The following is a 114,307-nucleotide window of genomic DNA, read 5'->3' on the forward strand; positions in this document are numbered from 1 at the left end:
ATCTGCGATTGCCATTTGATTCAAACTCCTTTTTCATTTGTTATGATTGGTTCTGTCAGTCCTGTTTTCAGTGAAATCAGACGATCATACGTAAAGCCGTATAAAGCGTATTCCCCGTTCGGAGAGATCTGAATCGGTTCCATTTCCGTATTGTTAAGCACCGTCCGCTCCCGTTTGTCCCCCAAGTCAAAGCTGATCAGCCTGTATAACCGGCCCTCCGGCTTAAACGTGTAAAACCGCTTGTGGATCTGATCGTAATCATATTCCATCGGCGCAAAGCTCTCATACTTTTTTTGAAGAGGAAAGCGGTGTGTCACGGATGCCGGCTTTTGGAAAAGGAACTCGCCGTCGCCGTCCGGTTTATCCGTTTGTCTGACGGCAAGCGTCATACCCGGGCGGGAATCTGCCCAGATGACATGTTGTAGCACTCTTTTTTCTTTTGCCGTCTCCAGATCATAAGAATATAAAGGGCCCTCTTCCTCCGTTTTTCCTTGCTTAATATATTGAAATTCATCAGAGGACGTCCAATGGACAAAAGGGGCCTGAACGGGACTCATTTTTAAAATGCCGCGTTTCATATCGGCTGTATAGGTTGTGAAGTCCCATGTTTCAGAAAAAACGGTAATCATCATTTGGTACGGATCATATGGATTCCAAGCCGTCTCCAGCTCATAAGAGTTAAAGGCTTTGTGATAAAGCCTTTTCCCCTGCTTGTTCATGAGCACAAGCTCAGTCTGTCCGCTGTTTGTCACCTGAACGAGAATCAGCTTTTTTTTCAGGCTGATCTTTACATTGACAATATGGCCCTTTGTTTCGTAGAGCCGTTCGGATTTTCCGCTGAAAAGGTCATATTTCATCAGCTGATTATGTGCTGTATACAGAATGGTCCTGTTATCCAGCCATCCTTCCGTTTTCTCCGCTTCATTTTTACTGAGCGGAACGATTTTTTGTTCTGCTGCTTTTGCTGAGACGTCTGTGTCAGGCTGCTGATGAGATGGTTCACAGGCCGCTAAACACAGAACGAACGCGGACAGCAGAACACAACACAAGTATCTCACCAGCCTTCCCTCCATTCTTTTCTATTGTCCCATATTTGTTAATATAAACAAATGAGAAATTTCACAGATGTCTCAAAAAACAAGCGCCCTCCACAATATTCCTTCCGTCGCTTGATAAATATCCGAAAACTGATGAAAAGGCAAAGGATTTTTCCCCTTCCCGAGCTCAACGGTATAGCCCTCTTTTCCGTATTGCTGTATAAACCAATCCCTGAAACCGGCATGGCTGTCAATGGTTTTTACACCTTGATAGCGGTTTCCGCTTATCGCTTCGAACTCCCGGATGACCTCACATGATTGCTCCGGTTCACATCCTTCGTACCCCCAATAAATCTCTTCTCCCTGTGTATGAAGCGCGATCAGCCTGTCAGGCGGCTGCTCCGTTATCAGCCGGTGCATCGCCTGCGCCTCCGGTTCAGTGAGCGGCGCCGTGCCCGGAAAATCACGGTACGAGGGAGCCTTCGGTTTGCGCCTCTGTTCAATCTCCCAATTCGATGGGAAATGTTTATTTAAATCAACGCCGTTTATATTCGCCTTCCATTCGCGGAAATCCGGACGGTGCTCATTTAATTCATTGAGAAATTCATTTTTTTCTGATAAATCTTCACATCCGTAAAGTACGAGATCCACACCGTCAGGATTTACGAGCGGAACGAATGATAAGGATGTCCAGCTGAATATATCAATAGCGGAATGTCCGAAAACCGTTTTATTTTCGCATAATGCCGCGCAATATTCTTTGCACCATTTAATCGCAACTGACGTGGTAATCCATTCATTGGCATGAAAAGAGGCGTTTACATGCACGTTTCTCTCGGCCGTATCTGCGCCTATTCTCAGCTCATAGAGCGGTTTTCCCAAAACGGAACTGCCGATTTTACGGCACATGACAAACGGAAAGACCTCCGTTATTTTCTCAATTTCTTCATAAACCGATTGAGAGCCGTACACCTTTTCTTCCTTCACCCATTGATCAGCGGAAAGAACGCTCTTACATTGCCGGATGTATTGCGAAAGCCCGCTAAGCGTTTCTATCGGACATTCTGGCTGACCGCTCACGAGGAAGCCGGGACAAAATAATTCATCGCTTTCCGCCGTTTTATTGGCGTCTTCCAGCAGTTTTTTATCAATTGAAAGCACCTGTGCAACATCTTTCATATGCCGTTTTATTTCAGGTTTGACACGAATTCCCGCCATGTTCATCCCCCTTTTTTAAAACTATATGACAGGGGAGATAAAAAAAGAAAGCCGCCCGCTATATGGGCAGGCAGACTTTCTCTAGCAGTTTTGATATTTAAGCCATTCATTTTTGGCAATCCACGCTCCGCCGATGACTCCGGCGTCATTTCCCAGTGCCGCAATCGAAATATCGGCTGCTTCCGCAGAACGCGGGAACGCGGTGATTTTGAAGGTCTCTTCCACTTTTGACCGCAGTATTTCGCCTGCTTTAGACACGCCTCCGCCGAGCACGATTTTCGTCGGGTTCATGGCGCTTGCCAGATTTCCGAGCACGAGGCCTAAATGTTTTGCGACATAATCAACGACCTCAAGCGCAGTTTTGTCCTGCTGTTTTGCCGCATCGAACACGTCACGTGCCGTCAGATCACGCACCTGCAAGAGCGAAGAGTCGGAAACCGACGCAAGTTTTTCTTTTGCGATGCGGACGATGCCGGTTGCGGACGCAATCGTTTCGATACAGCCGGATTTTCCGCAGTTGCACGGAGCTCCCCCTTCCGGAATACTGCAAATATGACCGATTTCTCCGCCGGCCCCGTTTTTACCGTGAACAATTTCGCCGTTGACGATGATGCCTCCGCCGACACCGGTTCCGAGCGTCACTAAAATGACATCTTTGGCTCCGTCACCTGCGCCTTTCCACATTTCTCCGAGCGCCGCGATATTGGCATCGTTTTCAATAACGGCCGGAATACCCGTTTCCGCCTCCAGATGGTCTTTCAAAGGATAGTTTTTCCACCCCATGTTAGTCGTCTCATAAACCATCCCTGTCGCTATTTCCACGGGTCCGGGCGCTCCCATGCCGATCCATTTCAAGATTCGTTTCGGCTTGTTCAATTCTTCCAGCTTCTGGTCAAGCGCTTTTGCAATCGTGACCGTTATAGTGTTTCCTGTCTTATCGGTCGGAACCTCCCATTTATGCTGGATTTCACCGTACATATTGATAAAGGCCAGCTTGATAGTTGTTCCGCCAAGATCAATCCCCGCAAACCATGTCTCTTCCATAATGATCTCCTTTTCTTATTAAATCCTGCTGTTGTCTCTTCTTTTGATCCTCTCAGATTCCTGCTGTAGAACTCCGGAGGCCTTCAGCCATAAGTCTCTTTCAATCACGTTTGACAAGTACATTTCCTTTAATTCATCTTTCATAAAGTCAATTTCAGCTTGTCTGTCACCGAAATACACGATATGTCCGAATGACTTAAACAGCTGCTGTACGTCATAAAATGAATTCATCTTCTTCACCATTTCTTTTCTTCTCAGTATAAGCGTATTTCATCTCTAAAGCAGGCGTCAAGCAAAAAACAATTGGATAAAATTAACTTGTGTCTTTTTGTAAAATCTATATTCATAATTGTAAAAAAACACTCATTTATGCGTTTTTCTGTTACAATACTTTCGTGCCCAAAAGCACAAAAGGATTAAAGTTTGATGGGGTGTTGTTTTGAAACAAGAAAAAAGGCTGACGTTCATTTCAGCCATCGGTTTATTTGTTTTAATGTTAGCAGTCATTATTTCCTGCCTGTTTTTCTTTCATACGGAGCCGCATATGCCGCTGTTTTTTTGTGTCATTATTCTGTCTCTGGCAGGTTTGCGGCTCGGTTTCTCGTGGGGCAGTCTTGAAAAAGGAATTGTCAGCGGATTGAAAAACGGTGTACAGCCGATTATCGTGCTGGCTTTGATCGGTATGCTGATCGGCGCTTGGATGTACAGCGGGGCTATTCCCTCCGTCACTGTTTACGCTTTATCAATAATACAGCCGAGTCAGCTGCTATTGACCGCATTATTTTCATGCATGATCATCAGCACACTTGTCGGCTCAAGTCTGACAACTGTCAGTACAATCGGCGTCGCGCTGTTAGGGGTGGCAAGCGCGGCGGGAGTTCCGCTCGAATGGACGGCGGGAGCAGTCATTTGCGGGGCCTGTTTCGGTGATAAAATGTCACCGATGTCCGACACGACGAATTTTGCCGCCGGTATCGGCGAAATTCCGATTTTTAAGCATATCCGCCATATGATGGGCACGACCGTTCCGGCACTTTTGATCACAATCGTTCTTTTTTATATTCTCGGTTCATCCGTTTCAATAAATGCCGCTTCAACACAAAATATTGAGGCGGTCATTTCCGGAATTAAAGATGCCGTGCACGTTACGCCTTGGTCGCTTCTTTCACCTCTTTTGGTGATCATTTTGGCGGTCAGACGGGTTTCCGTTATTCCGGTGCTTACCGCCGGTATTATTTCTGCAGGGCTTCTGACTGCCGTTTTTATTCCCGATAGCAGCATTCAAGGATTTATATCCGCCCTGCAAAGCGGCACGGCTTTTAAAACCGGCGACCAGGCTGTAGCCAGCATTATCAACAGAGGAGGACTCCAATCCATGATGGGATCAGTATCTCTGATTATGATCGCCTTTGCGCTTGGCGGCCTGATGGAAAAAACAGGCCTGATCGCAGCGCTGCTTCAAGGATTGATAAAAGGCGTGCATACGAAAGGACGTCTTGTCATGGCGACCGTCTTCTCAAGCATTGGAGTAAACCTTGCGACAGGCGAGCAATACTTGTCGATCTTAATTCCGGGTCAGTCTTATAAACCTTTATATGACAGGCTCAGCATTAAGCGGCTTCACCTTGCACGATCGATTGAGGACGGCGGAACATTGATCAATCCGCTGATTCCTTGGGGAGTAAGCGGCGCTTTCATGGCAAGCGCATTAGGGGTTTCTGTCATCGATTACCTGCCGTTTACCTTTTTCCTGTACATTTCACCGATCATTTCAATCCTTCTCGGTTTCCTGAAAAAAAACTGATATTACGAGAAAAACCTGCCGTCATTACAGGCAGGTTTTTTTCATGCAAAAAATCCCGCTGAAAACGGGATTTGTTTAAAAGGCCTGCTGAATGAACTTATTTCTGATAAACGGTATTTTTAAAAAGAGATGAATAAACGACCGTCTGATCCCCGGCTGGCTGAGAACGGTGTTCATCAGACGGTAGCGGTTTTGGTAAACGGCAAAAACAGAGACGGCGCATAATGAGTAGATCAACAATTTTTTCATTTTATCCCTCCTGCCCCTATCGTTTGTCAAACAGCGAGAATTATTCGGATGCAAGAAGTTTTTTATGCGATGGTTTCAGATTCAGTCACGATCATATCGACCGGAATATCGTGGGGCATGCGGGGAATGCGGTCTGTCAGCTGGCAGTCGAAGAGAAGCGACACGGTACGGCCTTCATAACCGGTCAGAAACCGATCATAATATCCGCCGCCGTATCCGATTCTGAAGCCTTCCCGGTCAAAAGCCACACCGGGTACAATAACAAGATCAATGTCTTTTTGAGCCGCTTTTTCAGTCAGGCTTTCGATCGGTTCACTGAGACCGGCATATACGGTTTCAAGCTGATCATCAGCAGAAAATGTACGGAATTCCATCGCTCCCGTCTGGGGGAAGCATTTCGGGATACAGACTTGTTTTCCCTCTTTCCAAGCCTGTTCAATAATCGGCCGTGTCGGAATTTCCAAGCGTTTCGAGATGGTGATGGCAATCATGCGGGCTTGTTTCCATTCTTTTAAAGAAAACAGCGTTTTGTACATGCTGCGGCTTTTTGCCTCCCATTCACTTTCTGTTATGCCGGAAAGCTTTGCTTTTATATCGGTTCTGATTTGTGCTTTCACGTTTCTCAAACCTCCCTGAAAGACAAAAAAGCCAGAACTTTATTGAAAGCTCCAGCTTTTTTCGCCGTTTAAAACAGCTTATTTTGTTTCACGGTGTAACGTAGATTTTTTATCACGTGGGCAATATTTTTTAAATTCAACGCGGTCCGGATTGTTGCGTTTGTTCTTTTTAGAAATATAGTTACGCTCACCACATTCAGTGCAAGCCAAAGTAATATTAACGCGCATTATTTTCCCTCCAAACTAAATATCATTTACTTATTCAGACTTATACATAATACCACTATAATGCACGGAATGCTAGAGCTGATTTACATGAAATGTTGTTTAAGTGCAGAAAACATCAGTTTATGTTTCTGATCCTCTGAATGACCTTGCGCAAGACGCATACAAAAAATGACGAAACAGGACAAAAAAGGGCTTTCATATGCGAAATCTATAGAGAAATATCCGTTTGCCCCCCGAATAAAAAAGATTTTCCGACAAAATTCTGTTTTTTTCTCTATTTCCTTTAGAATGGCGGCGTTTTATGGTATAAAAAAGAAGGGCAAATTAATAATAGAAGGTGATGAAACGTGGAAATTGCTATTATTGCGTTGTTTATCGTCAGTATAGCGCTTATTGCATTCTCATATTCTCAAAGAGATCCGATGAAAGACGTGGAACAGGAGCTTGAAACGCTTCAGCTTTCCGCCATGCAGGAAATTTACAAGTTAAAAAAGAAAATGACGGTGCTTGAAGAAGAATTGCTGGAAACCAACCTCGTCATCCGCAAAACCAAAAGCAGCGGCATTAACCAAAAAATCGCCAAACAAATCATTTCAAAATATAACAACGGAATGTCTGCCGAAGCCATCGCAAAAGCGGAACACGTGTCTGTCGAGGATGTCAATACCATTATTAAAGATAATGAGAAGGTGCTCGTATGACAAAACGGGGCATTCAGGCTTTTGCAGCAGGCATGATTTTAGCGACGGCCGTCCTCGCCGCTGTCTTCTATTTGACTGACCATGACCAGGCAGCTGCCGTTAAAACTGAAAAAACAGCATTGACAGAAAAAGAAGTAAACAGCTACCTCGACTCTCAGCAAAAAGTCTCCGTCAAACGGGATGACTATCAAAAACTGCTTGACGCTAAGGAAAAATCGTTAAACAACGATCAAAACACGGACGCCAAAAAGAAAAAGGTCACATACAAACTTACGATCAAAGACGGAATGAGCACGGCTGATGTGTCATCCATCCTTGAAAAAGAAGGAATTATTCCTTCAGCGAAGGACTTTAATGATTACGTCATCGACGCAGGCTACCACAAAGAAATCCGCGCCGGCCATTTCAAAGTCGACTCAGATATGAGCTTCAAAAAAATCGTCAAAACATTAACCCGCTAAAAAAGCTTGCAGGCATCGTCCATTCATGGATACGGCCGGCAGGCTTTTTTAATAGGCCATATAAAACGGGCCCGGTCAATGGCCGGGCCCGTTTTTTCATCCGAATTTTCCGGTGATATAATCATGTGTTTTTTGATGATCCGGCTTGGAAAAGATTTTGCCCGTATCGCCGCGCTCTACAAGTTCACCCATATAGAAAAACGCGGTTTGATCAGAAACTCTCGCAGCCTGCTGCATGTTGTGCGTCACAATGACAATGGTATACTTCTCTTTTAAGGCCAGAATCAGCTCTTCTATTTTCCGGGTGGACACGGGATCAAGAGCAGACGTCGGTTCATCCATCAATAGGACATCCGGTTTTGTGGCGAGCGCCCTTGCGATGCACAGCCGCTGCTGCTGTCCGCCTGACAGGGAAAGCGCCTGCTGATGGAGACGATCCTTCACTTCATCCCAGAGCGCTGCTGCCTTTAATGATTCTTCGGCGATTTCATGCAGTTTCTTTTTATTTTTTTCGCCATGTATTCTCGGTCCGTACACGACATTTTCAAATATGGACTGCGGAAACGGATTGCCTTTTTGAAACACCATACCGATCTGCTTTCTTAATTCTGCCGCATCCGTCTTTTCCTTCAGCAGATTGCGCCCGTTATAAATCATATCGCCTGTCACTTTGACATTCGGAGCCATTTGCAGCATTAAGTTTAATGTTTTAATAAACGTGGATTTCCCGCAGCCGGACGGACCGATGATGGCAGTTACCTTCCGCTCCTCAAACCCGATCGTAATATTTTTCAAGGCCTGATGAGCTCCATACCATACGTTCATGCCTTGAATATCAAATAGATTCTGTGTGTGCACCGCTTCTTTTACAACGCTCACGGTCCTTCCCCCTATCCGAACTTTCCGTTAATATAGTCATCCGTCTTTTTCTCTTTAGGACTAGTAAAAATCTGTTCTGTCTGTCCGTACTCCACCACTTCTCCGTTTAAAAAGAAAGCCGTGCGGTCAGACACCCTCAGCGCCTGCTGCATGTTATGCGTAACGATAACAATCGAATAATCTTTTTTCAGTTCTGTCAAAAGCGTCTCGATTCTGGCGTTTGAGATGGGATCCAGAGCTGAGGCCGGTTCATCTAAAAGAAGTACGGCAGGTTTCATCACAAGCGTCCGGGCGATGCAAAGGCGCTGCTGCTGGCCGCCTGATAATGAAAGAGCCGATGAATGAAGACGGTCTTTGACTTCATCCCAAAGCGCAGCTTTCGTTAAGCTTTCCTCTACCGCTTCGTCCAAAACGGCTTTTCTTCGTTCACCCGCATACTTCAGCGCATGTGTGATGTTATTGTAAATGGATTTGGGGAACGGATTCGGTTTTTGAAACACCATACCGATCTCCCGTCTGAGAGACACGACATTAATCTCTTCCCCCAAAATATTCAGTCCTTCATAAAGGATTTCCCCCTCGCTTCTTGCAGAAGGGATGGCATCGTTCATTCTGTTAATCTGCCTCAGAAATGTTGATTTTCCGCAGCCGGACGGGCCGATCAGAGCCGTCACCGCATGTTTTTCAATATCCATATTCACACGCTTAACCGCTTGTTTGTCTCCGTAGTAAATGGACAAATGATTCACTTCCAAAATCGACGGCCCCGGCGAGCGCTCTGTCTGTTCCGCTTGTTCCCTGACGATGTGATCAATCATATGTTTTCGCCTCTTTCCGATTAATTTGCCGTAAGCTTTTTATAAATGGCAGATCCGAGCCATCTTGCACAAAGGTTAAACAAGAGCACTGAAATCACCAGCACTGCCGAGCCGCCGTTTGCTATTGCTTCTGCATCGGGAATGATCCCCTGGGTATTGACGCTCCATATATGAACCGCCAGCGTCTCAGCCGGCCTGAAAATATTTAATGGAGATGCTTCAGAAAACGGGTTTAAATCGGTAAAATTCAGCCGCGGCGTTGTCAGCCCCGCTGTAAATAACAATGCCGCCGCTTCTCCGAACACTCTTCCTGATGCCAAAATGGCTCCGGTTAAAATCGAAGGAATCGCGCTCGGAATCAGCACCGTTTTGACGGTATGCCATCTCGATACGCCTAAAGCAAGAGAAGCTTCTTTCAGTTCTTTAGGAACTGCAGTGAGCGCGCCTTCTGTCACCCGGACCATTACGGGAAGGTTAAAGACCGTTAAAGCGAGTGCGCCCCCGATAATCGTGTATCCCCACCCCGTCAGGTTCACAAACATCAGCATGCCGAACATCCCGATGACAATCGACGGAAGCGACGACAGAACTTCAATACATGTTCTGATAAAATCAGTGATTTTATTTTGCGGCGCATATTCAGCCATAAAGACGCCGCCCCCCACACCAAGCGGTATCGTGATCAGCATGGTGATGAACAGAATGTAAAAGGAGTTAAAAAGCTGATCCCGTATCCCCCCGCCTGATGCGATAGCACTTGATTTTGACGTAAGAAAATGCAATGTGATTTCTGAGACGCCATGAATCAGAATATACAAAAACAATCCTGCTAAAATCGCCGCAATCACAGCGGCGCATAAACCGAATACACCGGTGGCCAATTTATCCGTTATTTTCCGGTTCATTATACTTTCCTCCTAGATGACAAGTAGCGTATGAGCAGTATAAACAGAAACGACATGATAAGAAGAACAAGACCCATCGACCACAGCGTATTATTTTCGATACTTCCGTATGTGGTATGGCCCATGTTTAACGTGATAATCGTCGTTAACGTCCCCGCCGTATCAAGCAGGCTTTCCGGGAGAAGCTTTGTATTTCCGATAACCATCTGTACGGCGAGAGCTTCTCCGAATGCTCTTGCCATTCCAAGCACGACAGCGGTCAGCAGTGTCGGAAACGCCGCCGGGATAAGCACCTTCCTGATTGTCTGCCATCTCGTCGCACCTAGCGCATATGAACCGTCACGAAGATGTTTCGGTAATGACGCAAGCGCATCAGCGGAAATCGACGTAATGGTCGGCAGAATCATCACCGAAAGAACGATCGTTCCCGCCAGAAGACTGTGACCTGTTCCACTTGATTTAAAAGATCCGATAAACGGAACCAATACTGTAAGACCTATGAATCCATAAACGACGGACGGAATGCCGACAAGCAGCTCGATTACCGGCTGCAGCACTTTTTTTCCCCAAGTCGGCGCAATTTCCGTCATAAACACGGCACCCGCAATCCCGAGGGGCGCCGCGATCAGAGCGGATAGAACCGTGACCGCGAATGATCCGAAAATAAAAGGCAGCGCGCCGAACTCAGGCTTTGCCTGGGTTGGATTCCAATTCAGACTTGTTAAGAATTCAATCGGGCTTACACCATTTACAAAAAAAGATTGCAGCCCCTTTATGCCGAGAAAGATGGTGATTGCCGCTGATGCCGCAATGATAATCGCCGCACATACAGACACAATCACTCTTCCGCGGACTTCATCCAATTGCCTGTTTTGTTTTGAGCTTATTAAGCGTTCGCTTACAGACTCTTTTTCTCTGTGATTTATCATTTGTTTACACTCCTATAAAGAAGAAGGACGGGGAGCCCGCCCTCCCCTCAGCTTTGCTTGCCTTTTGCGTCACGTGTGACTTTCATATCAGAGATCGGAATGTAGCCCTGATCTTTTACGATACTTTTCTGTACTTCATCGCTGTTCAAATAGTCAAGAAATGTTTTGGTCAGGCCAGATGCTTCACCTTTCGTATAAGAGTGCTCGTAAGCCCAAATCGGATATTCGCCTGTGACGACATTTTTCTCTTCAGGTTTGATGCCGCCGATTGATAAAGGCGTTACTTTGTCATCGTTTATATAAGAGAAAGCAAGATAACCGATTGCTCCCGGTGTTTCCGCAATGATTTTTTTGACTGTATTGGAGGAATCCTCTGTGATGCCCTCTGCAGGTTCCGCTCCGTCAAGCGCGTATTTGACGAACGTAGCGCGTGTGCCTGATGAATCAGGACGGTTGACGAGTGTAATCTTTTGATCTTTGCCGCCAAGCTCTTTCCAGTTTTTGATTTTGCCTGTAAAGACGTCTGCCAGCTGTTTTTTGGTTAAATCCTTTACGCCCGCACCCGGGTTGACCGCAGCCGCCATCGCAACTACCGCTACACGGTGATCATTCAGGGCTTTCGCATCAATGCCTTCCTTTTCTTCAGCAAAGACGTCTGAGTTGCCGATTTGCACTGCGCCTTCAGACACTTGTGAAAGACCTGTTCCTGAACCTCCCGCTTGCACCTGCACATCAGCATCCGGATGTTTTTCCATAAACTTTTCCGCCGCTGCCAGTACTAACGGCTGCATGGCTGATGAACCAGAAATGGTTAAAGAACCTGATGCTTTTTTATCCTCACTTGCAGATTGGCCGTCCGTCTTGCCGCTTTCCTTTGCATTTCCGCATGCTGCAGCGACGATCATAACAGCAGCCATCAGAAGCATAAGCATCCATTTGTTTTTTTTCATTTCCTGAATTCCCCCTGCGTTTAATGTGTAATTTGTCCTACACGTATAGAGTAAAGGGTTCGTGTAAAATGCGTATAAATCGAATGTTAAGGTTTTGTAAATCCGGATGTTTTTTTGTATAAAAAAAAACGCCCACAGACTGTGAGCGTTTCTTCTATCAGTTATTTGTATTGCCGTTAGCAGCGTCTTCCTGAATTTTATCTTCGTTTTTCTGCTTCGTATTATTATCTTCTTGTTTCTTTTTCAGCTCGAAGTATTTGTCCAGAGCTGCTCTTCCTATTTCATTCGTAATCGAATATCGATCGCTGTAATCAATATAGGCCCAAGGAACGACTACAGAAATAGCCACTTCCGGATTATCAGCAGGTGCATAAGCGACAAGAGTCGTATTATACGTTCCTTCACCCGTCTCTGATTTGTCCGGACCGTCATAGAAAGATTGCGCCGTACCCGTTTTACCGGCAGGACGGTATTTCGCCGTCGCAAAATCAGTTGCGGCTGTCCCTTTTGTCATGACGCGTCTGAAGCCTGCCTGCACTTCTTTAATGTCAGCATTATTCATATCAATCTTGTTCAGTACTTGAGGCTGAACAGACTCTACAACGGCTCCGATTCCTTTTTTTGAATCAGGCTGTCTGACCTCTTTTACAAGCTGAGGTTTCAAACGATAGCCTCCATTGGCGATTGTTGATACATACTGTGCCATTTGCAGCGGTGTGAACGTATCATACTGTCCGATGGCAAAGTCTAACAGAAGACCGGAAATCCGCTGTGTCCCTTGATACCCGGTCGCTTCATTCGGGAGATCAATTCCCGTCTTCACTCCTAGACCGAACTGACTGAAGTAGTATCTGAAAGTATCAAATGCCTTCATATCAAGCGGCAGGGACTGGCCTTTTTTGTATTCCCCTTTACCGACGGCGATCGCCGTTTTAAACATGAACACGTTTGATGACTCCTGAAGCGCTTTTTGGATATCAACAGGACCTAAATTCGTCCATGATTTTTTCGGGTTTTTACTACCTTTGAAATACAAAGGCTCATCCTGAAAAACGGTGTTCAAATTAATCGCGCCCGTCTGGAGTCCCGTCAATACTGTTGCTCCTTTGACCGCCGATCCCATTGCATAGGAGGACGTCATTGCGCCAAGGGCGTAATCATTAATTTTGTACTTTCCATGGTCATTCGTAATCTGTTTGCCGGCCATCGTCAGAACTTCGCCGTTTTTCGGGTTCATCATGACGACAAAGGCCCGATCAAGAAGCTTCGTGCTCGGTCTCGCTTTGGCCGCTCTTAAATTTTTCTCAATGATTTTTTCAACGGACTTCTGCAGGTCCATATCAATGGATAACACAAGGTCTTTGCCTGCCTGTCCTTTTGAAATCACTTTGCTGCCCGTGACATTTCCGGATGAGTCGGTTAAGTTCTGCACTTTCTCTTTTTGCCCCTGCAGCAGGCTTTCATATTGATATTCTAAATAGCTTTTTCCGACCCTGTCATTCCGGCTGTATCCGAGTGACAGATAGTGATCCAGCAGGTTGGACGGAAGACCTTCGTTCGAACTGGATACACTGCCGAGCAATGTCCGGATCAGACTTTTGTAAGGATAAGACCGTTCCCAGTCAGACGTCACGTCAACCCCCGGAAGCTCATCTAAATGTTCGCTGACGACGGCCATTTCTTTTGCTGACACTCCTTCATTTTTGATGTATTGAGGCGTCAGTGAGTAGCCTGAATCCATCTGCCTTTTGATCGCGAGGATCTGCATATCTTTTGAAGTGAGTTCATTCAGCTGTTTGTCCGTAATGCGTTTCAGCTGGAGCTGGTATAAATCATCATCAGACAGTTTTTTGTCTTCAGCTTTTTGCTTTTCTTTGGCCGTAATCAGTTTTTTCGCTTCATCAGGCCTCGTTAACATCCAATAGTCTTTTTTATCGCGTTCAGTCACCTTTTTGGTGCTTACCTTAATCATACCCGACAGTTTTTTTGCGATTTTCAAACGCTGTGCCTGGGTGGTTGAGGCTGAACGTGTATATGTAATCGCATTTAATGCTTTATTCGTTACGATGGGATTAAGGTTCCGGTCGTATATTTTCCCTCTCGGAACAGCCGTGCTGACATCAGACTCTTCTTGCTTATTGGCGGCGTTTTTATAGTCATCACCCTGAACGATCTGCTTGATGCCAAGCTCGACGATAATCCACGTGAAAATAAGAAACGCGGCCAAAAACAAAAAATTAAGCCGGATCGGCAATGATTTTTTCTTTTCTTTGCTTACTGCTATTTTCTTTTTATTTCTCCTCATGACATCACCTTTTCTTATTTACAGAAAGAAATGACACCTTTTGTTCAGGTGCCATTTTTCATTCTAAAGGTTTTTTCGATAATTTTCTACAGATAACCCTTTTATCTTTCTCCTTTTATAAAATTCGGTTCACCCGCCTGTTTTTGTCGGTCCTCTTCCACTGTTTCATCAGAAGTTTCCGTATCCAGTTTGACGTCTTTAATAAAGTAATAAATCAGCGGATGACCGGCTCCGAGCAGCACGAGCGCCGCCGGTATTCCCACTTTTTCCTTCAGCAATGTAACGATCAAAAGAAAGCACAGGATGGAAACGATCCGGCCTGCATTTAAAAACAATTCCCTGAGCACGATGTACTCAATTCTGGCCTTTCTGGCAAGCCGCGCCCGGCCTATTACATCATATGTAAGCGAGACATACGGCACGAGCAGAACAGGATAGCCGATCGCAATAAACACTCCGTATATAAGAAGCGTCGTAAAGCTCATATGAAAAATAATGAGAAACAGGGCGCCGTACACAATTAATCCGCCGATAAGAATCGCCTTTTTACGCGATCTTTTTTTGATGAGCCTTGATGCAAAATAGTAAGCAAAAAAAGAAACAGCGGAATTGACGAGACCGAATGTCCCGAGCGCCAGCTCACTGTTTGTCGCAATGAACACAAATACGCTGATTAAAAAAACAAAAATCCCTTCTCTCAAGCCTTGAAAAAAGTGCGCGTTTGTAATCCGGCGCCAATTCAGATTCGTGTGACGCTCATCATAAACTTTTTTCAGCATAAACCGGCCTTTCGACTCCCTCCGCTTCAGAAAAAAGCTCATGACCACGGCAAGGGCAAATAAGCCGAGCGACAGGCTGAAAATGACTGTATAACCCGTATTGTTTTGAAGTCTTGAGATGACAAACCCGGCCACAATCGGGCCGATCATCCCTGCCGACGAAGATAAAATGCCTAAAAATCCGTTAAAAAAATCTCTCGTTTCAGGTTCCGTAATTTCGAAAGTCAGCACATTAAAGGCCAGCCAGTAAAAACCGTATCCCACTCCGAGCACAGCACCGATCAAAATGAGGCGGGAAGCCGCATTTTCCCCGGCAAGGAGCACACTTAAATAAAAAGCCGCCAAAAAGATAACACCGAACCTGAGAATAAACACCCTGTCGATTTTTTTAGCCAGCCGGCCCGCCAGAAGAAAGGTAATCGGCTGCATCGTCACGACCGATAAATTGTATATGGCCAAATCAATGAATTTCCCTGACTGTTTCCATAAATACACATTGACAAATGTATTTGACAGCGCGATGCCTAATGAGTAAAGGCCGCCAATCGTCAATAACAGCAGCAGACCTTTATTTACTTCGATGTCGCCGATAATTTTTTTTATTTTGCTCATCATTGACTCCCCTTTACTACACATTAGTCTGTCTCACTCAAACTGAGATATGTAAAAAGGAATCAAAGTCAATAAAAAAACAAGGCCTCCCTCGGGAGACCTTGTTTGATCAGAACGATTTATTTTGCTTCGCTGTAAAGGCGGGCAACTTCATCCCAATTTACAACATTCCAGAAAGCTGAAATGTAATCAGGACGGCGGTTTTGGTAGTTCAGGTAGTAAGCGTGCTCCCAAACATCAAGACCGAGGATAGGCGTTTTACCCTCTGAAAGCGGTGAATCTTGGTTAGGCGTGCTTGTAATTTCAAGTTTGCCGTTGTTTACAACAAGCCAAGCCCAGCCGGAACCGAAACGGCCGGCAGCCGCTGCAGCGAATTTTTCTTTAAATTGATCGAAGCTTCCGAACGTGCTTTTGATCTCTTCAGCAAGCTCACCAGTCGGTTCGCCTCCGCCGTTTGGAGATAAAAGAGTCCAGAATAAAGAGTGGTTTGCATGTCCGCCGCCATTGTTGCGGACAGCTGTGCGGATATCCTCCGGCACTGCGTTTAAATCTGCGACAAGCTCTTCTACAGATTTCTCTGCAAGAGCTGATCCTTCGATCGCTTTGTTCAGGTTTGTAACGTATGTGTTATGGTGCTTCGTGTGGTGAATCGTCATCGTTTCCTTATCGATATGCGGTTCTAAAGCATCATAAGCGTAAGGCAGTTCTGGAAGTTTGTAAGCCATAATTTTTTCCTCCTTTAAATATATGTACTGAAATGCCGCTTTTAGCGAACTTTTCTAATCTCAATGTAACAAAAGAAAGCATGGTAATCAATGAAAAAGCTCACAATCCGGCGATTCCAGCAAACATATTACACTTTATCCGTTCACGGCCGAAATTAAACCTTCTAAAGCACCGTCCATAAGAAGTATCCAATCATAAAGAGCTGAATGACTCCTTTGGCCGCGACGCTTGTTAAAAAGCCGATTAACGAGCCCAGTCCCACTTTTGCCGCAGACTTGATATCCTTTTGATGAACAAATATCTCAGCGCAGACAGCACCGATAAACGGGCCTAATATAATGCCTGCCACGGGAATAACGAAGGGCCCGATCAATAATCCGATCGTGCTCCCCCAGATCGCCGCCCTGCTTCCTCCGTACCTTTTGATGCCAAGTAAGTTTGACACATAGTCAGCTGCGAATAAAACTGCCGCAAATACCGCCTCAATGAGCCAAAAGAGGTAAGAATAAGGACTGAAGGAAAACAGAAATCCGTAGAGGAGAAAACCGGCCACGATAAATATAACGCTTGGAATCACCGGATAGACAAGACCGATGAAAGCAATGACGAAGATCGCAATAATAATCAGCCAATACAAAACACTCATGACTTAAACACCCTCCTTTGTTTTACGGAGCATTACCGCCTCCGCTTTTTCTTAATATGTATGATTCCTTACCGCCGCTTTAAATACTCTCACTTGTGTTCATCTCCGGTGAACGATACAATAAGCAACATATACCAGTTTAGGCTAGGAAGTGAAGATGTTGAACATATTTACGGCTTTATTGAAAAGTACATACTCTCCGGCAGATATTGCAAAAACACGGTTTCAGGGGATAGGAAAAGCGATCCTTTATGTATTTTTGCTGTCTGTCCTTTTTACGCTGCCGAGCGCTTATTACCTTTGCTCCGGCACCGTAAACTCAATGAACGGTTTCAAAACCGTGTTAGAAAAAGATTTCCCTGATTTCAAAATTTCAAACGGTGAATTGCAGACGAAAGCTTCCGCCTCTAAGGAAACGGAAGCGAACGGTTTTGTCATCGTGTTTGATCCCACTGATGCGTACGGCGCTAAACAAATAGCGGCGAAACAAAACGCGATCGGCATTTTGAAGAATAAAATGGTGCTTGCAGTAGACGGACAGGCGACAGAAATGAATTATTCATTAATGCCTGCTGATATCACTAAAAGTGAAATCATATCAGCTTTAAACCAAAATAAAACGATGATCGTCACCGTCCTTTCCGTTTTGCTGTTCATTATGACGGCGGCCGGCAAATTCATTGAAGTCTCATTTCTCGCCGTCATCGGCCTGATTATAAAAAATGCGCAAAGAAAGACATTGAATTATCAGCAGCTTTGGAAGCTTTCAGCTTATTCCATTACGCTCTCCACCATATTCTTTACGATTATGCGCGCGCTTGTCATTACGGTGCCGAGCGAATTTTTAGTGAATTGGTTTGTAAACTTTATCATCCTTTTCCTCGTCTTAAAAGAGATACCGCCAAGAAAGACTGCTGTGTAACAAAGACCGCCCCCGGCGGTCTTCTTTTTTGTCATGAACAAAATGGGACAAGCATACAATGAAGTAAACATGTATGCGGGAGGCGGTTGGAATGAAGCGGCTTACTTTTGTATTCGGCAGTTTATTTGTGATATTTATTATCTTTTATGATCTTAAAATCGGCACGATCCCTTCTCAAGGCCTTCCTGCATACGCTGCGGCGGCTCAGCCTGCAAATCAGGAAACATCATACAGAACGGTTACGGTCAAAAAAGGTGATACGGTAATGTCGATCGTCGGCGCACATAAAGCGCCGGATGATATTGTACAAGATTTTGAAGCGCTGAATCCGAATGTGAAAGCAAACGCCATTCAGGCGGGCACCGCTTATAAATTCCCCGTCTACCGTAATTAAACGTTAATTTCTTGTCAGTTCGGCAAATACACTGTTACAATATAATATGTAAATAGAAGTTGCCTGACATGTAAAAGGCTCAGCCTGCAGAAGCGGTAACTACAATTAAGGAGCGATTGACAAGTGAGTGAAATCACACATCGTACAAAAACGCGTCCCGTCAAAGTGGGACCTTTAACAATAGGCGGAAATAACGAAGTCGTCATCCAAAGTATGACGACGACCAAAACACACGACGTAGAAGCAACAGTGGCGGAAATCAACCGTTTAGCCGAAGCCGGCTGCCAAATTGTCCGGGTGGCATGCCCTGACGAACGCGCGGCGAACGCAATTGCCGACATCAAAAAACGAATTTCCATCCCTCTCGTTGTCGATATTCATTTTGATTACAAGCTCGCATTAAAAGCAATTGAGGGCGGCGCCGACAAAATCAGAATCAACCCCGGTAATATCGGCCGCCGTGAAAAAGTGGAAGCGGTCGTAAAAGCGGCTAAAGAAAAAGGAATTCCGATCCGGATCGGCGTAAACGCGGGATCATTGGAAAAACGAATTCTTGAAAAGTACGGCTATCCGACTGCTGACGGCATGGTTGAGAGTGCGCTTCATCATATAAAAATCCTGGAAGACCTTGATTTTCATGACATCATCGTCAGCATGAAAGCGTCTGACGTCAATCTCGCCATAGAAGCATATGAAAAAGCGTCAAAAGCATTTGATTATCCGCTCCACCTTGGGATTACAGAATCAGGCACGCTGTTTGCAGGAACGGTAAAAAGCGCGGCTGGACTCGGAGCGATATTAAGCAAAGGAATCGGAAACACGCTCCGGATCTCCCTGAGCGCCGACCCTGTTGAGGAAGTAAAAGTAGCCAGAGAGCTGCTGAAATCATTCGGTCTCGCTTCAAACGCGGCTACGCTTATTTCTTGCCCGACATGCGGACGGATCGAAATTGATCTCATCAGCATCGCAAATGAAGTCGAAGAATACATTTCTAAAGTCAAAGCGCCGATTAAAGTAGCCGTTCTCGGGTGCGCCGTTAACGGACCGGGCGAAGCAAGAGAAGCCGATATCGGTATTGCCGGCGCCCGCGGCGAAGGACTTCTTTTCCGCAAAGGCCAAATCGTCCGCAAAGTCCCTGAAGAAACAATGGTCGAAGAGCTGAAAAAAGAAATCGACAAGCTGGCAGAAGAACACTACGCAAAGCTTGAAGCAGAAAAAGCAAAAGCAGAACAAGAAACACAAAAAGCTTGACGGATAATCCGCCAAGCTTTTTTTTGCGTGTTAGAAAAACGGTGTAATGAAGATGCCCAGCACAAGGGAAACAATACCGATTCCCATCGCCCAGCCGCCTAGAGCGCCCGCTCCTCTTCTTCTGGCGATATAGCCGACGATAATGCCGCATGCCCCTAATAAAACTGGGAGCACGAACAGGGAGATGATAGAAATAGCCAATGCTGCATACCCTATACCCCGGCCTTCGCTTACTCCGTCCCGGTTATCATCGCGGTCTGCTGCTCGGTCAGAAGCACGATATGGCTCTGAAATTTCGGCCGCTGTCTCTTCTGAATAAACATCACGCGTGATATCCGTTCCTTCCGATCCATGATCCACATAGTAGTCGTTGCCTTTTCGATTTTCGTAATCGTATGCCACCTTCAATTCCCCCTTTTTCTTTTATGAAAGGAGCTTTTTTAGTTTCCGCGTTTTTTACGGAATCATGTTTGCTAAACTTTGCTGGTATTGTCAATTGTTTATGTTACACTTGAAGGGATGAAAATATAGGAGTGTGGACATGTTACGGTTAGGTATAGATATTGACGGCACGGTTACGGCACAGGATACATTTGTCCCTTATTTAAACCGCTCATTTCATCTTTCCATTACCTTGGATGATATGACTGATTATGATCTGACCAAGCTTTTGAACATTACAGCTGAGGAGTTTTGGGAATGGATGAATGTTCATGAAGCAGCCATATATAAAGAAGCGCAGCTCGCGGAATTTGCGAAGCAGGCGCTGGACGGACTGAAAGAAGAGCATCGTCTCATTTACATTACGGCAAGACGCAGCCACTTAGAAGATGTCACGCTGGACTGGTTTGCAAACCGGGACGTTCATTACGATCACATTGAGCTTGTCGGGAGTCATCACAAAGTGGAGGCCGTCAAAAAACACGGCATTGACCTGTTTTTCGAAGATCACCACGGCAACGCGACAATGATCGCAAAAGAAGCAGGCATTCCGGTTATCCTTTTTGATTCCCCTTATAACCAGCTCCCCACCGATTCCAATATTATCAGGGTGCAGAATTGGCTTGAAGCCGTCGCCTGGATCAATAAAAACAAACACAGTCTTCAGCATGTCAGAAGCTGAAAAAACCTCCTGCTTATACAGGAGGTTTTTTATCGGCACGCCGGACAGGTGCCGTAAATTTCAAATTTATGACCGCTGATTTCATACCCTTCCAAATCATCGTGAAGCTTATCCATCGGACAGGACTCAATTTCCTTCGTCTTCCCGCAGGTTAAACAGATAAAATGGTGGTGGTGATGGGTATAAGAGCATGTAAATCGGAACAGTTTTTCCCCGGACAGCTCCGTCGTTTCTAAAATACCGAGTTCTTCATATAACGAAAGATTTCGGTATATGGTATCAAAGCTCAAACCCGGATAGTCGTCGTTTAATGCGGCAAGCACGTTTTTGGCCGTCAGATATTTATCAGAATCAGCAAAAAGCTGCAGCATGTCTTCCCGCTTACTCGTATATTTATACCCTTTTTCTTTCAGCAGGTTCAACGCTTCTTGGACGTTCATGAGGACCTCCCCTTTACAACACGGTATCGCTCCAAAAAGAAAATGGCAGCTGACTGAACAGCAGGCCATTTTCTTATGCTGTATAAAATTATACCTATAAAATGACGAAAAGTAAACGAAAGCCTAATGAATCGCGGTTTTGAACTTACCGCCCCTCGTTTCATGGGTATTCATGATCGTAATAAATGCGTTTTTATCAATTTCAAACACAATGGATTTCAACTTTGTCACTTCAAGCCTTGTCACGACCGCGTAAATGACTTCTTTGGTTTCATCCGTATATCCGCCTTTTCCCTGAAGCTTGGTGGTTCCCCTTCCAAGCCGGTGCAAGATCGCGTCTGAAATTTCCGCATACTGGTCTGCCACAATAATGACCGCTTTTGTTTCATCGAGACCCTGGATGACGGCGTCAATCGTTTTCATGGCAATATAATAAGTCATGAAAGAATACATCGCCTGCTCCGGACCGAACACAAAACCGGCCCAAATAAAAATAAACACATTGATGAGCATAACGAATTCTCCGACTGAAAAGGGCAGCTTTTTTGTGAGAAGGATACCGAGTATTTCAGTACCGTCCATCGAGCCTCCGTTTCGGATGACAAGGCCTACCCCGAAACCGAGCAAAAGCCCGCCGAATACCGTCGCCAAAATAGGCTGGGTCGTAAAGGCCTCCACATGGTGCAAGGAGGATTCAATCAGCGCTAAACCGACGATTCCGATAACCGTAGAGATGAGAAATGTTTTTCCGATATATTTATATCCGAAAATCATAAATGGAATGTTGAGTAACACAACGAATAAGGCGAAATTGAGGAGGGGATTGGACATAAAGAGGTGGTCTAAAATTAATGAAACACCGATAATGCCTCCGTCGATAAAATTATTAGGGACCAGAAACAATTCAATACTTACGGCGGCTGAACCCGCCCCGATCAGAATCATGATGACCCTGAAGATAAAGTGTAAAAATGATTCTTTTTTGTGCTGTTTATTTGGGGTCATAAAATCTCCTTTCCTGTAATAACTATTTTAAACAGTAAGCAACTTCATTTTACCATTAAAAGCTGTAACATTTTAATAATTTGCTCAATACATTATGTCTAAAGAGGTGAAAGTATCGATGATTTTAATACAAAGAATCATTTTGCAGCGGCTCAATCAAGCCACTGCGGACGACCTGCTGAAATATTCAAAGCAATACGGAATCAGCATTACGAGAAGTCAAGCGGCTGAGGTAGCGGCTCTGATGCACGGAAAAAACATCAATATTTTTGATGAACAGGAGCGGCTTCGCCTGCTGAAAAAAGTGGAAACGATTACCTCAAAAGAAACGGCTCGGAAAGTTGACGAACTTTTCAATCAATTCTCAGGGTAAAAAAGGAGGGGCAATTCCCCCTCCTTTTTTATTGAGCTGATATTTTTTCAAGAAGCTCCTTGTCAAACTGCTTTTCTTTCAGCATTTCAATTTCAAAACGGTACGGCGGCTTCTTATTTTTCTTGTCTTCGCCAACATAAGGTGTTTCGAGGATTTTCGGAATATCGGCAAGCTGCTCGTGATGAACAATGTACTGCAGAGCGTCAAAACCGATCTCTCCGAACCCGATGTTTTCATGACGGTCTTTACGGGCTCCCCTGATATTTTTGCTGTCATTCACATGAAGGACTTTTATCCGGTCGATGCCGACGATTTTATCAAACTCATTAAGAACGCCGTCAAAATCATTGGCAACATCATATCCTGCATCATGGGTGTGACAAGTGTCAAAGCAGACGGAAAGATGTTCATTATGTGTGACGCCCGCAATGATCTCGGCAAGCTCTTCAAAACTTCTTCCGCATTCTGACCCCTTGCCCGCCATTGTCTCCAGCGCAATCTGGACGCTTTGGCCCGGATCAATCACTTCGTTTAATCCTTCAATGATCTTTTTGATGCCCGTTTCAGCACCGGCTCCGACATGCGCTCCTGGATGAAGCACGATCTGTTTCGCGCCGATCGCTGCCGTTCTTTCAATTTCAGAACGCAGAAAATCAACGCCCAGCTCAAATGTTGCCGGGTTTGTCGTATTTCCGATGTTAATGATGTACGGCGCATGCACGACAATGTCACCGATGCCGTTTTCCTTCATATGGGCGCGGCCCGCTTCAATATTCAAGTCTTCAATTTTTTTGCGGCGCGTATTTTGGGGAGCGCCCGTATATATCATAAATGTGTTCGCCCCGTATGAAACGGCTTCCTTGCTTGCGGCAAGGAGCATATGTTTTCCGCTCATTGAGACGTGTGAACCTATTTTCAGCAACCCGATTCCCCCTACTTTCCTCTGTTAGATTGGTTTCTTCTCTGTTTCTTTCTGATTTTTTCCATTTCGTAGCTCATTTTCTTTTTATAGCCCGGCTTTACTTTTTTCGGCTTTTTCACAAGGCGTTTCGCCATTTGGTCAGCCTCATTTGCCGTCTTTTTTCGATTTTTACGGCGGTGGCGGTCATCGCCTTTCTTCCATTCCCCGTTTACAAGCTCCGCATAGTCAAACACAATGCCCATCTTTTCGAGTTTTGCGAGCGCATCTTCGTCAGAAAGCTCGTATATAGTCAGTGCTTGGCCTGATGAACCGGCGCGTGCGGTTCTTCCGACGCGGTGAACATAAAAATCCAGATCGTCCGGAAGCTCGTAGTTGATGACATGGCTTACGCCTTTAATGTCAATTCCTCTTGCCGCAAGATCTGTCGCAATGACATAAGTGAATTCCAGATCATTAATCTGCTTCATTACCTTTTTGCGTTCACGCGGTGTTAATCCCCCGTGCAGAAGGCCGACTCTCATGCCTTTTTCGGTCAGGTATTTCGCAATATGGTCAGCCGTGTTTTTCGTATTGGCAAACACGATGCCCAGATAAGGATTCAGATTCGACATCATATCAAAAAGCAGTTTGTCTTTATCACGCTGTTTAGAAGGAACCAAAACATGTTCAATCTTTTCGGCTGTGATCCTTTTCGGCTCAACATGAGCGTATTTCGGATTTTCCATATACTTTTTCAAAAACGGCTTCAGCTTTTCCGGAATCGTAGCTGAGAAAACAAGCATCTGCAGTTGTTCCGGCATACGGGATCCGATGTAATCAACGTCTTCTAAAAAGCCCATATCAAGCATCAGATCAGCTTCGTCAATGACGAGAGACTGCGCTTTATAGACGTTCAATGCCTGCGCTTTAATCAGATCCGCAATCCGGCCCGGCGTTCCGACGACGAGATGTGGCTGTGTTTTCAGCTTATCAATTGATTTTTGCTTGTCCGTTCCGCCGATAAAGCATTTTGTCCGGATCGGCCCGTCCTCGGCACCCTGTGTGATTTTGAGCGCTTCCTGATAAATCTGATTGGCAAGCTCTCTCGTCGGCGCCGTGATAACAGCCTGCACCGTATCAGAATCCGAATCAATCCGATTCAGAATAGGCAATAAATAGGCGTGGGTTTTTCCCGTCCCCGTCTGGGACTGCCCGATCACGCTTTCGTTTTTCAATACAGCAGGTATCAGCCGCTTTTGAATATCTGTCGGTTCATAAAAACCAAGGCGGTGAACTGCATCTATAATAAACGGTTTTAAGTTGTATCCATCAAATTTAGTTTCTTTCATTTTTCCCAGCTCCTTAAAGCGGCACATTCTGTGTCCATCATCACATTATAACCGATTTTACTTAAAAACACCATGTCTTGGGGGAATCCTGTTTTCTGGACAGAAAAGCAAATGCCCCCTCCGATGCATATTGTAATAGCAGAGAGACAGAAAGGAGGTACAAGTATGTTTCCACAGCAGCCGATGAGAAATATGGCGCAGCAGGGCCGGCCGTTGATGAACCCGCGGATGATGATGAGAGGCAGACCGTCATTGCTGGGCCGGCAGATGATGCAGCAGGGCCGGCAGTTTTTCCCTCAGCAGCAGATGGCCGGAGCAGGTTTGAGAAACGCAGGCACAGGCGGAGGAGGCTTAAAAGGAATGCTTTCCCGTTTTTTACCCGGATCAGGAGGAAGCGCTGCCGGGTCCGCACCGGCAGCGGCCAGCGGAGGAGCAGGCGCAGGCCTGCAGGGATTGCAGGGAATTCAGAGTCTGGCAAGTCCGGCATCCCTGTCGAGCATGCTCGGCAATGTTCAGAAGGTGCTCGGCGTGGCGCAGCAGGTTACGCCGATGATCCAGCAGTACGGCCCTTTAGTGCGGAATCTGCCAGCCATGATGAAGCTTTACAGTCAATTAAGCAGCAGCGATGATGAGAATGAAGATAGTGAATCCGGCGAGACAAAAGAAACAGCCGAACAGGACAAAAAGGATGAAGATGAAAAAACCGACGAAACTGAAGGTGAAAACAAATCAGACGCCTCATCTAAAACATCAAAGAAGACATCTGAAAAAGCATCCGCTTCACAAGAAAAAGACGAAACTGAAGCAGCATCAGCGGAACAGCCGCGTCCAAAAAGAACATCGGGCAGATCAAAGCCGAAATTATATATTTAACATTCTTTGATATCTCACGAAAGATTAGCTATAATGAGATCAGAAGAATGCAAGATTTGAGCCGTTTAACTACGGCTTTTTATATTGCCTCTACACTCACTTTTGATAGGAGGACATCTAATTGGACGTTATCAAAATCTCGCCGCGCGGCTATTGTTACGGCGTTGTTGATGCCATGGTCATAGCCAAAAACGCGGCACTCGATAAAAATTTGCCAAGACCTATATATATACTCGGAATGATCGTTCATAATAAGCATGTCACAGATGCGTTTGAAGAAGACGGAATTTACACGCTTGACGGCACTAACCGTCTGGAGATTTTAAAGCAGGTGGAAAAAGGAACCGTTATTTTCACCGCACACGGAGTATCTCCGGAAGTAAGAAAAGCCGCTGAGGAAAAAGGGCTTGTTGCGATTGACGCCACATGCCCGGACGTCACGAAAACACATGACTTAATCCGAAAAGTAAAAGCAGAAGGCTACCACGTCATTTATATCGGCAAAAAAGGCCACCCCGAACCAGAAGGAGCCGTCGGCGTCGCCCCTGAAATCGTTCATCTCGTTGAAACAGAGGAAGACGTGAGAAACCTCGATATTCAGGCTGAGAAATTAATCGTTACAAACCAAACGACCATGTCCCAGTGGGACGTCCATGATATTATGGAATCAGTCCAAGAAAAGTACCCGCACGTTGAATATCATCAGGAAATCTGCCTGGCTACACAGGTTCGTCAAGAAGCTGTCTCAGAGCAGGCAAAAAAAGCGGACTTAACCATTGTTGTCGGCGATCCGAAAAGCAATAACTCCAACAGGCTGGCTCAAGTGTCAGAAGAAATCGCCGGAACAAAAGCCTACCGCATCGGAGACATCAGTGAACTGAAGCTCGAATGGCTCAAAGACGTCAATACCGTCGCCGTTACCGCGGGCGCTTCAACACCGACACCGATTACAAAGGAAGTCATCCGGTTTTTAGAGCAGTTTGACCATAACGATGAATCCACATGGCAGCTTGAGCACAATGTGCCGCTCAAAAAAATCCTTCCGAAAGTAAAAATAAAAAACTGAGGCCCCGGGCCTCAGTTTTTTTATAGGAAGGTAAATGGATTTGTGTCTGTTTCGGAAGCGAAAATACGCACGTCGTAATTTTTCTCCCCGGCCATTGCCGTAAGCTTCTCAGCCGTGCCTTTTCTCATGATCTTTTCAGCATAATGCCCCGGGTCCACGACGTTTAACCCCATCATCATCGCATCATGCGCTACATGGAAATAAAGGTCGCCTGTCACGTAAACATCTGCACCCTTCCTCTTAGCCTGGTAAATATATTTATTTCCGTCACCGCCAAGCACTGCGACTTTTTTCACCTTGCTGGTTCGCTCTCCGACCATCCGGACTCCGTTAACGTCAAATTTTTCTTTCACAAACAGCGCAAACTCTTCAAGCGTCATGTCTTGCTGAAGTTTTCCAATGCGGCCGAGTCCTTTTTCAAGCGGGGACTGCTCCACCGGATAAATATCATACGCCACCTCTTCATACGGATGGCTTTTTTTCAGCGCTTTTATGATGGTTTTCTCCATACTGGCCGGATAAACGGTCTCAAGTCTCACTTCATGGACGAGTTCCAGCTCTCCCGTCTGTCCGATAAACGGGTCTGCCCCCTCCAGCGGTTTAAAGCTGCCGATTCCCTCAGAAGAGAATGCGCAATGGCTGTAATTGCCGATATGTCCCGCTCCGGCATTGCCGAGTGCGGTTCTTACAGCTTCTTCATAGTCTTTCGGCACATACACGGCAAGCTTTTTCAGCGGGTCCGAATATGTCGGAACGAGCACCTCTGTGTCTGTCAGGCCGAGAGCTTCCGCAAGCAGATCGTTAACACCGCCGTCCGCCACATCAAGATTCGTATGAGCCGCATATACGGCAATATCATGCTTTATACATTTCTCAATCAGTCTTCCGCCAGGCTGATCAGTGGTGATCTGTTTAAGCGGCCGAAAAATCGGCGGATGGTGAGCGATAATTAAGTCAACCTTTTTTTCAATGGCTTCATCCACCGTCTGTTCCAAAACATCCAGCGTGACCATGACGTTTTTCACCGGCTTATTCAATGTGCCGATCTGCAGGCCGATTTTGTCTCCTTCCACCGCAAAAGCCTTCGGTGAAAATTGTTCAAACAGCTGGATGATTTCCTGTCCGTTCACATGTTTAGGCATGTCCGATTACCTCCTTCAGCAGTAAGATCCGCTCTTTCAGTTCAACTAATTTTTCCTGGTTTTCATTCTTTGCGCTGCGGCTAATCTGTTCATAAATTTGTTCAGTATGCTTAAGTTCCTGGGTCCATTTCCGAAGAAACACTTCACTCTTTTCTTTTAACAAAAACGGACCGGCAAGCATTCCGGCAGCCATCGTGGTGTCCCGGTACGGCGCATCACGGTCGCCGGTTTCCGCGACGAGTATTTCATAACACTTTCCGTCTTCTTCGAGAATCACTTCGTCAATCAGTTCATAGCCTTCCTGATAAAGCCACTCTCTTATATGAACGGCATGAATATTCGGCTGCAGAATCAGCCGTTCACGCCCCGTCAGTTTTGTTTTTCCGGACTCCAAAATATGAGCGATCAGCGCTCCGCCCATGCCGGCGATTGTAATGGCGTCCGCTTCCCCCTTTTCAAGGACGCTCAGCCCGTCACCTTTCCTTACGGAGATAAGAGCGCTTAAGTCCAGTTTTTCCACCTGCTGTTTGGCGGATAGAAACGGCCCGTCTGTAATTTCACCGGCGATTGCGCGGCTTGCCAGATGATTCAAAACGGCATAGCAGGGGAGATACGCATGGTCTGACCCGATATCAGCCACCAGGGCACCCGGAGGGATATATTCCGCTACAGACTGCAATCTTTTAGATAACTTCATTTCATTCACAATATCACAACTTTTCTCAGGTTCTTTTTCCTTTACTATCATATAAAAAAACCGCCCGGAATCCAAGCGGCGGATAGAGTTTTTCATATGTCTTTTATATAGGGACAGGTAAAGCGTTATTTAATCTCAGAAACCCATTTTGCCATGTCATCCAGCTTTTCGGCCGGGACAAGGCCGGCTGGCATCCCGTTGCCGCCTTTTTCAATTCTCGTTTTAATCGCAGCGACATCTTTTCTTTTGCCGACGCCTTTTAAGCTCGGACCTGAGACACCTTCATAGTTTTCCCCGTGACAGGTGATGCAGTTCGCTTTATAAATCTCTTCAGGTGAAGCGTTTGCAGTTTCCTTTTCGGCATTTTTGCTTTCACCGCCGCTTGCGATCTGATGCGCATCTCCATTCCCTTTTACTGACAGAAAGAAAGTCAGCCCTATTCCCAGAACTGCGATGAGCAAAAAAGGAATCAGCGGATTCCACTTCATATCTCCATCCCCCTTTTTCATTCTCCCCCTATGTAAACACTTCTAATTCTAACTTATTTTTACAAAATGTAAATGGTCTCATTAAGCAAATTCATTGATTTCACAATTTATACATAAACAAAAATAACTGTTTTGTTTACCCAAAATTGTCTTTATTCTATTGTATAATGAATTGTATACGCTTACAATAAGGAATATAAATTAACTTATCCCGCTTTCCCTCTATTCAGGACATGCCGCATTTTTTCCGAACCCATTTGCAAAACACATGCTTATCCAGTAAAATAAAGGTATATTATCCATATATCTTATACGTAAAAAAGAACGGATCAACAGACCCGTTCCATTCTATTCGAGAAAATCCTTCAGACGTTTGCTTCTGCTGGGATGTCTCAATTTACGAAGCGCTTTTGCTTCTATTTGGCGAATACGCTCTCTCGTTACTCCAAACACTTTGCCGACTTCTTCAAGCGTTCTTGTTCGTCCGTCATCCAGACCGAAACGGAGACGCAGCACATTTTCTTCACGATCCGTCAACGTATCCAGCACATCTTCCAGCTGTTCTTTCAAAAGCTCATATGCCGCATGATCCGACGGAGACGTCGCTTCCTGGTCTTCAATGAAATCACCGAGATGTGAATCGTCTTCTTCACCGATCGGCGTTTCTAAAGAAACAGGCTCTTGGGCAATTTTTAATATTTCACGAACTTTTTCAGGCGTAAGATCCATGTCTTCAGCAATCTCTTCCGGTGACGGCTCTCTGCCCAGATCCTGAAGAAGCTGACGCTGCACACGGATTAATTTGTTGATCGTTTCCACCATGTGAACCGGGATACGGATCGTTCTCGCCTGGTCAGCGATGGCGCGTGTAATCGCCTGTCTGATCCACCAAGTCGCATACGTACTGAATTTATATCCTTTACGGTAGTCAAACTTTTCGACGGCTTTCATGAGACCCATGTTTCCTTCTTGAATCAAGTCTAAGAAAAGCATGCCGCGGCCGACATACCGTTTAGCAATGCTGACAACTAAACGAAGGTTTGCTTCAGCCAATCTGCGTTTAGATTCTTCGTCACCTTCTTCAATTTTTTGAGCATAGGTGATTTCTTCTTTAGCAGAAAGAAGATTTACCCGTCCGATTTCCTTAAGGTACATGCGGACTGGATCATTGATCTTTACGCCAGGCGGTACGCTGAGGTCATTAAGGTCAAATTCTTCTTCGGCTTTGGCAAGCTGTTGAATATTAGGATCTTCCGTTTCTTCATTCTCACTAATTAATTCAACACCTTGTTCTCCTAAAAATTCATAATACTCATCCATTTGGTCTGATTCAATTTCAAAGCTGGACATGCGTTCAGCAATTTCTTCATATGTTAAAACGCCACGTTTTTTTCCGGTTTCAGTAAGCTGGTCTTTTACCTGATCCAGTGTAAGTTCTGTTTCTGTCTCGTGGGTTTGTTTATCAGCCATTATGGATCCCTCCTTCCAAAGCTTGCAACGAATTCTAAAAGCGGTATGTTTCTTATCCGTCCCGGGAGCCTTCTCTCTTTTTCAGCATGCAGGGCAGCGGATAATAAGTGACAATTCATGATGAGGTTAAGCGATCTATTTGCTCCTCCGCAAGGAATCATTGCCAAGAGAACGCAAGCCTCTTTTTTGATGTTATTTTAATGATCGGTTCAATGCGACAATTTCTTGAGCCAGAGACGCAGCTTTCACAAAGTCTTTCTGCCTCTCTGCATCCGCTCGTTCTGCTTCTTTTTCCTTTATCATTGACCATTTTCGGTGATCCAACACTTTTTTTACGTAATCGGATAACTCGGCCTCTGAGAGCTCCTCGTTTATTTGGAGCATCCCTATATCTGAAAGCAGCTGGCTGATTTCATCATCCTGCATTCTCGCCATAAGATGCTGCGGCGTCATTTCAGCGCCCTCTTCATAAACAGCGTACAGATATGCTGCCAGCGCACGATGTCCGTCAATGTTAAATTCAAAGCCGACACGCTCAATCACTTTCTTTATGACGTTTCGGTCTCTCAGCATATGAGCGAGAAGAAGTCTTTCCGCATTCTCATAGGCGGGACGGAGACGGCGCCGTTTCGCTTTTGTCGTCACCCGGGCCCGTCTTGGCTGCGGTTCGGCGTTTTTGCCGCCAGGGGCGTTTTGGGCGGCATAGATGGAAAGCTGTTCAGTCAAAGATTCTACCGAAAGAGAAAATTCGGAGGCGAGCTGCTTCACATACATTTCCTGCTCAAGCGACCCTGAAAGAGCGCTGATTTCTTTCAGCACTTCTTTCATGTAAGCGAGCCGGTCTCCTTCGTCAGATAAGTTTTTCCCTTTGCGGAAATATTGCATTTTAAAAGCCATGACCGTAACGCTTGCATCAATGATATCTGTCTTGAACTTTTCTCCGCCCCGGGTTCTGACATAGTCATCAGGATCAAGACCGTCAGGCATCATGCTTACTCTTACCTTACAATCAGCTTTCTGAAGCAGGTCGGCCGCTTTCAGCGTAGCTTCGTACCCGGCTTTATCCGAATCGTAGCAGAGAATGACCTCCTGAACATTTCTTCTCAGGATTTTCACATGCTCTTCGGTGAGCGACGTCCCCATTGTGGCGATACTTTCTTTTACGCCTGAGCTGACGGCGGAAATGACATCCGCAAAGCCTTCAAACAGAACGGCTCTCTCCTCTTTCCTGATCGGCAGGCGGGCCTTATGGAAGTTGTACAGCAGCTTAGATTTATGAAACAGCGGCGTTTCCGGACTGTTCATATATTTCGGCTGCTGGCTTCCGAGCGCCCTTCCTGAAAAAGCCGCCACGGCTCCGTGATGATCATGAATGGGAAACATGATTCTGTTTCTGAAACGGTCAAAATATCCGCTGCCATCTTCCCTTCTGATCAGCAGACCCGCTTTCTCCATCAGTTCTTCCTCAAAACCGCGCTTTTTCAAGAATTTCGTCATGAAATCCCAGGAATCCAGCGCGTAGCCGATTTCAAACTCATCTATGAGCTCTTTCGTAAAACCCCTTGATAAAAGGTAATCTAACGCTTCCTGGCCTTCCTTTGTATTCATTAGCAAATGATGGTAAAATTTCTTCAGAAGCTCGTGAGCTTCCGCCATCTTCTGGTCTCCGGAAGATTCCGGCCTGGATGCAGAGTGAATCGTTATATCATCAGGGAAATCAATCTGATATTTATCAGCAAGGTGAGAAACAGCTTCCGTAAATGAATAGCCTTCCATCTGCCGTAAGAACGAGAAAACGTTCCCGCCCGCTCCGCATCCGAAGCAATGAAAGATCTGCTTATCACTGGAGACGGAAAACGAGGGCGTGTTTTCACCGTGAAACGGACAGAGCCCAAAGTAGTTGCGGCCTTGCTTTTTCAATTGGACATAATCACCTATGACTTCAACAATGTCTGCTGACTGCTGCACCTGATTAACTACTTCATCTGGTATGCGGTTTCCCATCTTATAACACTCCGTCGTACATTATTCGATGTTTTGATTTGAAATCCCTTCATCATTCGACAGGATTTTTTTAAGCAGGGTAACAAATCGATTCCGATCTTCTTTATTTAATTTTTTAGGTCCTTTGGAATAGATGCCGCTTCTTCTCATTTTGCCCGACATATGACGGCTCATCAGAGCGAAGTCAATCGTGTCTTCAGTATAAGAACGGCCCCTTTCCGATAAGACGGCGATATTTCTGTTCAGCAGAAGAGATGCTAAACCGATATCCTGCGTGACTACGACGTCTCCCGATCTCACATGGTTTGCGATGTATAAATCTGCCGCTTCTTTATGAGGATCAACGTATATCCAGTTCTCGTCTTTGCTTCTGGAAAGCTGGTAGTGTTCAAATGATGCGACGAAAATAACACGAACGCTGAATTGCGATGCAATGAGCAAGATTTCCTCTTTTACGGGGCATGCGTCTGCATCGACAAAAATCGTCTTTTCTTTTTCATTTAGAAGACTAATTCTCCATCCCTCCATCAATCTCCTGCATAAAAACAAGCGAAATCGCATATGCTCCATGACTGCGGATCTATTTTGAGTCTTTGTCGAAAAATTTCCGGGAGTTATTCTTGACATCTTACCCGTAATAGTTTATTCGTATCACACTAAGCTTAAACCTAAAAATAAACATTTTATCACAATTTTTTATTATAATACAAACTTCGCGAAGATGCCATCCTTTTTGTTTATTCCCTATTTGCATACCCAAAAACCCAGGATAAAGCGTCCTGAGTTATCGGCCCTTTGTTTTCAGATGATGAATGATGTTCGCTGTTTCCTCGACCGCTTTGTTCGAAACGTCAACGACTTGGCAGCCGATCCGATCCACGATTTTCTCAAAATACTCCAGCTCTTCTTTAATTCTGTTGATGTTAGCGTAAATGGCTTTGTCATTTAAGCCGAGAGATTTTAACCGTTCTTTTCGAATATGGTTCAGTTTATCAGGGCTGATTTTTAACCCGATGCATTTTTTCGGATCAACGCTGAACAGTTCTTCCGGCGGATCGACTTCAGGTACAATCGGCACGTTGGCCACTTTCAGGCGCTTATGGGCAAGATATTGAGATAATGGGGTTTTAGACGTTCTTGATACGCCAAGCAGGATGATATCGGCTTTTAAAATGCCTCTTGGGTCCCTGCCGTCGTCATATTTAACGGCAAACTCGATCGCCTCGACCTTTTTGAAATAATCTTCATCAAGCTGGCGGACGCGGCCCGGTTCATATTTCGCCGTCAGACCGTAGGCTGTTTCCATTTTGTCGATGAGCGGACCGATAATATCGTAGTACATCACATTCGCTTTTTCCGCTTGTTCAACTAAGTATTTGCGCATTTCAGGAACAACGAGCGTAAAACAGATAATGCCGCCGTCCGCTTTGGCGAGAGACACGACTTCATTAATGGTGCCGATATCTTCCACATAAGGTATTCTTCTGATATGCGTATCATCGGCTGAGCCATTAAACTGGCTGAGCGAGGCTTTTACAACGAGTTCGGCGGTTTCTCCGACTGAGTCTGATACTACATAAATGATGCGATTGTCCATGTTATCCCCCCGTTAGTTTTCAAGCTTATATGATTTCATTCTCTGATAAACTGACAAGTATCTTGGTCATATTCGTTTTGGTAAAGCGGCCGATGACCTCAAAGCCTTTATCCGTATCTTTAATAACGGGCAGGGCATCGATCTGTTTCTCAATCAAATATTTGGCGATGTCCATCACATAATCGTCACGCCGGCAGACGGCGATATTCGGCATTCTGGTCATAATAATATGAACCGGTATTGAGGCAAGTTCCTGCTGGCCGATGCTCGCCCGCAGCAAATCTTTGCGTGACAGCACACCGACTAAGACAGCATCACGATCTACGACAAATAACGTGCCGACATCTTCTAAAAACATGGTGCAGATGGCATCGTATACCGAGACGTTTTCATTGATGACAACAGGGATCGATTGAAAATCTTTCACTTGCAGCTTTTTCAGTTTATCCGCAAGCAGCTGATTTCCCGTTTTTCCGGTATAAAAATAACCGACCCGGGGACGGGCCTCTAAGAAGCCTGACATGGTGAGTATGGCCAAGTCCGGCCGCAGCGTGGCTCTTGTTAAATTGAGCTGTTCTGCAATATGCTCTCCGGTAATCGGGCCGTTTTCCTTTACAATTTGTAAAATTTGTTCTTGCCGTTTATTTAATTCGATCGTACTCACCACCTTTATGGAAGGGTTTCATTATCTATGTTTTTCATTCTGTGATGTTTATGTAAAAGGGGAAAAGACGATTGCCGATCACACAGCAACCGTCTTTTTCTTTATTTTACAATAAGATGATTCATATTAGCAAAAGACTTGATCACATCTGCAAGTGCAGTCATTTGCGCTAAACGGTTGGTTTTTAATGCTTCATTGTCCGCATTGACCATCGTGTGATTAAAGTAATCTTCGATCGGCTCCTTTAATCCGCTGAGCGCGGCCAGCGCCTGTACATAGTTTTTAGAGGCAAAGCTTTCCGCGACGCTGTCTTTTGTTTTTTGATAAGCGTCAAACAGCTTTTTCTCCTGTTCATTTTCAAACAGATCCGGCTTGATATCACGGCTCTCGCCTTTTTTACTGATGGAGATGACCCGTCCCAGTGATTCAGCCGTTTCTTTCAATCCAGGTGTGCCGAGGTGTTTCTCAAGCACTTTTGCTTTAGAAACAGCTGCATAAGGTTCAAGCTCCGTGCTGTCCAGAACGGCTTCAATCACGTCATGTCGGATGTCTTCAGCGTTTAAGACGTATTTCAGACGCTGTGTAAAGAAATCAAGAAGCTCATTTTCTTTTTCCGTTTCTGTCAATGACAGCAGTTCTTTAAAAGAGATGCCCCAGTTGCGGTCGATCAGAATGGAAACGATGCCGCTTGCCTGACGGCGCAATCCGTACGGATCCTGAGAACCTGTCGGGATCACGTCAATGCTGAAGAAGGAAGCAATCGTGTCCAGTTTATCGGCTAATGCCACGACCGCACCGGTAAAGGTTGAAGGCACCTCTCCCCCGGCCGCTCTCGGCATGTAGTGCTCATTTACCGCGGCAGCGACGGCTTCATCTTCACCGAGCATGCGCGCATATTTTTCTCCCATGACGCCTTGAAGCTCAGGGAACTCATAAATCATATGTGTAACAAGGTCAAATTTAGAAATCTCTGCGGCGCGCTTCACACGTTTTTGCGTCTGTTCATCAGCCTTTAGGCGGACGGCTAGTTTACCCGCAATGGTGACCACTCTTCTTACTTTATCCCCGAGGGAACCGAGCTCTTCATGGAAAACAATATTTTCTAGTTTCTTCACATTTTCATCAATGTTCAGCTTTTGGTCTTCCTTGTAGAAGAACGCAGCATCTGAAAGTCTTGCTCTCAGCACTTTCTCGTTTCCGCGGGCAACATTTTCAAGGGCATGGCTGTTCCCGTTTCTTACCGTAATAAAATGAGGCAGCAGATTCCCGTTTTCATCTTTTACCGGGAAGTAGCGCTGATGCTCTTTCATGGTTGTCACAAGCACTTCTTCAGGTAAAGAAAGAAACTCGGGTTCAAAAGAGCCGTAAAGCGCTGTCGGATATTCCACCAGATGATTGACTTCGTTCAGCAGATCTTCATCTATCGGAATATTCCATTTCTTTTCGTTTGCAAGCGCGTCCAGCTGCCCCTGAATCATTTGTTTGCGCACTTTCGGGTCGGCAATGACGTGCTGTTCTTTCAGCAGCTCTTCGTATGATGACGGTGCATCAACAGATACTTCTTGGCCGAGAAAACGATGTCCCTGTGTGTTCCGGCCCGTCTCTACGTTCGTGATGTCAAACGGAATGACGTCTTTTCCGAAGAGAGCGGCAATCCATTTGATCGGACGGATATAACGCAGATCCTGTGTGCCCCAGCGCATGTTTTTCGGGAAATGCATTCCGGTAATCAAGTTTTCCAGCTGCGGTAAAAGTGTTTTCGTCTCTTGTCCCGCCTGGAATTTTTGGACGAAAACATATTCCGCGCCATTTACATCTTTAATATACAGGTCATCCACTCCGGCGCCTTGGCCTTTGGAAAAACCGATAGCGGCTTTTGTCCAGTTTCCGTCAGCATCCAGAGCGATTTTTTTCGCCGGTCCTTTTGCTTCTTCCTGAATATCAGCCTGTTTTTCTGCTACGTCTTTTATATATACTGCCAGACGTCTCGGTGTATTAAAAAGTTTCACTTCACCGTGGGCAATATTTTTTTCAGCCAGCCAGCCGGTCAGTTTGTCACCGAGCTGCACCATGCTGTCATGTAAAAAACGCGCCGGCATTTCCTCGAGTCCGATCTCTAAAAGCAAATCTTGTTTACTCATGGGAAGAGCCCTCCTCTTTAAGCATTGGGAACCCTAATTTTTCCCGTTCTTCATAATACGTTTTTGCTACTTTTCTCGCTAAGTTGCGGACCCGTCCGATATAACCCGTCCGCTCTGTCACTGAGATTGCGCCTTTTGCGTCAAGCAGGTTAAATGTGTGAGAGCATTTCAGCACATAATCATAGGCCGGATGCACAAGGCCGTTATCCATTTGTCTGATCGCTTCTTTTTCGTAAGTGCTGAACAAATGGAAAAGCATATCCACATCTGATGTTTCAAATGTATAAACGGAATGTTCATATTCAGCCATCATAAACAAATCTTTCACTGTGAATCCTGATGTCCATTCAAGATCAAAGACGTTTTCTTTATCCTGAATATAAGACGCAAGACGCTCAATGCCGTACGTAATCTCAACAGACACCGGTTTACATTCAATTCCGCCCACCTGCTGGAAGTACGTAAACTGGGTGATTTCCATACCGTCAAGCCATACTTCCCAGCCAAGGCCCGCACAGCCTAAAGACGGGTTTTCCCAGTTGTCTTCTACGAAACGAATATCATGCTCGAGCGGATCAATACCGAGAGCGCGCAATGAATCTAGGTAAAGCTCCTGGATGTTATCAGGCGACGGCTTGATAATGACTTGGAATTGGTGATGCTGATAAAGCCTGTTCGGGTTTTCTCCGTACCGTCCGTCCGCAGGCCGTCTGGAAGGCTCAACGTAAGCCACTTTCCACGGCTCGGGTCCGATGCTTCGTAAAAATGTATACGGGCTCATTGTGCCTGCGCCTTTCTCCACATCATACGACTGCATGAGCACACAGCCTTCATTAGACCAGTGCTTCTGCAAGGTTAAAATCATATCTTGAATGTTCATTTCAAGCACCTCCACTTTCTCCATTCTTTTACAAGTGCGGCGGCAATCAAAAAACTCCCGTCTCTATGCTTGCCAGCCGCAAACATAGGGACGAGAGTTCTCCCGCGGTTCCACCCTAGTTGCTGAGGATGTGAATCGCTCAGCCTCTTTTTAAAGAGTTGCTCAAGAATGCCTTTCGTTGCGCGCTCATCCCTAGCTTACACTGTCCTAAGGTCGCTTATATGAGTTGGACGCAAGTACTTCTTTCTGTCACTGCAACATATTTTATAATAAATCATCATATAAAAAGATGGGCAGAATGTCAACTTTTGTTTTCATCCAAAAGGTTCTTCATGCTTTCCATCTGATCTAAAAACCGCTTTGACTTTAAATAAAGCCCTGAATATTCCTCGTAATACAGATCAATGACCCGTTTTATTTCATTTTTGGTTTCGTGCTTTAACGAAACGCTGCCAAGCCTTCCGATATCAAAGTAATAAAAAAGCCTTAGCAGCCTTGCCGTTTGCGGCGAAATCGGAACTTTGTACGGATCCTTTTCAAAGCAGCGGTGGCAGATAAAACCGTTATCTCTTATGGAAAAATGAAACGTCCCGTCCCGGCTTTTACAGTGGACACAATGATTCAGCTCCGGATACAGCCCCATGACGCCAAGCATTTTCATCTGAACGATAAAGGTGATCACGTCCGGGTCAGTCCCCTCATTCAGCCTCTTAAAGGATTCGAGAATCAATTCGAATAAATAGGGGTTCGGTTTCTTCTCCTCCGTTCCTTTGTCAGTGAGTTCAGCGATAAAAGCGGCATATGCCGTCAAAAACAAGTCTTCTCTGATCGTTCTCATGCTGAGAATCATTTCACCCTGCTGGAGCGTGCCGAGCCCGGATGTTCTTTGCATTAAAAATGACCCGTACAAAAAAGGCTGGCTGACTGCTGACAGCCGGCTGGCTGACTTCCTGGCACCCCTTGCCATGACGCCGATTTTGCCGTGTTCCCTCGTCAGCAATGTCACGATTTTATTCGTCTCTCCGTAGTCATTCGTACGAAGCACGATTCCTTCACATTTTGTCAGCATTTCCGCACCTTCCAACAACGGGAGGGGCCAAGAGGTTTACAAAATTGGAAAATCAATACGGGCTAGCTCATCTTCCGGTTCTTCGGGTCTTTCCAGGTTCTCTTTTTCCAGTTCTTTAAAAAGAAGGTACGTATCAACACTTCCTGTTTGAGAAAATACGTTCCAGGTAAAATTCAACACAAAAAACCCACCTTTCATCATTAAACTAGCTTGCCAATCCAAATTCTTACCCTTATCTTGACCTGATGTCCTCCTTTTCATGTTAAACAAATTTTGCTAACGAATCCCTGTTTCTGTGAGGTAATCCCACACATCAGGCATGCGCCTCAGATGACTTAATATTCATCCTCTTTGAAGCCGAAATCACGCAGCTGAGACATTTTATTCCGCCAGTCCTTCTGCACCTTCACCCAAAGTTCCAGGTAAACGCGTGAGCCCAGCAGCGCTTCAATATCAGCCCGCGCTCTTTTGCCGACTTCTTTCAGAAGAGCTCCTTTTTTCCCGATGACGATTCCTTTTTGAGAATCCCGCTCGACCACGATGGTGGCGGCGACATGGACGGAGCCGTTCTCCTGCCCTTTAATGGACTCGATAGCGACAGCGATGCTGTGCGGCACTTCTTCCCTTGTAAGATGGAGCACCTTTTCCCTGATCAGTTCAGAAATAATAAACCGCTCAGGATGGTCAGTCACCTGATCGCTCGGATAGAACTGAGGCCCTTCCGGTAAATACGCTTCAATCTGCGTGAGCAGGGTCTCGACGTTGTTTCCTTCCAAAGCGGAGATCGGCACAATTTCCTTAAACGGATAGCGCGAACGGTACTCATCAATTAAAAGAAGGAGCTGATCAGGGTGGATCTTATCAATTTTGTTTACGATCAAAAAGACCGGCGTGGACGTCTGTCCAAGCTTTTCAATGATAAACTCGTCGCCCTTTCCGTATCCTTCCTCGGCGTTAATCATAAATAACACCAAGTCAACTTCTTTCAGCGTGTTCTGCGCCACTTTCATCATAAAATCGCCAAGCTTGTGCTTCGGTTTGTGAATGCCCGGTGTATCAATAAAAATGGTCTGCGATGTGCCTGTTGTCAGCACCCCTTGGACTTTATTTCTCGTTGTCTGGGGTTTGTCGCTCATGATGGCGATCTTTTGACCGATGACCCTGTTTAAAAAGGTCGACTTTCCAACATTCGGTCTTCCGATGATTGATACAAATCCTGATTTAAAGCTTTCGTTCGTCATGTAAATCCTCCGATGAAAATGCGCCCGGCAATAATTCTTCCGCAGTCATTTCTTTTATTTGTCCTTGTAAGTTGGTCAGAATAACAAGCATATCCTTTGAGCACAGCTCGGAAATTACTTGTCTGCAGGCTCCGCACGGTGAAACCGGTCCCGGAGTGTCCGCAGCCACGGCGAGCATCGCAAATTCCGTATCCCCCTCGGAAACAGCTTTGAATATCGCCGTGCGTTCAGCACAGTTGCACATGCTGTATGCCGCATTCTCAATGTTGCAGCCTCTGTACACTTTTCCGTCTTTGGTAAGAAGAGCGGCTCCCACTCTGAAGTTTGAATACGGCACATATGCTGTGTCCCGTGCTGTTAATGCTTCTTGAATCAATTCTTGTCTGTTCATGTGTACTTTTCCTCTCTTACCTTAATCCTGAATGATACCGCTGTCACTTTTATTTTACATAATTATGATTGGTTTTTCACGCCCATTTTTGGCAATGTAAAATAATTGTAAGAATCTTCTGCTAACATATCTTCGGCAAGAAGATGAGTAAACCAATAATACACGAAATCACGGCAAAGACGCAAACGGCTCCGGCGGCCGCATCCTTTGCCGCTTTTGCGAGCGGATGATACTGATCGGTAACTAAATCAACAACATGCTCTATCGCCGTGTTTACAAGCTCAAGAGCAAGCATTCCGCCAATCAGGATCAAAATAACGGCCCATTCGGCCGTACTGAGCCCGGTGAGAAAACCGCAAAGGATAACGGCGCAGGCTGCGATAATGTGAAATTGAAAATTCCGCTCTGACCGCGCCGTTTTCCAGATTCCCCTCCATGCATGGACAAAGCTTTTCAGGAATCTGCTCCACTCGTTTTTATGATCTCGTGAGTCCATACTCATCCAGCAAATCCTTTTGCTTTGAAAACATTTCTTCCTCTTCTTCTTTTGTCATGTGATCATAGCCCAGCAGATGCAAAAAGCCGTGGACGGCCAGAAAGCCAAGCTCTCTCATAAACGAATGGCCGTACTCTTCAGCCTGCTCCTTCGTTCTGTCGGCACTGATGATAATATCTCCTAAAACAGGCGGCATGTCGGCGCCCACGATTTCAACCTCGTCTTCGCCTTCTTCTTCAAGCGCAAACGAAATGACGTCAGTCGGGGTGTCTTTTCCCCGGTAGTCTCTGTTGATTTCTCTGATTTCCTCGTTTGTCACAATCGTAACCGATACTTCAGCCTGATCCTGAACCCCTTCTTTTTCCGCCGCAAATTGAAGCAGCTTCTCCACTTCTTGGAGCGCATCAGCTGAGACGCTGTTCGTTTCATCAACAATATCTATGAGTAAACTCATTTATTTCACCTTCTTCGTAGCCTCCGGATATTCAATCCGGGAGTGGAAAATTCCTTTTAAAGTCGCACATAGTGTTTTGGCGATCGTATCCAGCTCTCGGAACGTGAGATCACATTCTGAGAACTGCCCGTCCTGAAGCTTGTCGGATATAATTCCCCGCACCAGTTTTTCAATCCGTTCGGGATTGGGATTATGCATGGAACGGACAGCAGCTTCGACGCTGTCGGCCACTGAAATGATTGCCGCTTCTTTTGATTGCGGCTTCGGTCCGGGGTATCTGAACTCTTTCTCTGTAATCTGATCGCCCTTTTCCTTCGCTTTATAATAAAAGAATTTTAAAAGAGACGTTCCGTGATGCTGCTCCGCGATATCCACGAGCTCTTTCGGAAACTTATAGCTTCTGAGCATATTCGCACCGTCTGTCGTATGCGCGATAATGATATTTTTGCTGAGCTGAGGAGACAGCTTGTCATGCGGATTATCCATATTCATTTGATTTTCAATAAAATATTGCGGGCGTTTCGTTTTGCCGAGATCGTGATAATACGCACCGACCCTTGCCAAAAGACCGTTTGCCCCTACAGCTTCACAGGCCGCTTCCGACAAATTCGCCACCATGACGCTGTGATGATATGTACCGGGTGTTTCCGTTAAAATCTTTCGAAGCAGGGGATGGTTCGGATTAGACAGTTCAATCAGCCTCATCGTAGAAAGAATGCCGAATCCCGTCTCAAAAAACGGCATCAGACCGATAATCAAAACGGATGAAGCCAGTCCCGAGACGACCCCCATCAGCATCAGCGTTCCGATTTCAACAGGCGACAGCGCCGTGTTTTGGATTAATAAAAGCGACAGCACGATAATCATATTAATAAATGAGACGAACAATCCCGCCTGCAATATTTTAGATCTCGCGTTATGTTTCCCCAAAAACAGGATGCCTGAAATGCTGCTGATTAAATAGTAGATACCGATCACATAATTAAATGTGCCCGTCACACCCTGATTAAACATCATACTGCCGCAGATCGCCAGAATGATGCTTCCTAAAATGGCAAGCCTTTCATTGAGCAGCAGCCTGATCAAAATCGCGCCGGCGGCGATCGGAACCAGATACCCGATGTTGGTGTATTCAATCTTCTGAAAGAGACTGACGACTTCCATTATGACGAGAATAAGCGTTGTAATGATAGAAAACAGCAATAGGGATTTATTTTTCAGCTTAAGCTCCTGCTGCTGTTTCTCGAAATAGTAGACAAGCGTGGCAATAAACAGCCCGATCATCAGAAGAAGACCGCTGATCGGCTTTAATAGGTTGGAATTATTCAAAAGCCCCGTCAGTTCGAGCTTTCTGTATACTTCCCGGTCGATCAGGTCATTCTCTTCCACGAGAACCTGTCCTTGTTTGATCTGCACCGGCTGAACGCTGTCTGACGCTTCCTGACGTTTTTCATCGGTCGCTTTCGGGTCAAATACGTAATTCGGGATCACCGCATATTTTCCGATTTCAGTCGCAGCCGCTAAATATTTTGACGGCACGGAGGCGCTTTTCAGCTCTTTGGCGACCTTATCCTTCGCTTCTGCAAGCTTTTCAGAAGGAATTTCACTGCTCATCACCGTGTTCACCGCGGTTATGACAGAATCCCTCACAAATGAAAAATCTTCATTGTTCGCATGGAGAAGCGATTTAATGGCATCTTCCGAGATGGATTCATTGACATCCTGTGTCAGCTTGCTTTTCACCGATTTGACCAGCGATTTTTCTGAAGGTGACTTTTTGTCTTTATCCGCATCTGTTTTCACTTCGCCGATGCTGTTAAATATGGAAGTGATCAGGTCAAGCCGGTTGTCGGTATAGCCTTTTTTCAGAGTGTATTGATCTTCTACTGCATCTTCGGCCGCTTGTTTTTTCGCTTCCGTCGCCTGCTGATCTTCCACTGTGGCGGGCGCGTAAATCGTCTTATCACTGACTGAGAACAAATCCAAATTAAGTGATTCAGGTTTTACATGAATAAAGAGCAAACCAAACATGATCGCTGAAAGCAGCAGATACAGCAGCACATGGGCTGAGCGGGCATGTCTGAAAGTGCGGAACCGTTCCCGGGCGCTTTTACCCTTTCCCTTCTTTTTCAAAACAAGAACCTCCTCCCTGAAACATCAGGAACACATCATATAAAAATGACCCGATAACGGGAGATCGGGTCATTTTTGCATTACTTTTGCTTATCATAAGCTTCAATAATCTTTGCAACAAGCGGATGTCTGACCACATCTGTCTGGTCAAGTTCAATCACGGAAATGCCGTTTATGTCATTCAGCATATCCCTCGCTACTGCAAGTCCCGATGTGACGCCTTTCGGCAGGTCAATTTGGCTTACGTCGCCCGTAATGATCATTTTAGAGCCAAAACCCAATCTCGTCAAAAACATTTTCATTTGAGCGGGAGTGGTATTCTGGGCTTCATCAAGAATCACATACGCGTCGTCAAGCGTCCGCCCTCTCATATAGGCAAGCGGGGCGATTTCGATAACCCCTCTTTCCATCAGACGCTCCGTATGGTCGCTTCCGAGCACATCGTGGAGCGCGTCATACAGCGGGCGCAGATAAGGATCTACTTTTTCCTTTAAGTCTCCGGGCAGAAAACCGAGGCTTTCGCCGGCTTCCACAGCGGGTCTTGTTAAAATGATTTTTTTAATGTGGCCGTTTTTTAAAGCATGCACCGCTTTTACGACCGCCAAATATGTTTTGCCGGTTCCCGCCGGCCCGATGCCGAACACCATGTCGTTTTTCTTCATCGCCGCAACATATTCTCTCTGGCCGATGGTTTTGACGCGGATCGGCTTGCCTTTTGCCGTTTTCGTTATTTCCTCTTCATACATGCTTTCAAAATAGTCCAGTTCATCTTTCTTTGCCATTTTCACGGCATACAGCACATCACGTTCCGAAATCTCGATCCCCTTGCGGATTAAAGTAAGGAGCGAGCCCAATAATCTGTCAGCAATCTCAAAAGACTCATCATTGCCGGAAACGTAAATGGTTTCACCGCGTGTGATGATGCTTACGCCCAGATCCTTCTCCATTAAATGTAAAAAGGCATCTTGGCTGCCGAACAAAGAAAGTGCTTCATCCGGGCTTTTCAGTTTGTGATTAATCGCAAGTAAATGTTCTGCCATTCTTTAGTCTCCCTGAACAATAGGTGTGGTTTGCACGATATCTTCTATAACTTGGTAGAGAATAATCAACTTTACTTTACCATTCTCAACGGATTGGTGCAAAACTTTTTCACTTTCCACCTCTCCGCTGCCGCTTAATCGCTTCTCTACGTCTTGTCTGCCCATTTTGATGCCGGCCTGAACCGCTTCGTCCTTCGTATAAGACCGCACGGAGTTTTCACTTTCTCTTGTCTGTTCTTTGACGTAAGATACCGGAAGCTTCAGCCCCAGAAATTGAAACGGATGCTTTTCTTCCTCTGTTTTCGGATGTTTCAGCGGCGGCTCATTAAACCCGAAGCCCCAAAAAGGCACGCCCCATGATCCGAAAGACAGCTTGTGCTTCGTCCTTACTTTACCCGTATATAGCGTAAATGATGTTTCAAGAGGCACAGTTACTTCTGACTTGTACCATGTTTCTCCGTAAATTTCCGCTTTTGAGGCGACTTTCCGGTCTTCATTTCCGATCAGTCCTGAGACGAGGAGCTGTCCTTTGTCAACATGATCGTTCACAAAAGCCATCGGCTGCCCCTTTTGCACGAACATCCTTTTGATGACCGCCTTCTTTTTGGCAACGATATGGCGGGGGCTCACGTACTTTTCTTTTGTCGGTTCATTTTTTTCAACCACTTTCATATGAAGGGCTGTCCCGTTCAATTCCACACCGACCCACGTAATATTATCGATGCCGTTTGTTAATGATTTTTGAATTTTCTCCGGCGTCATCATCAAAAATTGCAAACGGCCTTTTTTTACACCGATTTCTTCCAGGTGCTTCATCATCTGATGCTCGGTTTCAGGCTTGGCCCCTTTAATATCAATGTCCCAAATCATGTTGGACAAAAGAAACAATATAATGAAAAATATCACAAATCCCGCAGTAAAGCCCAGGTTTAATTTTGATTTGAGAAGCAGAAAGGGCAGGCCCTTTCTTTTTGTAAAGCTTGCTTTGCATTCATGTTTTCTGATGACTCTTCTGAAAGCATGTACATCTTGAAGCTGAATCATCAGCAGAACACAGTCTTGCTTTTTTTTCACCGCAAAGATGGCGATTCCGTTTCTCGTGCATTCATTAAGCAGCCGTTCAATCCCTTTTCCTTTGACTTCCATTTGGACTTTACCCGAAAAAAATGACAGCCATTTGTTTTTCACATTATTTCCCCCCGGCTTTATGAATCGACATATCTTACGTGATCTATCGTGCCTTCCAAAAGAATTTCCTCAGGAAGGATTGCCTTAATGACCAAGTTTTTTCCTGATATGATACATTGCCCCTGCTTGAGCATCAGCCTGACTTCTTCTTCGCTGAACAGCAAGAGGCCTCTGTGATTCTCTATGTAGATATGAAGTCTGCCGACCATCGTAATGCGAGGCAGATCCATCATAACGTCCGGGGGAATTTCCAATGCTCTAGTCAGCCACGCCTTTACACGATTCTTTCTTTGCCCCATAAAAAAAGAACCCCCTTTCATCTCATATGTATGATTTGAAAAGGGGTTCTAACACTTTAATTTTTACCGATGCTCCGCATGGTCCGGTGCGGTTTTTTTGCACGGGGCGGACCTAAAATCTCACTGAATATGATGCCCTGCACCGCAGTTTCTTTCTTAATTTTGAGGGCTGATTTCTTCAGAGACGCATTTCGTGCGCGTTGAGATGTCAGCTTATGATCAAGCCCATTGAACATCTTCTCTGTCTCTGCAAGGCGCTTTTCAGCTTCCCTTCTTTTTTGCTCAAAAGGGTTCTCTTTGGAAACGGCAGGCATTTCTTCCGCTACCGGCTTATGCTCTTGCGGCGGCTGTGTGTGATCCTGCTTTTTTTTCTGATCTGCGGGACGTCTATTCGGCGGGCGTTTTTCATCTTTGTTTTTCTTGCCGAATATTGCCGATATAATGCCGATGACGGCGGCAATGACGAGCGGATTTGTCAGAATCTCGTGCATATAGCGGCTCCCTCCTTAATAGAGAGGTTATTGTTGGTCTTCATCTTGCTGGTCATTCGTCAGCTTGCCGATAGAATCCCTCATGTCTGTGTCAGCGTCGATATTTTTTATGTTCATATAATCCATGACACCGATGTTTCCTTCACGTAAGGCTTCAGCCATCGCAAGCGGCACTTCCGCTTCAGCTTCCACGACTTTCGCACGCATTTCTTCTACGCGCGCACGCATTTCCTGCTCTTGGGCGACGGCCATAGCGCGGCGCTCTTCAGCTTTGGCCTGTGCAATGTTTTTGTCTGCTTCCGCCTGGTCTGTCTGCAGAATCGCTCCGATATTTTTGCCGATATCCACGTCGGCGATGTCAATCGAGAGAATTTCAAATGCGGTGCCTGAATCCAGCCCTTTGCCAAGTACAGTCTGCGAAATCATATCAGGGTTTTCAAGCACTTTTTTATGATTATGTGAAGAACCGATTGTCGAGACAATCCCTTCTCCGACACGGGCGACAACCGTCTCTTCTCCCGCTCCTCCGACAAGGCGCTCAATATTAGCCCTTACCGTGATTCTGGCTTTTGCTTTTACTTCAATTCCGTCCATAGCGACACCCGCGATAAACGGTGTTTCAATGACCTTCGGATTGACGCTCATCTGTACGGCTTCCAACACGTCACGCCCGGCCAGGTCAATGGCTGCGCAGCGTTCAAATGTCAGCTCAATATTGGCGCGCTGTGCCGCAATCAGGGCATTGACCACCCTGTCGACATTACCTCCGGCCAGGTAATGGCTTTCGAGCTGATTTGTTGTTGCGGATAGGCCGGCTTTGTGCGCTTTAATTAACGGGTTTACCACACGGCTTGGAATGACGCGGCGCAGCCTCATCCCGACCAAAGTGAAAATGCTGATTCTGACCCCTGCTGCAAGCGCCGAAATCCATAGCATCACCGGTACAAAGGTGAAGAATATGGCTAACACAATTATGGCAGCTGCAACTATTGCTAAAATCGCCAAACTTGACAGTTCCATCTAATTCCTCCTCAAGATTATCATCTATATTTCTCTCACGACAATGCGTGAGCCTTCCGCTTTCACCACTTTCACCTGTCTGTCTTTTTCAGTGAATGATCCTTCTGAAACGACATCAAGGCGTTCATCATCAATAATAACGGTGCCTGACGGTCTGAGGGCTGTAGCGGTAACACCGATTTTCCCCAACAGCTCCGTCCGGTTCTGATTTGAAACATAACCGTTCTCCGTGCTTGTTGAATCAGTTAATATCAATTTCTTAAAGAATTTCATTCGTTTCCCCAACACCCTTGTTAATATGATAAAGGCAGCAATAGACACACTAAAGGCGATCAAGAGAGAAACCGCCATTACAGTAAAGCTGCCCGCAGCGAGAAAGAGGCTCGCGATGACGCCTGCAACACCGATAAGACCAATTATGCCTCCGGGCAGAAATATCTCTAAAAGGATAAAAACCAAGCCCGCGCAAAACAAGAATACACTGTCATAGCCGGCGAATCCGGCAGCGATATGCCCGGTGAAAAACAGCAGCATGGCCGTCAGTCCGACGGCGCCCGGTATGCCGAGGCCCGGCGAGAACAATTCAATGGTCAAACCAAGCAAAGCGAGCGTTAATAAGACGGGGACAACAAACGGGTTTGTCAGCCATCTTCCCAATTTTCCGACAAAACCCTCTTTTGCATGGTGAACATCGGCTTTGTCAAAACCGAGCTTTGTATATAAAGCATCGAGGTTTGAAACCGTTCCCTCCGAATATCCGACTTCCTTGGCTTTTTCAGCTGTCAGTGTCAGCAGTTTTCCCTTTGGAGCGCCCGCTTCTTTTGCATTGATGGCGGGGTCTGCCATGGCCAGGGCGTATTTCGGATTTCGGTTGTTCTTAGCCGCTGCGTCCTCCATTTCTGCATGCCATAGTGATTGGGCCTTTTTGTCTGCCGCGTTTCCTTTGCCGTCGATGATGGCTGCGGCACCCATTTTTCCGCCCGGCGCCATATAAATGTCATCCGCCTGAAGCGCTATATATGCCCCGGCAGAAAGCGCCCGTTTGTTCACGTAAGCGGTAACAGGCACATCCGCGCCGCCGATGACATCCGCAATATCCAAAGCTGATTGAACGGCGCCTCCCGGTGTATTGATGTCAAGAATAATGTGTGACGCGCCGGATTCCTTCGCTTCTTTGAAAGAACGCGTTAAAAAAGCGGCAAGCCCATGTTCGACATTTTTCTCAACCGGGATGACATAAACCGATGGACGATCAGCTTTTGCGTTCAATTGAACTCCTAATAAAGATAATACAAACAAGCCCAATAGAGCAACAGCAATTCCGGTTTTTTTTCGGAACAAGGCAGATATACCCTCCTTCCCGTTTCATTCTTCTTTATATACGTAACAAATGTACTTTAGTTTCATTTTTTTATGTATAAAAAAAGACATCTCTCGAGGAAAGATGTCTTTTTCTTCGTCAATTAAGATAATTGACTGCTGACAAGCCTGTTAATCACGCTGCCGTCAGCTTTACCTTTTACTTTAGGCATAATAGCACTCATCACTTTGCCCATGTCCGCTTTCGAGCTCGCACCGACTTCAGCAATGGTTTCATTTACGATTGTCTGCAGCTCTTCTTCAGAAAGCTGCTTCGGTAAATAAACTTCTAAAATGTCCAGCTCTTTTTGAACTTTATCTACTAAATCTAAACGATTAGCGTTTGAAAATTCATGGAGGGAGTCTTTACGTTGCTTAAGTTCACGAGATAGGACAGTAAGTTCCTCATCCTCGGTCAAACTGTCTTTCTTAAGCTTAATTGCTTCGTTTTGAAGTGAAGCTTTCACCATTCGAACGACAGTCAGTTTGTCTTTCTCACGGCTTTTCATATACAGCTTCATATCTTGGTTAAGTCGCTCAAGAAGACTCATAAATCCACCCTCTTTTAGAATTTGCGTTTTCTAGCAGCTTCTGACTTTTTCTTGCGCTTTACGCTAGGTTTTTCATAAAATTCGCGCTTTCTTGCTTCTTGCAAAGTACCTGTCTTTGATACACTGCGTTTGAAGCGACGAAGAGCATCTTCAAGCGATTCGTTTTTTCTAACGACCGTTTTTGACATTCTCTTTCCCTCCCTCCGAATACACCAATCGACTACCTTTAAAAAGATACACATATAAACATGTACTTTGACATTATAATATAAGCCATGAGTCAGGTCAACTAAGTGAGTTCACTTTTCCGTCATGAATAACGCGGCTTGTCTATATAATGATGGAAAGGGGTGTTTCGTTTGCTGATACTGATTCTCTTTACCGCACTTATCCTGTTTTTTTTACTCGGAATGAGCCTGCTCAGACAGGGGCTGATCGCTTTAACGTATTCAAAAATTGAGAAGAGCCTCCTCTTGTTTACCGACCACCCTTTGAAAGCTTTTCTCATCAGCATTGTATTCACGGGTTTTCTTCAGAGCAGCTCAGCTTTTATGGTTATTGTGATCGGCTTTGTCAGTGCAGGCGCTTTACCTTTTAAACGGACCATTCCGATGATTCTCGGCACGAATGTCGGCTCCACATTTACGACGGAGTTTTTGGCCATAAAGATGGATGTGCTCATCTGGGTGCTTTTGATCGGCGGCCTTGTGTTTATTCTTATCCGGAAATATCCGTTCAAGCAGATCGGCATAAGCTTTCTCGGTCTCGGCATCATCTTTTTTTGCATCACGTGCTTCAGCCGTCTTGCCGTTCCGCTGACAGAAATGAAGGCGGGAGCGGAAGTTTTACGCCATGTAAATGATTCAAGCTGGTCCGCTCTTTTGATCGGCATGATATTGACGGCCATCATTCATTCAAGCTCCGTCTGCATCGGCATTTTAATGAGCTTTATGAACGAAGGGATGATCGGCATTGAACAGGCGGTCAGCGTCGTTCTCGGATCTAATATCGGGACATGCGTCACGGCCGTCATGGCTGCTGTTTCAGGGGGGTATGCCGCCAGACAGACTGCTGGCGCTCACGTTGTCTTTAATATTCTCGGCGTACTTCTTGTCTTTCCCTTCCTGTCCGCAGCAGCAGGTTTTACAGAGCGGCTGTCTGACGATCCCGCGCAAATGATCGCGCATTTCAGCCTTTTGTTTAATGTTGTCACCGCGTTATTATTTCTGCCGTTCACGCATTTATTTTCTCGGCTGATTGACAGGCTGATCCCTCCGAAACCGTAAAAAACCGATGCGTGAAAGCATCGGTTTTTTATCTGTTACGAAGACATGCGCATGTTCTGAGTCATTTCTTCTTCAACAACGCGGACGAATTGTCCTTCATTGTACGGATAGCCCGCTTTTTGAATTTTGACTTTGACAAGTTTGCCGATTAAATCTTCCGTGCCTTTGAAGACGACTTTCATGTAATTGTCTGTATAGCCGACGAACATGCCGTCTTCATCAGACTCTTTAAACGTCTCTTCCGGAATGATTTCCAGAACCTCTCCTTCATAATCGGAGGCGTATTCTTTGGCAAGCTGGTCAGACAGAGCAATCAGCTTGTGCACCCGCTCATTTTTGACATTCTCGTCAACCTGGTCTTCCATTCTGGCCGCAGGCGTTCCGGTGCGTTTGCTGTAAGGGAACACATGAAGCTCAGAAAATTTATGTTCTTTAATGAACCGGTATGTTTCCATAAATTCTTCTTCCGTTTCACCCGGGAAACCGACGATAACATCAGATGTGACAGCAAGACCCGGCAGCGCTTCTTTCAGCTTATTTAACCGGTCCGCGAAAAATTCCATCGTATATTTGCGTCTCATCCGTTTCAGAACGGTGTTTGATCCTGACTGAATCGGGATGTGAAGGTGGCGGACAATTTTATCAGACGCATCCAGCACTTCAATCACTTCATCAGTGATTTGGCTTGCTTCAATAGATGAAATTCTGATCCTTTTCAGTCCCTCTACACGTGTATCCAATTCACGGAGAAGGTTGGCGAAATTATAATCTTTCATATCTTCGCCGTAGCCGCCCGTATGAATCCCCGTCAGAACGATTTCTTTATAACCGGCATCCACCAGCTGCTGCGCCTGTTTAATGACTTCTTCAGGATCGCGGGAACGAAGCAGGCCGCGCGCCCAAGGGATGATGCAGAACGTACAGAAGTTGTTGCAGCCTTCTTGGATTTTCAATGACGCTCTTGTCCGGTCAGTAAAAGCGGGAACATCCAGCTCTTCAAACACGCGTGCTTTCATAATGTTGCCGACGCCGTTGATCGGCTGACGCTCTTCTCTGTACTGCTCAATGTAACCGAGCATTTTTTCTCGATCCTGCGTGCCGACGACGATGTCAACGCCCGGGATGGCCATAATTTCTGCCGGAGATGTTTGCGCATAGCACCCTGTTACGCAGATGACGCCTTCAGGATTTTGGCGGATCGCCCGTCTGATGACTTGACGGCTTTTTTTATCTCCCGTGTTTGTTACCGTACATGTATTAATGACATATACATCTGCTGTCTGCTCGAATTCTTTTCGTTCATAACCCGCATCTTTAAACAGCTGCCAGATTGCTTCTGTTTCATAATGATTGACCTTGCAGCCAAGGGTATGAAAAGCAACAGTTGCCATTACTGATCACCTCTTAATAACTCTGTATGATAGGAAACTGCGCTTAACGCGTAAAGCGGCGCAGTTTCAGTCCGTAAAATTCTTGGTCCGAGGCCGCATAAGACGGCGCCTTTTTCTGAAAGCTGCTGAACTTCAGACTCAGTCAGACCGCCTTCAGGGCCGAATACGATGAGAAGAGACGAACCTTTCGGAAGGCTTTTGAGCTCCGCAGCGAAAGCGCCCGTTTCTCCCTGTTTTGATGACTCCTCGTATGCAACGACACATTTATCGACATTCTCCGCCATTTCAAGCAGCTGCCGGAACGTATGAACGGTTTTCACTTCGGGAATTTCATTGCGGTACGATTGCTCCGCCGCCTCCTTCGCGATTTTCGCCCATCTCTCCTGCTTCTTCTTTGCCTTTTTGTCGTCAAGCTTAACGACGGATCTGGCGCCTTGAAAGGGGATGAACATACTTGCCCCGAGCTCGGTCCCTTTTTGAATAATCCATTCAAGCTTATCGCCTTTCGGAAGGCCGCTGGCGATCCTGATTTTTAACGGCAGCTCACGGTTTTCACCCGTCCATTCAGCAATGCTGCATGATATATGATCTTTAGAAACCTCTTTGAGCAGGCATAACGCTTCATGGCCGTCTTTCGAACAGCAGATTATCCGGTCTCCTGCACTCATTCTCATGACGTTTGCAATGTGGTGGACGTCTTCTCCCGTAATTTGAAAATCGGGGGTTTCATCCATCTCCTGCTTCGTGAGCTCGATAAAATATCGTTGCATACGCTGTGACACCTACTAACTGTTATTTTTTCGCGATGATGCTGACCCAATCTTCCATAGACAGAATTTCTGTAATGGTAAAACCGGCTTTTTCCAACGCTTCTTTTACTTCCTGTTTTTTCTGGCCGATAATGCCTGAAGTAATAAAATGGCCTCCGTCTTTTAGCAGGTCGTACGCCTGCGATGTAAAGCGGAGAATCACTTCCGCCAAAATATTCGCGACAATGACATCGTGTTCGCCTGTGATGCCGTCTAACAAATTGTTCTGTTTCACTTCGGCCGTATCGCTTACTTTGTTCAATTTCACATTCAGACGCGCGCTTTCGACAGCGACCGGGTCAAGATCATACGCATGAACCGATTCAGCCTCAAGCATGGCGGCTGCAATGCTCAAAATTCCTGAACCGGTGCCGACATCAATGACACGGTCGCCTTTTTGAACGATACGCTCAAGCGCCTGAATGCACAGAACGGTTGTCGGATGCGTTCCCGTACCGAATGCCATGCCCGGATCCATTTCGATAATCAGTTCATCGGTATTCACGGGTGTGTACGTTTCCCATGTGGGTACGATCGTAAATTTTTCAGAAATTTTTACCGGATGATAATACTTTTTCCAAGCTGTCGCCCATTCCTCTTCATTAACTTCAGAAATGGTGATTGTGTTTCTGCCTAAATCAATGTCGTACAAAAGCAGATTATTAATCGTCTCTTTAATGCCGTCGACCGTTTCGCCGAGGAAACTGTTGATCGGCAGATACGCTTTGACAATGACACCCTCATCGGGGTAATCATTGGGGTCGAGCTGGTAGATTTCCCCGTAAACATTCTCACGCTCTTTCATTAAATCAAGCGGATCTTCGATGACAACCCCGCTCGCACCAGCTTCATGCAAAATATTTGAGATGGGTTCAACCGCTTCATGTGTTGTGTGAATGCTGATTTCGGACCATTTCAAAACTACCAACTCCTATCCAATCATTACTCGCCTTTAAATGCGCGTTTTACTTTGTCAAAGAAACTCATTTCTTGTTCATCCGGCAGGTTGCCGCTGACTTCAGCGAACTCGCGGATGATGTCTTTTTGTTTATCTGTCAGATTCGTCGGCGTAACGACGCGGACGACAATGTGCTGGTCGCCTTGTCCGTAGCCGCGGACATTCTGCACGCCTTTGCCTCTTAATCTGAATTTTGTGCCGGTTTGTGTGCCGGCAGGGATTTTTAATTTCACTTTTCCGTGAAGCGTCGGCACTTCAACTTCGTCTCCGAGTGCCGCTTGAGCAAACGTTAACGGCATTTCACAGTAAATATCATCTCCGTCACGCTCAAAGAACTCGTGGGCGCGCACATGGAATACGACAAACAGATCTCCCGGAGGGCCTCCGTTTACACCTGGTTCACCTTGACCCGGAACGCGGAGCTGCTGTCCGTCGTCCACACCGGCAGGGATCGTAACGTTGATTTTTTTCCGTTTTTTCACTTTGCCCGTGCCGCCGCAGTCAGAGCACTTGTTTTTGATGATTTTTCCTGTTCCTTCACAGTGGTGGCAGACTCTTCGGTTAACCACTTTGCCAAACGGCGTGTTCTGTTCGACATTCAGCTGGCCTGAACCGCCGCAATGCGAGCACGTTTCCGGCTTTGTCCCCGGCTTCGCGCCTGAGCCTTTGCATGTTTCACAATTCTCTTCGCGAGGAATTTCAATGATCGTCTCTTTTCCGAAAGCCGCATCTTCAAATGACAGGGTCATTGTATACTGCAGATCCGCGCCCTGCCGCGGCGCGTTCGGATCACGGCGTCTCGTGCCGCCGCCGAAGATGCTTGAGAAGATGTCATCGAAACCGAAGCCGCCGAAGTCTCCTCCGCCGCCGAAACCGCCGCCAAAGCCCTGATTAGGATCAGTATGGCCGAATTGATCATATTGAGCCCGTTTTTGGTCATCTGAGAGCGCTTCGTATGCTTCTTTTACCTCTTTGAATTTTTCATCTGCTCCGGATTCTTTATTGATATCAGGATGATATTTTTTTGAAAGCTTCCGATAGGCTTTTTTGATTTCATCCTTTGAAGCGCTCTTACTTACTCCAAGCACTTCATAGTAATCACGCTTACTCATCTCGCTTCACTCTCCCGAATTTCTCACATAAATTAGATTGTATCATTTTGAATTATGTTTTTTCAATTCCTTTTATCCCGGGCAAGAAAAAAAGTCAAAGCCAAGAGATGCCTGACTTTGACTTTCTGTCTGTTGAATCAGAATATGCTGTGTGTTCTTCCGCGTTCTGCGGAAAGAACTTATTTTTTCGCTTCGTCGTCTTTTACTTCTTCGTATTCCGCATCGACAACGTTATCGTCCGCTTTTTTGCCTTCAGCGTTTGCCGCGCCTTCAGCCTGCTGCGCTTTTGCCGCTTCTTCATAAAGCTTCATGGAAAGCTCTTGAACGATGGTTTGAAGCTCATCTTTTTTCGCTTTGATCTCTTCAATTTCGTTCTTCTCGATAGCTGCTTTCAGCGCGTCTTTCGCGTCGTTTGCTTTTTTCACTTGCTCTTCATCCACTTTGCCTTCCAGGTCTTTTAATGTTTTTTCCGTTTGGAACACAAGCTGGTCAGCTTCGTTGCGGACTTCGATTTCTTCTTTTTTCTTCGCATCAGCGTCAGCGTTTTCTTCCGCTTCTTTCACCATGCGTTCGATTTCGTCATCAGAAAGACCTGAAGAAGATTTGATTGTAATGTTTTGTTCTTTGCCTGTGCCTAAGTCTTTCGCTCTTACGTTTACGATACCGTTTTTGTCAATATCGAAAGAAACTTCGATTTGAGGCACGCCGCGCGGTGCAGGCGGGATGTCAGTAAGCTGGAAGCGGCCGAGTGTTTTGTTGTCGGCAGACATCGGGCGCTCACCTTGAAGCACGTGAATGTCAACGGCTGTTTGGTTATCAGCAGCAGTTGAGAACACCTGTGATTTGCTTGTCGGAATTGTCGTATTGCGGTCGATCAGTTTCGTGAATACGCCGCCCATTGTTTCAATACCGAGTGACAGCGGTGTAACGTCAAGAAGAACAACGTCTTTTACGTCTCCTGTGATGACGCCGCCTTGAATTGCAGCACCCAGCGCTACAACTTCATCAGGGTTTACGCCTTTATGCGCTTCTTTGCCTGTTTCTTTTTTGATTGCTTCCTGTACGGCAGGAATACGTGTAGATCCGCCGACAAGGATAACTTTGTCGATTTCGCTTGCAGAAAGATCCGCATCTTGAAGAGCCTGACGGACAGGAGCCATTGTGCGCTCAACGAGATGAGCGGAAAGCTCTTCGAATTTAGCGCGGGTCAGTGTCAGTTCAAGGTGAAGAGGACCTGCGTCTCCCGCTGTGATAAACGGTAAAGAAATTTGCGTAGATGATACGCCGGAAAGATCTTTTTTCGCTTTCTCAGCCGCATCTTTCAAACGCTGAAGCGCCATTTTGTCTTTTGACAGATCAATGCCGTTTTCTTTTTTGAATTCTGCTACGAGATGGTCGATGATGACTTGGTCAAAGTCGTCCCCGCCAAGACGGTTGTCACCGGCAGTTGAACGGACTTCAAACACGCCGTCGCCAAGTTCAAGCACAGATACGTCAAACGTACCGCCGCCAAGGTCGTAAACAAGAATCGTTTGGTCTTCGTCCGTTTTATCAAGTCCGTATGCAAGCGCTGCTGCAGTCGGCTCGTTGATAATACGCTCTACTTCAAGACCGGCAATTTTACCGGCATCTTTTGTCGCTTGGCGCTCTGCATCGTTGAAGTATGCAGGAACTGTGATAACAGCTTTAGAAACTGTTTCGCCAAGGTAGCTTTCAGCGTATGCTTTCAGATGCTGAAGGATAATGGCTGACACTTCTTGAGGCGTGTAGTCTTTTCCTTCGATTTCTACTTTATAGTCAGTACCCATATGGCGTTTGATAGACATGATTGTGTTAGGGTTTGTGATAGATTGGCGTTTTGCCACTTCCCCTACTTGGCGCTCGCCGTTTTTAAATGCAACGACTGACGGAGTAGTACGGTTACCCTCAGCGTTGGCGATAACTGTCGGCTCGCCGCCTTCAAGCACTGCCACACATGAGTTTGTCGTACCCAAGTCAATTCCGATTACTTTACTCACTTTGAATTACCTCCTGCTATGTAGTTATTGATTCACTTTAACCATTGAAGGACGGATGACGCGGTCCTTCAGTTTGTAGCCTTTTTGCAGTTCTTCGATAACAATATTGCTGCCGAAGTTTTCATCTTCCACCTGCATGACGGCTTGGTGAAGGTTTGGATCAAATTCCTGACCGACAGCTTCGATGGCTTCAACGCCTTCTCTTTCAAGAGCGTCCATCAGCTGGCGGCGGACCATTTCCATACCTTGCAGCAAGCTTTTTGTCTGCTCGCTTTCAGCTTCTACCTGTAAGGCCCGTTCAAAGTTGTCGAGAGCCGGAAGGATTTCCGTTACGACGTTTTGAGAACGGTATTTCTGAGCAGCTTCCATTTCAAGGCGGCTGCGTCGTTTATAGTTTTCAAAGTCTGCTTGAACACGCAAAAGCTTATTTTCTTTTTCATCAAGCAAACCCTGCAATTCATCAATTTGGTGCTGAAGGGCTTCTTCCTGACCTGCCGTTTCTTCATGCTGTTCTTGTGAAGCGGCTTGTTCTGCCTGTTCTGTCGTTTCTTCTTGTTCTGCTGCTTCAACCTGTTCTGCGGTTTGTTTTTCTTCTGACATTGTGTTCACCTCCCTCAAATGCTGTAAAAAGATGACTGAAAATGATTGCCAAAATTCCCTTATTCATCATACAAACTTGTGAATGCTTTTGACAAGTCCGAAGTCACATGCTGCAGCAGGCTGACGACTCTTGAATAATTCATGCGCGTCGGCCCGATAATGGCGATTGATCCGATCTGCTTCGTGTCAACCGTATAGGTGGCCGTGATCAGGCTACAGTTTTCCATTTCTTCGTAGTCGTTTTCTTTTCCGATTTTAATTGAAATCCCGGCTTTTGACGACTGAAACAGCTTCAGGACATCCTGCTCTTTTTCAATTAAGGATAAGAGCGAGCGGACCCGTTCAATATCATGGAACTCCGGCTGATTCAGCATATTGATTTTTCCGCCGAAAAATAATTTCTCAACATGGCCCGCCGGATGGAATGTGGAGCGGAGCGATTCGAGAATGCTGTCATAGTTGGCGATATGCTGCCTTAAATATGTGACAACCTCTTTAAAAATACGCTCATTCAGTTCGTCCATCGGAACGCCCGCTAATCGGTCGTTCAATATATTGACCAGTTTTTCAATATCGGCCAAATCCACTTTAGCCGGGAAATTGATCGTGCGGTTTTCGACATGCCCCGTATTCGTAACGAGGATGGCGACCGCCTTATCCGGCTGGATCGGAACGATTTGAATCTGCTTAAGATAATTCTCGCTCAGCGTCGGCCCGAGAACAATCGATGTGTAGTTTGTCAGTTCGGACAGGATCTGCGCTGATTTTTGGACTGTTTTTTCAAGCTCGAAGATTTTTTCTTTAAATATCGAGTGAATTAAATCCAGATCGGTTTTTGTCAGCTTGACAGGTGACAGCAAATGATCGACATAATACCTGTACCCTTTTTCCGACGGAATCCGTCCTGAGGATGAATGGGTTTTTTCAATAAAGCCCAATTCCTCCAAGTCAGCCATCTCGTTTCTGATCGTTGCAGAGCTGAATGTAATCTCGTCTTTTTTTGAAAGAGTTCTTGATCCTACAGGCTGCGCTGATTGTATAAAATCATTAATAATCACTTGCAGGATCAACAGCTGACGATTTGTTAACATCATCATCACCCCTGTTAGCACTCAAGGTCAGCGAGTGCTAATTCTATATCAAAAGTAACAAACGAAAAGAAAAATGTCAATTATAACTCACCCAAAAAAGCGCCAAAAACCTCATTTCCTAATAATTTGCCTTCATGCGTTAATGCTACCGATTTTTCCGAGTCACAGATCAGGCCTTTTTCAGTTAAATCTTTGAGAATATCAGGAAACAGTTCGTCGACTGAACGTCCGAATTTATCCAGGAAAGCTTTTTTTTGCACGCCTGACATTTTTCTGAGACCGAGGAACATTTCTTCCTCAATCTGCTCTTCACGTGTCACCTCGTGCGTGTCCCGGTAAGGCAGCCCTTTTTCTTCGATGAGCTGAATATAATGTTTCACGGGACCGGCGTTGACGGTGCGGGTGCCGCTGATATATCCGTGAGCCCCTGCGCCAAAACCGAAATACTCTTCATTGCTCCAATAGGTCAGATTATGCTGCGACTCGTACCCGGGCTTTGCAAAGTTGCTGATTTCGTATTGACGGATGCCCGCTTCACTCATCTGCCTCATGACCGTTTCATACATCTCAGCCTCTTGTTCTTGCGCCGGGAGATGCAGACGGCCTTTTTGCATTAAATTATAAAACACCGTTTTCGGCTCGACGATCAGCGAGTAAACGGAATAGTGCTCCGCATCCAGCGACAAAGCCGTTTTAACAGAATTGTCAAGGTCAGCCAGCGTCTGTCCCGGCAGGCCGAACATTAAATCGAGACTGATGTTGTCAAAACCGAGCGCCCTCGCCCGTTCAAAGGAGCTGAACACGTCCTTTTGTTTATGCACCCTGCCGATTTTCTGCAAAAGCGCGTCTTCGAAAGTTTGAACACCGAAGCTCAGCCGATTGACACCGGCATTTTTCAGGATTTTTAATTTTTCCGAGGACAAGTCATCCGGATTCGCTTCCGCGGCAAATTCAATGAATCCGTCAGAAGGCTTCAGCACGCGGTGAATGGAATCCATCAGTTTTTCAAGCTGGGCGGGTGAGAGCGATGTCGGCGTGCCTCCCCCGATAAAAATTGTGCGAAGATCAGGGCGGCCCGTACGTTCTATCGTATTTATCATTTCCTTTTCGAGTGAGTTTAAGTACTCATCGACAGGCTGGCTCTGAATAAAATATTTATTGAAATCGCAATAGTGGCAGATATGCTCACAAAACGGAATATGAATATAAGCTGATTTCATTTGAAACACCTTCTTCTTTACAGAAAGAAGCCGCAGTGCGGGACTGCGGCGGCTTCCGTTATTTTTTCGGGCTGTCATCCATTTTAAGGACGGCCATAAACGCTTCCTGCGGCACTTCGACTGAGCCGACCTGCTTCATCCGGCGTTTTCCTTCTTTTTGTTTTTCAAGAAGCTTCCGTTTCCGCGAGATGTCTCCGCCGTAACATTTTGCAAGAACGTTTTTCCTCATGGCTTTAATGGTTGAGCGCGCCACGATTTTCTGTCCGATTGCCGCCTGCACCGGCACTTCGAATTGCTGGCGCGGGATCAGCTCTTTTAATTTTTCGACGATGACTTTTCCGCGCTCGTATGCGTAATCGCGGTGGACGATAAATGACAGCGCATCAATTTTTTCTGCATTCAGCATAATGTCCATTTTGACGAGTTTAGACGGCTTGTAGCCGATCAGCTCGTAATCGAAAGAGGCGTACCCTTTCGTACTGGACTTCAGCTGATCAAAAAATTCATAAACAATTTCCGCAAGAGGCATCTCGTATACAATGCTGACCCGGTTGGCGTCTAAGTACTGCATATCGATAAAGTTGCCCCGTTTCCCCTGACAAAGCTCCATAACCGCTCCGACATAATCGTTCGGAACCATCATCGTCGCTTTGACATAAGGTTCTTCCACCCGTTCTATTTTTTGCGGGTCAGGCATGTTTGACGGGTTATCGACGATGATCTTTTCACCGTCCGTCATATATACGTCATAAATAACGCTCGGCGCGGTCGTGATGAGATCAATTTTAAATTCCCGTTCAATCCGTTCTTGAATGATCTCCATGTGAAGCATTCCTAAAAAGCCGCAGCGGAAGCCGAAGCCGAGGGCTTGTGACGTTTCCGCCTCGTATTGAAGGGAGGAGTCATTCAATTCAAGTTTTTCCAGAGCCTCGCGCAAGTCATTATATTTGGCTGTGTCAATCGGATAAAGTCCGCAATAGACCATCGGATTGAGTTTGCGGTAGCCCGGAAGCGCTTCTGCCGCAGGTTTAACCGCGCTTGTAATCGTATCACCGACTCGGGTGTCGCCGACATTTTTAATTGCGGCTGTCAAATAGCCTACATCACCGACTGTCAATTCGTCAGCGGGCTGTGCTTTCGGCGTGAAGACGCCGACTTCGATGACTTCAAACTCTTTTCCGGTCGCCATCATTTTAATTTTCTGGCCAGGTTTTACCGTTCCTTCTACGACTCTGATATACGCGACGACTCCGCGGTACGCGTCATAAAGGGAGTCAAAGATGAGCGCTTTCAGCGGAGCTTCCGGATCTCCTGAGGGAGCAGGCACTTTTTCTACGATCTGCTCTAAAATGTCTTCGATGCCGATACCTGCTTTCGCTGAAGCGAGGACGGCGTCTGAAGCGTCAAGGCCGATAACGTCCTCAACTTCTTGACGCACACGTTCCGGCTCTGCGCTCGGGAGATCGATTTTATTAATGACAGGAAGAATCTCAAGGTCATTATCAAGCGCCAGATAGACGTTCGCCAATGTCTGCGCTTCAATTCCCTGGGCCGCATCAACAACGAGAATCGCGCCTTCACAAGCAGCCAGGCTTCGTGATACTTCATATGTAAAGTCGACGTGTCCGGGCGTGTCGATGAGATGGAATATATATTCTTCTCCGTCTTTTGCTTTGTATTTCAGCTGAACGGAATTTAATTTGATGGTAATTCCCCGTTCGCGTTCAAGGTCCATTGAATCAAGCAATTGTTCTTTCATTTCCCGCTGGGTAATCGCCGATGTTTTTTCTAAAATCCGATCCGCCAAGGTCGATTTGCCGTGGTCTATATGGGCGATGATCGAGAAATTCCGGATTCTTGACTGCCTCTCTAAACGCTTTTCTTTATCTGTCACAATCTATCACTCCTACTATTAAACGCAAAATACACTAGCTTAGATTATATCAATAGGATTGTAAACATTCAATTAAAACAAGAAAGAGAAAAGCTTCCTGTTTGGAATCGTCCGCTTTTCTCCTTAAAATGCTATCGGTTCAGTTTCGAAACCCACTCGTACATCGCCTGGGCTGAGTCCGTCACGGTATTTGAAAGGGTTTCCCCGGCTTTTGAAAACAGGTTGAAGGTTTCCGCCTGTTCCAGCTGTTTTTGTTTTTCTTCCAGATCTTTCGCCGTAACGGTTTGGCCCAAAATGGATGCCTCTTTTTCCTGACCCTCTCCGCCGCCAAGCGTGAATGCACCTTTTAAGGAGGGGTCTTTGTATCCTTTCATATCAAGCATTCCGCTGTTTGCCTGCTGCATGCCGAACAAAACGCCGACAAACATGACGATGGCGATCAGCAGGCATTTGCCGGTAAATCGGATCATTTGCATCACCTGATTTCTATTGTTTTTTCTTCTCTCCTGATTGCGAGCTGACTTTTTCAGCATCCCAGTACAGTTCGCTGAATACATCGGCTACGGCATCGGATGCGCGTCTCAGTTCTTCAAGGTTGTTATCCACGCCTCCGAATTCCAGCAGAAGCGACCGGTCGTTTAAATCCTGGTTGTATACTCCATTATCTCCCGGAGAGCCTTTTGATAAAACACCGACGCTTAAGCCGGGGTATTTTTCCTCCATGAGCTTATGAAGTTCACTTGCGAGTTTATAGTTTTCTTCAAAATTGGCGCTTTTTTTGCCGACGACGATGGCCACTCTGGCATAGCTTTTTCCTTTAATATCAGCTGTCGTATTTTTCTTACGGCGGGAATCCCGGTGAATATCTATGGTATATTGCAGATTTTTATTTTTGGCGAGCGCGCTTTTTACAACCGGTCTTGATTCATCATAGCTTCGCGCATAATTTAAACCGTCTTTGTTCAGGCGGCCCTGAATGTCGGTTTTATCTACGTCCGCTCCTACGCCTTGCGCTTCCAGCGCTTTTCCGAACATATCTCCGACAAGCGTGACATTGGCCTTCGAATGGCGGGCGTTATCCGGATTTGTTTCCCCTTTTAACAGAGGGAGATAGGATTCGGTATTGTGAGTGTGATAAATAAAGACGACTTTTTTGCTGCCGGTCGAATGCTTCGGCGGCGCCGTTTCTTCTTTTTTCGTTTTGTTTTCGATTTCTGCAAGATTCACTTCTTTTTCTTTTTCCATCACCTTTGACGGCGGCGGAGATTCAGCCGGCATATTCGTATAATCCGTCCCCTGCCCCGCCAACAGGATCTCCGTATCGTATTGGGCAAATCCCGGCAGCTCGCGTCCCAAGAAGCTCCGCGGGTCTTCCAGGTTAATGCTTGTCGCCAGTTTTAAGGAAAGCCGTGACAGCTGAAATGAGTCTCTTTCAGGAAGCTCTGATGCGAAATAATGATTTTCCATGCCAAGGAGGTGTGCAAACGCGTCACCCGGAAGCTCTCCGGCAATTCCGTGAAGAGAATCGGAAGAAAGCCTCAGTTCAGGGCGAAGCGATGTGAGCACACCGGATAATACGAAAATAACGATAAGGCTTGTCATAAACAAAAACATGCCCTTGAGCGCATTTCCACCGTTTACTGTAACGACAATTTGACGGTTTCTGCGTTTTTTTCTCATGATTTGAATCCCTCCAGCGCTTGTCTAGTAATTACTCTATGAACAAGCTAGAGGAGGTAGAACCATTTTAATGATTATAAGAACCTTTGTTATCTTGTGAGACCTTTTCATGAAGGGCGGTGTTTAGCCCGTTTGCTAGCACGTTCGCCATATCATCAATAAAGGTGTCAATCTCCTTCGGCGTGACCATCAGATTATGGCCGAGCGGAGAAAGCACTTCATGAATCAGCTGGCGTTTTTCGTTTTCGTCCAGCGTGCCGACAATACCTAAAAAGGATTGGCGCTCTTTTTCTCCGGGAAGATCTTCGTCTGTCAGCACCTTCTTTTTGCCGAAGTTCATTCCGGCGGGCACCAAAGACCTCGACGGGCTGTCATCTTTCATTTCTCTGCCGAAATGCTTTAATATGTAGTCCACTGTATCGCTTGCGATCGTCACCGCATCAACGACAGTCGGTACACCGATCGCGATGACTGGGATGCCGAGCGTCTCTTTGCTTAATTCTTTTCTCTTATTGCCGACGCCTGATCCCGGGTGAATGCCCGTATCAGAAAATTGGATGGTCGTGTTCACCCTTTCAACAGCTCTTGCCGCAAGAGCGTCTACAGCAATCACAAAATCCGGCTTCGATTCTTTGATCACGCCTTGAATAATATCGCTCGTTTCAATTCCCGTTAATCCCATCACACCGGGAGCAAGCGCGCTGACCGGCCTGTACCCTTCCTGCACATTTTCCGGCTGAAGCTTGAACAAATGCCGCGTCACAAGCAGATTTTCGGTCACGAGAGGGCCGAGTGCATCCGGCGTCACATTCCAGTTGCCGAGACCGACGATCAAACAGCTTGCATCCTTTGGAATGTTTAATGCCGACAGATAAGCGGAAAATTCCTCGGCAAACACTTCCGTTACTTTTTCCTGCATTTCAGAGTCGTGCTCCCTCACACCCTGCGCTTCGATCGTGACATAGCGCCCCTGCTTTTTGCCCGATAGCTCGGCGCCTTCTTTTGTAATATCCACCGTTCTGACTTTAATGCCGCCCTTGTCGCGTTCTTTTTCAATAAACCCGTTTATTTCTTTTTTCTGACCGGCTTGTCTGTCTTTTACCGCCTGTTTTGTTTCTACTGCTAAATCCGTCCGTATCAGAAATTGATTGACATCCAGTTCGTTATTTTTCACGGGGAAGACCTCCTTCAATCATCGTGGTACATAGTGTGGCCATTTGTAAAACGAATCATGCGAATTTACCCATCAACGAAAAATACTTTACATTTATATTGCAATCTAAAGTTCTGTTTGATAGAATACAATTTGTTCTATTGTGAAGAAGATTTAACCTTAAGACACTGTGCTACAGGTTGTATCTTAGGAGGTGAAACACATGCCAAACATTAAATCAGCGATTAAACGTACAAAAACAAACAACGAACGCCGCGCTCATAACGCGACAATCAAATCTGCTATGCGTACTGCAATCAAACAAGTAGAAGCTTCTGTTGCCAACAACGAAGCGGATAAAGCGAAAACTGCTCTTTCTGAAGCAGCGAAACGCATTGATAAAGCAGTGAAAACAGGTCTTGTACACAAAAATGCCGCAGCTCGATACAAATCTAGACTTGCGAAACAAGTGAACGGACTTTCTGCATAATACAAAAACGATCCCTGGTAACGGGGATCGTTTTTTTCATTCGGTCCGGAGAAGTTCAAGAAGAAAGAGCTCCAGCAAGAGCTGCTTGTCCTTTTTCCCGGTTTTCATTTCGTAATCCATCACTGCGAGTTTCTCTATAATACGCCTGAGCTCTTCTTCAGAAAAAAGCCTCGCCTGGTCCATCGCCAGCTTTACCCGGAAAGGGTGCACCTTTAAATTGGATGCGATTTGCTTTTGACCGTATCCTTGTCCGGCAAAATACTTCGTCTGCATAATGAGACGGAACTGGTTGGCGATCAGCGCCATAATTTTGATCGGTTCTTCGTTTTGTTTTAAAAGATCATAAAATATTTGAAGGCTTTCCGTCCGTTTTCGGTTCACGATTTTGTTGATCAGCTCAAAAATATTCTGCTCCAAACTTCTCGCGACAAGCTCCCGGACATCTTCAAGCGTAATCTCATGTCTGTCTCCGGTGTAGGCGGAGAGTTTTTGTATTTCCTGGTATATGGAGGACAGGTGGCCGTTTGCAAGCAGAACCAAATGCTCGGCAGCTTCTGTGTCGATCGTTTTATTTTCGGATTTTGCCAGATTAATCGTAAAGTCAGTCGTCTCCTTTGCATTCAGCTCCTTCGCTTCAATCATCAGAGCTTGCTGCTTCAGCGCCTTCGTCAGTTTTTTCCGCTCATCCAGCTTCTCATACGGAGCCACAATCACAAAAACCGTATAAGGCGCAGGCTCCTTCAGATAAGTCTCAAGAGCGCCTGTATTGTGCTCTATTTTTTCTTTCTTTTTTTCCCCTGTTAAAAAAGACGGGTTTTTCACAATGACCAGCCGCTTCTCCCCCATAAACGGAAACGTTTCCGCATCGGTTATCGCCTGGTCAAGCGGATCCTCTTCAAGATCAAAAACAGACAGGTTAAAATCTTTTGTCCCCTCATCAACGACAGCTTGTCTGATCCGGCTGACAGTCTCTTGGAGAAGATACGTTTCTTTTCCGTATAAACAATAAACGGAGCGGACATCCCCTTTTTTCAGGGCTTTCCAAACATCAAATACCATGATCGTATGACTTCCTCTCTTTCTTGATCCCCTTCTATCCTAAATTGAGTCAGGCAAATAGTAAAGAGGAAGCTTTAAAAAGGCCAGCTTCCTCATTTATAATAAACGCCTGATTCACAAGCTCCCGGGGCTGCTTGTAAAAAGGCGATAATCACAAGAACAGAAAACGTTACCATCACTTCTAGATTTTTCAAAACAATTCCAGTATACTTAGGGATGTCAGGAGGGATGAAATTGAATGATTTTGAAAAAAACGTTCAAAGCAAACGAAATGATGCTGTTGACTCAGCTGTCGGTTTTGTCGTGTCCTTCGGATTTTTCGCCTTTTTGTTCGTGATGGCAACAGCCATCCATCTTATCGGCTCTTAGCCGCATTCCGGGCTGCTGTCAATCGGCAGTCTTTTTTACTTCCTGCGCCCTGGTTTCTTCTATATCATATGGAGGAAAGACAGAAAACGTTCCGGCGCCTTTTTTAAATCTGTATTGAATCGTTCCGCTGAGATCGGTGCGAAGTACATTGACAGAGTACGCTTTCAAACGATCCAGCACCTCTTCATGCGGATGATGGTAACGATTATCTTCACCTGCCGAAATCAGTGCCGCTTCCGGCTGAAGCTGTTTCAAAAAAGCTTCACTCGTAGAGCTTTTGCTGCCGTGATGACCGACCTTCAATATATCAGCCTTCAGATTCGGATACGCTTTCAGCAAATCCGTTTCGCCGTCCGATTCTAAATCTCCCGTCAAAAGCCAGCTCACTCCGCCTAAAACCGTCCAAAGCACCAGTGACGAATCATTTTTACTCTTTACGTCAGACGACTTCGGGGACAGCACCTGAAACTGAAGATTACCGGCTGTAATGGTGTCGCCCCGCTTTGCTTCGGCAACGGGAATGTTGTTTTCTTTCGCCATCTTCAATATGTCCTGGTCCTTCGGTTCCTTCACGAATCCCGTGGGAACAATCAACCGTTTGACTCTATGTTTTTTGATTAATACTCCGGCTTCCCCGATATGATCCTGATCCGCATGGGTTAAAATCAGCGCATCCAGCTTTTTCACCCCTTTTCCGTTCAAAAACGGAATCAAAACCTTCTCACCGATAGAATACGGGTGGCGTTTTTCTTTCCATGATTCTTCCGGATAAGCCACCACTCCCCCTGTATCAACCATTACGGTTCCTTTGCGGTGCGGCGCACTTATAAACAGCGAGTCTCCCTGCCCGATATCAAGCATATCCGCTTCTCCCCATGGACTGAAATAAGGACGGAACATTAAATAAACCAAAACCGCGCAGAAAAAAAGAGGCGATTTCCTGAGTTTCAAAAAACCTCCCTTTTCCAAAGCTGCAAAAAGCGTAAACACGGAAACCGCAAGCAGAAGAAGGGAAAGAAAGTCAGGCTTTGACACAATCATTGTAAATAAATCAACGGATGCCGCATATGTCATGAAATCATGCACAGGCCTCATCACAAGGTCAAACATATAAAACAAACATTCCCCCATCTGCCTTGAAAGTAAGAGAAGAAGGAAACCGATGACCGAAAACGGAATGACAAATAACGTATAAAAAGGCACCATTACCATATTCATCGGAAAACTGACAAGCGAAATCTGCTGAAAATGATAGAGCAGAAACGGAAGCGAACTGAGCTCCGCAATGAATGAGGCCATCGCAAGCCCGGCAAGTCTTCTTTTCCCTGCTTTCTTTAAAATGGAGGATGACAGAATTAAAGCGGCGCTTACCGCAAAAGAAAGCTGGAAGCCCGCCTGCCAAAGGAGGTAAGGATTAAACATGAGGAGCAGCAGATAAGACACGGACAATGCAGCCGAAGAATGAATACTGCGTTTAAAAAGAGTTCCGGCGATATAAAAACCCAGCATGAGGGATGCGCGCAATACGGATGGGGCCGCACCGCTTAACAGCGTATACACCGGTAAAAAAAACAGCAGTAAAATCCCCGCCTTTTCTCTTGTCAGCCCGATTCTGATCAGAACATAAAATATTCCCGCCGTAATCAGGCCGACATGCATTCCGGAAATGGCCATTAAATGAACGACTCCCAGATTTTGATAAGCGTTCAGTATATCGTCCTCTATAGAAAATCTTTCACCCAAGGTCAGCGCTTCGACAATTCCGGCAGAGGATTCAGGCACGTGATTTTGAATGATCGAAATCAAATTCTTTCTGATGTTCAGCAGTTTATACAGCGGTATGCCGGATTTTTCACACTGCTGAATGGAAGTCACGGAAAATAACCAGTGAATATGCTGAGAATTAAGATATTCCTTATAATCAAAACCTCCGGGAGACGTCGCATGTCTGGGCTGTTCCAAAGAGCCGGTAAACACGCAGCGCATCCCCGGTTCCAGCTGTTCAATGAGACTTTTTTCTTCAAGAGACCGGATTTTGTATGAAGCGGCCCATTTTTCTTTGTCATGAGTTCGGATAACGGCTGACATTTTCGCCCCGTCAACCTTCGGAATATTTGTGATGACGGCCTGTTCAGTATAGTTCCCGGCCTGATACCGGGATACATTCGCAGCGTCATAAACCGTATACAGAAAGAAATAAAGACAAAAAGAAACGAGGCTGACGATAAACGGTGTGTACTGCTTTGTTTTTACAAAAATAAAGAGAAGATACAGAAGGAAAAAGAATAGAACCCAGAAGAAATTTGCGGCGGCAATTCCCGCGGTTGCAGAAACTGCCGCCAGAGGCAGAAGAAGGTATTTATATTTCATTTATACGTAACTGGTAAACAGCTCATTGGCCTGTTCATGAATTTTTTTCAGTTTATCTGCCTTAACTCCCGCATCAGATAATTGCTGAATCAAACCCGCTACAAAAGACAATTTTTCGCGGTTTTTCAGATCAATGATCATTTCATCAAGTTCAACCTGCTCCACCTTGACTCCGGCTTGGGTGAACAGCTCTTTTGCGTATGGCTGTGTTTTGTAATCTTCGGCATAATAGACCGTTTTGATGCCCGCCTGAATAATTGATTTACAGCATTGAATACAAGGATAATGCGTCACATAAATTTCGGCGCCCTCGGTCGGCACACCGAACTTAGAACATTGCAGAATTGCATTCATCTCTGCATGTATGGTCCGCTGGCAGTGATTATCAATTAAAAGACATCCTTCATCTGCACAATGGACGCCGCCGGCAATTGAACCGTTGTACCCGCCGGCAATCATCCGCTTGTCTCTGACAACGGTTGCTCCGACTGACAGTCTCGGACATGTGCTTCTCAGCGCCAGCAAATGGCTTTGCGCCATAAAATATTGATTCCATGAGATTCGTTCCACAAGTGTTCCCTCCAAAAGTCTTGTTGCTTTTCTAAGTTTACATAGTTTTGAGCAAAACCGTCAATTCACTTTACCGTAATGGAAGTTTTTATCCGCTCAAATGACTTTTCTCCAAAACCTGATACCTTCATCAAATCTTCAGCAGTCTGAAATCGTCCGTTTTCTTCCCGGTAGGCGATAATCGCTTCCGCTTTTTTCTGTCCCACACCGGAAATCGCCTGAAGTTCGTCCAGAGTTGCCGTATTGATATTGACAGGGGCATCTTCCTTTTCACCTGCTGCAGTTTTCGGGCGATTCTCCTCTTCGCCTTTACTCGGAATATAAACGACCGTCCCATCTTGCAGCTGCTCTGCTAAATTAACATTCAGTTCATCCGCCTTTTCCTTCAGGCCGCCGGCTTTCTCAATGGCTTGTGTCACTCTGTCTCCCGCCTTCATTTCATACACGCCGGGATTTCGGACCGCGCCTTTCATATCAATCATAATCTTATCGTCTGCGGTGTCTGTTTTGTCCGTGCCGGATGCTGAGGCTGTTTGGCCGAGCACGGACTGCTGTTTGACCGGTTCTTCTTTTTCAGGACGAAACAGCCAAATGCAGATGAAAATCGCTCCTGCCGCAAGACAAACACCCAGAATTTTCAGGTTCCGCCGCAGCTGCTCCGTCATCATCGCTTTCGTCATATTGCATTGCCTCCCCGCATAAGGTTTAGAGGATTAAGGGAAAAAGGAGGGGAATTCATTGAAAATAGGCTTTATCGGCACCGGAAACATGGGAACGATCCTGATTGAATCGTTAATTGAATCAAACGCTGCCGATCCCTCACATATCACCATCACAAACAGAACAATCGAAAAAGCATTAAAACTAAAAGAGCGTTTCAGCGGCATCCAAGTCACCGAGGATCAGGAAAAGCTCGTACAGGAAAATGAAATGATATTCATTTGTGTAAAACCGCTGGATATATATCCTTTGCTGAAGAAGCTCACACCTCATTTACGAAAAGATCACATTTTAATCTCCATTACCAGCCCCGTTCAAACGGAACAGATTGAACATATGGTTCCGTGCCAGACGGCCCGTGTCATTCCGAGCATTACAAACCGCGCCTTTGCCGGTGTCTCGCTTGTTACGTTCGGCAATAGCTGCAGTGAGGCTGCAAAAGCGGATATCCAAACGCTGATCACTCATATTTCAAAGCCTGTAGAAATCAACAGCGGCATAACAAGGGCGGCGTCAGACATTGTCAGCTGCGGCCCTGCTTTTATGAGTTATCTCGTTCAGCGCTTTATTGACGCGGCAGTGGAAGAAACGGATATTACCAAAGAAGAAGCCGTAATTATGTCGACGGAAATGCTTGTCGGTCTCGGAAAGCTTCTGGAAACAGGGCATTATACCCTTCCCGCCTTGCAGGAAAAAGTATGCGTTAAAGGTGGCGTCACCGGGGAAGGACTGAAGGCGCTTGAAAGCGGTGTACAGGATATGTTCAACCGCGTCTTTCAGCGTACACATGACAAATACGATGAAGATATATCTTTAGTGAAGAAGCAATTTCACGTGTAAATGAGTATGCCATAAAACGCTATAACGTGCCAATCGGCAAAAATGCATTTTAAAAACCATCGTTTTGTTTAAACGATGGTTTTTGGTTTGCCTGCCGTAAAGAAAAGACGCTCGGACTCTCTTGAAGGAGGCCGGTCTGTAAAATCAGCCGTCACTTTCTTCAGTTCAAATCCTGTCTCTGCAAGCATTTGTTCATATTCTTCAATGTAAAATGTTTTTTGCTCATGCGTCTCGTCATAGCGGTCATAAGTTTGTCCGTTCCATACGAAAAAGGACATATCATGGATGACAGAAAGCTCTTCATCGCCGGCAAAGCTTTGCCAAATATAGCTGATCTGCTCATCCTGGTCCGCATGGGTGCTGTCCGGAAAAAGCTCCGTCATTTTATATGGGGAATGGACGTCAAACAGAAGCAGGCCGTCCTCCTTCAAAACTTGAAAAACACTTTTGAAGGTGTTCAAGACATCATTTTTCGTTTTTAAGTAATTGAGGGAATCACAGCAGATGACTACGGCATCAAACTGTTCTTCAAAACCGGAAAGCTCTCTCATATCCTGCTGGAGAAAAAGAATCGGCTTTCCCGTTTTTTTCTGCTGGGCACAGCTCAGCATGTCTTCACTCAAATCAATCCCCGTGACTTCGCAGCCTTTTTCGGCAAGCCTGATGGATATTTCTCCGGTTCCGCAGGCAAGATCAAGCACCCTTCCCTTTTCCGGAAGAGAGGCTTCGATCCAGCCCGCCCATTCATCATACGGCGCATGGGACATTAACTCGTCATATACGCCGGCGAAGCCTTGGTAAATCATGAGTTCAAGCCGAGTTCAAGCTCTGCGAGCGGCGCGTCGCCCCATAGCTTTTCAAGATTGTAGTAGCTTCTTTCATCTTTATGGAAAACGTGAACAATGACATCGCCGAGATCAACTAAAATCCAGCGGGCCTCATCAAACCCTTCCATCTTTTTGACATCAATGCCGTTTTCTTCTGCCTGATCTTTAATTTCACGTGCAATTGCCTGAACCTGTTTATCAGAATTCCCGTGGCAGATTAAAAAGTAATCCGCTACAAGTGAGATTCCTTCCATGTCGAGCGCTAAAATATCCTCTGCACGTTTATCGTCGCATGCTTTTGCTGCGATTTTTAATACGGAAGCTTGATCCATTTCCATATTCCTCCTGTCAATTTTGAGACACCAGCCAGTTATAGGTTGCAAATGTCTCCGGGAAGACCGGCTGGTTTTTTTTCATCAGAAATATCATTGTATTTTTCAGCGCTTGTATAAGCGCTTCGTTCAGATCCGTTTCTGCCAGGCGGCGCACATCTTCCACTCCGGGGAAATGGCGGCCGGGTTCAATGTAATCCGCCACGTAAATGACTTTGTCTAAAAGGGTCATTCCGGGACGCCCTGACGTGTGATAGCGGATCGCGTCTAAGATCTCGGGGTCAGTGATCCCCGCTTCTTTCTCAGCCAGATAGGCCCCCGCAGGAGCATGCCACAGCTCGGCATTGTAATCCAAAAGCTCAGCCGGCATTTTTTCCCGCACGATGATCTGCTTCATTTCTTCTTTCGGCCGGAATTTGGCGTAATCATGAAAAATAGCCGCCATTTCCGCTTTTTTCGGATCTGCTCCGAACCGGCCTGCGAGAATAACCGCCGTATCTGTCACGCCGATTGTGTGGATGTAGCGATGCTCGGTCAGCTGTTCTTTGACGCAGGCAAGTGCTTCCTCACGATTCATATAAATCATTCTCCTCTATATACTGCCTCACTTTATCCGGCATTAAGTATTGCGTCGTTTTTTTTGCTTTGAGACGTTCTCTCACCATCGTTGACGATACGTCAAATTCCGGAACGTCGGCAAAAAGCAGCGGATACGGGGTCTCAATATGATACCCCGGGCGCCGCACTCCGATAAATTGAATGAGTGTAAGCAGTTCGTCCAGTTTGTACCATTTCGGCAGATATTCAATCATATCCGCCCCGATAATAAAGAAAAGCTTGTCGTTCGGGTGCCGCTCCTTCAGTAAACGGACGGTATCATAGGTATAAGAAGGACCTTTCCGCTCCATTTCCGCCAGCTCAAGCTTAAAACCGGGATTTGAGCTGATGGCAAGCTTCAGCATCTCAACCCGGTGCCGGCTGTCGGTAAAGTCTTCATTCTGCTTATGCGGGGGAATTTTATTCGGCATAAACCAAATCTCATCGAGCTCCGCCTGATGAAGGACTTCATTAGCCATCAGAAGATGACCGTTATGCGGAGGGTCAAATGTGCCCCCGAATATTCCGATTTTCTTCATGTCAACCACCTTACGGAAGCTCGATTTGTTTATTTTCCTTTGATTCCTTATACAATACGATCGTATTTCCGATCGTCTGCACCAATTGTGAACGGCTGCCTTTCACAAGGGCTTCTGCGACATCGTTTTTATCGTCTTCGCAGTTTTGAAGCACACTGACTTTAATCAGCTCTCTTGCCTCTAAAGCCTCGGCAATCTGTTTCACCATGTTTTCGTTGACTCCGCCCTTTCCCACTTGAAAAATAGGCGTTAAATGATGCGCTTTTGAACGCAAAAACCGTTTTTGTTTTCCTGTTAACATTGTGTTCCTCCTAGTTTTCCTTCAACAATTGCTCTCATCAGGCCGCTGTCAGGCTCCTGTTCCGTCCACAGCTTGAAGGACAGTGCGGCCTGTTCTACAAACATGCCGATGCCGTCAAGGGTAGTCAAACCTCTTTTTTCGGCTTCTTTTAATAACGCCGTTTGAATCGGGTTGTATACGATATCACAAACGATGGCGCCCGCTTTGGCCCGTTCCAGTGAGAGCGGCACGGCATCCGTGTTCGGATACATGCCGACAGATGTTGTATGAATAATGACGTCATATTGCTCAAGCTGATTTTCAGCTTCTTCTAATGTAAGAGCGCGTTTCTGCTGAAAAGAGGGAGCGGCCGCAATCAGACTTTCTGCTTTTTCCGGTGTGCGGTTGCAAACGTCAAACTGTTTCGGCTCTTTGCGGACGATCGTCGTAAAAATCGCTCTTGCCGCCCCTCCCGCTCCTATCATTAGAATGGAGAGCTCTGATATCGGTTTGTCCAAAACTTTGACTAAGGATTTATAAAATCCGTCTCCGTCAGTATTATACCCGATGAGCCTGTCTCCCTCTCTTTTGACGGTATTTACGGCTCCGAGTACTTTTGCGCTTTCATGTATTTCATCCAGATGCTCCATGATCGCGACTTTATGCGGGACTGTAACGTTAATTCCGCAGATGCCCAGTGCTTTAATTCCGTTAACGGCGTCCTTGAGGTTGTGAGGTTCCACCTGAAACGCAAAATACTGCCCGTTGATGTTCTTATCTTTCAAAGCCGCGTTATGAATATCGGGTGACATTGAATGCCCGATCGGATTTCCGATTACTCCGTACAATTGTTTCATGCTCCCTCTCCCCTTCTCTCTATATTAATGAACGGCGGACAAATACGTGTACGCCTTTCGGAGCGTATGCCGTTATTTTTTTATCTGCTTGCTGCACCGTGACCCAGCCGAGACCGGAAAAAACGATATCCGTCTTTCCTTCCTTAATCGTAAACGTGTGAGCCGTAAGCTCCGGAAATTCATCCAAATGATCTTTCCCGGGCGGGGTGAGCAACTCACCCGCATGCTTTTCGTATAAAGCGTCAGCATTTTCAAGCTTTGTTCTGTGAATCATCAATTCATTCGGCATATAGCAGACAAACGCCGATTTATCGCCTGAAACATAATCAAACCGGGCAAGCCCGCCGAAGTAAAGCGTTTGTTTCTCATTCAGCTGGAAAGTGCGCGGCTTCAGTTCTTTTTTCGGTGTCAGCACCTTTAAGTCACGCTTGTCCACGTAATGCGCCATCTGGTGATGGTTAATGATTCCCGGAGTATCATAAAGCGCGGACCCGTCATCAAGCGGGATTTCAATTGCATCAAGCGTCGTGCCCGGAAATTGAGAAGTGGTAATGATATTCTCTTCCCCTGAGACCTCTTTAATAATCCGGTTGATAAACGTTGATTTGCCGACATTCGTACAGCCCACCACATACACATCGCGGCCTTCGCGGTAATGTTCAATGGCGTCAATGACTTCTTTCATCCCTTGTCCGCGTGAAGCGCTGATTAAAAAGACATCAAGAGGTTTTAAGCCGTATTCTTTCGCTTCGCGTTTCATCCATTGAACGAGCCGTTCCCGTTTTACGGATTTCGGAAGGATATCAGCCTTATTACCGACAAGAATGATCGGATTTCCGCCGACAAAGCGGTTCAGTCCGTTTATCCAGCTTCCGTTAAAATCAAAAATATCAACGACTTTGACAATAAGAGAGTCAGTATCGCCGATTGTGTGCAAGATATTTAAAAAGTCATCGTCCGTTAATGAAACATCTTGAATTTCATTGTAGTTTTTCAGTCTGAAGCAGCGCTGACAGATGACATTCTCTTTTGTGAGCGATGCCTTCGGCGCATACCCGAGACCTTGTTTATCCTCGGTCTGGATCGTTACTCCGCAGCCGATGCAAACAACCTTTTCCATTTCTAATCCTCCCACTGAATATGGCCTTTACGTTTCAAAGAACTCAATATTCTCCGTTCAATCCGGCGGTTAAAGCGCGTCATGACCCCGTCAGAGGAAGCGACCGGCACGACGAGGATCGTATGATACCCGTGTCTGTTTCCGCCGAGAACATCAGTAAGCAGCTGATCGCCGATGACCACACAGTCTTCTTTTTTCAGATCCATGCTGCTGACGGCTCTTTTAAAGGCGCGTCCCATCGGTTTTCTTGCCTTATAAATAAACGGTATGCCAAGCGGCTCCGAGAATAATTTCACTCTTCGTTCATTATTATTGGAGACGATCGTGACTTTAATGCCGTGCTCCTTCATTTCTTCAAACCACTCGATTAATCGAGGTGTCGCACTCGGTCTGTCCCATTCCACAAGCGTATTGTCAAGGTCTGTAATAATCCCTTTCACATTGCGCTCCTTGAGCTTTTCCGGTGTGATATGAAATATATTTTTCACAAATTCGTCAGGTAAAAAAAACTTTTTTAACAAAACCCGCACCCTTCCCTTTTTCTTTCTATCATCTATATGTCGAAACCTGTCGGATTTAAAAACAAAGTCGGACTCAGCAAAAAAATTTCGACAAAAATTGGGTTTCTTCACCAGTTGTGGATAAAATTACACACATTATCCACTCTTATTACATCCGGATTTATCCAGATTATAAACAAGATACTAACAAGTTATCCACTTATGAGTGTGGATAACAGAACGATTGTTCTTATTTGTATTTCATGGTAGATTAAAGATAACCTCACCATGATTGAAACGCAACCTTCCATCATATGCTCGCGTCTGATGATTGATTACAACTGTTAAGGAGGTGCCACTCCCATTAATTGGGTCCCCGGCATGAGAAAGCTTTCTGATGAATTACTAATAGAATCTTATTTCAAAGCCAATGAAATGAATTTGAGCCGTGAATTTATCGAGTTAATTGAAAACGAAATCAAAAGAAGATCGCTCGGACACATTATTTCCGTTTCTTCTTAAACAGAAAAATTTTCCGGGCGAATTTCCTTTTTTTACTCAGATGACTGATATTATATCACTTCGGTTATACGCTTTACTACCACTTTCAACAAAAAACACCCCTTACAGAGGTGTTTAAGAGGACGGCTGTTAAATTTTGAACCAATACAGGCCGCCCAGAACGAGAAAAACGACGAGCAGCACAACAAAAAATGCGTACCAGTACCCCGCATTCACCCGAGGAGGCGGGCATACAGGATATGGCGGAGGGAAACCGCGGTTCATAGCAAATCGCCTCCAAAAAGATGTTTTTCTACAGCCTATGATGCACGGGCAAAACGGCTTAGGCAGCTGACGGCGTCAGCGCTCCAAAATCCGCCTATTTTTTATGCCTTCAATTAAGATTCTGGCCCCTTTTGGCGTCATGTGATTTCCGGAAGGATCTATCAGTCCGGATTGGATGAGCGCCCGGTCTGTATCTTTGCCGCCGTCCGCGCGTATAAAGTGTTTCCAATTATCGACCAGAGGCACTTTTAACTCTTTTGCAACCTGCCTTGTAATGCCGTTATAGGAATTATGCCATTTTCTCGCTCCGCCTTTTTCTTTAAAGGCTGAAGCTTTATATCTTGAATAGTAATAGAGATGATGTGTTCCGTTTCCTTCTATAACTGGGATGCACGTCATTAAAATCGGCTTTATGCGGTGCTTTCGGCTTTCGTTTACAAAATAAGTCAGGTTTTCTTTAAACCGTTTCTTTGATACTCGCGGCTGATGTCCCGTCAAAATGCCCGCATCATTTGTTCCAAACATGATAAATAAATATTGAGGCTTGCGGTCAAGCACGTCGCTTTGAAATCGCAGGCGCGCATCCTCAGTCGTCTGACCGCCTATTCCCGCATTTATAACCGTAAGACGGCCGCGTTCCGTTGTTTTTAACATGTTTACCCACTGCTGCGCCTTTGGATAATCACGATAATCCCAATTGGAACCGCGCGTATTGCTGTCACCGAAAGCGACAGCGCTTTTCTCTTTGCCCGCGGCGCATCCTGATAACAGACAGGCTATCGTAATAAAAAGAACAGCAAACTTCATTTTTTTCTCCCCCCAAACCTTACATCCTATATGGTACACGTCTCTTTTGCGGCTTTCAACGCGGCGCTCTCTTTACTGGATATGAAAAGGGCCGGCATCCTCTCCGATCAAATCCGAAACCTTAACAAACGTGTAGCCCTGCTTTTTCAGCTGGGGAATAATTTCTTTCAAAGCCTCAACCGTCTGGCGCCGGTTGCCTCCGCCGTCATGCAGAAGAATAATATCTCCATCTCTGGCATGTGAAACAACGTGTCTGACGATCTTTCCTTTTCCGGGCCTTCTCCAGTCCCTCGGATCTTGGTTCCATGACCACATGATGATATGATAGCCCTCTTTTAAGATGCTTTTGAAAGCCGTACGATTCAGCGATCCTCCCGGCGGGCGGAATAACTTGTCCCCTTCCGGCTGAAGCGATGTGATATGATGCGCTGAGCTGTGAAGCTCTTTTAAAATGTCTTTGCGTTTCAGACGGTGAAAATAAACATGGTTCATCGTATGGTTGCCGATTTCATGTCCTTCTTCAATAATGCGCTTTGCCGTTATAGGGTAATTGTCTATACGGCTTCCGATACAAAAAAAAGTCGCTTTAACATTGTACTGTTTCAGCACGTCTAACACAGCCTCTGTATAGACAGGGTGGGGGCCGTCATCGAAGGTTAAAGACAGTTTCTTTTTTTCAGACCTTATATCCCAATACACGTTTCCCGTCTTCTCCATGTCACTTCTTTTTAATGATTTCGCATCGGCGGACACGGCAGTGAGACTCGTGAGGACGCATATCATAATGATCAGATGAAAGCATCTCAACGTTTACACCTCCAGTAAACACTACTGTTAACGTGTCCCCTTTTTTAAAATTCATTCTCGCGCAAATAATGCATCACCCGCTTTTGCTGTAAGAAACAGGTAATGCCGAATTATGACAGCACTGCTGCCAGCTTGTCTTTCGTTTTCGGACCGTAAATCCTGTCAGCCTGCAAGCTGTTCATGATTTGGAACCGCTTTACAGCATTGGCGGTTTTGGGTCCGTATATTCCGTCAATTCCATGATTTTCCGTATTTTTATCAGGGCAAAAATAAGCGGCGGCAAGGACTCTTTGCACTTGAGTCACCTTTTCGCCCTTTGTATAAGGGGTCGTCAGTTTAATGATTTATTTGCAGAGTCGTCAGAGCCGTTTACGCCTTTAAAAGGCTTCCCAGCTGTTCAGCAGCCTGCCGGGGCAATTTTTTATGGGGAACGGCGCGATCAAGAGGTATATTATGATCTTTCATGAGCTTTTTACGCGCATCTTCGCGTCTGCGCCCTTGTCCGTTTGGATGTCTATAGACGGTAATATAACCCGGGTCCATTGCATATCTCGGCCGGTTGCCGTTTGATTTCGGTATCGGGTCTTTTTTTATGGATATCATTTTATCCCTCTCCTATTAAACAATGTAAAAGCACGCTTATCGGACACCCTTTTTTAATAGAAGGAGATAGATTTGTACTGTATACTATTTGAAAAGAGGTGAACGTACAGATGATAAAAAAAGGATTCAGTCTTGCCGTCATCATTGCTGTTGTGGTGATCGGTTTTATGCAAAAAGACGTCTGGCTCGGCATGATTCGGGCGGGCGGAATGTACGCCGTGCTTATGAGTATCCTGCTGGTCGCAGCTGACGTATTTTTCCCGATTGTTCCATTCGCCATTATCGCGGCCTTAAACGGAGCGGTTTTCGGGATTGTAAACGGGGTGTGGATTACATTGTCAGGCGCGATGCTCGGGACAATGGCCTTGTTTTTTCTCGTCCGGTACGGATTCAGAGACTGGGCCAGAAAAAAGCTGCGGTCTTACCCGGCCGCGGCCCAATATGAAGATTCATTTCATCAGCACGCATTTACGGCGGTGCTTTTCGGGCGGCTGATTCCGATTATACCGTCGCTTGCCATGAATACCGTATGCGGGCTGAGCAACATACGATGGCCGATCTTTTTTTCCGCATCGACGCTCGGCAAAATTCCGAACATTGTGATCGTGACAGTCGCAGGCGCTTCATTTACAAGCAACAAACTGCTGTCTTTCGGAATTTACGGAATGTATATGCTCGTGTTAATGGCGGTCATTTATAAAAAGTTTCCCGGCCTTTTAAAAACGACGAAAAAATGAAGCGCGTACCGCCCTCTATACCGGCGGTACGGCTCCTCTCATTCTGAGAACCTTTCCGTTTAATTCTGAACCGAGCACTTTCAGGTTTTGCTTTTTGTAAAATGACAGGGCCGCTTTATTGTCCGGAGAAACTCTAAGATGATATTCCGAAACACCATTCGTTCTGAAAAACTGATTCGCGTATTGATGGAGCTTCGTCCCGTACCCCATTCCCCTCTGCCGCTCAGTAATATAGTAAAGGTGCACATAACCGATTTTTTGATCGCGATAAGGTTTAATGGAGGCTTCAAGCTGTCCGATCGGCTGCCCGTTATGAAAAAGCAGCACAAAACCGTCGGGAAAGCTCTTGATTTGAGATGACAGCCATCTGAGATACTCATCCTTATTAAAATGATCCGCCGTGCCAAAGCTGACGAGAAACGAATCTTTGCGAAATGAAACGGCCGTCTCTTTATGTTTGTTTAAATTGATTCGCTTGAAATCCATCAAGTGTCCTCCTTTTTGCGGCCGCAAGTAAGAATGAGCATAAAACGGCTGCCAACATCAGCATAACGGCTGCGCCTGTGATGACGATATGGCGGACGGAAGAACTGACTGCCGCCGCTCCGAAAACCGCCGTTATCAATATAATGAAGACGGCTTCAACTAATGAATAAAAGCTGCCCACCCTCCCCATAATGTCCACCGGAACATTTTTTTGATAAAACGTCTGAAATCCCGTATTGGCAAATGCCAAGAAAAAAGCCAGAATGAAAAACCCGCAAGCAGCCGCCCAAAAAACGTGAGAAAACGCATAAATCATATATCCCGCCGCTGTGAAAAAAGAGCCCATTCCCATCAATAAAGAAGCCGGCATTTTTTTATTAAAGAACACATTGACAAGCGCCCCCGCAATAACCCCTGCCCCTGACACACTGACGAGAAAACCGTAATCAGCATCAGTCAGCTGAAGAACCTCTTTTGAAAAAGCGACTTCAAGCGAATCAAGTGCAGACAACATCACGGTCATGACCAGACTGAATAAAAAATAAATGATCATGACGTTTCGCGCCGTTCGGCTGAAGCGATAGACGAGCTTCCAATCTTCTTTGCACACTGCCAAAGAAAGCTTCTGCCTGGGAGAATGTACGTGAGGCTCATTTTCAAGATTCGGCAGCATCATCGTGATGAAACCGGACAGCATTAAAGCAGCCGCATTCACCCAAATCGCAAAAATCGGCGTGCCGACGATAAAAAGCAGCCCGGTCGCAGCCGGCCCGAGGAGAAAAGCCCCTGATTCCGGCAAAGCCCTTAGTGAATTGAATCGTTTTCTCCTTTCAGCCGGGATAAGCATCGTCACATACGCCATGGAACACGGACGAAACATCGCATTAGCCATATGAATCAAAAACACGATACAATAAACGGCATATAGAGACCATGCAGTAAACATCAGCGGCAGAACGGCAATGAATCCAGCCCGGATGAAATCAAGCGACATCATCATACTCCGTTTGTTACACCTGTCGATGATGCTGCCCGCCCACCCATTTGTCATCAAAACAGCCGCAGGCCTGATTAAATAAAGAATGGAAACTGCAAAAGCAGACCCTGTTTCTTTTAAGACAATAAGATTAAGAGACAAAAAATAAATCCATTCACCAATATTCGCCACCCCGATTCCGGTTAACAAAAGCACCGGGTGCCGCCAAGACTTCCAGTTTTTCATCTTATCCCTCCCTCAGAAAATAAAAAACGCCCTCAAGACAATGAAGTCTTGAGGACGGGAAACAGCCCGCTATGCCACCTCAATTCGGTTTGGCGCCGGCCTTGCCGGTACAAAGCTTACTCGGTAACAGGAGTATCCGCCGCATCATCCTCGTTTTGCATGATTCCGATGCGAAGCTAAGAGGTTTGTTTCAACACATCCATTCATACTCCTTCCCAGCTCCCGGAGCTCTCTGTCATGAATGATATCTGTCTACTCTTCTCTTCAGCGCTTTTCACGTTATATTCTTTTCGGCCTTACTTTTTTTAACAATATACAGGCTCAATCAGAAAAAATCAAGAGGCTGTAAGAAATAAAACTTGCCTTTGATTAATTTCCCTGTACAGACACAAACAGCCTGACTGCCACATACAGTTACATATAGGCTTTTGCCTACATAACTTTGTGGAGGTGAGGATGGTGACAGGTGTTTTTGCAGCGCTCGGGTTTATTGTGAAAGAACTCGTGTTTTTAGTATCATACGTGAAAAATAATGCCTTTCCACAACCGCTCTCAAATAGTGAGGAGAAAAAATACTTAGACCTTATGGCCGAAGGAGATGAACACGCCCGCAATATGCTGATCGAACATAATCTCCGTTTAGTCGCCCATATTGTAAAAAAATTCGAAAACACGGGAGAAGACGCAGAAGATCTGATCTCCATCGGTACAATCGGGCTGATTAAAGGCATCGAAAGCTATTCAGCCGGAAAAGGCACGAAGCTTGCGACATATGCCGCACGATGTATTGAGAATGAGATTTTAATGCATCTGCGCGCCTTGAAAAAAACGAAAAAAGACGTTTCCCTTCATGATCCGATCGGCCAGGATAAAGAAGGGAATGAAATAAGCCTGATCGATGTGCTCAAGTCGGAAAGCGAAGATGTGATTGACACCATTCAGCTCAACATGGAGCTTGAAAAGGTCAAAAAATATATCGACATTTTAGACGACCGCGAAAAAGAAGTGATCGTCGGCCGCTTCGGCCTTGATTTAAAAAAAGAAAAGACGCAGCGCGAGATCGCGAAAGAGCTCGGCATTTCAAGGAGCTATGTATCCCGGATTGAAAAACGCGCGCTGATGAAGATGTTTCATGAGTTTTACCGGGCGGAGAAAGAGAAGCGGAAGAAGTCGAAGGGAAAATAAGCGAAAAGCCGGATCTGACATTCCGGCTTTTTCTGTTTTATCTTTTTCAACACAAGCAGCAGAATATATGAAAAATCGTTCCTTACATATACTCTATCAACCTGGATCAAAAAGCTGAGTCCCCCCCTGTGTATTCCCCTCCACATGTAGCTTGATATCTCATCAATTATATGTTCATTCAGGTATAACGAACGCGGCATGATCAATACAACATAAGATGTATTTCATTTCCCTCTTAGAGTTAATTTATTTAACCATTATAAATACTCATATATACTTAAGTTATTGAATTATTTCCCTTTAATATCCGCACATTGTTATCAATAAAATATATTTCATTTCACAATTATGATTTGATTATTTTAGAAATTCTGCTCATTCACCTGATACTAAAAGGAACTAAAGTGACAAAAAGTAACTAAAAAAAGAGATATCAACCTTTTTAATTCAAAGTACCCAAATACATTTCTATTATTTTTGTTACAATAAATGCATAAGTTATTTTTCATCCATATTTATTGAAGGAGGACATATAATATGGGCGAGTCGAAAGATTTACAACCTAAAGTAGAAAAAAGTTTCGAGATAATTGGGAAAAAGTGGACAGGATTAATTATTTATGTGCTAATGAGCGGTCCTAAGCGCTTTAGTGAGCTAAGCGAGAGCATGCCTTCCTTAAGCAGAAGGATATTAACGGAACGGATTAAAGAATTAGAAGAACAGGGAATTGTTGTCCGAAATGTAATCCCCGATCGTCCGATACGTTCTGAGTACTCTTTAACTCAAAAAGGAACAGAATTAGGAAAAATATTAGGACCGATTAGTCAATGGGCGGAAAGCTGGGTCAAGGATTGACAGTTCTTTTAGTATCTATGCCAATAAACACAGCGCTGTTTTTCATTATCTAATAAGGAAGGAAGATCTCCATGTCTAATGTTCTCTATATCACAGCACATCCTCTGCCTGAAGATGAATCACTCAGCATGACCGTAGGAAAAGAATTCATTGAAAGTTACAAACAAACACATCCTGAAGATGATGTTGTCCATTTAGATTTATATAAAGCTGATATTCCTTATCTAGACGCAGATGTATTTAATGGTTGGAAAAAACTTCGCTCTCAAGCTTCACTTCAAGATTTATCAGTAGATGAACGGTTAAAAGTCGCCCGTTTAGCTGAATTAGGCGGACAATTTTTATTAGCTGATAAATATATTTTTGTAACACCTATGTGGAATTTTTCCGTTCCGGCCATCATGAAGACCTATATTGATGCAATCGCAGTGTCAGGTAAAACCTTCAAATATACTAAAGAAGGTTCAAAAGGATTACTAAAAGGAAAAAAAGCTCTCCATATACAATCGCGGGGAGACATCTACTCACATGGTCCTGAAATGGAAAGAGAGATGGGCAATCGATACTTAGAAGCGGTTATGGATTTCTTTGGTATCAAATCGTTTGAAAGTATTATTATTGAAGGGCAAATGAAGTTTCCGGAACAAACTTCTCAAATTAAAGATAAAGCAATGCAGCAAGCCAAAGAGATGGCTAAACAATTTTAATCCAACACATCATAAGGCCTTGAACCTTATCAAGGCCCTTCATTTTTGTTTTATACATCTTCCTATACTGATTCCTCTTTTTCTTTAAACATAAATAGCTCCCGCATACCTCTGACCTGCTTGATTTATACGACTGTGCCCTCAATAAACACTTTCCCAGCAGATATTAATGTTTCTGCCATTTGAGTTTCACCTTTCTTTTTTATATGTTAGTTAACAAACCACTCATACCTATGCGATAAACTAACCTAAGTAACCAATAGTAACTTAGGTTAGTTTTTTTCGTTGCGACTGATTTTTTCTTTTGAAATCAGATTTCATATAAATGAACCATTTTTATTATTCCAGACCCGAAACATCAAGAAAGGTCTAATTGAAGAACTAATCAGAAAAAAAGAAATGCAAGATGAAATCATTGACTATTTTAGTTACCTAGGTTACTATTAGTAACGTAAAGTGACGAAACAAAACTAGCCACTTTCAATACATCAAGGGTTTGGGAAAGAAGGTTTGCATCAAATGGATATTTTCTTAGCCATTCTTCCTGCAATATTTTGGGGAAGTATCGTCCTCTTCAATGTCAAGTTAGGCGGAGGACCTTATAGTCAAACACTTGGAACAACGATTGGAGCACTGATCTTTTCAGCTATTATCTATCTCGTTATCCATCCTGTATTGACGCCTTTTATCTTTATTGTAGGAATCGTTTCTGGGTTGTTTTGGGCTGTTGGACAAAGTAATCAGTTAAAAACCATTGAATATATTGGTGTTTCTAAAACGATGCCGATTTCAACAGGTATGCAGCTCGTATCAACAGCTTTGTTTGGGGTGATTGTTTTTCATGAGTGGTCAACAGTCACTACAGTTCTATTGGGAATACTAGCCCTCATTTTTATCGTGATTGGGATTGTATTAACCTCTCTTGAAAGCAAAAAAAATAAAGAGCAATCTGGGCAATTTAAAAAGGGCATTATCACACTCATCATATCTACGATTGGATATTTAGTATATGTGGTCGTTGCACGTTTGTTTAACGTTGATGGCTGGGTGGCTTTATTCCCTCAAGCTATCGGTATGTTTATCGGCGGACTCATCCTCACTTATAAACATAAGCCTTTTAATAAATACACAATTCGCAACATTATTCCCGGTCTTATTTGGGCTGCGGGTAATATGTTCTTATTTATTTCCCAACCTAAGGTAGGGGTAGCGACAAGTTTTTCACTATCACAAATGGGAATCGTCGTTTCAACGCTTGGAGGTATCTTCTTACTAGGCGAAAAGAAAACAAAACGTCAGCTTATTTCGATTTCAATAGGCATTGTGCTCATTATTTTGGGCGGCGTGCTGCTGGGAATAGCAAAAAGTTAAAATACATTAAACTAAACAGTAAGAATATCTATTAAAAAATAATCGTTAGAACCAGGAGGAACTTATCATGTATAAAGATTTAAAAGATAAAGTAGTCGTAATCACAGGCGGAGCTACAGGCCTGGGACGGGCAATGGCTGTTCGCTTCGGTCAAGAACAAGCAAAAGTGGTCATTAACTATCGTAATAATGAAAATGAAGCATTAGAAGCTAAAAAAGAAGTGGAAGAAGCAGGCGGACAAGCTATTATTGTACCTGGTGATGTAACAGTAGAAGGAGATGTCATCAACCTTGTACAAACAGCTGTAAAAGAATTTGGCACATTGAATGTAATGATTAACAATGCTGGTGTTGAAAACCCTGTACCGTCTCATGAACTTTCTTTAGACAATTGGAACAAGGTAATCGACACAAACTTAACAGGAGCATTCCTTGGCAGCCGTGAAGCGATCAAATACTTTGTAGAAAATGATATTAAAGGAAATGTCATTAACATGTCCAGTGTACATGAAATGATTCCTTGGCCGCTATTTGTTCACTATGCAGCTAGTAAAGGCGGTATGAAGCTAATGACAGAAACATTGGCACTCGAATATGCACCAAAAGGAATTCGCGTGAACAATATTGGACCAGGAGCAATGAACACACCAATCAATGCGGAAAAATTTGCAGATCCGGTACAACGTGCAGATGTTGAAAGCATGATTCCAATGGGTTACATCGGTAAACCTGAAGAAGTAGCCTCTGTAGCAGCATTCTTAGCATCTTCTGAAGCAAGTTATGTAACGGGTATTACACTCTTTGCAGATGGCGGTATGACGAAATATCCTTCTTTCCAAGCTGGAAGAGGTTAATGGCTTTAGAGAAATAAAAAATAGAAGTCTGCGGACACTGAACTTATAGCACTAATGCTATTGGTTTGGTGTCCTTTTTTATATACTTTCAAAGCAGCTGATTATATTGAACAAATAGGTTCATTTTATCCACTTGTACGTTTTTTTATTAGTCATGCGTTTTGCGGTATTTTGTCTGCATATCATTTTATATTCATTTTGGCCAGAAAAAGGGCACTGTTTTCAGTCCGTCCAAGTAAAAAAGGAAGGGTTCTTCCCTTCCTTTAGCCCTAACTTGATCTCCTTCAATTTTAAAACCAACATTTGAAGCTGGATCGCGCTTTATTGACAGAATTTTCGCAACACACTTAGTACAATTCTGCTATTATGATAGCAAATAAATAGATGATCAATTTACGGTTCAATCAAAAGCTACAGATCGAATTTCATGGCGCCTATCGATCTTACTATTTTCGGATCTTGATGCGATCCGAAAAGACTTTCTCCTTTATCAAGGGCGGAAATTTTTTCGATATCCTCTAAGCTCAACTCAAAATCGAAAATGTCAAAGTTTTCGACAATCCGTTCTTTGCGCACCGATTTTGGAATCGTAACGACTTCACGCTGAACAAGCCAACGCAGCACGACCTGGGCGACGGATTTATTGTGTTTTTCCGCAATGGAAGTCAACACTTCGTTGCTGAACATGTTATTGCGTCCTTCAGCGAACGGTGCCCACGACTCGTGTTGTACTCCCTGCTCTTTCATAAAAGCAGCACTTTCTTTTTGCTGATAGAATGGATGTGTTTCGACTTGATTGACGGCTGGCACGACTTCATTATGCATGATGAGATCCATAAGACGGTCGGGATAGAAGTTGCTGACTCCGATTGCTCTGATTTTTCCTTCGCGGTACAGGTCCTCCATCGCACGCCAAGCGCCGTAGTAATCGCCGTATGGTTGGTGAATAAGGTATAAATCAAGATAATCCAGCTGCAGCTTACTCAATGATTTGGAAAAGGCTATCTTGGCGCTTTCATAGCCGGCATCCTGAATCCAGAGCTTGGTCGTAATGAATAGCTCCTCACGCGGTACGCCGCTCCGCTTAATTGCACGTCCAACCGCTTCCTCGTTTAGGTAACCGGAAGCGGTGTCAATCAGGCGGTAACCGGCCATCAGCGCTTCATATACTGCGTTTTCACATTCTTGAGCATCGGGGACTTGGTACACACCGAAGCCGATAATTGGCATTTTCACTCCATTGTTTAATGTTACGGTTTGCATTGTAATTCCTCCTATTGTTCAAATGTAGAACGACAAACGGCACGCATCCCGAAAATCGGGCACTGCAGAATGAATTCCGCTGCGGCTGGTTTGCGTTATAATAAGCTTATTATCTTCGTGTAACACGAAGGCAAGCACTTTTTAAAAAATTTTTTAAAGGAGGATTACACATGCATACAGTCAAAGAAGCAGCGATGATAACCGGACTCACCGAGCATGCGGTGCGCTTTTACACGGATAAAGGCCTTGTGCCGAGCGTACGACGCAATAAAAACAATATTCGTTTGTTCGACGAAGAATCAATCAACTGGCTGTTTGGCGTCAAATGCCTCAGGCAATCCGGGATGCCGATTGAAGACATTAAAACGTACGTGAATCTCTGTCTTGAAGGAGATTCGACCATTCCACAACGGTACACACTCATGATGGAGCATAAAGAAGATGCGCTCGCCCAGCTCGAAGAAGCCAAACAGCACATTGCCCATTTGGAACAAAAAACCGCCCTATATCAGGCCATTATGGAGCACCGCTCTTTTGATACAACCAATCCCGCCAACTGGGAAAAAATACAGCATATGCATAGTGACGTATTTTACTCGCCAGATGCACGGAAGGTGTGAGAGATCTTGGTGAGCACATCAATGGCTCTTAAACTCCTAAATTGGAATCCATATTGAGTATGCTAAGTTTGATGACATATTATGAGGGATTAAATTTGTTTATACGGCTATAGAGCTGCAAGTTCTTAAATTTTTCTTAAGGTTACTTTCTATTAATTAGAAATTGATAGAAGTCGCATAAAGATGCGACTTCTTGTTCGATGTTGTTTTCAAGTGTGTCATAGGTAATGTTAAACTTCAGCAATTACTTCTTTTCTGCTTAAGTTAACTGTGCTAGTTGATGGAACAGATTTTTGATCCTTAGTCAGCGCAACTCCCTCTTGGGCTGCTCTTAAAATACGCTGACCAAAACCGATCTTCTCGATTTTCTGTGTGTCATGATCCATTTGGATAACTCGCGCATCTCATAAAATCGTTTGCGTATCTTGAACCATTCGAATAAATCATTAATAACTAACTGCTTTTTAGAAAGAATCCCCCACTTGCTCAAAACTGCTTTTCATACAGTCTTAAGAGCCATCGCATCCCAGTCATTTTTGCATCCAACATCAGACTTACTGAATTTCTTTTTGTGCTTTTCTGCTTGTGACTTTGTCCAGTACACTGTTTTTCGGAAGCCATTTATCAACTCAAAATAAGCTGCATAACCAATTACCGCATCTGATTCTCGTTTTTCAAAATCAATCTCTATCTCCTCGGTCAGCGGATTCCACTTCTGCAATTCGCCTTCATGAATCGGTATGCAATTGATGGACGTTGCAAAGCAAGCTGTATGTACCCTTTGTATCCAAGCTGGAATTGATCCTTTCCAGGCATAACCCTAAGTTTTTATGTATAGGCAGGTTGAGTGTAGCTGCCACAGGAGCGCTTATCATACATACTAATAAAACCTTGTTAAAACTTTACAAGACAAACTGAATTGACTATAGTCTAATTAGACCAAATATTGATGTAAAGAAGTGAAAAATAAGATGATAAAGTCTTTTTTGATGTTGGGGCAGTCGAATATGGCGGGCCGTGGATTTTTGAATGAAGTAGATCCTATCTATAATGAAAAAATAAAAATGCTGCGCAATGGACAGTGGCAGATGATGACAGAGCCGATTAATTGCGACCGCCCGGTTTCCGGCGTTGGCCTGGCGGCATCTTTTGCAGATGCATGGTCGAAAGCTCATCCCGATGAAGAAATTGGCTTGATCCCTTGTGCGGAAGGCGGCAGTTCATTGAATGACTGGCATCCGGAAGGCATCCTTTTTCAGCATGCTTTGTCCGAAGCCCGCTTCGCCCTCCGATCCAGTCAAATTTGCGGAATCCTTTGGCACCAAGGTGAGAGTGACAGTTATCGTTCGCTGCATGAAACTTATTACGAGAAATTAACCCTTATCATCGAGACGCTAAGAAGCGAGTTGAAACTTGATGAGGTACCGTTGATGATTGGAGGGCTTGGTGACTTTCTTGGGAAGACCGGTTTTGGACAGCATGCGACCGAATTTCGACAGGTTAATGAACAATTGCTGCGTTTCGCTAATGAACAACCGAATTGTTATTTTGTTACTGCAACAGGTTTGACTGCGAATCCTGATGGCATTCATTTAGACGCAGCTTCACAACGCAAATTCGGTTACCGCTATTTCGAGGCTTTTTCGAAAAATTGCCCTATCCTGAAACCTATTTCGGGAGAGGAGCAATCACTGAGAGTGAAGGGTGGCTATTCTAAAACAGAACAGATTTACCTTCATAGTATGGATTTGGCTTCGGGCAAAATCACGTACGCGGAATTTGAGGCGCGGATGGCGAAGGTGATGAAACCATAATTCCCTTACTTATCCTTGGCTTGCTCATCCAAAACCCCGGCGCTCATGGCTATGAACTTCTGTCCTTAATGGAAAAACGTCATTACAAATACATTGTTAACTTCACAAAAGGTTCATTTTATTACAATCTGCAGCAACTTGAAGAAAAGTGTTTTATCGAACAGATTCATCAGAAACCCTCAACCAGCGGGCGTGAAATCCGTAACTTTAACGTCACAGAATCGGGAAGGGCAGAATTCGAGAAATTAATGATCAAATACGGTACCAAATCGGAATATGTGAACCTGCAATTTTATGGGGCGTTACTCTTTGCCGATGAATTCGACAAAAATAAATTACTGGATCTGATCCAATCACAAATCAATCAGACTAAAACTCGAATCGAGCTCCTTGATGAATACCTGTCCATCACTCAAGAAATTCCCGGCACAATCAATTACTTTCGCCGTATGAACGAAAATTCCCGTTCACATCACTTGGTTAATTTAGAATGGTTCGAAAAATTGAAAGCAGAAATAGAATGAACGATTGCATAATAAAAAAATGCAATGTTAAATATATAAGAAGATGAGTTACCTACATATAAAACCTGTGTCGCAGATATCTCGTAACATCATTGACACAGGTTTTATACTCCTTCTTTAATTAAACCAGTAATAGGGTTGTCAACACTTGCCCCCCAACAAGAGCAAGTGAATCTGCTGCGTGTTCTTCTTTATCAATCCTTCGTATTAATTACCACTTTTTACACCTTTTTAGTATTCAAGTAAGTCAGCTGATTTTTCTCCTTCTTCCGCTAAACTGATGCTTCAGTCGAGTGATCTCCCTTAAGGAAGAATCACTTCCTCTAATTGAACAAGCAGTGAAGGTGAACATCGTTCTCAACATAAACTAAAATTTTTTATATACCTCTGCGAAAGCTACTTTCAATTGAATTTCTCTTATGCAGTTATCTCCGTTAGTTTAATTAGAATTCAGATAATCCAAGACACGGTCAACTCTTTCATTGACTGAGTAATCTCCTTCAATTTTTAACACTGGACAAGATAAATCTGCCATCCAATGTTCGTGTAAAGCTTTACTTCTAACTTCCATTCCAGCATTATCATATAAAGATGCCCACTCTAAAAATGTTTTTGATTCTTCATATTTACTGCCGCCGGCTAACACTTCTTTTCCATAACGCTGAAATTCCCTATGCCTTAATCTTTCAAGCCGGATATCTTGCGGAATCCATAAGTAGATGACAAGGTCAAAATCACTTTTTAGATCATCGCCCCAGCGGCACACTGCGCCGGAAAGAATCCATTTCTCATTTATTGTTAAGTCTTTTTCAAGCAGCTTTCTTCTTTCAGGAATTTCTCTTTTTTCAGTGAATTTATCTGTCCAATAGTAATCATCAGTATCAAGATGCGTATGAGGCAAATGCTTTGATAATGCAGCACCCAATGTTGAAGTGCCGACTCCAGAGGCTCCCAGTATGTGAATATTTTTTTTCATTGATCCATCTCCTTATTAAGCAACAATACTCCCTGTCCGCTGCATAAGGTTCTTACTATCATTTTAACATAAATCCCCAAAAATCTTTGCTTTTCTAAGGGAATCCAGATTCGTGTTAAAACCATACTGCTTACGAACTTCATGGTCATTTTCAAACAGAATGATTAACTTTCTCTCCGGCCTATTTTAATATCCTCATACACTTTTTCAAAAGTCTCGATTGGCAGCGAAAACTTAGTTGTTTTCTCGTTACGCTCATTGACCACGATCTCAATTTGATTACCTTTTTGTTCAAACTCAATAAGTGCATTCTCCCATTTATCTCTGATTGAAATGATACAATTTCCATTTTTCTTTTCCTTTTTCTTATAAATGTAATTCACCTTAACTCTCCTTTCATTGATCGACAAAAGGTTTCAGGATAAGGAAGCTCCTCAAAAAAAGGATCAAAACTTTTATCAAGTTTGATCCTTTTCCCTTTTTAGTCATTTCTCTGCGAACGTTTATAGACATTCAGGGTTACCAGCCAGCTCATAATGATGATTCCTGCAAATAGGATCAGCATATTACTGTACAAATAAGCGGAATGATCAGCGTTAACAGGCAGCAGCCTTTGATCCAGCAAGCGGATCGATAATAAACCGCCTGCAATCGCAATGCCCGTTCCCTCTGATAGAAAGCTCGTAAAATTAAGCAAACTCATTCCGGCCCCGGCTTCCTTTTGTTTTAAACTGCCAGACACAATTGTAGATATAACCGTTTTTGTGAAGGAGAGCCCCCCAAAAACAAAAACGATTATAACGGTCATGAGCCAAGGTGTCGCATCTATAAAAAAGGCAGCGATTAAAAAGCTGGAAGACATCAATACAATCCCAATGGTGAGCACATATAAAGAACCTTTCCGATCAACAAGCAATCCTCCAATGTAACCGAAGATGATGACGCTCATCGTCCCGGGGAACATAATCCCGCTTCCAATTGCCGCAGTACTTAAATGGTGAACATCTTTCATCATATAAGGAACCATAGACATAAATCCTGCAGCAGTGCCGAATATCAGGCCTCCGCAAAGGACGCCCATCATAAACAAGACATTTTTCCCCAGTGCAGGGTCAACAAAGGGATCTTGAGTTTTCCTAATATGTTTCACAAATATCAGGAAAGCTAGAATACTGATGGTCAGAAAAGACATTCTATATGACGTTGTAAACAGCAGAAAAAATACGATGCCTGCAGACATTAATATAATCCCCGCCATATCAAAGCGCCCGCTGTTTCTTTCTTCCTTTTCAAGCAGTTTTATCAGGAATGGAACAGTGATAACTGTTGCTGTTGGAATAAGCAGCAAATATGACCAGTGAATATAATGAGCGATCATTCCGCCAATAGCTGGTCCGACACCTTCCCCCATTGCCACAAGCGACCCGATCAGACCAAATGCTTTACCCCTGTTTTCTTTCGGAATATAGCGTACGACTGCAACCATTACAAGTGCCGGGAATGCGGCAGCACCAGCCCCTTGAATAAATCGGGCCAGAATGAGTACAGGAAAGAAAGAGTGTCCGACAAATCCAATGATTGATCCGAAGCCATTGACCATAATCCCAAACAGGAGCAGCTTTTTGATGCCCAGTTGATCTGATAACTTCCCATACAGAGCAGTTCCGATGGAAAAGGTGAGCATAAAGGCCGTGTTCACCCAGTTTGCACTCGCTGGCAGTTTATGAAAGTCGTTGGCGATATCAGGTAACGAGACGTTCAAAACCATTTCATTTAATACGCTGAAAAATGACAGAACACAAAGCCAAATGAACACTTGGTTGTGCCGTAAAGTTGATTGTGAATAAGGCGTATTCACAATTTCCCCTCCATTAATGAGGGCAGACGCAGTTTATAGGGCCATTGATACGCTTCCCTCTTTTAATTGTACCCTGTTCATTTTTTTGCACTTCATACTTAACTCCCCCTGCATAGATTGATATATCTTATTATATACAGATTAAGGTATATAACAATATGGCTCGTGTGCGAAAAAAGAAAAATCCTCAATGCGATATTATAAATACATTGCGACACACACCCGCTATATGCTGTTGAAAAATTGGAATAACGCATCGTATCGGCCGCTCCTATGACAAATTTATTTTTAGCATAAAAATGACAAGCTGAAACGTTAATATCTTGTGTTTCAAGCATGAGACCGCATAAATGATTCTCCTTTGTCCACTCAATCGCTTTATGTAATAAAGCCGTCCCGACACCATTTTTTCTATTTGCAACGTCAATGTCTTCAATCAGTGCGTATCCATTCCAAGTAGAACGAAGCTTACTCCGGCTGACACAGTGGTTCTCTGCGTAATAAAAAAGACAACTTTATCCTCTTCTTCAATATAACTGACATCAATTTCTTCATCGTCATATTTTTTGACATAAGGTTCAGCAAATATCTCTTCTGTATATGTCCACACATTTTTCAAATGAAGGGATGATTCTCCCTGAAACAACGAAAGGTTCGTTTGGTTTATTGAAGTCTTTCATATTGAAACGAGTCATTTTAGTTATCATTAATCACCTTTCTGCATTTATTCACCTTGCTTTACGTCTTTTTAACTGTGATTCGTGGCATTTCATGGTCCCGGTTTAATAACTCTAAGACTAAAACAAAAAAGATACCAACATTGATTGGTATTATCTATTCATTCGAGCTCCTACAACAACATCCTATTCCGGAGCTTCCAACCCAAACTTTGTCCATTCCTCTTTTGCCGGGCCATAAATACCCGGAACAGGTAAACCCGCCTGTCTCATAAGAACGGTCATTTGTCCCCGGTGATGACTTTGATGTTGAATTAAAAACAGTAAAAGTGAACCATTGGGCAGCTGCTGACCCATAAAGTTGATACGTTCTTCAAGTGTATCGTCAGTCCATTGCGTTTTTAACGCCTGCACGAACGCATTGCTTGCTTGATGATAGCCGTCAGCTATCAACTGGGCCGAAGAGGGAACAGGATAATCTTCAGCTGGGGCGCGAAACGTTAAATCTGTGTTTAATGTGATGATGCGAATAGCAGCAACAGTATGCCAAGCAATACGGCCTAAAGTCCAGTTCTGTGAAGTGATTTCTTGTTTTAGTGATTTATCAGTCAGAGTATTTAATAGTTTCTGTGTCGCATCGGCTTCGAACTCCCAAGATTTCAAAAAATGGTCTAAGGTTTGAAACATAAAAATCCTCCTTTTTTCCATGCGCCCGAGTTCAATAATCATGCTCCGTTAAGTAAAAAAAACAAAACTTTAAACAGACATGTCTAATGACATTTTTAACAGAAAGCCCGATCTGACAATAACATACAAAATAAGAATCCAACAGATAATCGATAAAAAGAAGTATAGCTGTTCAAACAGGATTCTTCTATTAGTTTCGCTTTGCAAAAGTCCATATCGTTTTAGTGATTGAACCGGAGATAAAACAGCTCCCCGTCATCATAGCCACCCAAATGAAAAATGTCGGCTCGGCCCCTATTACAATAAACATAAATATCAAGGACAAAATAAAAACAATAACAACCATCATCCATACTTTTTTGAAGATGAAATATCCTAAAATCCCCAACAGAAAAGAAGCTGCCGGAAGAAAGATGAGAATGATATACGCAGGACTCAACAGCGGACTCATACAAACACCTCCTCATTATTACGTTCCATTCCATTTATTACATATTACACCGATACACTCAATCATTTATAGATATATATTCATTATTGCAGAAAAAAAGCAGCCTTCGGATAGTCTGCTTTTTTTCGTCCCCTAGCAAGTCCTGCCGCACCGACTTCAGCACACGCGATTTACCCATGTGATGTCTTCATGTTCGGTTTCTGCAGCGCTAATATTCTCATAATCGTATGCATGACGCCGCTTTCCTCATTTGATTTAATGACAAAATGTGCCGCATCTTTTATTTCGTCAATGGCGTTTTTGACCGCAAAGCTGTAGGATGCCGCTTCCATCAATTCTTTGTCATTGCGTCCGTCTCCGAACGCCATTGTTTCATCGGGCGAAACCCCTAACAATCGCTGCAGTTCCTTTACGGTTGTTCCTTTGTGTATTCCGATATTTGATATGTCCATCCAGGTGTCTTCTGATGCTACGATATATAATTGATGAAAAAATTCATGCAGCTTTTCTCTCGTTTCCTGGCAGTTGGCGTCGGGGTCATGAACCGTAATCTTGATAAAGTCGTCTTTTATCTCAGTGAAATCAGCTATTTTTGTTACATGAGCATAAGAGGCATTCACGAATTTCATTTCACTTTCAGACAGGTTCTCTTTCACCATCGCGCCTTTTTTTGTGCAGGCAATAATGCTGTGCCCGCAGCTGATTTTTTCCAAAACCTTTATAATTGATAGTCCCGCTTCATTGCTGATCAAAGATTCATATATGAATTTGCCGTTTTTTTTCATACGCGTGGCACTGTCTCCTAAAATCCAAAAATCTTTCGCATCTTCTCCGAATAAAGCCTCCACCCTTTCACACTGCTTTCCGGTACAGAGAGCGAAAGCGACATGCTGTTCCGCCATTACTCGTTTAGTCTCTTCAAATAATGTTCGGTCAAAATCGCCTTGATTATTTAAAAATGTGCCGTCTAAATCCGTAATCACTAACTTAATCATCGTTCAGCACCTCCGCAGTTAAAACGTCTTTTTCAGACAAACGGTTTTTCATCTTTGAGAATGGCATCAATCGCGTTTAAGACCCCTTCTTCATTGTTGGATTGCGTGATATGCGCGGCAGCCTGTTTAATGCTTTCATGCGCATTGTCCATGGCGACTCCGTATTTCACGGCGGACACCATCTCCAAATCATTCCCGCTGTCTCCGAAGGCCGCGCATTCTTCATCATTTATCCCCCATTGTTTCTGGAGAAGCTTCATCCCGCTTGCTTTATGAAGCCCTGGTATGATCATATCTATGTCACCGTGCCCGCTTGATACAGGCGTCACGAAAGATCCGATGTCGTTTTTTAAATGGCTCAGTAGTGCGGAACAATGTTCGGCGGGAAAGCTGATGGAAAATTTAAAAATGTCATCATCAATGTTTTCAAAATGCGGCACCCTTTTTAACACATGATAATACTTACCGGCATGCAGATATTCATCTTCACCGGCATTTTCATGAATATGCGCGCTTTTTTTTCCGCAGACAATGACGTTTTTCACATCATACCGCTCTAAAGCATCGAATACCGCTTGAATTGTATCTTCAGACATTTTACCCGCGAATAATTCTTCTCCGGCATTCACGACGAAGGCGCCATTTTCAGCAACGAAAGCGATTTCACTTTCGATTTCCGGAAAGAAAGATTTCAGCTGGGCATATTGGTTGCCGCTTGCTACGGCAAATTTAATTCCCCGCGCTTTTAATTCACGATACTGATTCATAAAACGCTCTTTGTTATATGCCATTTCATCATTCAGAAACGTCCCGTCCATATCAACGGCTATCAGCTTAACACCCATATTGTCCTCCTTTTTTCAGACCCTTGAAGAAATGATTCGAATAGCGTATGAACGAATTATATCCTCAGTTTATTCGTCCCGTAAATCATTGGGTGACGTCTTGTTCTGAATGACACAATAAGTGATTTGTCACGTACATATCACGCTATGTTTCTTATAAAATGATATGTTACGATTAGATGTACATTCACCATTCTCATGAAAAGGAGAATCCCCCTGCATGTTCAAACATGAAATGATTGCTTCATTTAACGAGCTTGAAACTTCTTTATACAACTACATCTCTCAAAACAGCGAGAAAGTCGTCTATATGCGGATCCGTGAGCTGGCAGATGAGACCCATGTATCTACGGCTTCTATTTTACGTTTCTGCAAAAAAATAAACTGTGAAGGGTTTTCGGAATTTAAGGTCAAGCTGAAAATGCATGCGGAGGCAAATAAAAAAACAAATGTAAAGAGCCCCAATCATTCCGTTGCCGAATTTTTTGAGAGGACAATGAGCGGGGGCATGGAAGAAAAGCTGAAGAAAGCCGCAGCCCTTGCGGCCGATGCAGAAAGCGTCATTTTTATCGGAGTGGGAAGTTCGGGAATTCTTGCCGAATACGGGGCCAGATATTTTTCATGCTTAGGGAAACTCTCCATGTACATTAAAGATCCTTACTTTCCGGTCCATTCCCATTTCCGCCAAAACAGCATAACAATCGCTCTGTCGGTTTCAGGTGAAGGCCACTCTACGGTCACTCATCTGAATCAGCTGAAACAAGAAGGCAGCCGGGTCATCAGTATTACAAACCATAAACACTCGACCATCGCCAAAATGTCCGATGTAAACCTTTCATATTACGTGACGGAAGAATGGGTTGAAAATGCGAATATCACCACCCAAATCCCCGCCATGTACATACTTGAATCCATGGCACGGGAAGTATACAAGCTGAGAGAATAAACACTCATGCAAAATACCCCCAGCAAGAGAACTGGGGGGCAGGAAAATCGATATGTTAAACAGCTTTGGCTGAACCAGAAACTTTAAACAGCCGAACAGCGGTTTTTCGTCTCGGAAATGACTTCTTCTCTATTCGTTACAGCCAAAATGTCTCTCCGAGCGCTAATGCTTTCAGTTTTTCCGGAGGTAATGCAAGTCGGTCCCATTCGCTGTGCAGTCTGCTTAATGCTTCCGGGCCTGTATCATCAGCAAGCCGGAATGCCCCGTAATGCATGGGAATGAAGCTGTCAGCCTTCAGCTCCAAAAACGCTTTCACGGCATCTTCCGGATTGATATGTGACACTTTCATAAACCATTCCGGTTCGTACGCGCCTATCGGCATCAGAGCCGCCTTAATATGAAACCTTTCTCCGATTTCTTTGAAGCCTTCAAAATAGCCTGTATCTCCTGCAAAATAGATGGATTCACCGTTTTCGCTTTCTATGACCCAGCCTCCCCAGTGGGAGGTATCGGTATCCCAAAGCGTTCTCCGTGTCCAGTGCTGGGCAGGCACAAATGATATGTTCACTCCCCGCATCTCAAAACGATCCCACCAATTCATTTCAAATACCTTTTTGCAGCCTTTTTTGATGAACAGCTTTTTCAGTCCTGCAGGCACGTAAAAATCCGGATTTCCTCTCAGTTTTTTTATACTCGGAAAATCAAGATGGTCATAATGCCCGTGTGAAATGAGCACGGCATCAATCTCAGGCAGTTCGCTCAATTCGTATCCGGGATCTGTCAGCCTTTTTTGAAACCCCATCCGCCGCGCCCATACAGGGTCGGTGATCATGTTAAGCCCTTGTATTTGGATCAGAAATGAAGAATGGCCGATCCATGTAATGGCCGTTTTTGTCCGATTGATGGCAACATCATGAACATCCCTGCCGGCCGCTTTCGGAATGTTCTCGCTTAAGTCTTTACTTTTCTCTCTTCGTTCCTTCATCCATTTCCACATGTCCCTGAATCCATGTTCATTCTTCACGCCATTCAAGTTTTCGTATCTTTTTCTCATATCATTCTCCCTTGAAACGTGTATTTCGTTCGATTCATCGGACATTTATACAATGTCTGTAAAGGATGCCCGGCTTACTGCGGCTAAATCTTGAGGCGCTAGTTTCACCTGCAATCCGATTTTCCCCGCACTGACAATCATAAACTCCAGTGTTTCGGCGGATTTATCAATAAAAGTCGGAAACCATTTTTTCATGCCGATCGGAGAACAGCCTCCGCGCATATAGCCGGTGATTCTCAAAAGGTCCTTCATGGCAATCATTTCTATTTTCTTCTCACCTGCTGCCTTTGCAGCCTTTTTCAGATTCAGTTCCTTTGCAACGGGAACAACAAAAACGTAATAACGCTCTGTTCCTGCCGATGTTACTAGCGTTTTATAGACATTTTCGGCGGGATATCCGATTTTCTCCGAAACGGAAAGGCCGTCTGCAGGCTGTCCCCCATCTGTTTTGTAACTTAATAGCTCATAGGAAATGTTTTGCTGTTCAATGATACGGACGGCATTTGTTTTAACTGTTTTTTTCGCCATGACGCTCCTCCGTTACCTGTATTTCTTTCTGTTTTATATGATCTATTTTAGCCGCTGCAATGAAGCTGTCAATTTGATGATGAAAGTTCATTTTCGGCTTCTCTCCTTCCTTCATAACCTATACGCATTAATTCCATAGTTATTATAAATTAGACACATTGAAATGAAAAGCGTACGATACATATATAAGCAACAGTGAGAAAAGAGGGACATTCATGACGTTTATTCAGCCTCATACAAAGGCGTACAGAAAGGCCAGCTTGGCTCTGTTTATCAGCGGATTTGTGACATTTGCCACGCTTTACACGACACAGCCGCTTTTGCCTTTGTTTTCGGAAGAGTTTCATATTTCTGCTGCGGCTGCCAGCTTAACTTTATCCATCTCAACAGCCGTTTTGGCATTTTCATTATTGGCAGCCGCTTCGTTATCTGACGGATTCGGAAGAAAAAAATTGATGGTGCTGTCGCTAACCGCCACTTCTGTTTTAGGTCTATTAACAGCGTTCAGTCCGGCTTTTCCGGCGCTTTTGGCGATGAGAGGTCTGCTCGGTATTTTTTTGGCAGGCGTTCCGGCTGTCGCTATGACATATGTAGGCGAGGAGTTTGATCCGAAGGGCCTCGGGAAAATGATGGGCCTGTATATCAGCGGCACAAGCATCGGGGGAATGAGCGGGAGGCTGTTAACTGGGCTTCTGACCGATTTATTCGGCTGGCGGCCGGCGCTTGCCATCATCGGTATTCTTTCTATAATATTAAGCTATTTGTTTTGGCGTTTTCTTCCGGCTCCGCGCCACTCATCTCAGCGGCATGCTGGCGTAAAAGCGGCATTTAAAGAATATGGAGCGGTCATACACCGCAAGCGGCTGCTTTTATTAATTTCTCTGGGGTTTATATTAATGGGGAGTTTTGTCACTTTATATAACTATATCGGTTTTCATCTAATGGCTGCTCCTTATCATTTGTCGCAGACTGTGATCGGCTTTATTTTTATCGTCTATCTCGCGGGAACGTTCAGCTCTGTCTATATGGGGAAAAAAGCGGACCTTTTCGGAAGCTCAAAAATGATTAAGATTGCGATTTTGATTATGCTGGCCGGTGCAGCGGTGACACTTTTGCCCCAGCTTGCCCTTAAAATTGCAGGCATTGCCGTGTTTACCTTCGGCTTCTTCGGCGCACATTCAATCGCAAGCGCCTGGGTCGGCCGGGCAGCCGGTGATCATCGCGCGCAAGCTTCTTCATTATATCTGCTTGCATATTATATCGGTTCAAGTGCGGCTGGGTCTTGCGGCGGTTTCTTTTGGACGCATTTTCATTGGATCGGCATCATTTCTTTTATTTCGGCTTTGCTGGTGTTGTCTTATCCGATTTTATTTATGGCGGAATTCAAAAAAAGAAAACATAGCCGCCTGCATATAAATCAATAAAAACATTAAAGATTTGTGTCTTTTGTCCGATAATAAAAATAAGGCCGGCACGATACTCCCTATAACTATTCCTTTTGATTCAGTAGATTTCAAATATCGTGCCGGCTTTCTTCAATTAAATAACATTCTTCATTTGCCTCACGCTTCTGTTACACACCTGTCCAAACATCTTTCGCATATCTTCCTTCCGCTTGCAGCTGTTCAAGCCAATTCAAGGAAACTTTTGAATCAGTGTTATGCACATTTTCATACGCCTGAAGCAGTACGTTTTCCACAGCCGGAGCCATTTTGCTTCCGTCACCGCATATATAGAGATGGCCGCCTTGGTCAAGAAGCGCAATAATCTGTGCAGCCTCGCGAAGCAGGACATCCTGTACATATACTTTACAATCCTGATCTAACCTGGAATACGCCCGATGCACGGTCACAAGACCGTTTTTCTCCGCCTGGTCGAATTCATCTTTGTACAGATCGTCTTCTTCAGGATGCCTGCAGCCGAAGTATAAATGAGCTTCGCCCAGGCTGTGACCGGACATTTTTTCGGCAGCCCGCGCCTGGATAAAGCCCCTGAACGGCGCAATTCCGGTGCCCGCCCCGACCATAATGAGAGGTGTTTTCGTATTTTCAGGCAGTGAAAAACCGGACTGCGGTGAGCGGATGAAACATACGGCATGATCGCCATTCTGTAATCCGGCTAAATAGTTCGAAGCCACGCCCCGGTATTCTCCACGGCCGCTCCACGCCGGAGCCGTCACAACGCCGACTGTGATACTGAGCTCTCCGCTTTTTGCCTTCGGTGAGCTTGAGATTGAATAATAGCGCGCCTTCAATGACGGCAGAAGTTCTAAAAAGCGTGCAAACGGCAGTTCACAAGCCGGATATTCTTCAAGCAGATCCAGCATGGTCATTCGTTTTTTCAGCACGTTTTCTTTATATGCCGCGTCATCAGAATAAAGATGCTCCAATTCTTTTTGGTGCGGCGGGCATACGGTATGAGCCGCGAGTTCGCGAAGCTGGGCTCTCGTTGCCGGTTCCTGCAGCTCTACATATGACGCCAAAATCTCCGGCGCATTAACTGCCCGGTCCATTGGGAGATGAGGCAACTGCCGCCCCTTGATCTTAAAGGGCTGATTCGGATCAAGACCGAACCGGCGAATAACACGGCTGATCAGTTTCCCGCTGTTTTGCGGAAGCACCCCAAGATGGTCTCCTTCCTGATAAGTTTCTGTTTCCGGAAGACGCAGCTCAATATGCCGGACTGAGCGCTTGCTGCTTTCGGTATGAAGCTCTTTGTTTGTAATCACTTCCGCCTCAAATGCTTTATACGTTTTGGCAATCGGCGTTTCAGCTGCTTCACTTACGTATTCTATTGATAACTGTGATTTATTCTGCTGTTTTGGAGCGGCTTCTATATGAAAAGCCTTGATGATGTCCTCCCAGAATGAGTCTTCCCAAGCTTCCTGACTGTACTCAAAATCATCGGCATTGTCGCCCTCTCCGAGAGAGGTCAGCCGTGCTGCCCCTTTTTCTTCAAGCACTTTGTCTATAAGGCGTGGGATCCTCTGGTAAGTGGCGGCCCAGTTGCGGTCTCCGCAGCCGAAGACGGCGTAAGAAACACCCTTTAATTCCTGGTCTTCAAGGGTTTCCATCCATTTCACAAAACCCGCCGCATTATCAGGCGGCGCTCCGTTGTAAGAAGCCGTAACAATAACGACAGCGCCTTTTACAGGCAATTTCCCGGCATAATCATCGAGCGGGCCGGTTTCAGTTGAAAAACCTTTGCTTCTGCCGATGTCAGCCAGCTCTTCCGCGATTCCTTCCGCAGTTCCTAAATTTGATCCGTAAAGAATGAGAAGCGGAGTTCCGTGAGACGGTATTTCTTCCGTTTCTTCTTTGTGACCGCTGTTTTCAGCTTTATGGTTCTGTGCGGGCTGCTGATTGGACACGTCCTTGTTTTTCACACGGATTTTAAAATCACCGGGCTTAATGGTTAAAGCTTCTTTAATCGTAAGCTCATAATCCGTGTGATCAATCAGTTCAAAGTGTTTAAGGACAAGCCCGAGCACCATTGTCGCTTCCTGAAGAGCAAACTGCATCCCGATGCATGCGCGCTGTCCGTTTCCGAACGGCTTATACGCATCGGCCGGAATTGCCGCGGGATCACTGAACCTTTCCGGGCGGAATAACTCGGCATCTTCTCCCCACGCGCTTTTATCCCGGTGCAGCTGCGGAGTCAGAATCGTGACCGGCTGTCCTTTCTCAATCGGATATTTTCCGCCGAGAACGGTATCTTCCTTCGCGTACAGGGAAAATGCCGGGGCAGTCGGATAAAGCCGCAATGTTTCGTTTAACACCATGCGGATATATGTCAGCTGCTGAATCTGCTTATATTCAGGTGTCTCTCCCGTCAGCACCCGTTCGGCTTCCTCAACGGCTTTTTCCAATTTATCTTTATTTTTCAGCAGGCAGTAAATCGCGAATGAAAGCAGTCCGCTTGTGGTTTCATGCCCAGCGATCAAAAAAGTAATGATTTGATAGCGGATATTTTCATCATCCAGCCTTTCACCCGTTACAGGATCTTTCGCTTCAAGCATCAATGATAAAAGGTCAGACAGATTCTCATCCGGATTTTCCCTCCGCTCAGCAATAATCCGGTCTACGAGTTCATTCATCACTTCAATATCCTGCTGGAACTGATGCCTCGTTTTGATCATCAGCTTGTCCTGCAGACTGTGTCTTTGTGATTGGCGCATTGCCTCCTGCAGCGCACGAAGCATGCTCGTGATAAAAGGGTGCTGTGTATCGCGGTAAAAGCTGTTAAAGCGGTAATGAAATCCGCACAGACCGATTGTATCCAGCGTCAGGCGCGTCATATCTTCAGCGACGTCAATTTCTTCGTTCGGATTTAATCTGCTCCACTTCTGCACGAGCTGCATGGCAATATCAAGCATCATTGAGTGATAGCCTTTCATTGCTTTCTGGCTGAAACTCGGCAGTAAAATCCGATGCGCTTTCTGCCAATTCTTTTCGTTTGTCCAGCTCGTAAATAATCCGTCACCGCCAAATTCACGAACTTTGAGCAAGGCTTTGCTGAGGTTTTTGTCAAATCGCTTTTCATCACAGACTTCTGCCGCAAGTTCACGGCCTGATACAAAAACCCCGACAGAGCTCGGAAATTCAAAACGAAAGATCGGGCCGTATTCTTCGGCAATTTTCCAAAGCGATTGTGAAAGTTTTTCTTTTTCCAAGTGAGGGAGATTTTTCAGTGGTCCGTATGTTTTCGGCTGCGGTATAGCGTTTAGCTGTTTCATATCGATCTTCCTTCCTTCGGCGAATAATTAATGAGTTCGGATGGCGTCCCAAGAACATTGCTCCAATTCTTTCAGAAACGGTTTTGTGATTTCAACGCTTCCCGTCCGGACAAGCTGATAGAGTTTGAGATATGCCCCCAGCAAAATCGCCATCAGCACATCGGACGGCAGATTCCGGAGCACGCCTTCAGACTTGCCGCGCTGAAAAAAGACGTCAAGCATCTGTGTGATTTCATCAAGAAGCTTACGGCTCGTTTCATTCAGAAAGTAGGCGTCCTTATTCGTTTCAAGAAAAAACAATGCATACTCGCTTTCCTTTGTAAAATCAATCAGGCAATAAAAAAGGTGATGGAACCCTTCTCTTACAGATATTTTCGGAAAATCAGTTTTGACTTTTTTCATAAAACGCTGCGCACTTTCCTGATACAGCACATTAACAAGCGTTTCTTTACTGTCAAAGTAACGGTAAATTGTTCCGGTTCCGACATCCGCCTGAGCGGCAATCATCGGGATCGTCGTTGCGTCAAATCCTCTCTCTGTAAACAAAGTAAGCGACGCTTTCATAATGAGTTCAACTTTGTTTGAAGCTGTCATCTAATCCCCCTTTTAAATACGGAATGAATATTCATTCCGTTTGTTCAAAATTTTTAATGTACGGTCATCTGATCATTATTGTATAAGAAAAAAACTTTTTTTAATATAAAACATGTGTGAAATAGCCAAAAATAAGGAAATATGCCCAAATTATAAAAAAGAGCTGCCATGACTTAAGCAGCTCTTTTATTTCCCAAGAAATATTCTATTTAATGGCAGTAATAAAATGGAATGCATCTCTGCTGACAACTGAAATGTCTCTGAAATGCTGATCACGCAGCACCTGAATTACATCATTTTCGCTCATTCGTGAAGGCTTCAAAACCATATAAAAGGACCCGTCAATTTGAAGCACGCGGTACACTTCTTTACATGCTGTCCGGTAATCGCTGACCGTTTCAGCAGTATGTAACGAGAAGACTTTATGAAAGCTGCGGTCGTCGAACGGAATGCTTTCAGGCCGCCCATGCTGAATGTTTCCGAGTCCGGCCTTTATGGCCGAACGGTTTGCGCGCTGTGTTTTCCGTATTTTACGTTTTGATGTTTCTATGCTTTTAAGACTGCCCTTTTCAAGCTGTCCGATGATTTGTTTAAACATTGAGCCGTTTCCGGTTCCAATTTCCAGAATGCGGTCGTATTCCTGTATATCCATCATAATTTGCCGAATGACTGGTTGTGCCGGTTCTGATGTAGCAAAGTATTTCGCGCGCATTCGTTTTAATGCTGAAGATGTATGTTGCAACATTGTATAACACCCGCTTTTCTATTTCTGAGATTTATTATTCAGAAATAATATTACCTCCTATTAGTACGAGGTGCTGATTAGACGCACTTCTCTTCATAAATGTTTCGATTTCATTGAAATTTATATCAGTTTTCATAAAAAAAAGACGGAAAACGTAGGTTTTCCGCCTGCTCTAATACCAATAATACGGTGTTATATATCTTGTCTGCCGGGAAAGCGCCGCCATTCTCTGACGGCGATACGGGTTGCCGTAGCCGTGTTTAAATGAATGGGGCATTGACGCATACCCGTGTCCGATAGATGGAATTTTGTTCTGCCCGCTCTGCATGCTATCACCCGCTTACCGATTTATCTTTCTTTACCATGGTATGCAGGCCGTCTGCGCGGTGACAGCAAAATTCCAGCTAAACCTGGTCCTTCTCCATTGTGTAATGATTCAGCAGTTCAATTCTGAACATGATGATCTCCTCCTTCTTCCCCATTTTGGCTCTTTTTGTTCACTCAGTTCATATAAAAATGTTTCATCTGGCGTTCTTTCGCTTCATTGTAAAACTCTTCGACCTGCTGTTCTCGTTCATATTCTTCAGCACTTTTAAAACGCTTTGAAATGGTCAGTGTCAAAAAGAAGAGATTAATGGTCATTATCGCTCACCCCCTTTCAATATCCGCACAAGCGAAAATAACCCGCAGCCAACTTCATATGTGCTGCGGGCAGACAAAATCCGCAGACAAAAGAAGCCGGTGCTTCTTTCCCTGCGGGGAGCTGCGAATGTCCTAATACTCCGAAATTAACGTGCTTAACAGGCAGAGGTTAAGGAAGGACACGAACTCTTCCACAGGCTGAATCGATTCAATTTTCGGTTTGGCTTGCCGTTTAACGTTGTCATTTGACTCAACCTCCCTTTGCTTTTTTTCTTACTTTGTAAGTATATCCACCGTCTTCCAATTTGTAAACATTATTTTCAAGATTTGGACGGAAATTGTGCTGGAATTCCGCTTCAATTGTCCATGTTTTCCGGCATCTTTCTTACCTCAGGAAACTCTTTTCATCCCTTGTTTATTCTGTTCCTTTTTTGAATATGCAATAAAATAAATAAGGCCGACAAACACTGCGCCGCCGATCACATTCCCGATAAAAGCCGGAATGAGATTAAGAATCAGATCCCCCCATGAAAAAGAGCCTGCAAAAATCGCAGCCGGGATGATAAACATATTGGCGACAACGTGCTGAAAACCGATTGCGACAAACGCCATAATCGGAAACCATATACCCGCGATTTTACCGGCTCCGTCTTCTGCCCCGAAAGAAAGCCAGACGGCTAAACAGACAAGCCAGTTGCAGCCGATCGCCGACACAATGACTTTTCCAAACGGCATATCCAATTTGCCTTGTGCGACCGCAATCGTTTTTTCCAAATACGGCCCCGTTTCAGTTAATCCGACAACATGTCCGAAAAAGTAAGCGACAAACAGCGCGCCGACAAGATTCATTAACGTCACGATCATCCAATTTTTCACTAAAGAACCGGCGGATATTCTTCTGGAAAACAGCGCCATGGATACTGACATCATATTTCCCGTAATCAGCTCCGCGCCGGCAAGAACGACAAGCACCAGTCCGACGGGAAACACGGCCGCGCCGATTAAACTTGACAGGCTGCCCCATTCTTTCGGAAGATCTCCGATGACACGGATATCAAGCAAATAACCGAGTGCGATAAACGCTCCTCCTAAAAATCCTAATACGATCAGTGCTGAAAGCGGTGATTGCACCTTTTTTACCCCTGATTCGACCGCAAGCTCCGCTATTTCGTCCGGTTTACGAAAAGCCATCATTAAACCCCTCCATTATCAATTCATCCGGCAGTTTTCAAAAGGAACTTAATAAAAAAGGCAGCATTCAAACAGCCCGTCTGAAACGGGTTTGAATGCTGCCTAACTTGTATGCATACCCATACAACAATATCAAGCAGAATGAAAATGTTAGCTATAGAACATGTACAGCTCATGCACACATTCCATAAAAAATCGTCCTTAAGCCCCTGCTGGCAGTTCATATCATATCAAATGTGACAATTTCGTGTCAATTGAATTTTTTTCAGCTTTTGATTTCTTCACGGCGCTCTTCAATTGTTCGGTCAAATACAAATACAGACACCGCAATATTCTCTTCGATCTTGATGTCTGAAAACAGATGCACGAGTTTTGCCCCGATAAGCTCTTCCATTCCTTCAGGCGTTTGTTTGGAATACAGCTCCTGAATTAAGCTGGTCCGCGCCGCGTGAACCATTTCTCTTCCTTCAGGGGTGCGTGCGATAAACTGCTCACTTGCGCTTAAATTGCCGTAAAGCGTAGATACCGCCATGTTATCCACAAAAACGGTGTGAATTCGTTCCGGCCCTTTTCCAAATAATTCTTTGCGCAATTTCCGAATAATATCGTTAAATTCATGGATTTTTTTAGACATATTGTCCCCTCCGATTTCAGCCTATGAAAGACATTCCCGGTTCCCCTTTGCAGCATTTCACCTGGTTAAAGTTTTCCTTTCGTATTGTATTATAATAAATATCACCTTATAATAAAAGCAGTGAAGATGGATTCGTAATAGGAAACGTGTTATGAGTCTATCGTTTTATACAGATAGGATTGGTCTGTTAGTAAGACTTGCTAGTGAACTATTCCGCCATGCGTATTTATACCGATCTCTGCACAGGAGGCCGGTATCTATGTGCATGGCTTTTTTCGATTTTAAAAGATGGAGGGGAATTGGAAGTGACAGACGTTCAGTCTATCCGTGTCACAATCGACGGCACGGAGTATGAAGCACCAGAGGGGACTAAAATTTTAGATGTTTTAAATCAAAACGGAATTGAGATTCCGCAAATATGCCATGTACCGGAAGTGGATCCGATTCAAACATGCGACACCTGTATTGTTGAAGTAAACGGAAAATTGCAGCGCTCTTGTTCCACCGCAGCAGAAAACGGAATGTCAATCTCGCTTACGTCGGGAAGGGTAAAAGAGGCTCAGACAGAGGCCATGGACCGCCTGCTCGAGAATCATCTGCTTTACTGTACAGTATGCGATAACAACAACGGAAACTGCACGCTGCATAATACAGCGGAAATGATGGGAATTGAGCACCAGAAATATCCGTATACGCCGAAAGACGATTCAAAGTGCGCGGTGGATATGTCTCACCCATTTTACCGCTATGATCCGAATCAATGTATCGCCTGCGGCCAATGTGTGGAAGTGTGCCAAAACCTTCAGGTGAATGAGACCCTTTCCATTGATTGGGAGCGCGACCGCCCGCGGGTCATTTGGGACGAAGGCGTCGCCATTAATGAATCTTCCTGTGTCAGCTGCGGCCAGTGTGTCACTGTCTGCCCTTGTAACGCACTGATGGAAAAATCAATGCTCGGCCAGGCCGGATTTATGACCGGCATCAAAGAAGATGTCATGGAGCCGATGATTGATTTAGTCAAAAATGTGGAACCCGACTATACAAGCATCTTCGCTGTGTCAGAAGTGGAAGCGGCTATGCGCGATAAACGGACGAAAAAAACAAAAACAGTCTGCACGTTCTGCGGTGTCGGATGCTCTTTTGAAGTATGGACAAAAGGACGTGACATCCTGAAAATTCAGCCTGTTTCCGATGCTCCGGTTAATGCGATTTCCACTTGTGTCAAAGGGAAATTCGGCTGGGACTTCGTGAATTCGGAAGAACGGATTACAAAACCGCTCATCCGGAAAAACGGCGCATTTGTTGAATCGTCATGGGAAGAAGCCCTTGATCTTGTCGCTTCAAGACTCGGTTCGATCAAGGCCGAGCACGGCAGCGGTTCTGTCGGTTTTATTTCTTCTTCTAAAATTACGAATGAAGACAACTACGTCATCCAAAAATTAGCGCGCCAAGTATTTGAAACCAACAACGTGGATAACTGCTCACGCTACTGCCAGTCACCGGCAACGGACGGCTTATTCCGCACCGTCGGTATGGGCGGAGACGCCGGCACAATTAAAGATATTGCAAAAGCGGGCCTCGTGCTCATCGTCGGCGCCAATCCGGCGGAAGGACATCCCGTTCTGGCCACACGCGTGAAACGCGCGCATAAGCTGCACGGACAAAAATTAATTGTTGCCGATCTGCGCAGAAATGAAATGGCTGAACGGTCCGACCTCTTTATCAGCCCGAAACAAGGGACTGACCAAGTATGGCTCATGGCAGTGACGAAATATATGATTGACCAGGACTGGCACGATCAAGCGTTTATTGATGAGAATGTCAACTACTTTGAAGATTATAAAGAAACGCTGAAAAAGTATACATTAGACTATGCGGAGCGCATCACCGGACTATCTCAGGATACGATCATCCGCATTGCCGAAATGATTCGTGATGCAGACGGCACTTGTGTTCTTTGGGGCATGGGCGTTACTCAAAATACAGGCGGCTCTGATACATCAGCGGCGATTTCCAATCTGTTGCTAGCCACAGGGAACTACCGCCGCCCGGGTGCCGGAGCTTATCCGCTGCGGGGACATAATAACGTTCAAGGCGCTTGCGATATGGGAACTCTCCCGGGCTGGCTTCCGGGATATCAGCATATTACCGATGATGCGGCCCGTGCTAAATTCGAAAAAGCTTACGGTGTCGAGATTGACGGCAAGCCGGGTCTTGATAATATTGAAATGCTCCATGCGATTGAAGAAGGAAAGATGAAGGCGATGTATCTTGTCGGTGAAGACATGGCGCTCGTCGATTCAAACGCCAACCATGTTCATGACATTTTATCCAGCCTTGATTTCTTTGTTGTGCAGGATATTTTCCTTTCAAGAACGGCGCAATACGCGGATGTCATCCTGCCTGCGGTTCCTTCTCTTGAAAAAGACGGAACATTTACAAACACAGAGCGGCGTGTGCAAAGATTGTATCAGGCGCTTCCGACGCTTGGTGATGCAAAACCGGACTGGTGGATTATTCAGGAAGTCGCCAATCGTTTAGGCGCTGATTGGAATTACACGCATCCAAGCGATATTTTCTCAGAAATGGCGAGCCTTTCTCCGCTGTTCGGAAAAGCCAGCTATGACGTACTTACCGGCTGGAACAGCTTCCTGTGGGGAAGCTTTACGGGAGAAAGCACTCCGCTTCTTTATGAAGACGGCTTTAACTTCCCTGACAAAAAAGCCCGTTTTGCCCTTAGCGATTGGGTGGAGCCTGCCGTATTCCCTGAAGAATATGACTTGCACATTAATAACGGGCGGATGCTTGAACATTTCCACGAAGGAAATATGACAAACAAATCGAAAGGCATTCAGTCTAAAGTGCCGGGCGTATTTGTTGAAGTATCGCCGGAGCTCGCGGCTGAACGCGGAATTTGCGACGGAACAATGATCCGCCTCGTCTCTCCTTTTGGAGCGGTTAAATTGAACGCGCTTGTAACAGACCGCGTCCGCGCAAATGAGCTTTATCTGCCGATGAACTCTACAGATAAAGATTCGGCGATTAATTTCCTGACCGGGCCAGCGTATGATTCACGGACACATACGCCTGCCTATAAGCAGACAAAAGTCCGCATGGAAGTGCTCGGTTCCTGTGATACTCCGCCGCTTCCGAAAACGAATCCGCGGAACAAAAAACGTCATCCGCAAAATGGTGTGGAAGCTCAGCGAAAATGGAACCGTCCGGGTTATGTGCACTTAACGGATTAAGGAAAGGAGGAAGCATTATGGCAAGCCCAATTACTGAAATTCAAAAAGAAACGAAAACGGAGGAACAGCTGAAAGCAGAAAAGCTGGAAGAACTGAAAACGCTTCTCGCAGAAAATGAAGAAGCCGTCGCGAAAACGATGTCTATTATGACGGAGCTGAATGGCTTGGGCATTTTTGATGCCGCCGGCTATATGCTCCAGGCGAAAGAGGAAATTGCGAAAATCGCGCTCGGACAGATTTCCCGGGAACCTGTCACAAATCTCCTGAATACGATGATGGCAGCGGGAGGCGCGCTGTCAAAAGCTGATCCTGAATTTATGGGCAAACTTTTAGAAAGCGTCATGGCCGGAACGGATCAGGCGCAAAGCTTTTTAAAAGAAGACCGGAAAGTCAGTATGTTTGAACTGATGAAAGCCGCCGGTGATCCCGATATTAACCGCGCGCTCGGCTTCGGTCTGCAGTTTTTAAAAGGAATGGGAAAAGAATTACGAGAAACGCCGTCTGAGTAAGCAACGAAAAAGCCATTGTCTTTTGACAATGGCTTTTTTTTATTCCTCGGCTTCTTCCAGCCTCTTTTTATAAATAAGTGAACGGTCCACGCAGAAATAAGCGCCCGCTAAAAATACACAATCCGTTACAAACATCAGCATTTTCTGGCCCGCCGTCAGCCCTTGTCCGGGAAGAACCGCGCCGATATAAATGAAGGTGCTGACTGCAAGCAGAATAAATGCGTAATGCTTAAAATCTTCTATTAATGATTTCAGTCTTTTCTTCTCCATATAAGGTCACCTGCCAGTTTTATAGTCTAACAACATTATAATATAAGCTGGCAGCCGACAGAGAATGTAAATCTATCCAATCTTTATAAAAGTGAATCAAGCGCCTGTTTCACATCCGCCGTTAAATCCTCAGTATCCTCAATACCGACTGAGATCCGGACGAGCCCGTCTGTTATGCCAAGTGCAAGCCGGCGGTCGCGCGGGATTGAAGCATGCGTCATTCTGGACGGCACGGAGATTAAGCTTTCAACCGCTCCTAAGCTTTCCGCGATCGTAAACAGGTTCAATTTTTCTAAAAATGCGTCGACGCGTTCGCTGCTGCCGATATCAAAGGAAATCATTCCGCCGAAACCGGAGCTTTGCGCTTTTGTCAGCTCATGGCCCGGATGCTTCGCTGATCCCGGATAGTAGAGCGTCTGAACGGCATCATGCGCTTCAAGCAGCTCGGCGATTTTTCCGGCGCTGTGATTGATGGCATCCATTCTGAGTCCCAGTGTTTTAATGCCTCTCATTAAAAGCCATGAATCCTGCGGTCCTAAAACGCCGCCTGTTGAGTTTTGCACGTAATGAAGCTTTTCACCGAGCTCTTTATCAGCCGTCACGACTAAGCCGCCGACGACATCGCTGTGGCCGCCGAGATATTTTGTCGCGCTGTGCAGCACGATGTCAGCGCCGAAGCTGAGCGGCTGCTGGAAATACGGCGTGTAAAACGTATTATCGACGATAAGAAATACGCCCGCTTCTTTTGCGATGTCAGACATCAGTTTGAGGTCAGTCACTTTCAAAAGCGGGTTTGTCGGCGTTTCGATATAAATCGCTTTCGTATTCGGACGGATGGCTTTTTGGACTTTTTCTTTGCTGCTCGTATCGTAGAAGGGGGGGGGGGGGGGGGGGGGGGGGGGGGGGTGGAAAAAAAAAAAAAAAAAAAAATTTGGGGGGGGGGGGGGGGGGGGGGGGGGGTTGGGGGGTTTTTTTGTTTGTTTTTATTTGTAAGAGGATTGGAAGTAGGGGATGATAAAGTGATGATAAAGTTTGGGAAGAAGGTTTATGATGAATATTTTGTTATTGGAGAGAAGGAGGGATTTATGATTATGTTAGGATGCTTGGAGGGATGGAATGAAGGTAAGGTTTGATGTGAAAAAGAGAAGAGGATTGAGAAGGTTGTTTTATTGATTGGGGTGAAGGAGAGGAGGTGGGGGAAGGAGGGGTTGTATGTGAAAGGGGAGAGGAAAGAGGAGAGGAGGTAGGAGGTAGGTGTTGAGGGGTTAGTTTAAGAGAGGGAGGTGATGAATGAAAGTTGGAAAGAATGATAATGATGAGGGGGGGGAGGATGAGGTAGGTAAGAATGGGGTTTTTGGGGGGGAGGTGTGTTAGTGAGGAGGAAATGAGGGTTTTGGGGTAGTGTGGGTGAAGGTGAGGGAGAGGGGGAGAGGTAGGAATGAGAGATTTGTGTGAAAGGTATGAGGAAGTGGTTTTGGAAGGATGAGAGAAGAGGAGAGGTATTGGTTTTAGAAAAGGTAGGAGGAAATAAGGGGTTTGGGAGGTGAATTTTTGGGAGAGAGGAATTTGTTGAAGGGTGTTTAAATGTAAGGGAATGAGTGTGTGTTGGGATGAGGGGGAGAAGAAGGGATTGGTGGTGGAAAGGGAAGGGGATTAGTTATAAGGGGGGACGGCAGGATTTTTTTCTTTTAAATAAGCTGCCATGCCGGCAAAGGTCCCGCCGGAACCCGCTCCGGCGACAAAGGTGTGGATATTGCCGCCGAGCGCGTTCCAAATTTCGGGACCGAGTGTTTTATAGTAAGTCAATGGATTTACTCGGTTTTTAAATTGCAGAACGGCATAAGAATTATTAATCTCTCTCTCCAGCTCAAGCGCTTTTCGGATGGCTCCCTGCATGCCTTCTTCTCTCGGCGTATGCACAATCTCCGCTCCGAGCGCTTTCATAATCTGCTGCTTTTCTCTGCTGAAATGCTCCGGGAC

At 45.0% G+C, this 114,307-nt stretch carries 122 protein-coding genes, 8 pseudogenes and 1 other annotated feature (2 of these 131 cut by a window edge); of the genes and pseudogenes, 29 read left to right on the plus strand and 101 right to left on the minus strand.

Translation table 11 applies throughout. From position 1 onward, the window contains the following. The 5 genes from AADZ70_RS07600 to AADZ70_RS07620 all read right to left on the minus strand — a co-directional run. Positions 1-15: the start of an MTH1187 family thiamine-binding protein gene (locus AADZ70_RS07600; RefSeq protein ID WP_045926724.1), read on the minus strand. Its footprint begins 300 nt before the window's first position; the window shows 15 of its 315 coding nt (coding positions 1-15); its start codon is at positions 13-15; the stop codon falls past the left edge of the window. A gap of 5 nt (positions 16-20) precedes the next feature. After that, positions 21-1,058 carry a hypothetical protein gene (locus AADZ70_RS07605; RefSeq protein WP_342007949.1) on the minus strand — a complete coding sequence of 346 codons (1,038 nt, stop codon included), beginning with the start codon at positions 1,056-1,058 and terminating at the stop codon, positions 21-23. Between the two features lie 72 nt (positions 1,059-1,130). Continuing rightward, positions 1,131-2,255, minus strand: a complete 1,125-nt coding sequence (locus AADZ70_RS07610) for a M14 family metallocarboxypeptidase (protein WP_342007950.1) — start codon at positions 2,253-2,255, stop codon at positions 1,131-1,133. An 81-nt stretch (positions 2,256-2,336) separates the two neighbouring features. Continuing rightward, positions 2,337-3,299: a glucose kinase GlcK gene (glcK, locus tag AADZ70_RS07615; RefSeq protein WP_016938955.1), complete on the minus strand. Its 963-nt coding sequence runs from the start codon at positions 3,297-3,299 to the stop codon at positions 2,337-2,339. Between the two features lie 18 nt (positions 3,300-3,317). Continuing rightward, positions 3,318-3,542: a YqgQ family protein gene (locus AADZ70_RS07620; protein ID WP_016938954.1), complete on the minus strand. Its 225-nt coding sequence runs from the start codon at positions 3,540-3,542 to the stop codon at positions 3,318-3,320. 196 nt (positions 3,543-3,738) lie between these two features. Between AADZ70_RS07620 and nhaC the strand changes: the two genes are divergently transcribed. Next, positions 3,739-5,103, plus strand: a complete 1,365-nt coding sequence (nhaC, locus tag AADZ70_RS07625) for a Na+/H+ antiporter NhaC (protein ID WP_342007951.1) — start codon at positions 3,739-3,741, stop codon at positions 5,101-5,103. 75 nt (positions 5,104-5,178) lie between these two features. Here the strand turns inward: nhaC and AADZ70_RS07630 are convergent, their stop codons facing one another. The 3 genes from AADZ70_RS07630 to rpmG form a co-directional block, all read right to left on the minus strand. Next, positions 5,179-5,352, minus strand: a complete 174-nt coding sequence (locus tag AADZ70_RS07630) for a hypothetical protein (protein WP_016938952.1) — start codon at positions 5,350-5,352, stop codon at positions 5,179-5,181. Between the two features lie 62 nt (positions 5,353-5,414). Beyond that, the gene (locus tag AADZ70_RS07635) at positions 5,415-5,969 is read right to left on the minus strand and encodes a 5-formyltetrahydrofolate cyclo-ligase (RefSeq protein ID WP_342007952.1); all 555 of its coding nucleotides are present in this window, start codon (positions 5,967-5,969) and stop codon (positions 5,415-5,417) included. A gap of 78 nt (positions 5,970-6,047) precedes the next feature. After that, positions 6,048-6,197, minus strand: a complete 150-nt coding sequence (rpmG, locus tag AADZ70_RS07640; protein ID WP_003153056.1) for a 50S ribosomal protein L33 — start codon at positions 6,195-6,197, stop codon at positions 6,048-6,050. Positions 6,198-6,544: 347 nt separating this feature from the next. Between rpmG and AADZ70_RS07645 the strand changes: the two genes are divergently transcribed. After that, positions 6,545-6,898 carry a hypothetical protein gene (locus AADZ70_RS07645; RefSeq protein WP_016938950.1) on the plus strand — a complete coding sequence of 118 codons (354 nt, stop codon included), beginning with the start codon at positions 6,545-6,547 and terminating at the stop codon, positions 6,896-6,898. After that, positions 6,895-7,359 carry an endolytic transglycosylase MltG gene (locus AADZ70_RS07650; protein ID WP_016938949.1) on the plus strand — a complete coding sequence of 155 codons (465 nt, stop codon included), beginning with the start codon at positions 6,895-6,897 and terminating at the stop codon, positions 7,357-7,359. Before AADZ70_RS07645 ends, AADZ70_RS07650 begins: the two co-directional genes overlap by 4 nt. 96 nt (positions 7,360-7,455) lie before the next feature. Here AADZ70_RS07650 and pstB (AADZ70_RS07655) read toward each other — a convergent pair whose 3' ends face one another. The 9 genes from pstB (AADZ70_RS07655) to AADZ70_RS07695 form a co-directional block, all read right to left on the minus strand. Next, positions 7,456-8,238 carry a phosphate ABC transporter ATP-binding protein PstB gene (gene pstB, locus AADZ70_RS07655; RefSeq protein WP_188154565.1) on the minus strand — a complete coding sequence of 261 codons (783 nt, stop codon included), beginning with the start codon at positions 8,236-8,238 and terminating at the stop codon, positions 7,456-7,458. A gap of 11 nt (positions 8,239-8,249) precedes the next feature. After that, positions 8,250-9,056, minus strand: a complete 807-nt coding sequence (gene pstB, locus AADZ70_RS07660; protein WP_342007953.1) for a phosphate ABC transporter ATP-binding protein PstB — start codon at positions 9,054-9,056, stop codon at positions 8,250-8,252. 20 nt (positions 9,057-9,076) lie between these two features. Continuing rightward, the gene (gene pstA / locus AADZ70_RS07665; RefSeq protein ID WP_016938946.1) at positions 9,077-9,961 is read right to left on the minus strand and encodes a phosphate ABC transporter permease PstA; all 885 of its coding nucleotides are present in this window, start codon (positions 9,959-9,961) and stop codon (positions 9,077-9,079) included. Then, positions 9,961-10,890 carry a phosphate ABC transporter permease subunit PstC gene (gene pstC, locus AADZ70_RS07670; RefSeq protein WP_013352890.1) on the minus strand — a complete coding sequence of 310 codons (930 nt, stop codon included), beginning with the start codon at positions 10,888-10,890 and terminating at the stop codon, positions 9,961-9,963. The genes pstA and pstC overlap by 1 nt, the downstream gene beginning before the upstream one ends. A 47-nt stretch (positions 10,891-10,937) precedes the next feature. Then, positions 10,938-11,840: a phosphate ABC transporter substrate-binding protein gene (locus AADZ70_RS07675; RefSeq protein WP_049627027.1), complete on the minus strand. Its 903-nt coding sequence runs from the start codon at positions 11,838-11,840 to the stop codon at positions 10,938-10,940. Positions 11,841-11,997: 157 nt separating this feature from the next. Beyond that, a complete protein-coding gene (gene pbpA / locus AADZ70_RS07680) occupies positions 11,998-14,145 on the minus strand; it encodes a penicillin-binding protein 2A (protein WP_016938943.1) in 2,148 nt (715 codons plus the stop codon). A gap of 101 nt (positions 14,146-14,246) precedes the next feature. Then, positions 14,247-15,536 (minus strand): MFS transporter, encoded by a 1,290-nt coding sequence (locus AADZ70_RS07685; protein WP_047475615.1) that lies wholly within the window; start codon positions 15,534-15,536, stop codon positions 14,247-14,249. 119 nt (positions 15,537-15,655) lie between these two features. Continuing rightward, on the minus strand, positions 15,656-16,261 hold the full coding sequence (sodA, locus tag AADZ70_RS07690; RefSeq protein ID WP_016938941.1) for a superoxide dismutase SodA: 606 nt from the start codon (positions 16,259-16,261) through the stop codon (positions 15,656-15,658). A gap of 164 nt (positions 16,262-16,425) precedes the next feature. Beyond that, complete coding sequence (locus AADZ70_RS07695) at positions 16,426-16,908, minus strand: DUF456 domain-containing protein (RefSeq protein WP_016938940.1); 483 nt, start codon at positions 16,906-16,908, stop codon at positions 16,426-16,428. 160 nt (positions 16,909-17,068) lie between these two features. Here AADZ70_RS07695 and AADZ70_RS07700 point away from each other — a divergent pair, with 160 nt between their 5' ends. The 3 genes from AADZ70_RS07700 to ispG all read left to right on the plus strand — a co-directional run bounded on the left by AADZ70_RS07700 (position 17,069) and on the right by ispG (position 19,475). Beyond that, positions 17,069-17,830 (plus strand): DUF1189 domain-containing protein, encoded by a 762-nt coding sequence (locus tag AADZ70_RS07700; RefSeq protein WP_162139823.1) that lies wholly within the window; start codon positions 17,069-17,071, stop codon positions 17,828-17,830. Positions 17,831-17,921: 91 nt separating this feature from the next. Beyond that, positions 17,922-18,224: a LysM domain-containing protein gene (locus tag AADZ70_RS07705; RefSeq protein ID WP_016938938.1), complete on the plus strand. Its 303-nt coding sequence runs from the start codon at positions 17,922-17,924 to the stop codon at positions 18,222-18,224. A 132-nt stretch (positions 18,225-18,356) separates the two neighbouring features. Beyond that, positions 18,357-19,475: a flavodoxin-dependent (E)-4-hydroxy-3-methylbut-2-enyl-diphosphate synthase gene (ispG, locus tag AADZ70_RS07710; protein WP_173363136.1), complete on the plus strand. Its 1,119-nt coding sequence runs from the start codon at positions 18,357-18,359 to the stop codon at positions 19,473-19,475. A gap of 30 nt (positions 19,476-19,505) precedes the next feature. Here ispG and AADZ70_RS07715 read toward each other — a convergent pair whose 3' ends face one another. Next, on the minus strand, positions 19,506-19,883 hold the full coding sequence (locus AADZ70_RS07715) for a DUF308 domain-containing protein (protein ID WP_087920773.1): 378 nt from the start codon (positions 19,881-19,883) through the stop codon (positions 19,506-19,508). A gap of 133 nt (positions 19,884-20,016) precedes the next feature. On the opposite strand from AADZ70_RS07715, the gene AADZ70_RS07720 reads away from it, so the two are divergent. Next, complete coding sequence (locus tag AADZ70_RS07720) at positions 20,017-20,598, plus strand: nucleotidase (RefSeq protein WP_016938936.1); 582 nt, start codon at positions 20,017-20,019, stop codon at positions 20,596-20,598. Between the two features lie 29 nt (positions 20,599-20,627). On the opposite strand, the gene AADZ70_RS07725 is transcribed toward AADZ70_RS07720, so the two are convergent. Both AADZ70_RS07725 and AADZ70_RS07730 read right to left on the minus strand, forming a co-directional pair. Then, entirely contained in the window at positions 20,628-21,038 is a 411-nt protein-coding gene (locus AADZ70_RS07725) for a Fur family transcriptional regulator (RefSeq protein ID WP_003153018.1), read from the minus strand. A gap of 123 nt (positions 21,039-21,161) precedes the next feature. Further along, positions 21,162-22,043, minus strand: coding sequence for a YitT family protein (locus AADZ70_RS07730; RefSeq protein ID WP_016938935.1), 882 nt, complete (start codon positions 22,041-22,043; stop codon positions 21,162-21,164). A gap of 118 nt (positions 22,044-22,161) precedes the next feature. On the opposite strand from AADZ70_RS07730, the gene AADZ70_RS07735 reads away from it, so the two are divergent. After that, entirely contained in the window at positions 22,162-22,416 is a 255-nt protein-coding gene (locus AADZ70_RS07735) for a DUF2624 domain-containing protein (protein WP_047475611.1), read from the plus strand. Positions 22,417-22,444: 28 nt separating this feature from the next. Here AADZ70_RS07735 and AADZ70_RS07740 read toward each other — a convergent pair whose 3' ends face one another. Beyond that, positions 22,445-23,338: a deoxyribonuclease IV gene (locus AADZ70_RS07740; RefSeq protein ID WP_016938933.1), complete on the minus strand. Its 894-nt coding sequence runs from the start codon at positions 23,336-23,338 to the stop codon at positions 22,445-22,447. Between the two features lie 11 nt (positions 23,339-23,349). After that, complete coding sequence (locus AADZ70_RS07745) at positions 23,350-24,666, minus strand: DEAD/DEAH box helicase (protein WP_049627031.1); 1,317 nt, start codon at positions 24,664-24,666, stop codon at positions 23,350-23,352. A 165-nt stretch (positions 24,667-24,831) separates the two neighbouring features. Here AADZ70_RS07745 and vrrA point away from each other — a divergent pair, with 165 nt between their 5' ends. Next, positions 24,832-25,539, plus strand: a complete 708-nt coding sequence (gene vrrA / locus AADZ70_RS07750) for a VrrA/YqfQ family protein (protein WP_342007954.1) — start codon at positions 24,832-24,834, stop codon at positions 25,537-25,539. Between the two features lie 121 nt (positions 25,540-25,660). After that, a complete protein-coding gene (locus AADZ70_RS07755) occupies positions 25,661-26,605 on the plus strand; it encodes a 4-hydroxy-3-methylbut-2-enyl diphosphate reductase (RefSeq protein ID WP_016938930.1) in 945 nt (314 codons plus the stop codon). Positions 26,606-26,625: 20 nt separating this feature from the next. Here AADZ70_RS07755 and AADZ70_RS07760 read toward each other — a convergent pair whose 3' ends face one another. From AADZ70_RS07760 to rpsU, 25 genes are all read right to left on the minus strand, one after another. After that, on the minus strand, positions 26,626-27,747 hold the full coding sequence (locus AADZ70_RS07760) for a Nif3-like dinuclear metal center hexameric protein (RefSeq protein ID WP_016938929.1): 1,122 nt from the start codon (positions 27,745-27,747) through the stop codon (positions 26,626-26,628). Continuing rightward, positions 27,740-28,387, minus strand: a complete 648-nt coding sequence (locus AADZ70_RS07765; protein WP_231937490.1) for a tRNA (adenine(22)-N(1))-methyltransferase TrmK — start codon at positions 28,385-28,387, stop codon at positions 27,740-27,742. Before AADZ70_RS07765 ends, AADZ70_RS07760 begins: the two co-directional genes overlap by 8 nt. A gap of 182 nt (positions 28,388-28,569) precedes the next feature. Next, positions 28,570-28,932 carry a cytochrome c550 gene (gene cccA / locus AADZ70_RS07770; RefSeq protein ID WP_016938927.1) on the minus strand — a complete coding sequence of 121 codons (363 nt, stop codon included), beginning with the start codon at positions 28,930-28,932 and terminating at the stop codon, positions 28,570-28,572. Positions 28,933-29,280: 348 nt separating this feature from the next. Next, complete coding sequence (rpoD, locus tag AADZ70_RS07775; RefSeq protein WP_016938926.1) at positions 29,281-30,402, minus strand: RNA polymerase sigma factor RpoD; 1,122 nt, start codon at positions 30,400-30,402, stop codon at positions 29,281-29,283. A gap of 192 nt (positions 30,403-30,594) precedes the next feature. Further along, positions 30,595-32,406 carry a DNA primase gene (gene dnaG / locus AADZ70_RS07780; RefSeq protein ID WP_188154566.1) on the minus strand — a complete coding sequence of 604 codons (1,812 nt, stop codon included), beginning with the start codon at positions 32,404-32,406 and terminating at the stop codon, positions 30,595-30,597. 21 nt (positions 32,407-32,427) lie between these two features. Then, a complete protein-coding gene (locus tag AADZ70_RS07785) occupies positions 32,428-32,934 on the minus strand; it encodes a YaiI/YqxD family protein (RefSeq protein ID WP_045926739.1) in 507 nt (168 codons plus the stop codon). A gap of 256 nt (positions 32,935-33,190) precedes the next feature. Continuing rightward, entirely contained in the window at positions 33,191-34,003 is an 813-nt protein-coding gene (locus AADZ70_RS07790; RefSeq protein ID WP_016938923.1) for a pyruvate, water dikinase regulatory protein, read from the minus strand. Positions 34,004-34,028: 25 nt separating this feature from the next. Further along, positions 34,029-34,667, minus strand: a complete 639-nt coding sequence (ccpN, locus tag AADZ70_RS07795) for a transcriptional regulator CcpN (protein ID WP_003152989.1) — start codon at positions 34,665-34,667, stop codon at positions 34,029-34,031. A 101-nt stretch (positions 34,668-34,768) separates the two neighbouring features. Then, positions 34,769-36,808: a glycine--tRNA ligase subunit beta gene (glyS, locus tag AADZ70_RS07800; RefSeq protein WP_342007955.1), complete on the minus strand. Its 2,040-nt coding sequence runs from the start codon at positions 36,806-36,808 to the stop codon at positions 34,769-34,771. Beyond that, positions 36,801-37,688, minus strand: coding sequence for a glycine--tRNA ligase subunit alpha (glyQ, locus tag AADZ70_RS07805; RefSeq protein WP_016938921.1), 888 nt, complete (start codon positions 37,686-37,688; stop codon positions 36,801-36,803). Before glyQ ends, glyS begins: the two co-directional genes overlap by 8 nt. 301 nt (positions 37,689-37,989) lie before the next feature. Next, positions 37,990-38,757: a DNA repair protein RecO gene (recO, locus tag AADZ70_RS07810; protein WP_016938920.1), complete on the minus strand. Its 768-nt coding sequence runs from the start codon at positions 38,755-38,757 to the stop codon at positions 37,990-37,992. Between the two features lie 36 nt (positions 38,758-38,793). Then, on the minus strand, positions 38,794-38,937 hold the full coding sequence (locus tag AADZ70_RS07815) for a YqzL family protein (protein ID WP_007408286.1): 144 nt from the start codon (positions 38,935-38,937) through the stop codon (positions 38,794-38,796). A gap of 155 nt (positions 38,938-39,092) precedes the next feature. Then, complete coding sequence (era, locus tag AADZ70_RS07820; RefSeq protein WP_016938919.1) at positions 39,093-39,998, minus strand: GTPase Era; 906 nt, start codon at positions 39,996-39,998, stop codon at positions 39,093-39,095. Beyond that, complete coding sequence (locus AADZ70_RS07825; protein ID WP_016938918.1) at positions 39,979-40,389, minus strand: cytidine deaminase; 411 nt, start codon at positions 40,387-40,389, stop codon at positions 39,979-39,981. Before AADZ70_RS07825 ends, era begins: the two co-directional genes overlap by 20 nt. A gap of 121 nt (positions 40,390-40,510) precedes the next feature. Further along, the gene (locus AADZ70_RS07830; protein WP_016938917.1) at positions 40,511-40,885 is read right to left on the minus strand and encodes a diacylglycerol kinase family protein; all 375 of its coding nucleotides are present in this window, start codon (positions 40,883-40,885) and stop codon (positions 40,511-40,513) included. Then, positions 40,866-41,339 (minus strand): rRNA maturation RNase YbeY, encoded by a 474-nt coding sequence (ybeY, locus tag AADZ70_RS07835; protein ID WP_012118016.1) that lies wholly within the window; start codon positions 41,337-41,339, stop codon positions 40,866-40,868. Before ybeY ends, AADZ70_RS07830 begins: the two co-directional genes overlap by 20 nt. Then, a complete protein-coding gene (locus tag AADZ70_RS07840) occupies positions 41,340-43,472 on the minus strand; it encodes an HD family phosphohydrolase (RefSeq protein WP_342007956.1) in 2,133 nt (710 codons plus the stop codon). A gap of 80 nt (positions 43,473-43,552) precedes the next feature. Continuing rightward, positions 43,553-44,512: a PhoH family protein gene (locus AADZ70_RS07845; RefSeq protein WP_045926742.1), complete on the minus strand. Its 960-nt coding sequence runs from the start codon at positions 44,510-44,512 to the stop codon at positions 43,553-43,555. A gap of 3 nt (positions 44,513-44,515) precedes the next feature. Then, positions 44,516-45,700: a sporulation protein YqfD gene (gene yqfD / locus AADZ70_RS07850; protein ID WP_327815228.1), complete on the minus strand. Its 1,185-nt coding sequence runs from the start codon at positions 45,698-45,700 to the stop codon at positions 44,516-44,518. Positions 45,701-45,717: 17 nt separating this feature from the next. After that, the gene (gene yqfC, locus AADZ70_RS07855) at positions 45,718-45,999 is read right to left on the minus strand and encodes a sporulation protein YqfC (RefSeq protein WP_003152966.1); all 282 of its coding nucleotides are present in this window, start codon (positions 45,997-45,999) and stop codon (positions 45,718-45,720) included. A 56-nt stretch (positions 46,000-46,055) separates the two neighbouring features. After that, positions 46,056-46,490 (minus strand): hypothetical protein, encoded by a 435-nt coding sequence (locus tag AADZ70_RS07860; protein ID WP_016938913.1) that lies wholly within the window; start codon positions 46,488-46,490, stop codon positions 46,056-46,058. A gap of 27 nt (positions 46,491-46,517) precedes the next feature. Then, entirely contained in the window at positions 46,518-47,510 is a 993-nt protein-coding gene (floA, locus tag AADZ70_RS07865) for a flotillin-like protein FloA (RefSeq protein WP_016938912.1), read from the minus strand. Positions 47,511-47,534: 24 nt separating this feature from the next. Continuing rightward, positions 47,535-48,851, minus strand: a complete 1,317-nt coding sequence (locus tag AADZ70_RS07870) for a nodulation protein NfeD (RefSeq protein WP_188154569.1) — start codon at positions 48,849-48,851, stop codon at positions 47,535-47,537. Between the two features lie 122 nt (positions 48,852-48,973). Beyond that, a complete protein-coding gene (locus AADZ70_RS07875) occupies positions 48,974-49,420 on the minus strand; it encodes a GatB/YqeY domain-containing protein (protein ID WP_007408278.1) in 447 nt (148 codons plus the stop codon). 14 nt (positions 49,421-49,434) lie between these two features. Next, a complete protein-coding gene (gene rpsU / locus AADZ70_RS07880; RefSeq protein ID WP_003152957.1) occupies positions 49,435-49,608 on the minus strand; it encodes a 30S ribosomal protein S21 in 174 nt (57 codons plus the stop codon). A gap of 171 nt (positions 49,609-49,779) precedes the next feature. Here rpsU and AADZ70_RS07885 point away from each other — a divergent pair, with 171 nt between their 5' ends. After that, on the plus strand, positions 49,780-50,706 hold the full coding sequence (locus AADZ70_RS07885) for a Na/Pi symporter (RefSeq protein ID WP_342007957.1): 927 nt from the start codon (positions 49,780-49,782) through the stop codon (positions 50,704-50,706). A gap of 35 nt (positions 50,707-50,741) precedes the next feature. On the opposite strand, the gene mtaB is transcribed toward AADZ70_RS07885, so the two are convergent. The 12 genes from mtaB to gpr form a co-directional block, all read right to left on the minus strand. Beyond that, positions 50,742-52,097 carry a tRNA (N(6)-L-threonylcarbamoyladenosine(37)-C(2))-methylthiotransferase MtaB gene (gene mtaB, locus AADZ70_RS07890; protein WP_342007958.1) on the minus strand — a complete coding sequence of 452 codons (1,356 nt, stop codon included), beginning with the start codon at positions 52,095-52,097 and terminating at the stop codon, positions 50,742-50,744. Further along, positions 52,097-52,867 (minus strand): 16S rRNA (uracil(1498)-N(3))-methyltransferase, encoded by a 771-nt coding sequence (locus AADZ70_RS07895; RefSeq protein WP_264818849.1) that lies wholly within the window; start codon positions 52,865-52,867, stop codon positions 52,097-52,099. The genes mtaB and AADZ70_RS07895 overlap by 1 nt, the downstream gene beginning before the upstream one ends. A gap of 22 nt (positions 52,868-52,889) precedes the next feature. Further along, positions 52,890-53,825, minus strand: coding sequence for a 50S ribosomal protein L11 methyltransferase (gene prmA, locus AADZ70_RS07900; RefSeq protein ID WP_045926748.1), 936 nt, complete (start codon positions 53,823-53,825; stop codon positions 52,890-52,892). Positions 53,826-53,848: 23 nt separating this feature from the next. Further along, positions 53,849-54,976 carry a molecular chaperone DnaJ gene (gene dnaJ, locus AADZ70_RS07905; protein WP_016938906.1) on the minus strand — a complete coding sequence of 376 codons (1,128 nt, stop codon included), beginning with the start codon at positions 54,974-54,976 and terminating at the stop codon, positions 53,849-53,851. A gap of 179 nt (positions 54,977-55,155) precedes the next feature. Then, positions 55,156-56,994 (minus strand): molecular chaperone DnaK, encoded by a 1,839-nt coding sequence (dnaK, locus tag AADZ70_RS07910; protein ID WP_016938905.1) that lies wholly within the window; start codon positions 56,992-56,994, stop codon positions 55,156-55,158. A gap of 24 nt (positions 56,995-57,018) precedes the next feature. Then, the gene (gene grpE, locus AADZ70_RS07915; protein WP_016938904.1) at positions 57,019-57,594 is read right to left on the minus strand and encodes a nucleotide exchange factor GrpE; all 576 of its coding nucleotides are present in this window, start codon (positions 57,592-57,594) and stop codon (positions 57,019-57,021) included. A gap of 59 nt (positions 57,595-57,653) precedes the next feature. Continuing rightward, positions 57,654-58,685, minus strand: coding sequence for a heat-inducible transcriptional repressor HrcA (hrcA, locus tag AADZ70_RS07920; protein ID WP_016938903.1), 1,032 nt, complete (start codon positions 58,683-58,685; stop codon positions 57,654-57,656). An 80-nt stretch (positions 58,686-58,765) separates the two neighbouring features. Beyond that, complete coding sequence (gene hemW / locus AADZ70_RS07925) at positions 58,766-59,905, minus strand: radical SAM family heme chaperone HemW (protein ID WP_342007959.1); 1,140 nt, start codon at positions 59,903-59,905, stop codon at positions 58,766-58,768. A 58-nt stretch (positions 59,906-59,963) separates the two neighbouring features. Next, the gene (gene lepA / locus AADZ70_RS07930; RefSeq protein WP_342007960.1) at positions 59,964-61,799 is read right to left on the minus strand and encodes a translation elongation factor 4; all 1,836 of its coding nucleotides are present in this window, start codon (positions 61,797-61,799) and stop codon (positions 59,964-59,966) included. Positions 61,800-61,930: 131 nt separating this feature from the next. Next, complete coding sequence (locus tag AADZ70_RS07935; RefSeq protein WP_003152882.1) at positions 61,931-62,269, minus strand: YqxA family protein; 339 nt, start codon at positions 62,267-62,269, stop codon at positions 61,931-61,933. Positions 62,270-62,285: 16 nt separating this feature from the next. Then, positions 62,286-63,479, minus strand: coding sequence for a stage II sporulation protein P (locus AADZ70_RS07940; RefSeq protein WP_342007961.1), 1,194 nt, complete (start codon positions 63,477-63,479; stop codon positions 62,286-62,288). 67 nt (positions 63,480-63,546) lie between these two features. After that, on the minus strand, positions 63,547-64,653 hold the full coding sequence (gene gpr, locus AADZ70_RS07945) for a GPR endopeptidase (RefSeq protein ID WP_049627048.1): 1,107 nt from the start codon (positions 64,651-64,653) through the stop codon (positions 63,547-63,549). A 202-nt stretch (positions 64,654-64,855) separates the two neighbouring features. Here gpr and rpsT point away from each other — a divergent pair, with 202 nt between their 5' ends. After that, positions 64,856-65,122 carry a 30S ribosomal protein S20 gene (gene rpsT / locus AADZ70_RS07950; protein WP_003152876.1) on the plus strand — a complete coding sequence of 89 codons (267 nt, stop codon included), beginning with the start codon at positions 64,856-64,858 and terminating at the stop codon, positions 65,120-65,122. Between the two features lie 17 nt (positions 65,123-65,139). Here rpsT and holA read toward each other — a convergent pair. Together holA and AADZ70_RS07960 are read right to left on the minus strand one after the other, a co-directional pair. Continuing rightward, positions 65,140-66,181, minus strand: a pseudogene (gene holA / locus AADZ70_RS07955) (DNA polymerase III subunit delta); the annotation flags it as partial. 39 nt (positions 66,182-66,220) lie between these two features. Continuing rightward, positions 66,221-66,375: pseudogene (locus AADZ70_RS07960) on the minus strand (hypothetical protein). A gap of 40 nt (positions 66,376-66,415) precedes the next feature. Here AADZ70_RS07960 and AADZ70_RS07965 point away from each other — a divergent pair. Beyond that, on the plus strand, positions 66,416-66,550 hold the full coding sequence (locus AADZ70_RS07965) for a YqzM family protein (protein WP_003152870.1): 135 nt from the start codon (positions 66,416-66,418) through the stop codon (positions 66,548-66,550). A gap of 18 nt (positions 66,551-66,568) precedes the next feature. On the opposite strand, the gene AADZ70_RS07970 is transcribed toward AADZ70_RS07965, so the two are convergent. The 3 genes from AADZ70_RS07970 to AADZ70_RS07980 all read right to left on the minus strand — a co-directional run bounded on the left by AADZ70_RS07970 (position 66,569) and on the right by AADZ70_RS07980 (position 70,170). Then, positions 66,569-68,920, minus strand: a complete 2,352-nt coding sequence (locus AADZ70_RS07970) for a DNA internalization-related competence protein ComEC/Rec2 (RefSeq protein WP_342007962.1) — start codon at positions 68,918-68,920, stop codon at positions 66,569-66,571. Further along, positions 68,921-69,490, minus strand: a complete 570-nt coding sequence (locus AADZ70_RS07975; RefSeq protein ID WP_342007963.1) for a ComE operon protein 2 — start codon at positions 69,488-69,490, stop codon at positions 68,921-68,923. It abuts the gene before it with no gap. 65 nt (positions 69,491-69,555) lie between these two features. Next, positions 69,556-70,170 (minus strand): helix-hairpin-helix domain-containing protein, encoded by a 615-nt coding sequence (locus AADZ70_RS07980; RefSeq protein ID WP_342007964.1) that lies wholly within the window; start codon positions 70,168-70,170, stop codon positions 69,556-69,558. Positions 70,171-70,228: 58 nt separating this feature from the next. On the opposite strand from AADZ70_RS07980, the gene comER reads away from it, so the two are divergent. After that, positions 70,229-71,050 carry a late competence protein ComER gene (comER, locus tag AADZ70_RS07985; RefSeq protein ID WP_016938893.1) on the plus strand — a complete coding sequence of 274 codons (822 nt, stop codon included), beginning with the start codon at positions 70,229-70,231 and terminating at the stop codon, positions 71,048-71,050. Between the two features lie 68 nt (positions 71,051-71,118). Here the strand turns inward: comER and AADZ70_RS07990 are convergent, their stop codons facing one another. Genes AADZ70_RS07990 through AADZ70_RS08025 form a run of 8 tightly spaced genes read right to left on the minus strand, consistent with a single transcriptional unit; the run spans position 71,119 to position 76,123 of the window. Continuing rightward, positions 71,119-71,856, minus strand: a complete 738-nt coding sequence (locus AADZ70_RS07990) for a class I SAM-dependent methyltransferase (RefSeq protein WP_045926757.1) — start codon at positions 71,854-71,856, stop codon at positions 71,119-71,121. After that, complete coding sequence (gene rsfS, locus AADZ70_RS07995; protein ID WP_016938891.1) at positions 71,853-72,209, minus strand: ribosome silencing factor; 357 nt, start codon at positions 72,207-72,209, stop codon at positions 71,853-71,855. Before rsfS ends, AADZ70_RS07990 begins: the two co-directional genes overlap by 4 nt. 16 nt (positions 72,210-72,225) lie before the next feature. Then, entirely contained in the window at positions 72,226-72,786 is a 561-nt protein-coding gene (gene yqeK / locus AADZ70_RS08000) for a bis(5'-nucleosyl)-tetraphosphatase (symmetrical) YqeK (protein WP_047475592.1), read from the minus strand. Then, positions 72,776-73,345: a nicotinate-nucleotide adenylyltransferase gene (locus AADZ70_RS08005; RefSeq protein ID WP_045926759.1), complete on the minus strand. Its 570-nt coding sequence runs from the start codon at positions 73,343-73,345 to the stop codon at positions 72,776-72,778. Before AADZ70_RS08005 ends, yqeK begins: the two co-directional genes overlap by 11 nt. A 10-nt stretch (positions 73,346-73,355) precedes the next feature. After that, the gene (yhbY, locus tag AADZ70_RS08010; protein ID WP_003152858.1) at positions 73,356-73,646 is read right to left on the minus strand and encodes a ribosome assembly RNA-binding protein YhbY; all 291 of its coding nucleotides are present in this window, start codon (positions 73,644-73,646) and stop codon (positions 73,356-73,358) included. Further along, entirely contained in the window at positions 73,640-74,482 is an 843-nt protein-coding gene (gene aroE / locus AADZ70_RS08015) for a shikimate dehydrogenase (protein WP_016938888.1), read from the minus strand. The genes yhbY and aroE overlap by 7 nt, the downstream gene beginning before the upstream one ends. Before the next feature lie 19 nt (positions 74,483-74,501). After that, on the minus strand, positions 74,502-75,602 hold the full coding sequence (yqeH, locus tag AADZ70_RS08020) for a ribosome biogenesis GTPase YqeH (protein ID WP_016938887.1): 1,101 nt from the start codon (positions 75,600-75,602) through the stop codon (positions 74,502-74,504). Between the two features lie 2 nt (positions 75,603-75,604). Beyond that, the gene (locus tag AADZ70_RS08025; protein ID WP_014470710.1) at positions 75,605-76,123 is read right to left on the minus strand and encodes a YqeG family HAD IIIA-type phosphatase; all 519 of its coding nucleotides are present in this window, start codon (positions 76,121-76,123) and stop codon (positions 75,605-75,607) included. A 360-nt stretch (positions 76,124-76,483) separates the two neighbouring features. Here AADZ70_RS08025 and AADZ70_RS08030 point away from each other — a divergent pair, with 360 nt between their 5' ends. Further along, positions 76,484-76,624, plus strand: a complete 141-nt coding sequence (locus AADZ70_RS08030) for a sporulation histidine kinase inhibitor Sda (protein WP_003152850.1) — start codon at positions 76,484-76,486, stop codon at positions 76,622-76,624. 339 nt (positions 76,625-76,963) lie between these two features. Here the strand turns inward: AADZ70_RS08030 and AADZ70_RS08035 are convergent, their stop codons facing one another. The 4 genes and pseudogenes from AADZ70_RS08035 to AADZ70_RS08050 form a co-directional block, all read right to left on the minus strand. Next, positions 76,964-77,695, minus strand: coding sequence for an SGNH/GDSL hydrolase family protein (locus tag AADZ70_RS08035; RefSeq protein WP_045926762.1), 732 nt, complete (start codon positions 77,693-77,695; stop codon positions 76,964-76,966). A gap of 72 nt (positions 77,696-77,767) precedes the next feature. Further along, on the minus strand, positions 77,768-78,502 hold the full coding sequence (locus tag AADZ70_RS08040; protein ID WP_016938884.1) for a polysaccharide deacetylase family protein: 735 nt from the start codon (positions 78,500-78,502) through the stop codon (positions 77,768-77,770). Positions 78,503-78,612: 110 nt separating this feature from the next. Beyond that, positions 78,613-78,846: pseudogene (locus AADZ70_RS08045) on the minus strand (peptidoglycan-binding domain-containing protein); the annotation flags it as partial. Positions 78,847-78,871: 25 nt separating this feature from the next. Beyond that, entirely contained in the window at positions 78,872-79,105 is a 234-nt protein-coding gene (locus AADZ70_RS08050; protein ID WP_045926764.1) for a hypothetical protein, read from the minus strand. Positions 79,106-79,215: 110 nt separating this feature from the next. Between AADZ70_RS08050 and AADZ70_RS08055 the strand changes: the two genes are divergently transcribed. After that, entirely contained in the window at positions 79,216-79,842 is a 627-nt protein-coding gene (locus tag AADZ70_RS08055; protein ID WP_016938883.1) for a TVP38/TMEM64 family protein, read from the plus strand. Positions 79,843-79,857: 15 nt separating this feature from the next. On the opposite strand, the gene AADZ70_RS08060 is transcribed toward AADZ70_RS08055, so the two are convergent. Further along, positions 79,858-80,328: a GNAT family N-acetyltransferase gene (locus AADZ70_RS08060; protein WP_045926765.1), complete on the minus strand. Its 471-nt coding sequence runs from the start codon at positions 80,326-80,328 to the stop codon at positions 79,858-79,860. After that, positions 80,294-81,550, minus strand: coding sequence for an MFS transporter (locus tag AADZ70_RS08065; RefSeq protein WP_045926766.1), 1,257 nt, complete (start codon positions 81,548-81,550; stop codon positions 80,294-80,296). The genes AADZ70_RS08060 and AADZ70_RS08065 overlap by 35 nt, the downstream gene beginning before the upstream one ends. Before the next feature lie 47 nt (positions 81,551-81,597). Beyond that, positions 81,598-81,827, minus strand: a binding site (T-box leader). A gap of 179 nt (positions 81,828-82,006) precedes the next feature. On the opposite strand from AADZ70_RS08065, the gene sigK reads away from it, so the two are divergent. The 5 genes from sigK (at position 82,007) to gdh (ending at position 86,521) form a co-directional block, all read left to right on the plus strand. Beyond that, positions 82,007-82,735, plus strand: coding sequence for an RNA polymerase sporulation sigma factor SigK (gene sigK / locus AADZ70_RS08070; RefSeq protein WP_016938880.1), 729 nt, complete (start codon positions 82,007-82,009; stop codon positions 82,733-82,735). A gap of 537 nt (positions 82,736-83,272) precedes the next feature. After that, entirely contained in the window at positions 83,273-83,590 is a 318-nt protein-coding gene (locus tag AADZ70_RS08075; protein WP_016938879.1) for a helix-turn-helix domain-containing protein, read from the plus strand. A 71-nt stretch (positions 83,591-83,661) separates the two neighbouring features. Beyond that, positions 83,662-84,297 (plus strand): FMN-dependent NADH-azoreductase, encoded by a 636-nt coding sequence (locus AADZ70_RS08080; protein WP_064777734.1) that lies wholly within the window; start codon positions 83,662-83,664, stop codon positions 84,295-84,297. Positions 84,298-84,816: 519 nt separating this feature from the next. After that, positions 84,817-85,668 carry a RhaT/GlcU family sugar-proton symporter gene (locus AADZ70_RS08085; RefSeq protein WP_342007965.1) on the plus strand — a complete coding sequence of 284 codons (852 nt, stop codon included), beginning with the start codon at positions 84,817-84,819 and terminating at the stop codon, positions 85,666-85,668. 67 nt (positions 85,669-85,735) lie between these two features. Then, the gene (gdh, locus tag AADZ70_RS08090) at positions 85,736-86,521 is read left to right on the plus strand and encodes a glucose 1-dehydrogenase (protein ID WP_016938876.1); all 786 of its coding nucleotides are present in this window, start codon (positions 85,736-85,738) and stop codon (positions 86,519-86,521) included. A gap of 411 nt (positions 86,522-86,932) precedes the next feature. Here the strand turns inward: gdh and AADZ70_RS08095 are convergent, their stop codons facing one another. Beyond that, complete coding sequence (locus tag AADZ70_RS08095; RefSeq protein ID WP_095241582.1) at positions 86,933-87,784, minus strand: aldo/keto reductase; 852 nt, start codon at positions 87,782-87,784, stop codon at positions 86,933-86,935. A 170-nt stretch (positions 87,785-87,954) separates the two neighbouring features. Here AADZ70_RS08095 and AADZ70_RS08100 point away from each other — a divergent pair, with 170 nt between their 5' ends. Continuing rightward, positions 87,955-88,404: a MerR family transcriptional regulator gene (locus tag AADZ70_RS08100; protein ID WP_016938874.1), complete on the plus strand. Its 450-nt coding sequence runs from the start codon at positions 87,955-87,957 to the stop codon at positions 88,402-88,404. Positions 88,405-88,594: 190 nt separating this feature from the next. On the opposite strand, the pseudogene AADZ70_RS08105 reads toward AADZ70_RS08100, so the two are convergent. Both AADZ70_RS08105 and AADZ70_RS08110 read right to left on the minus strand, forming a co-directional pair. Further along, positions 88,595-88,847, minus strand: a pseudogene (locus AADZ70_RS08105) (phage major capsid protein); the annotation flags it as partial. A 59-nt stretch (positions 88,848-88,906) separates the two neighbouring features. Beyond that, positions 88,907-89,279: pseudogene (locus tag AADZ70_RS08110) on the minus strand (recombinase RecT); the annotation flags it as partial. A 96-nt stretch (positions 89,280-89,375) separates the two neighbouring features. Here AADZ70_RS08110 and AADZ70_RS08115 point away from each other — a divergent pair. Both AADZ70_RS08115 and AADZ70_RS08120 read left to right on the plus strand, forming a co-directional pair. After that, positions 89,376-90,218, plus strand: coding sequence for a sialate O-acetylesterase (locus AADZ70_RS08115; RefSeq protein WP_342007966.1), 843 nt, complete (start codon positions 89,376-89,378; stop codon positions 90,216-90,218). Then, positions 90,215-90,742 (plus strand): PadR family transcriptional regulator, encoded by a 528-nt coding sequence (locus tag AADZ70_RS08120; protein ID WP_342008051.1) that lies wholly within the window; start codon positions 90,215-90,217, stop codon positions 90,740-90,742. The genes AADZ70_RS08115 and AADZ70_RS08120 overlap by 4 nt, the downstream gene beginning before the upstream one ends. Before the next feature lie 439 nt (positions 90,743-91,181). Here AADZ70_RS08120 and AADZ70_RS08125 read toward each other — a convergent pair whose 3' ends face one another. The 8 genes and pseudogenes from AADZ70_RS08125 to AADZ70_RS08160 form a co-directional block, all read right to left on the minus strand. Beyond that, complete coding sequence (locus tag AADZ70_RS08125; protein WP_342007967.1) at positions 91,182-91,718, minus strand: AAA family ATPase; 537 nt, start codon at positions 91,716-91,718, stop codon at positions 91,182-91,184. Positions 91,719-91,882: 164 nt separating this feature from the next. Beyond that, entirely contained in the window at positions 91,883-92,101 is a 219-nt protein-coding gene (locus tag AADZ70_RS08130; RefSeq protein WP_326351314.1) for a hypothetical protein, read from the minus strand. Positions 92,102-92,199: 98 nt separating this feature from the next. Further along, positions 92,200-93,576 carry a Tet(L)/Tet(K)/Tet(45) family tetracycline efflux MFS transporter gene (gene tet / locus AADZ70_RS08135; RefSeq protein WP_342007968.1) on the minus strand — a complete coding sequence of 459 codons (1,377 nt, stop codon included), beginning with the start codon at positions 93,574-93,576 and terminating at the stop codon, positions 92,200-92,202. Between the two features lie 230 nt (positions 93,577-93,806). Further along, positions 93,807-94,283 (minus strand): annotated as a pseudogene (locus tag AADZ70_RS08140) (GNAT family N-acetyltransferase); the annotation flags it as partial. Between the two features lie 156 nt (positions 94,284-94,439). Further along, positions 94,440-94,940: a DinB family protein gene (locus AADZ70_RS08145; RefSeq protein ID WP_264818867.1), complete on the minus strand. Its 501-nt coding sequence runs from the start codon at positions 94,938-94,940 to the stop codon at positions 94,440-94,442. Positions 94,941-95,130: 190 nt separating this feature from the next. Further along, positions 95,131-95,379 carry a DUF2651 family protein gene (locus AADZ70_RS08150; RefSeq protein ID WP_342008052.1) on the minus strand — a complete coding sequence of 83 codons (249 nt, stop codon included), beginning with the start codon at positions 95,377-95,379 and terminating at the stop codon, positions 95,131-95,133. 182 nt (positions 95,380-95,561) lie between these two features. Then, positions 95,562-96,386, minus strand: a complete 825-nt coding sequence (locus AADZ70_RS08155) for a Cof-type HAD-IIB family hydrolase (RefSeq protein WP_342007969.1) — start codon at positions 96,384-96,386, stop codon at positions 95,562-95,564. Between the two features lie 32 nt (positions 96,387-96,418). After that, positions 96,419-97,231 carry a Cof-type HAD-IIB family hydrolase gene (locus AADZ70_RS08160; protein WP_342007970.1) on the minus strand — a complete coding sequence of 271 codons (813 nt, stop codon included), beginning with the start codon at positions 97,229-97,231 and terminating at the stop codon, positions 96,419-96,421. A 220-nt stretch (positions 97,232-97,451) separates the two neighbouring features. On the opposite strand from AADZ70_RS08160, the gene AADZ70_RS08165 reads away from it, so the two are divergent. Beyond that, on the plus strand, positions 97,452-98,177 hold the full coding sequence (locus AADZ70_RS08165) for a MurR/RpiR family transcriptional regulator (protein ID WP_342007971.1): 726 nt from the start codon (positions 97,452-97,454) through the stop codon (positions 98,175-98,177). 136 nt (positions 98,178-98,313) lie between these two features. Here AADZ70_RS08165 and AADZ70_RS08170 read toward each other — a convergent pair whose 3' ends face one another. Further along, positions 98,314-99,231 (minus strand): MBL fold metallo-hydrolase, encoded by a 918-nt coding sequence (locus AADZ70_RS08170; RefSeq protein ID WP_049627076.1) that lies wholly within the window; start codon positions 99,229-99,231, stop codon positions 98,314-98,316. A gap of 45 nt (positions 99,232-99,276) precedes the next feature. Beyond that, on the minus strand, positions 99,277-99,759 hold the full coding sequence (gene ybaK / locus AADZ70_RS08175; protein WP_049627077.1) for a Cys-tRNA(Pro) deacylase: 483 nt from the start codon (positions 99,757-99,759) through the stop codon (positions 99,277-99,279). A gap of 215 nt (positions 99,760-99,974) precedes the next feature. On the opposite strand from ybaK, the gene AADZ70_RS08180 reads away from it, so the two are divergent. Then, entirely contained in the window at positions 99,975-101,183 is a 1,209-nt protein-coding gene (locus AADZ70_RS08180; protein WP_049627078.1) for an MFS transporter, read from the plus strand. A 149-nt stretch (positions 101,184-101,332) separates the two neighbouring features. Here AADZ70_RS08180 and AADZ70_RS08185 read toward each other — a convergent pair whose 3' ends face one another. The 7 genes from AADZ70_RS08185 to AADZ70_RS08215 form a co-directional block, all read right to left on the minus strand. Continuing rightward, entirely contained in the window at positions 101,333-104,494 is a 3,162-nt protein-coding gene (locus AADZ70_RS08185) for a bifunctional cytochrome P450/NADPH--P450 reductase (RefSeq protein ID WP_342007972.1), read from the minus strand. 27 nt (positions 104,495-104,521) lie between these two features. Next, entirely contained in the window at positions 104,522-105,088 is a 567-nt protein-coding gene (locus AADZ70_RS08190) for a TetR/AcrR family transcriptional regulator (protein ID WP_342007973.1), read from the minus strand. A gap of 205 nt (positions 105,089-105,293) precedes the next feature. Next, positions 105,294-105,833 (minus strand): methyltransferase domain-containing protein, encoded by a 540-nt coding sequence (locus AADZ70_RS08195; protein ID WP_016938850.1) that lies wholly within the window; start codon positions 105,831-105,833, stop codon positions 105,294-105,296. A gap of 172 nt (positions 105,834-106,005) precedes the next feature. Then, entirely contained in the window at positions 106,006-106,161 is a 156-nt protein-coding gene (locus AADZ70_RS08200; RefSeq protein ID WP_162829238.1) for a hypothetical protein, read from the minus strand. A 173-nt stretch (positions 106,162-106,334) separates the two neighbouring features. Next, positions 106,335-106,475, minus strand: a complete 141-nt coding sequence (locus tag AADZ70_RS08205) for a YrzI family small protein (RefSeq protein WP_016938849.1) — start codon at positions 106,473-106,475, stop codon at positions 106,335-106,337. Between the two features lie 390 nt (positions 106,476-106,865). After that, a complete protein-coding gene (locus AADZ70_RS08210; protein ID WP_029575364.1) occupies positions 106,866-107,666 on the minus strand; it encodes a formate/nitrite transporter family protein in 801 nt (266 codons plus the stop codon). Positions 107,667-107,931: 265 nt separating this feature from the next. Then, a complete protein-coding gene (locus AADZ70_RS08215) occupies positions 107,932-108,300 on the minus strand; it encodes a DUF2294 domain-containing protein (RefSeq protein ID WP_016938847.1) in 369 nt (122 codons plus the stop codon). Between the two features lie 305 nt (positions 108,301-108,605). On the opposite strand from AADZ70_RS08215, the gene fdhF reads away from it, so the two are divergent. Together fdhF and AADZ70_RS08225 are read left to right on the plus strand one after the other, a co-directional pair. Next, a complete protein-coding gene (gene fdhF, locus AADZ70_RS08220; protein WP_342007974.1) occupies positions 108,606-111,548 on the plus strand; it encodes a formate dehydrogenase subunit alpha in 2,943 nt (980 codons plus the stop codon). Positions 111,549-111,565: 17 nt separating this feature from the next. Beyond that, entirely contained in the window at positions 111,566-112,057 is a 492-nt protein-coding gene (locus AADZ70_RS08225; protein WP_342007975.1) for a DUF1641 domain-containing protein, read from the plus strand. Positions 112,058-112,096: 39 nt separating this feature from the next. Here AADZ70_RS08225 and AADZ70_RS08230 read toward each other — a convergent pair whose 3' ends face one another. Together AADZ70_RS08230 and AADZ70_RS08235 are read right to left on the minus strand one after the other, a co-directional pair. Next, a complete protein-coding gene (locus AADZ70_RS08230) occupies positions 112,097-112,327 on the minus strand; it encodes a YrhC family protein (protein ID WP_007408222.1) in 231 nt (76 codons plus the stop codon). An 83-nt stretch (positions 112,328-112,410) separates the two neighbouring features. Further along, positions 112,411-113,196, minus strand: a pseudogene (locus AADZ70_RS08235) (PLP-dependent transferase); the annotation flags it as partial. Between the two features lie 36 nt (positions 113,197-113,232). Here AADZ70_RS08235 and AADZ70_RS08240 point away from each other — a divergent pair. Continuing rightward, on the plus strand, positions 113,233-113,460 hold the full coding sequence (locus tag AADZ70_RS08240; protein WP_342007976.1) for a hypothetical protein: 228 nt from the start codon (positions 113,233-113,235) through the stop codon (positions 113,458-113,460). Positions 113,461-113,995: 535 nt separating this feature from the next. Here the strand turns inward: AADZ70_RS08240 and AADZ70_RS08245 are convergent. Beyond that, a pseudogene (locus tag AADZ70_RS08245) lies at positions 113,996-114,307 on the minus strand (cysteine synthase family protein) (its annotated part continues 279 nt past the right edge of the window); the annotation flags it as partial.

Source organism: Bacillus sp. YBsi01, assembly GCF_038406745.1.
Lineage (GTDB): Bacteria > Bacillota > Bacilli > Bacillales > Bacillaceae > Bacillus > Bacillus siamensis.

Excerpts from the sequence above, each read along its gene's own strand:
- AADZ70_RS07610 (WP_342007950.1), bottom strand. The coding sequence starts at position 2,255 with ATGGCGGGAATTCGTGTCAAACCTGAAATAAAACGGCATATGAAAGAT.
- glcK (WP_016938955.1), bottom strand. The coding sequence starts at position 3,299 with ATGGAAGAGACATGGTTTGCGGGGATTGATCTTGGCGGAACAACTATC.
- AADZ70_RS07620 (WP_016938954.1), bottom strand. The coding sequence starts at position 3,542 with ATGGTGAAGAAGATGAATTCATTTTATGACGTACAGCAGCTGTTTAAG.
- AADZ70_RS07630 (WP_016938952.1), bottom strand. The coding sequence starts at position 5,352 with ATGAAAAAATTGTTGATCTACTCATTATGCGCCGTCTCTGTTTTTGCC.
- rpmG (WP_003153056.1), bottom strand. The coding sequence starts at position 6,197 with ATGCGCGTTAATATTACTTTGGCTTGCACTGAATGTGGTGAGCGTAAC.
- AADZ70_RS07650 (WP_016938949.1), top strand. The coding sequence starts at position 6,895 with ATGACAAAACGGGGCATTCAGGCTTTTGCAGCAGGCATGATTTTAGCG.
- pstB (WP_342007953.1), bottom strand. The coding sequence starts at position 9,056 with ATGATTGATCACATCGTCAGGGAACAAGCGGAACAGACAGAGCGCTCG.
- pstA (WP_016938946.1), bottom strand. The coding sequence starts at position 9,961 with ATGAACCGGAAAATAACGGATAAATTGGCCACCGGTGTATTCGGTTTA.
- pstC (WP_013352890.1), bottom strand. The coding sequence starts at position 10,890 with ATGATAAATCACAGAGAAAAAGAGTCTGTAAGCGAACGCTTAATAAGC.
- AADZ70_RS07675 (WP_049627027.1), bottom strand. The coding sequence starts at position 11,840 with ATGAAAAAAAACAAATGGATGCTTATGCTTCTGATGGCTGCTGTTATG.
- pbpA (WP_016938943.1), bottom strand. The coding sequence starts at position 14,145 with ATGAGGAGAAATAAAAAGAAAATAGCAGTAAGCAAAGAAAAGAAAAAA.
- AADZ70_RS07685 (WP_047475615.1), bottom strand. The coding sequence starts at position 15,536 with ATGAGCAAAATAAAAAAAATTATCGGCGACATCGAAGTAAATAAAGGT.
- sodA (WP_016938941.1), bottom strand. The coding sequence starts at position 16,261 with ATGGCTTACAAACTTCCAGAACTGCCTTACGCTTATGATGCTTTAGAA.
- AADZ70_RS07695 (WP_016938940.1), bottom strand. The coding sequence starts at position 16,908 with ATGAGTGTTTTGTATTGGCTGATTATTATTGCGATCTTCGTCATTGCT.
- AADZ70_RS07705 (WP_016938938.1), top strand. The coding sequence starts at position 17,922 with ATGAAGCGGCTTACTTTTGTATTCGGCAGTTTATTTGTGATATTTATT.
- AADZ70_RS07720 (WP_016938936.1), top strand. The coding sequence starts at position 20,017 with ATGTTACGGTTAGGTATAGATATTGACGGCACGGTTACGGCACAGGAT.
- AADZ70_RS07725 (WP_003153018.1), bottom strand. The coding sequence starts at position 21,038 with ATGAACGTCCAAGAAGCGTTGAACCTGCTGAAAGAAAAAGGGTATAAA.
- AADZ70_RS07730 (WP_016938935.1), bottom strand. The coding sequence starts at position 22,043 with ATGACCCCAAATAAACAGCACAAAAAAGAATCATTTTTACACTTTATC.
- AADZ70_RS07735 (WP_047475611.1), top strand. The coding sequence starts at position 22,162 with ATGATTTTAATACAAAGAATCATTTTGCAGCGGCTCAATCAAGCCACT.
- AADZ70_RS07745 (WP_049627031.1), bottom strand. The coding sequence starts at position 24,666 with ATGAAAGAAACTAAATTTGATGGATACAACTTAAAACCGTTTATTATA.
- vrrA (WP_342007954.1), top strand. The coding sequence starts at position 24,832 with ATGTTTCCACAGCAGCCGATGAGAAATATGGCGCAGCAGGGCCGGCCG.
- AADZ70_RS07760 (WP_016938929.1), bottom strand. The coding sequence starts at position 27,747 with ATGCCTAAACATGTGAACGGACAGGAAATCATCCAGCTGTTTGAACAA.
- cccA (WP_016938927.1), bottom strand. The coding sequence starts at position 28,932 with ATGAAGTGGAATCCGCTGATTCCTTTTTTGCTCATCGCAGTTCTGGGA.
- rpoD (WP_016938926.1), bottom strand. The coding sequence starts at position 30,402 with ATGGCTGATAAACAAACCCACGAGACAGAAACAGAACTTACACTGGAT.
- dnaG (WP_188154566.1), bottom strand. The coding sequence starts at position 32,406 with ATGGGAAACCGCATACCAGATGAAGTAGTTAATCAGGTGCAGCAGTCA.
- AADZ70_RS07785 (WP_045926739.1), bottom strand. The coding sequence starts at position 32,934 with ATGGAGGGATGGAGAATTAGTCTTCTAAATGAAAAAGAAAAGACGATT.
- AADZ70_RS07790 (WP_016938923.1), bottom strand. The coding sequence starts at position 34,003 with ATGGACAATCGCATCATTTATGTAGTATCAGACTCAGTCGGAGAAACC.
- glyS (WP_342007955.1), bottom strand. The coding sequence starts at position 36,808 with ATGAGTAAACAAGATTTGCTTTTAGAGATCGGACTCGAGGAAATGCCG.
- glyQ (WP_016938921.1), bottom strand. The coding sequence starts at position 37,688 with ATGAACATTCAAGATATGATTTTAACCTTGCAGAAGCACTGGTCTAAT.
- recO (WP_016938920.1), bottom strand. The coding sequence starts at position 38,757 with ATGCTGACAAAATGTGAAGGAATCGTGCTTCGTACGAATGACTACGGA.
- era (WP_016938919.1), bottom strand. The coding sequence starts at position 39,998 with ATGACGAACGAAAGCTTTAAATCAGGATTTGTATCAATCATCGGAAGA.
- AADZ70_RS07825 (WP_016938918.1), bottom strand. The coding sequence starts at position 40,389 with ATGAACAGACAAGAATTGATTCAAGAAGCATTAACAGCACGGGACACA.
- AADZ70_RS07830 (WP_016938917.1), bottom strand. The coding sequence starts at position 40,885 with ATGGACTCACGAGATCATAAAAACGAGTGGAGCAGATTCCTGAAAAGC.
- ybeY (WP_012118016.1), bottom strand. The coding sequence starts at position 41,339 with ATGAGTTTACTCATAGATATTGTTGATGAAACGAACAGCGTCTCAGCT.
- AADZ70_RS07845 (WP_045926742.1), bottom strand. The coding sequence starts at position 44,512 with ATGGCAGAACATTTACTTGCGATTAATCACAAACTGAAAAGCCCGGAT.
- yqfC (WP_003152966.1), bottom strand. The coding sequence starts at position 45,999 with ATGGGGCAAAGAAAGAATCGTGTAAAGGCGTGGCTGACTAGAGCATTG.
- AADZ70_RS07860 (WP_016938913.1), bottom strand. The coding sequence starts at position 46,490 with ATGCACGAGATTCTGACAAATCCGCTCGTCATTGCCGCCGTCATCGGC.
- floA (WP_016938912.1), bottom strand. The coding sequence starts at position 47,510 with ATGGAACTGTCAAGTTTGGCGATTTTAGCAATAGTTGCAGCTGCCATA.
- AADZ70_RS07875 (WP_007408278.1), bottom strand. The coding sequence starts at position 49,420 with ATGAGTCTTCTTGAGCGACTTAACCAAGATATGAAGCTGTATATGAAA.
- rpsU (WP_003152957.1), bottom strand. The coding sequence starts at position 49,608 with ATGTCAAAAACGGTCGTTAGAAAAAACGAATCGCTTGAAGATGCTCTT.
- mtaB (WP_342007958.1), bottom strand. The coding sequence starts at position 52,097 with ATGGCAACTGTTGCTTTTCATACCCTTGGCTGCAAGGTCAATCATTAT.
- AADZ70_RS07895 (WP_264818849.1), bottom strand. The coding sequence starts at position 52,867 with ATGCAACGATATTTTATCGAGCTCACGAAGCAGGAGATGGATGAAACC.
- dnaJ (WP_016938906.1), bottom strand. The coding sequence starts at position 54,976 with ATGAGTAAGCGTGATTACTATGAAGTGCTTGGAGTAAGTAAGAGCGCT.
- grpE (WP_016938904.1), bottom strand. The coding sequence starts at position 57,594 with ATGTCAGAAGAAAAACAAACCGCAGAACAGGTTGAAGCAGCAGAACAA.
- hrcA (WP_016938903.1), bottom strand. The coding sequence starts at position 58,685 with ATGTTAACAAATCGTCAGCTGTTGATCCTGCAAGTGATTATTAATGAT.
- hemW (WP_342007959.1), bottom strand. The coding sequence starts at position 59,905 with ATGAAATCAGCTTATATTCATATTCCGTTTTGTGAGCATATCTGCCAC.
- AADZ70_RS07935 (WP_003152882.1), bottom strand. The coding sequence starts at position 62,269 with ATGATCCGATTTACCGGCAAATGCCTGCTGATCGCCATCGTCATGTTT.
- AADZ70_RS07940 (WP_342007961.1), bottom strand. The coding sequence starts at position 63,479 with ATGAGAAAAAAACGCAGAAACCGTCAAATTGTCGTTACAGTAAACGGT.
- rpsT (WP_003152876.1), top strand. The coding sequence starts at position 64,856 with ATGCCAAACATTAAATCAGCGATTAAACGTACAAAAACAAACAACGAA.
- AADZ70_RS07970 (WP_342007962.1), bottom strand. The coding sequence starts at position 68,920 with ATGAAATATAAATACCTTCTTCTGCCTCTGGCGGCAGTTTCTGCAACC.
- AADZ70_RS07980 (WP_342007964.1), bottom strand. The coding sequence starts at position 70,170 with ATGACGAAAGCGATGATGACGGAGCAGCTGCGGCGGAACCTGAAAATT.
- AADZ70_RS07990 (WP_045926757.1), bottom strand. The coding sequence starts at position 71,856 with ATGATTTACCAAGGCTTCGCCGGCGTATATGACGAGTTAATGTCCCAT.
- rsfS (WP_016938891.1), bottom strand. The coding sequence starts at position 72,209 with ATGGATCAAGCTTCCGTATTAAAAATCGCAGCAAAAGCATGCGACGAT.
- yqeK (WP_047475592.1), bottom strand. The coding sequence starts at position 72,786 with ATGAATCGTGAGGAAGCACTTGCCTGCGTCAAAGAACAGCTGACCGAG.
- AADZ70_RS08005 (WP_045926759.1), bottom strand. The coding sequence starts at position 73,345 with ATGAAGAAAATCGGAATATTCGGGGGCACATTTGACCCTCCGCATAAC.
- yhbY (WP_003152858.1), bottom strand. The coding sequence starts at position 73,646 with ATGTTAACAGGAAAACAAAAACGGTTTTTGCGTTCAAAAGCGCATCAT.
- aroE (WP_016938888.1), bottom strand. The coding sequence starts at position 74,482 with ATGAAACAATTGTACGGAGTAATCGGAAATCCGATCGGGCATTCAATG.
- yqeH (WP_016938887.1), bottom strand. The coding sequence starts at position 75,602 with ATGGAAAAGGTTGTTTGCATCGGCTGCGGAGTAACGATCCAGACCGAG.
- AADZ70_RS08030 (WP_003152850.1), top strand. The coding sequence starts at position 76,484 with ATGAGAAAGCTTTCTGATGAATTACTAATAGAATCTTATTTCAAAGCC.
- AADZ70_RS08035 (WP_045926762.1), bottom strand. The coding sequence starts at position 77,695 with ATGAAGTTTGCTGTTCTTTTTATTACGATAGCCTGTCTGTTATCAGGA.
- AADZ70_RS08050 (WP_045926764.1), bottom strand. The coding sequence starts at position 79,105 with ATGATATCCATAAAAAAAGACCCGATACCGAAATCAAACGGCAACCGG.
- AADZ70_RS08055 (WP_016938883.1), top strand. The coding sequence starts at position 79,216 with ATGATAAAAAAAGGATTCAGTCTTGCCGTCATCATTGCTGTTGTGGTG.
- AADZ70_RS08060 (WP_045926765.1), bottom strand. The coding sequence starts at position 80,328 with ATGGATTTCAAGCGAATCAATTTAAACAAACATAAAGAGACGGCCGTT.
- AADZ70_RS08065 (WP_045926766.1), bottom strand. The coding sequence starts at position 81,550 with ATGAAAAACTGGAAGTCTTGGCGGCACCCGGTGCTTTTGTTAACCGGA.
- sigK (WP_016938880.1), top strand. The coding sequence starts at position 82,007 with ATGGTGACAGGTGTTTTTGCAGCGCTCGGGTTTATTGTGAAAGAACTC.
- AADZ70_RS08075 (WP_016938879.1), top strand. The coding sequence starts at position 83,273 with ATGGGCGAGTCGAAAGATTTACAACCTAAAGTAGAAAAAAGTTTCGAG.
- AADZ70_RS08080 (WP_064777734.1), top strand. The coding sequence starts at position 83,662 with ATGTCTAATGTTCTCTATATCACAGCACATCCTCTGCCTGAAGATGAA.
- AADZ70_RS08085 (WP_342007965.1), top strand. The coding sequence starts at position 84,817 with ATGGATATTTTCTTAGCCATTCTTCCTGCAATATTTTGGGGAAGTATC.
- gdh (WP_016938876.1), top strand. The coding sequence starts at position 85,736 with ATGTATAAAGATTTAAAAGATAAAGTAGTCGTAATCACAGGCGGAGCT.
- AADZ70_RS08095 (WP_095241582.1), bottom strand. The coding sequence starts at position 87,784 with ATGCAAACCGTAACATTAAACAATGGAGTGAAAATGCCAATTATCGGC.
- AADZ70_RS08100 (WP_016938874.1), top strand. The coding sequence starts at position 87,955 with ATGCATACAGTCAAAGAAGCAGCGATGATAACCGGACTCACCGAGCAT.
- AADZ70_RS08115 (WP_342007966.1), top strand. The coding sequence starts at position 89,376 with ATGATAAAGTCTTTTTTGATGTTGGGGCAGTCGAATATGGCGGGCCGT.
- AADZ70_RS08125 (WP_342007967.1), bottom strand. The coding sequence starts at position 91,718 with ATGAAAAAAAATATTCACATACTGGGAGCCTCTGGAGTCGGCACTTCA.
- AADZ70_RS08145 (WP_264818867.1), bottom strand. The coding sequence starts at position 94,940 with ATGTTTCAAACCTTAGACCATTTTTTGAAATCTTGGGAGTTCGAAGCC.
- AADZ70_RS08155 (WP_342007969.1), bottom strand. The coding sequence starts at position 96,386 with ATGATTAAGTTAGTGATTACGGATTTAGACGGCACATTTTTAAATAAT.
- AADZ70_RS08160 (WP_342007970.1), bottom strand. The coding sequence starts at position 97,231 with ATGGGTGTTAAGCTGATAGCCGTTGATATGGACGGGACGTTTCTGAAT.
- AADZ70_RS08165 (WP_342007971.1), top strand. The coding sequence starts at position 97,452 with ATGTTCAAACATGAAATGATTGCTTCATTTAACGAGCTTGAAACTTCT.
- AADZ70_RS08170 (WP_049627076.1), bottom strand. The coding sequence starts at position 99,231 with ATGAGAAAAAGATACGAAAACTTGAATGGCGTGAAGAATGAACATGGA.
- ybaK (WP_049627077.1), bottom strand. The coding sequence starts at position 99,759 with ATGGCGAAAAAAACAGTTAAAACAAATGCCGTCCGTATCATTGAACAG.
- AADZ70_RS08180 (WP_049627078.1), top strand. The coding sequence starts at position 99,975 with ATGACGTTTATTCAGCCTCATACAAAGGCGTACAGAAAGGCCAGCTTG.
- AADZ70_RS08185 (WP_342007972.1), bottom strand. The coding sequence starts at position 104,494 with ATGAAACAGCTAAACGCTATACCGCAGCCGAAAACATACGGACCACTG.
- AADZ70_RS08190 (WP_342007973.1), bottom strand. The coding sequence starts at position 105,088 with ATGACAGCTTCAAACAAAGTTGAACTCATTATGAAAGCGTCGCTTACT.
- AADZ70_RS08195 (WP_016938850.1), bottom strand. The coding sequence starts at position 105,833 with ATGTTGCAACATACATCTTCAGCATTAAAACGAATGCGCGCGAAATAC.
- AADZ70_RS08200 (WP_162829238.1), bottom strand. The coding sequence starts at position 106,161 with ATGCAGAGCGGGCAGAACAAAATTCCATCTATCGGACACGGGTATGCG.
- AADZ70_RS08205 (WP_016938849.1), bottom strand. The coding sequence starts at position 106,475 with ATGACCATTAATCTCTTCTTTTTGACACTGACCATTTCAAAGCGTTTT.
- AADZ70_RS08210 (WP_029575364.1), bottom strand. The coding sequence starts at position 107,666 with ATGGCTTTTCGTAAACCGGACGAAATAGCGGAGCTTGCGGTCGAATCA.
- AADZ70_RS08215 (WP_016938847.1), bottom strand. The coding sequence starts at position 108,300 with ATGTCTAAAAAAATCCATGAATTTAACGATATTATTCGGAAATTGCGC.
- AADZ70_RS08225 (WP_342007975.1), top strand. The coding sequence starts at position 111,566 with ATGGCAAGCCCAATTACTGAAATTCAAAAAGAAACGAAAACGGAGGAA.
- AADZ70_RS08230 (WP_007408222.1), bottom strand. The coding sequence starts at position 112,327 with ATGGAGAAGAAAAGACTGAAATCATTAATAGAAGATTTTAAGCATTAC.